Consider the following 115,343-nt stretch of genomic DNA (forward strand, 5'->3'; position numbering starts at 1 on the left):
GTTAAATTCCTTTCCGTAGGTCAGACTGCTTTTTCCATGCAATACAACAGTACTCCCGTCAGGAAGCGTAACAAAACGATTGGGCGATTTCCTTTCGGCACTGACGGCCTGTGCCACCGTTGTACTTTTCTTGTCTTTGTGATTTCGCGAAAGAAAAAAAGTACTTGCTACCCCGGCTAATACAATAAAAATGGCCGCCGCCCGGAAATACCAGGTGCTGAAAATATGCACCGCCGGCTTTTCGGGCGTGCGCAGACGGTTGGAGATATTGTCTTTCAGCCGAGCTTCCAGAGACGAAACCTCTTCATCATCCATCAGATCGGTCGCGTCAGCTTCATCCTGAAAAACCTGATAATACTGTTCAATAGCCAGCGTTTCATCCGCAGTGGCCACGCCGTCCAGATACTTTTGTACCAGCTTCCTGAATTCGTTTTTGTTCATTCCTGACATCTGTATACCGATCTTTAATTATACAGTATATTAATCGGTAAAAACCTCCCATACAGGAAGCAATTTTTTTTAATTAACAAAAATGCAAAGCAATATGCTGTGCGCGGAAAGTGTAAATGAAGGCTAAATGCAAGGGTGCGTTTACCCGTTACAGAAGTGTTTTTCAGGAAAAACAGGCGGCCAGTGCAGTCAGAAAAAGCAGCTTTGAAACCGATGACCGAAGGCTGTCCTGGGCTGTATTCAATTGGTTCTGAACAGTTTTCTGAGAGATATTCAGATGTTCGCTGATTTCTTTGGTGGTCATTTCTTCCAGGTAGCGCAGCCTGAATATTTCCCGCCGCTTTTCAGGCTGCTGGTTCAGCCAGGTTTGTACCGCGGCGATCAGGTCTTTTTCAAAGCATCCTGAATCTGCCTCCTCCGAAGAAAGCGCAATGTAGTCCAGCGGCTCCTCGAAATAGGGCAGCTTTTTGGTTTTATTATAAAGCATAAAAACCTGGTAACGCACCGAAGTGACCAGGTATGCAGCCAGATTATCTATTTCCTTTTGCGCACGTTTTGTCCAGAGATCTATGAAAATATCCTGTACAATTTCCTCGCTCTGCTCCGGATTATGCAGCCGTTTGTATGCTTCGTTATAGAGTTTTTTCCAGAACCTGCTGTAAATTTCGTCAAAAGCTGCCTCCGAACCCTGTGTCAGCAGAGACTTGAGTTCATCATCGTTGAGATTTCCGCAGGCAGCCATACCGTTTTTATATTCAAGCCGAATATAAAAAGAATTAATGATTAGCGGGAAAAAACCTTACGGTTCTGCTGCCCCCTGTGACCGTTATATGTCCTGCAGTCCGGGTTTAAAAACAGGCCGTCTGGTTTTCCTGGCAGACGTTCCGGCCAGCCTTTCATCAGCCACGATAATACCGCCGGACAGATCCCCGGTTCTTTGTTGTCCCTTTTTCTTTTTCTTCTTGCTGTTACCAAAACCTCTTCTGTTCCACCAGATAATGAAGCCCGTTACGGGCAGGGAGGCGCCGATCAATGATGCAAAAAACGCCAGCACCTTACCTGGAAAACCGAGTATGCTGCCGACGTGGATATCATAATTCATTTTCCTCAGCTTCGTGCCGAAGGACGCACCGGCGAATTCCACATCATACACACCGTCTCTGGGCAACTGTCTAAGCGTATGCCTGTCGAAAGCGTAGCTCTGGCTGTTGTAAAACTGCCCGACAGACGGGTAAACGTATATGGAAATCGCCGATTTGGCATCCGTTGTATCCGGAAAGCTGTAATAAAAACCTTTGGTGTCAGGATGAGCATCGAGCACCATATTCCAAGCTTTGTCCATCGCCTGATCCGCCGTAAAAAATTTGTTTATCTGAAGAGAATCAGAGCTTTTCGCACGGTATTCCGCCAAAGTTTCGCCGCCTGAGGTGGCCCAGTAAAGGCCCTTGCTATACCATTCGATCCCGTATACCATGCCCGTAAGCGCGATAGCCAGCAAAAACAAAAGTGAATAGAACCCGAGTACATTGTGCAGGTCAAGGTTAACCCGCTTGAAAGTACCGTTCCATTTGATCCTGAAACTTTTATCGACCGTGCTTTTCGACCATTTCTTGGGGTACCACCAGATCAGCCCGGTAATTAGCAGCACCACAAAAATCATTGTTCCATAGTTGACGATCGGCCGGCCGATTTCATAAGGTAACCATAGAAACCGATGCCCCATGAGCACCCACCGGAAAAAGCCTTCTTCGTCTTTTTCATGTATTTCGCGGCTCACGATCCGGCCGGAATACGGTTCCAGTTGCAACGTGTAATGCCGTTTTTCATAATCACCAACCGCAACATGGATAGTCCTTCCCTGATGGTATTCGGCATAGCTGACTTCCTCGCCGGGGTATGCAGCTGCGGCAATCTGCCTGATCGCAGAAGGTGTCAGAACGGGCTTATCCTGTTTTTCAACCCGCGTTTCAGGATTCAGCAAGGATGTGATTTCTTCATTGAAAACCCAGATACAGGCTGTAATACAAACAATGAACACGATAACCCCCGAAATAAGGCCCAGCCACAAATGAAGCCAGTCATTGATGCGCCGGAAGCGGGATTTCCCTTCTTTTTTTAAGGGTCTTTTTGCCGGAGTCGCAGAGGATATGTTGAAAAATTTCATGTTCGGTTCAGTTATATAGTATCGGAGACGCCGGAAGATTTTCAATTTTTTGTCAAAAAATTCTGATCAGCCTGCGTGCCGGATGCCGCAAAAATAAATAGTTATTTAAAACAAGTCCAAATAAATTTTAAATCTAACAAACCTGTCATAAGTTTGTAACCTTCAAAAAAGCCCTCGTAACAGAATGTACCCGGACAATGAAACTGACATACTGCCTTTGTATCAGCGGCTTGACCAGGAAGGCACATTTGAGTTTTTGTACAACCAGCATGCTCCCGTTTTATTAAGAATTTGCTGCACTTTCTGCGGAGACGAGCAGGTAGCGTCCGACATGGTCCAGGAAATTTTCTGTTCACTGTGGGAGCGTCGTCACAGCATTGAAATAGAGGGACCTTTTGAAAACTATCTGTACCGATGTGCCAAGTTCCAATATTATAACTACTGCCGGCGGAGAGCTACGGACGAGCGTGTGCTGGCACAGGTCGGGCTGAGGCAAAATTCAAATGATCTCAGCACGGAACGTGAAATTGAGTTTAACGACATTACAAAAAGCATCGACAATCTCGTGGAGCAGCTGCCCGCACAATGTCAGAAAGTATACAAACTTAGCCGGCAGGAAGGATTAAAAGTCCCCGAAATCGCTTCCGCCCTGCTCCTTTCGGAAAAAACTGTAAAAAATCATCTTACCAAAGCACTAGGCTTTCTGCGTCTCAGTATCAGGGACATGTTCCTGATATTCATTTGTCTTTCATAAGTTAATCTGACGTTTCCGCAATCGACGAAGTCAGCGTATTTCCCAAAAATGACATTTTTTTCTTTTTGAACTGGGACTAAGACTGGGTTTATGTTACTCATATCAAAACCAGCGAATCCATGCAGCCGATCGATCCAGATTTACTCGATAAATACTTTTCCGGAAAATGCAGCCCTGATGAGGAAAGCACAGTCAGAAAGTGGCTGGCAAGGCCGGTCAGGAATGAACAGGAATTACTCGCCGAAACCTGGAATGCAATCAACCGAAAGACCATCAACAAACAAAAACCTGTCCGGACAACCATCTGGCTGCGTTATGCGGCTGCCGCCTGCTTGCTACTGGCAGGATGGTTTGCCCCGGACTTTCTGGTCAAACCCAGGCAGCATTACTCGATCAGGAATACGAGCCCTAGCACTTACAGGAATTACAAATTGGCAGGGTTGGATTTTAAGCTGCCGCCGTCCGGTGAGGCCCGGTTTGAGCAGGGGCCGCACAAAACCAGGGTTGCTTTCGCAATCTGCGGGAATACCGAAATTAAAAATACCAGCGAAAACGATATTGACATAGTCCTGAACGCAAGCTGTAAAGCTCCGGAAGGTATTTCTTATCCGCTGGCTTGCAAAAAAGGCAAGAGCTACCTCGCACTTCAGTTTCATTATAAATCGGAGGAAATGGTGCTGGTCGACACAGACAGAATTTATGATCTGCCGCTTCGGCTGCAAGGTAAAGCGCATCAATTCATGGGGATTTAAATTTCCCGGTATCAAAAATCAGGCAAAATGTTGCGCTTAATCGTATTGATATTCATTATTTTGATCACAAATCCGCTGAATACATTTGCGCAGGTCACGGGTAAAAAAACCGTTTCAGGGCAAGTAAGGGAAAACAACGGCAAACCTGTTCCTTTCGCCACTGTACAGATCGATTCACTTGGGATTGCGGTCACAGCCGACGAAAACGGCAATTTCAAAATAACCGGAATCCCCGCCGGAAACCATTATTTCAAGTCCAATGCAGTCGGATTTCAGGAACAGTCCAGAAGAGCAAGCCTGGCAGGTACTTCAAAAGAAATAAAAATTCATTTTGAGCTCACGCCTGCCGTCAAACAGTTGGATGAGGCAACCGTTCAAGGCAAAAAGGAAGCGCAAAAAACAGCGGAACAACCTTTTTCAGTGAATGTCATCCAGACCCGCGAACTTGAGAACAAAACGCTCGATATCAACCAGATCCTCGACCAGTCAACCGGCGTCAGGATCAGGGAGTCCGGTGGATTAGGCTCTGATTTTAATTTCTCGCTTAACGGACTTTCAGGCAAACAGGTCAGGTTTTTTATTGACGGCATTCCGATGGAAAACCTGGGAAGGACTTTTAGCCTGAATAACTTCCCGGTTAATCTGGTGGATCGCATCGAAGTTTACAAGGGTGTAGTACCGATCGGCCTGGGCAGTGACGCCCTGGGCGGAGCGGTAAATATCATTTCCAAACAGGATATCGGTTCATTTCTGGACGCTGCATATAGTATCGGTTCTTTTGGCACACACAGGGCGTCGTTTAGCGGAAAACACCGGCTGAAACGTACCGGGTTTACGATCCGGACCAATGGTTTTTATAATTACAGCGCTAACAATTACCGGATGAACGACATGGAAATCTATGATTATGAGCAGAAAAAGTTCATCCGCACTGATATCAAAAGGTTTCACGATCACTACCGGTCAGGAATGGGACAGGTTGAAGGTGGTTTTACGGACGTAAAATGGGCGGACGAGTTCATGCTTGGTTTTTCAAAAGCAATGCTAAGACAGGATGTTCAGAACAGCCTAGATCTGACGCCGGTAGGCGAAGCAACAACTGATGAGGACAGCCGCAATTTTACCTTGAAGTTCCGTCGCAGCAATTGGGCGGCCAAAGGCTTATCGACGAGCTACTATGCACAATATAGCACCCTCGAACGAACGAGTATAGATACTTCGTCAAAAAGATATGACTGGAGTGGGCAGGTGATCCGAATTGAAAACAATTCGCTGGGCGAGCTCGTCCGTGAAAAAACCATTTTCCGTTATGACCAGTCGTTTTTCCTTCACCGTGCCCATGTTGCCTATGACCTCTCGCCCAATCATCAGATCAGTATCAACTATATCGGCTCCTACTTATCAAGAAAAGGCGAAAACCGTATCGGAAAAGAAGAAGACGCACCTTTCAAAAGCCCTAACAAATTACACAAGCAAATACTGGGGTTAGGTTACACAGCTACACTTTTTGATGAAAAACTGAGCGCTATGGCTGCTTTCAAAATGTATTACTTTGATATGCTCACCCGCCAGGCGATCGTCGATAAAGGAGGCAAAACGACCATAGATGATATTGGCACCAGTCAGTACAATCCGGGATTTTCCTTGGCTGGAAGATATTTTATCCTGCCCAAGCTTTTTGTCAGGCTTTCATTTGAACGAGCGTTCAGGATTCCGGAAGACAGGGAAATATTCGGTGATGGCTATACGATACTCGCAAGCCCCGGACTGAAACCCGAGAGCAGCAGTAATTTCAATACCGGCATCCATTATCGGCTTGATGCAAACAACTATACTTTTAAAATCGAAGGAAATTATTTCTGGCGCGATGTTAAGGACTATATCTTCCTGAATGCCGACGGCAAACTGAGCTTTTATGAAAATTTGCTCAATGTGAGAATCAAGGGTTTCGAACTCGACGCTATGCACACATGGAACAAACAAATTTCGCTGAGCGCCAATATGACCTGGCAAAATGTGCTTAATAATGAGAAATATATCCAGGGCACTACCACCGAAAGCAGGATCTACCGGAACCGCCTTCCCAACATTCCATTTGCGATGGGCAATGCAGGTGTTTCTTACAGGTTTCGCAAAAAATCAATTAAAAAACCGTCCGTTTCCGCTTACTACAATGTTCAGTACATCCACCGTTTTTTCCTGAAATACGAAGGAATTTCAATGACCGGAACCAAAAATTATGTCCCCTCCCAGTTTGTAAACCATGCAGGTGTGACCTATTCGTCACCCAATGACCATTACAGCCTTGGGTTTGATGTCCGTAATCTTTACAATGTGCGGGCCTATGATAATTTTCTCATGCAAAAACCCGGAAGAGCCTGCTATCTGAAAATCAGATACTTTATTCACTGATCCCCTTTATTTTATTATATCTGTTTAAAACAATGAAAAATTTCAAATCCGTTACCTTTTTATCTATCGCTTTGCTGGTTTCAGGCGGCATTTTCATAGCCTGCAAAGACGACGACAATTCCACGCCTGAGCCTCCGGCTGAAAAAGCTTACAAGTACATCGTTTCACTTAGTCTGCCCGCGCAGGAATCTTACCCTTTCCACATCCTGGATGACCTGGAAATCGGAACTGCGGATATTGAAAAGTCACAGGAAATTGCGGGACTCCCTGACAATGTACTGGTTACAACCCAGCCTGGTTTTGTTTATCTCAATTCGCCTCAGAAGCTGACCAAGTATTCCGTCGATAAAAACGGTATCCTCAAAGATGAAGGTTCTGTTCCAAACACAGGGATCAGCGGCGGTCCGGTATACACATTTCTTGACAATACCCGGCTGATGGTAAGTACCGGTCCAAGACAAACGACGGACAGTGTGTTTACATACCAGATCATCAATACGAATACGATGACCGAAGAAAAAAAGGGGACGATCAAGTTGCCGATCAATAAAGGCGCTACTGCAATTCCGAGCAATTATATCGTGAAGGAAGGGAAGATTTATGTCCCTTACATTCATTCCAATGATAAGTACGTTTCCTTCGACAAAGCACCCATCGCGATTTTCAATGCCACAACCCAGGCGTATGAAAAGACAATTTACACAGACAAAACAGCCAGCCTTGGTTACAGCATCATCAATTCACATGGTTTTACCGAAAACGGGGATCTTTACCTGGTATCCTGTAATTCAGACTATTGGGCTGCCAATGAAGCAATGCCTTCCGGTATTGTGCGCATCAAAGCGGGCACTTCGGAGTTCGACAACAGTTATTTCCTGAACATGACCCTGAAACTCGGCGGCAGCCACACGGGCGGTATGGTGTATGCCGGAAACAATAAGGCCATTGTACAGGTGTTTGACAGCAACCTGATCAAAGCCTACAAAGATTACCAAACCGGGTTTGTGATTCAGTATTATGAAGTTGATCTGGTTACGCAGGCGATACGCAAACTGGACATTCCTTTAAGCAAATATCCTAGACGCGCGCTTGAAAGAATGAAAAATGGCAAAGTAGCGATTATGGCCAATACCCAGAGCGCCGGCAATGCCATTTATGTTTACAATTCCGCAAACGGCGAAGTGAAAAAAGGGCTGGAGTACAAGGGAGCCGAATTTATGAGTGGGTTTATGTCCTTTGACTAGATTGCGGACAAAATAAAATGCCTGCCGGGAAAAACGGCAGGCATTTTATTTAAGGCTGTCTAGTCTCTTCTGAATTAGTACTTCCCTATAATTACGGCTTTCCGATTCAATTTCTTTGAGTCGCTGCCGGGAGACGCCCGGTTTCGACTTTTCTTTTTCCAGTTCTCTAATGAAACCTTTGATCCGGTAATCGGCATAAAGAAAAGAAGCCCTTTCTTTTATCTCTGTTGCTACAGTGTCTTTCAGAAAAATGCCTCCGTGGTAAATGATATAACCTATAAATCCGACAATAATCAGCAAAAATTCCTTGACCGAACCATCGAGAAATTTATAAATGAGGGCGCTTAATATAGTGGTAACCGTAGCGATTGCCTTACTTTCGTGATGAGTAAACGACAATCTCGACTTCGCTGGCGGCATTAATTAAAAAACTCCAGCAATTCCCGGGATTGGTTTCTTTCCGGATGCTTGCCCAGCGTGATCGACTTTCCGTTCTTCTTGTTGGTAAGAACGATATCCTGATTGAAGAATTGGATAGATGAGCGTACGATAGCGTAAAGTGCAATAGCTGCCCCGCCAACGATTATCGAACTTGAAAAGAAATCTAATGCTTCCATTGTGTAGTTTTTAGCGTGTATATTAATTGCGTAAACTTAAAAATTACATACCAGTTTTCAAAAAATGAAGCATGCTTTTTCAAAAAACCGGCACAGTTCGCGGAATTATGACCCTACTACATTTTCAGCATGTTACCGATCTGTCGCGCGGTGCGGACGAGGTTCTCTCTTGTTTGGGAAATAGCTGTTGCCATGTCTGCGGGCCCGTTCCCGATGGCGAGTAAGGTGTCAAAATACTGGTCGAGCTTTTCATTGCCGTTGAGTGGTATTTTGCCTGCAAGGCCAATAACCGGAAGGTTTTTCTTTTTAGCCTGAAATGCCACCCCGTAAGGTCCTTTCCCGTGCAATGTCTGTTCATCAATACTGCCTTCACCGGTGATCACGAGGTCAGCTTCCGCGACGGATTTTTCGAAGTTGGTAAATTCAAGAAAGAAATCGATCCCATTCACAAGCCTTGCGTCCAGGAAAGCATAAAGCCCGGCCGCAACGCCACCCGCAGCACCGCCGTGCTTGACTAACGTCATATCTTTTCCAGTCTGGGTCAAAGCAATTTCAGCAAATCTGGCCAGACTTGCATCCAGCTTTTTAACACCTTCGGGCGTAGCTCCCTTTTGGGGGCCAAAAACTGCGGCCGAACCTTCTTCACCCAGTAATACATTTTCCACGTCACAAAGGATTGTGACCTCACAATCCGAAAGCCTCGGATCCAGTCGCGAAACGTCAATGCTGGCTAAACTGGTAAATGTTTCCGGTTCAGTCAGTTCCGTACCGGCAGCATCCAGAAATCTGACGCCCAATGCACGCAGGATTCCGGTACCACCGTCCACGGTAGCAGAGCCCCCTATTGCAAGGACAAATTTTTTCGCCCCTTTGTCCAGGGCAAGTTTCATCAGCTCCCCGGTACCATAAGATGTCGCCAGCAGCGGATTGAGCTCCTCAGGTTTCACAAGATGAATCCCCGACGCATTTGCCATCTCAATAATAGCCGTCTCGCCTTCATTGACCAGCCCGAAAGTAGCTGTGATTTTCCTTCCGAAAGGATCATCCACCTCCGCGGAGATCAGCGTACCGTTATGTTTTTGGATCATCAGATCACCGGTACCGTCGCCGCCGTCACCTATCGGAAAACATTCACAAACAAAGGAAGGGTCACTGGCCAGTAACCCTTCCTGAATTGCGACGGCCACGTCCATCGCGTTAAGACTGTGTTTAAACGCATTGGGAGCAATAAGGACGCGCATTTTATTCATCAATTGAAAATATGAAAAATCGTTTCAAAGCATTAAACTGTGTCCATGGCCGACAGCTTTTCAAGCGCGAGGTACAGTGACTGGTTTCCCGACGAACCTTTGCCCATGGCCTGAATGGTCACATAAAGTTGCTTGACCAGCGCAAGTCCCGGCAAGGATAACTTCATAGCATCCGCCTCTTCCAGTGCTATATTAAGGTCTTTTACGAAATTATCTACCGAAAAACCGGGCGAATAATCCGATCTGACCAGCTTCGGTGCCAGCACATCCAGGCTCCAGCAACCGGCAGCGCCTTTGGAAATGGATTCCAGCATGGTATTCAGGTCAAGCCCGGCTTTTTTTCCATAGATCAGACCTTCGCAGACTCCGATGATCGTACCGGCGATGGTGATCTGGTTGCACATTTTTGTATGCTGGCCAGCGCCTGCGGCACCCTGGTATACAATGTTTTTACCAAAAGTTTCAAAAATAGGAAGTACCGAATCAACGGTTTCCTTTTCGCCGCCGACCATGATGGACAATGTTCCGTTGATCGCACCAACTTCCCCGCCCGATACCGGCGCGTCTACCGCCTGGGCGTAATGTTTCGCTGCTTCTTCCGCAATTCTGATGGCGAGACTTGGCTTCGTGGTTGTCATATCAACCAGGATAGCGCCGGACTTTACTCCCTTAAATACTCCTTCTTCGCCAAAATAGCAGGCCTCAACGTCTTTCGGCGAGCCTATGATCGTTACGATTATGTCCGAGTTCGCTGCAATTTCTGCGTGGGTATCATACCATGTGCATCCCAGATCGATCAGGTTCTGGGCTTTGCTTTTGGTTCGGTTCTGGACATTGACCTTGTATCCGGCATTGAGAAGATGCCTGACCATAGGATTTCCCATCAACCCTGTGCCAATCCATCCGATTACTTTCTCTTTATTCATTATTCAAATATTGGGTTAATAAAATGCTTTCTGATCAGCGGTTCACTTTTTTACGGCCGTTTTTGGTATGAATTCGATAAAATCAACCTTGGCTGTCTCGCTTCCGTCCGCAATGCCCGTGAGCCTGATTTCCTCGCCGTTTTTTATTTTAACATTTGAAATTGTTTTCCTCCGCCAGCAGCCAACATCTTCGCTCAGTTTCCAGGCTGCCTTTTGCTTTCCGCCAATGTGCAAAGAAATGTTTCCCTGGCCATTTTTTTCGTCTGCGTAAGATACAACAATATCGTAAATACCGGTGGGCTGACCGAAGGCAGTTTTTGCAATCCCGGTTCCCGTGGTTTGTACGCATTGCTCGATCAGGAACTTGTCAGGATTGTAGCCGGAAAGGTCCATTTTTTCCACTTCCATGCCTATCACGGGAGTGAACCCTGTGACTCCGGCCTCGGAAAGGCCATTCCGGACGGCGCGCAACATGGAATAGGGAGAACCGTCATAATGTTTTACGCCTATTCCTTTCGCACCTCCGTCGACCGAAATCTTGATGCTTGATTTGACGATCGCTTCCGTCGTAAGCAGCCTCGTAGGAACGCCCGGGATAATCGGCACATCCTTGCCCATAAAATATTGGGTGGTCGCGATTCTGGATTGTCTGTCGGTTTTCTGATATCCGTTTTGCTCGGTATGTGTCGATAAATGGACTGAGTTGATGTTGCCTTTCAGATCTTCGAGAACCAGCCCTGAGCTGCGGTCGTTGAGGTCATTGAGGCGAAAATCGATCTTTGGGTTTTCCTGATGAAGCCTGTCGGTCACCAGTTTGTATATCTCGGTCGTGCTGGCTTTCCTGAAATTGCGCCAGTTGTCGAGCTGGGGTTGTGCATACGGATTGTCTTTCAGAATCGGTATAGCCGCTTCCATATCAAACCCCGCCGCTTTTGCTTTTTTCTTGCAGGATTCACAGAAACAGGTCCCGCCTTTTACCGGATCATCGGACCGGCTGAAAAGCAGCATACAAGTCTGTACATAATCCACATCGTAATTCTTGGCAAGATCGCCGTAAAGCGCCACCAGATATTCGCGCACGTCGGGGTTGTTGGTACAAGGCCGGTCAACGGTCTTTCCTTCGATATCCCGCTGCTTGTATTCAGGATGTTTGGCCATAAAATCCACCGGGATATAAGTATGCGAAACCTCTACCCCAGCCCGCAGGCCGCGCGCGTGGGCTTTGTCGAGCACTATTTTCAGCCAGTCCGTTTCATTGAGCCAGGCGTGTTCCGACATAATTGGTTTGATCTTTCCATATGATTCCATTTTAGGCTGGAAGTAAGCGCGGGAGTCCTCGGCATCCCATTCGGTACGCACAGGATTATGGATAAAATTGAAAGTACCGGGCAGTTTGTCGTTGTTGAAAGGCCGGTGTTCTTCATGCATGACGGCAATCAGATACACCGAATTGATCCCCGCAATGCCGGTCATATTGTCCAGGATGAGATCAATTCCTTCGTCATGCACTTCCCAGGGATAAATACTGCCCGTAACTTCAAAAGCCGGTGCGGGCACGTTGGACCGTTGTATAGCCTGAGCGCTCAGCTCACCAAGGCACAACCAGGCCAGAGATGCCGTCAGGCATCCAAGATGGCGTAGATTCATGATGTTTGAATTAAGATTTCAGAGATAGTTTTTTTCAGAAAAAGCAATGCGCCAACATCCGTTTTCCCGACAGAAATTTATAAAAAAGTGAATGATCAGACAGCGTCAGGAACCTGCGTTTTTTTCTTTGAATTAATGAAGATCAGGGAGGCAAAGATCACCACCACAGCCACAAGCCCGAGCAGGTATATATAACCTTTTGACACGTCCGGGACAGCCGACATCTGCTTGCTGTCAAGCATTTCGTAGACCGGGATGATCGATTTTACAAGGTATGCCTGCGCCAGGGTAATCAGACAGATCACTGCGAGCATGATAAAACTGTGTTTCACCGTGAACCGGAACAGCTGCGATTCCTTACCCACCAGATCGCCCGCCGCAGCCGCAACTGCAATCGACTGGGGAGAAATCATTTTCCCGACAACACCTCCCGATACATTCGCCGCCACAGTCACCACCGGATCAACGCCAATGGATGCCGCAGTGGCATACTGAAGTTTACTGAACAAAGCGTTTGCCGACGTATCCGAGCCGGTGATGAAAACACCCAGCCAGCCGAGCATCGGAGCAAAAAACGGGAACAAAACGCCCGTATTAGCTAATACGGCCGCCAGTGTAAGCGTGATGCCCGAATCATTGACGATATAAGCGAAACCCAAAACGGCAGAGATGGTCAGTACCGGAAATTTCAGCTGGTTGAGTGTAGCCATAAAAACAGCAGCACCTTCGCTGAATTTCATACCCACCAAAGGAATCGCCACCAGCGCGGCAATCATAATGGCTGTCCCCGCCGCAGACAAATAATTCAATTTGAAAACCTTGGCAAGTACAACACCATCCTCTCCCTGGATCGCATTGTGAAGCCCGGGCACTTCAAACTGGGATAAACCCAATGTGTTCAGCACATCCTTGATCGGCTGCATTCCCCAGGCTATGACCATGATCGTCAGCATGATAAATGGCGACCAGGCCCGGAGTATCTGCCCGCCGGAATAGGTTACATCAGTATTGAAGGTCGGAGCGGGTTCGTTGGCAAACCGCCAGATCGTGGCGGGTTTCCAGAAACGCAGGAATGCCATCAGGCAGACGATCGACCCCAATCCTGCGATCACATCAGGAAGCGCGGGGCCGAGATAATTGGAAGAAAACCATTGCAGAAAAGCAAATGAAAGTCCTGATACCATCACGGCCGGCCAGATCTCCTTTGCCTTTTTCACTCCGGCAATGATCGTTACCAGATAAAAGGGCAATATCACCGATAAGATCGGCAGCGTACGCCCGACCATCTGAGAAATAGGCAGCTCAGGAATTCCCGAAACCTGCGATGCGACGGTAATAGGTATACCAATGGAGCCAAACGCCACAGGCGCCGTGTTTGCAATAAGACAAATTCCGGCAGCATACAATGGTTCAAATCCCAGTCCGACCAGCATGGCAGCGGTAATCGCCACCGGCGCGCCGAAACCAGCGGTACCTTCCAGAAAAGAACCGAATGAAAACGCGATCAGCAGCGCCTGCAACCGTCTGTCGGAGGTGATTGAAGCCATAAAATGTTTGATAATTTCAAACTGGCCGCTTTTGACAGTAATATTAAACAGAAAAACCGCCATAATCACCAGCCAGCAAATCGGGAAAAGTCCATATAATGCGCCGTGTCCGATCGACAATGCCGCCAGCTTCACCGGCATCCCGTAAACGGTAATGGCAATGAGCGCTGCGATGGCTGTTGCGATCAAACTCGCCTGGTAACCCTTCATTTTTTTGATGATCAATGCCCAGAAAATGAAGATTATGGGCACGGCCGCCACCAGGACCGACAAAATGATGTTGCCAAACGGATCAATAACCTGTGTCCATTTCATAAAATATCAATACGTTTTGTTCAATTAATTTATAGAAGTGATTTTTCCCTCAATCTTAATCCTGCATAGCCCACTTTTTACCGGTTTTTTCACCCATTTCCAATACCAGCGTCCCGCCATTGATCAGGTCGTCGTGCGAAAAGGATAATGATGCAAGGGGCTTGCCGTTTAAAGTTGCGGACTGGATGTACTTGTTGGTCCTGGACGAATTATGGGCAATCAGGGTGAAAGTTTTACCATTATGCAAGTCAATGGTAACCTTGCTGAAAACCGGGCTGGTGATGCTGTAACGAGGAATTCCGGGCGTAGTCGGGTAAAATCCCATGGCGGAGAACACGACAAAAGAAGACATAGAGCCGCCGTCCTCATCACCCGGCACACCAAAAATATTGTCCTGAAACCAGGTGTCCAGTATCAGCCTGGTGTACTTCTGGGTTTTCCAGGGTGAATTGGTATAATTGAAAAGATAAGGGATAAAGAATGTCACCTGGTTGCCCATCGCAAACTGCCCGATCATCCCAGTCTGGTTTGGCCATTTTTCCCAGAAAACAGGTTTGCTTTTGTCCATTCCTTCCCGAAAAAGCTGGTCCAGGTTCTGTTCCATTTTCTCAGGCCCGCCCATCAGCTCCCGCAGTCCGGCTATGTCCTGCTGGGCATTCCACATGTAGCTCCACCCATTATTTTCATTGTAATAGTCAAATCCGTTATGCCCGCCGTCAAACTTCGGATCAATATCGATCCAGTTTCCTTTGGCATCTTTGGGCATAAAAAGATTGTATTTGTCACTCCACAGGTTTTTGTAATTCTTAACTCTTGGCGCATATTTGGCACTAACCTCCTTATTTCCAAGCTCCTTTGCCATTTCGCTCAACGCCCAGCTGTCGTAGGCATCTCCCAGCGTGATCGCCACCGCAGACCGTTTTTGGCCGGGTTTAAGAGAAGCAAAGGCATCGGTTTCTTTTTCACCCGGATGCAATGCGGGATAGTAACCATTTTTGTAATAAAACTCTTCCAGATCACCTTTGGGACCATTTCTAAAAGGAAGCATCGTAGCCTGTTCGGCGTTTTTGAGGATACCGTCAAAAGCCGTTTTTACATCAAAATTCCTGATCCCTTTCCGGTAAGCATCCAAAAACATCACCGACGATTTGAAACCGAACATCCCCGGACGGTCGCCGAATGGTCTCGGGTACTCAGGCATCCAGCCGCTTTGCTGGTACATGGTCACATAAGACTGCAAAATATCAGCCTCGCGTTTCGGGTCCAGGATTGCCCGCAACGGATGCAGTGCCAGGTAATTACCCCAGGTATAGTCGTCCGTATAAAACGGCTTTTTGTCCTCGTGGATCTTTTTATCATAACCACTGAAATACGTCCCGTTTTCATTGATATTGATCATTCTGACGTAGCAACGGTACAATGCGGTGTAAAAGCTGCGTTTCTGCGCCTCGCTGCCGCCTTCCACTTTCACCTGGCCGATCACCTTTTCCCAGGCAGCTTTTCCTTTGTTTTTAAGCTGTTCAAAACTTACGCCGGTCAGTTCTTTTTCGAAATTGATCTTGGCCTGTTCCTGGCTTACAAATGAGATCGCATACCGGAATTCAACAACGGAAGCGTCTTTTTCACCATAACTGGCAAAGGCTCTTTCACCCTCCATTTTCTTTGGTTTTTCAGGAATCCCGCTGACGGTGTATTTGCCCCAGTCTTTCTCCCCGTCCTTTTTGCCGGTTTGAGGTTTGCCTGTAAAAACGCCGTACATATAAGCCGTCCCCTGCTGGTCGTGGATCATATCGACCACATGCTCGGTACCAACGATTTTATTCCCGTCACGGAACTCAAAATCCCCGTTTTTATAATAATGGGAAAGCAAAAGATTTTTTTCGACACCGGCCGGGAAAGTAAACCGGTAAATACCCGTTTTTTCGCCAGCAGTATATTCCGTCAGGATATCGTCGTCGGTGAGCTTCACAGAATAATACCAGGGCTCTGTCACTTCCAGATCGTGGTCGTAGGTAAGCCGGCGGTACCATGCCGTGTCGGTAACTGCGCCTTTCGAAGGTTTTATAGAAAAAACCATCTGGGGCGTGATGATATTGGATGCCAGCATGGGAAAGTCCGTGATCTGCATATCCAGGTGGTCCTGACGTTTCGGGAACATCCTGATCATTTGATTGGGCAAATGGACGATCGGCCGGTTGGTATTCAGCAAAGGCGCTACGTTACCAATCGTAGGATCAATATATTTTAAGCCTGTGGCAGTGGCCTTCCCTTTCGCCGCCTGGCCGAAACCCGGACTACATAAAGCATTGATCACGAGGGCTGTCAGTACTGTTTTGACTAAACTACTATGAAACATGACTCAATTGTTTTGCAATGAAAATTCTGAAAAGCTAGTATTTGATATCCCACTTCGTATCTGTTTTCTCGCCCATTTCCAATACCAGAGTTCCTCCGCTCATCAGTTCCTGGTGTGAAAATGAAAGCGACGTCAACGCCTTGCCGTTCAGCGTGGCGGACTGGATATATTTGTTGGCTTTGGATGCATTGCGGGCGATCAGCGTGAACGTTTTACCGCCGGGGAGATCGATCGTCACCTTGCTGAAAAGCGGGCTGGTGATGCTGTAACTGGGGATACCAGGCGTTACCGGAAAAAATCCGATGGCTGAAAAAACCGCGAAAGCCGACATGGAACCTCCGTCCTCATCCCCTGCCACCCCGAACACATTGTCCTGGAACCAGGTATCGAGCAAAAGCCGCGTGTACTTCTGCGTTTTCCAGGGCGAATTGGTGTAATTGAAAAGGTAAGGAATAAAGAATGTAACCTGATTACCCATCCCGAATTGTCCGATCAGGCCGGTTTGGTCAGGGAATTTTTCCCAGAAAACCGGTTTCGGCCGGTCGAGCCCCTCGCGAAAAAGCTGGTCGAGGTTCTGCTCCATTTTATCGGCCCCGCCCATCAGATCGCTCAGTCCCTTGATATCCTGCTGAACGTTCCAGCGGTAGCTCCATCCGTTATTTTCATTGTAATAATCATTGCCCGCGTGGCCTCCGTCGAACTTGGGATCGATTTCAATCCAGTTTCCTTTGGCATCTTTTGGCAGGAAAAAGCCCGTTTTTTCATGCCAGAGATTTTTATAATTCTGTGCATACGGGGCGTAACGTTTGTAGATCTCCTGATTGCCCAGCTCTTTCGCCAGCTCACTCAGCGCCCAGTTGTCGTAGGATGCGCCCAATGTGACTGCCACCGCCGAGCGTTTCCCGTTTTTCAGTTTCACCAAAGAGTCGGTTTCCACCTCACCGGGATGCAGGGCCGGATAATATCCTTTGGCAAAATAAAAATCTTCCAGCGCGCCTCTCGGACCATTCCTGTGCGGCAAAAAGGTCGATTTTTCAGCATTTTTTAAAATACCTTCAAAGGCCGATTGTACATCAAAATCACGTATTCCCTTGCGGTATGCGTCCAAAAACATCACCGCCGATTTGGCACCAAACATACCCGGACGGTCGCCGAAATGTTTGGGATACTCAGGCATCCAGCCCTCCTCTTTGTAAGTATTGACATAAGATTGCAGCATATCCGCCTCTTTCTCAGGGTGCAGAATGGCGCGTAAAGGGTGCAGTGCAAGGTAATTGCCCCAGGTGTAGTCGTCGGTGTAAACCGTTCTTTTATCCTCATGCACCGTTTTATCATATCCGCTGAAATACTTCCCGTCTTCGGAAATATCCACCATACGGGCATAGCAGCGGTAAAGTGCCGTGTAAAAACTCCGTTTCTGAGCCTCGGTACCTCCTTCGACTTTGATCTGCCCGATCACCTTTTCCCAGGCCGCCTGCCCTTTGTTTTTGAGCTGGTCAAAAGTTACGTTGGTCAGTTCCTTCTCGAAGTTTTTCCTGGCCTGTTCTTCACTTATGAATGAAATGGCATAGCGGAATTCGATGGTAGCCGGGCCGTTTTCGGGGTAGCTGAAATAGGCACGCTCCCCTTCCACGATCTTATGTTTTTCGGGAGGACCCAGCACCGTGTAGCGGCCCCAGTCTTTTTCATTTTGCTTTTTCCCGCTTTCCGGTCGGCCCGAAATCTTGCCATACATGTAAGCGACGCCTTTTTGCTGGTGATTGGCATCGTTGACAAACTCTTTACCAGTGATCGTATTTCCATCGGTGACCGTGTACTGGCCTTTGGCATAATAGTGCGAAAGCAGTACATTTTTCTTCACGCCAGCCGGAAACGTGAAACGGTAAATTCCCGTTTTTTCTCCCGGCGTATATTCTGTAAGTACATCATCATCGGTAAGTCGCACCGAATAATACCATGGCTTAACCGTCTCAAAATCATGATCGTAAGTCAGCCGCCGGTACCAGCCGGTATCAGCAAGTACGCCCGGATAAGGCTTGATCCCGAAAATGACCTGAGGCGTAATAATATTGAGGGAAAGCATCGGAAAGTCCGTGATCTGCATGTCCAGGTGGTCCTGCCGCTTCGGAAACATCCGAACCATCTGGTTGGGCAAATGAACGAGCGGCCGGTTGGAATTGAGCAGCGGGGCCACATTTCCGATGGTGGGATCGATGTATTTTACACCGTTAACCGCCGCCGGGCCGGTCTTTTTCTGTGCGTAACCCTTTTCCACTTCCCCCAGTGAAAGGAGAAGCGGCAGGATGAGCAGCATATTGATTTTTAGTTTCATAATTGCGGAGCGGGTCTGCTGAGAAAATTAATTGTAACCCGGATTTTGCGGCAAAACAGATGGATTGTTTATGATTTGTATTTCAACCAGCGGGATCGGGAAAAGTGCCTGATAAGGCTGCATGCCCAGAGGCCCCATTACAGTGACCAAACGGTCGGTACGGGCAAGGTCAAACCACCTCACTCCTTCCATCGACAGCTCATATATCCTTTCTTCATAAATTTTCGCACGCAGCTGGTCCTGGGGCATGCTTGCATATACAGGCATTGCAGCACGTGTGCGCACCTGGTTCAGATAAGTGAGTGCAAGCTCCGATTTACCGTTTTCATTCAATGCCTCAGCGTACATCAGCAGCACATCGGCATAGCGGATCACCTTCCAGTTTACCTTACTATCATGGAGGGTATTGGTTACGGCCAGGTATTTTTTTGTAAAAGTCGCGATCTGCAGAAAGCCCTGAAAAACCCCGTTGTTATCCGTGTAACCTTTGGCAACTGTGACGTCCCGTCTTGGGTCTTTCGGGTCAAAAGAATCGAACAGTGCCAGTGTAGGCGTATTTTGTTCACCCGCACCGCCTTTGATCCCGTAGAATGTTTCGGCCAGGGAATTGGCCGATTTTGGTAAAAACTTGTTGGAAAAACCACTGCCTGCACCCAGGTTACCATCCTGGTATTCTATGTCAAAAATATACTCGCTATGGTGCTCGTCTTTGGTGTAGTCGAACAAATCCTTGTAGACCGGCAAAAGTGAGTAGCCCATGGTGGTCACTTCCTGAAGTTTGGCTTCCGCCTTCACAAAATCCTTCCGGGTCATGTACACTCTTCCCAGGATAGCCCGGGCCGCTCCCTTGGTCACCCTGCCGACATCCACACCCGTATATTTTTCGGGCAGACCGGCCTCCGCTTCCAGCAAGTCCTTGATGATCACTTCATCATAGATCTTGTCTACACTTTCCCGTTTTTTGGTATACCCCTCGGCAATGCTGGTAGGCACGGTATTCAGCGGTACGTCCCCGAATATCCTTACCAGGTCAAAGTAGGCAAAAGCACGCAGGAATTTCGCCTCTGCTACATGCCTTGTTTTGTTCGTTACCACCGCCGGGTCAGCGGTTTCTATTCTGGACAAAACAAGATTGGCCCTGTTGATCGCACTGTAGTAATTCCGCCAGGTATTGATCATCAGTGCGGCATCACCGTTCATATTGAATTTATCGACTGAAATCAAAAACGCGTCATTGCCCAGCGCGTGCCAGGAATCGTCCGAACGCAGGTCGCCGAAAATCCAGAAATCCTGGTACTGGTTCTTCAGCATGCTGTAAACTCCTACCACGGCGTCCTGAAAATCCTTGTCAGTTTTATATACTGCATCGACGCTGACGGTGGATATTGGGTTTAAATTAATAAAATCGTTTTGGCATGACATTGTAAGAATGGATGCGAGCGAAGCAATACAAATTATTTTTTTCATCTCGGTAGTTTTTTACTTGATGCGTTATTTTAAAATCCCACATTCAGGCCTATGATCACACTTTTCGGCAGTGGATAGTCATTCGCTTCAACACCCGGGGTCAATGGGTTCTCGGTCGTGCTCACCTCGGGGTTAAATGCTGTGTTTTTGGTAAAAAGCACCGGGTTGTTGGTGTTCACATACACTCTGAGCGAATTAAGTCCCAGTTTCTGGACGATTTTCCCGGGCAGCACATAACTGAGGGAAATGTTGTTGATCCGCAGGTACGTTCCTGTGTCCAGAAACAACTGGCTTGGCAGCCGCACCCCGCCGGTAGGTGTATCGTTGGGTCTCGGTGTTTTGCCGTCACCGGGATCCTGTTCCGATTTCCAGTAGTCATTGCTGAAAGCATAGCCTCTCACACGGGCGCGTCCGCTGTTTCCGCCACCTCTGGACGTATTGTAAATCTGGCTTCCCTGCGACCCTTGTATGGTAAAGCTCAGGCTGACGTTCTTGTAGCTGACGCGGTTGGTCATGCCATAGTAAAAATCAGGATAGGGCGAACCCATGATGGTCTTGTCCACATTATCGATTCGTCCGTCGGGTACCCCGTCCGGACCGCTTACGTCCTTAAACCTGATATCGCCCACATGCGACCGGTCACTTCCTGTTGGGTTATAGATCGGTCCTTTATCCAGCTCGGCCTGCGTTTTAAAAATACCGTCGGTCAGAAACCCGAAGAACATCCCGATAGGCTGGCCGATCATCGTTACGTTGTTTCCTGAGTAGATCGGGTCACCCTGCGGACCCAATTTTACGACCTTGTTACGGTAAGTGGAAAGGTTAAAATCCGTCGACCATTTAAAGCCTGCATCTATGTTGACGGTACTCACTACAAACTCCCAGCCTGTATTTTTCACTTCCCCGATGTTCTGCAAAGCGGTGCTGAAACCGGTATTGTTAGGCACGTTTACATTGAGGAGCAGATCAGTATTTCTGGATTGAAAATGGTCTATCGACGCTGTCAGCCTATTGTTGAGAAAACTGGCATCGAGTCCGAAATTAATGGAAGTCTGTTTTTCCCAGGTCAGTCCGGGATTTCCGATACGGCCCGGTGCAATGGCAGTAGCTACCGTTCCACCCAGTCCGTAGTTTTCATAAGCGATCGTTCCGTACTGATCATAGTTACCGATGTTGTTATTTCCCGTTTCGCCATAGCTTGTGCGCAGTTTCAGCTCGCTGATCGCTCGGACATTCTTCAGGAAATTTTCATCCGAAATCCGCCAGGCCAATGCTACCGAAGGGAAAAGGCCATATTTGTTCTCGCTTCCGAAGCGGGACGAGCCGTCGGTACGGATGGAAGTAGTGATATAATATTTGCTGTCAAAATTGTAGTTGACCCGCGCGAGATAAGATAGCAGTGACCATTCATAAATGTTAGAAGTTCCGTTTGTGATCAGCCCGCCCGTCGCACTTAAAGTGGGTACGAGGTTGTTCGGAAATTTGTTGCTGCTCATCAGATTGGACTCTCCGTGTTCTTTCTGAACAGTATACCCTGCCAGCGCAGTCAAAGAATGTTTGTTGATATTTTTGGTATAATTCAATGTATATTCTGTGAGCCAGTTGGAGATCATTGAACCATTGTCGGTACCATTTGCGAGCTCATTGGCAAAGTAAGCGCGCTGCGGACGGAAGTACATGCCTTTTCCGTTAAAAACACTTCCTCCAATCATCACATTAAATTTCAGGTCCTTGTATATCTCGTATTCCGCATTGATATTACCCAGCAACCGCAGCGCTTTCTGGGAAGTCTGGGTTTCCTGAGCTATGGCAAGCGGGTTGTAAATGTCAGCCATATCGGCTAGTCCGGCGTAATTGAAATACGTTCCATCCGGCTTTAACAGGGGCCGGAAGTTATGTACCTGCAGGGTAGACGCCACCACGCCCAGGGTACTGGCAGTACCGCCGCTCACTCCCGTCGAAGGCAAGGAACGCTGATCGGTATACGAAGGATTCAGATTGAGCTTGACCGATAGTCTCTTTGTCAGTTGTGCATCGATGTTAGTCCTGAGAGAATACCGCTGAAAACCACTGTTGATAATGATACCGTCCTGGTTGAAATATTCTCCGCTGATCGCATAACGGACATTTTCATTGCCTCCGCTGGCCGAGAGCTGGATCTGCCGCTGAGGTGCAGTCACAAGCACTTTATCCAGAGAGTTTTCATCGGTAGTATTTCTTCCTTCCCGCACGTCCATGATGATGGCCGGAACCGGCGTGAACCAGGAAGTTGCAGGGCCGCTTACATCTTTGCCGGCATCGAGATTTTTGTTTCGCATCCCGTCATAGAAAAAATTAGCTTGTTCGAGCGAGTTTTTCATTTTAGGAACCTTGGAAACTTTTTGCCAGCCATAGTAAGTATCCAGTGATATCGTTGCTTTTCCCGATTTCCCCCTGCGGGTCGTGATGATCACCACACCATTGGAGCCACGTGATCCATAGATCGCCGTCGCCGAGGCATCTTTCAGAATGTCAAGGGTTTCTATATCATTTGGGTTGATTGTCTGGATGTTGTCTGTCGGGAAACCGTCCACCACATACAGCGGGCCAACGCCTGCGGAGATACTTCCTATCCCCCTTACCCTGATCTGAGGCGCAGCGCCCGGTTCTCCCGAGGCCGCCTTGACCTGTACACCGGCTACCCGTCCGGCCAGCCCCTGTTCTATACGGGTTACGCCGAGGTCTTTCACTTCCTTGCTGCTGATCACACCTACCGATCCGGTCAGGTCTTTTTTCTTCACCGTTCCATATCCTACTACCACTATCTCTTCCAATGTTTTGTCACCCGCTTTCAGGGACACATCCACTACGCTCCGGCTTCCTGCTGCCACTTCCTGCGGGGTGTACCCAACGAAGCTGAAAATCAAAATGGATGTTTCGTCAGGAATATCCAGTTTATACTGGCCTTCTGCGTCGGTAGTGGTACCTCTCTGCGTTCCTTTTACCAAAATACTTACACCCGGCAGGCTCTCCCCTTTTTCATCGGTTACTTTTCCCTGGATCGTTTTGTCAACCGGGGCCACAATGTGCCCTTCTGCGGAGCCCGCCTGCGACAATGTACTGCCCAGCGGTGAGACGGGCATAAACACCAGGTTTTCCAGTGCAGAAGTAACCGACTGGTCTGTGCTGGCTTTTGATTTTCTGTTCTTAACGATCACATATACCCCCTCCTTAACCTTCTTGAACCGGAGATCATATACCTGAAGAATCCGCGTCAGGTTTTCTTCGAGGGAGGCCGACGGCTGGATCATGGAAGCATTCACCGATTTGTTGACCAGGCGGTCTTCAAAAAGGATATCAACGTTGTAACGGGCTTTGAACTGGATCAGGACATCGCGAAGCAAAAGGGGCGTCGGGGCATGGTTGGTCTGGTGGTCAATGAGCGGGACTCTGATACTGGCCAGTAGCTGGGCGGGGGCCTGACAGCACCCCAGAGCGAAAATACCGGGCAAAACAGTTCTGCGAGTTACCTGTAAAAAGTATCTCATGATGTAAAATGGATTAAGGTAAAATTAATCTTTGAAAACGATGGTCTTATTCTGACGGGTAAAGTTGATATCGAACAATTCTGTCACCATGTCTAATACCTCGTCCGCATTGCGTGCGGGAAAGGATCCGGTAGCGGTCCGGTCGGCAAGGGCGGTGTCTTTGATCTCCACCTGAAAGCCGTAATTCTCCTGTAAAATAAAAGCGATCTCCCTCAGTGAGGTCCGTTCCAATGTGATCCTGTGATTTTTCCAGGACGAATGATTTTCCGGATTCGGATTGTGTTCCCTGGTAAGCTTGCCGGAACGGTCCACCATAACCAGGTCTCCGGGTTTCATTACAATCGAAGGGGTCTGGTCAGCCTTGTTCATTCGGAGGGAGACCTGGCCTGTCCGAAGCACAACCTGTGACTTTCTCCTGCGGGCAAACACGGTAAATTCAGTTCCCAATACGGTTACATTCAGCCCGTCCGGGGTAATGACCACAAACCGCTGATGCCCGGGCAAATGCCTGATCTGGAAGTCGGCTTCCCCTTTCAGTTCCACACTCCTTGTATCATCGCCGAAACCAAACCTCGGAAACCGCAGCGAAGAATTCGCGTTCAGTGTGACAATAGAGCCGTCGTTCAGTTCAACCTGGCGGGTTTGTCCGTAAGTGGCCCGCACCGTTCTGTACATAATGCTGTCGCGGATACCGAAGAGCAGCCCTCCCAGCATCAGCACAAGAAAAGCAGCTGCCACCATACGGTGATTGTTGCTGCTCCACCAGCTTCTTTCTGCGGGCAAGGAGATCATTTCCAGTGTTTCGGAAGGTGCCTCGCTCAACGATTCCCTGGTACGGTGGAATGCATCCTGCCACGATGCCGCCGCCTGCAGGTGAGCACTTTCCCACTCATGCAGCCACAGGTAATATTGCTCCCGGTTACCGGGATCCTGCAACCAGGCCTCTATCGCTTTCTTCTGAAGCGGCGAGGCGTGGCCGGAGAAATAATCAAACAATACATCTTTTACAATTATATCTTCCATTTCACTATTTCGGCATTTAATGATGTTGACAAAGAAAGTCCTGTTTACCCTTAGTCAGAAAAACAACAAAAGCAGGGTGAGCCAGACGGCCTTTCTGAGCTGACTTAAAGCTTTGGCCATATGTGCCTCCACTGTCTTCAGTGCCAGCCCTAATTCGGTTGCAATCTCATGGTTTTTTTTCCCCTCAAACCGGCTCAGCAAAAATACGCGCTGGCATTGCGAAGGCAGGCTGTCGATCGTTCTGGCAATGCGCTGGTGCAGCTCGTCATATTCTATTAAAAGCTGGGGATTTTCGGATCCGGACACATGCTCGGAAAATTCCGTCGAGGTGAGGGTCCGCTCCTCTTTCAGTTCGTAGCGTATGTATGTGTAGGCCCGGTTACGGACCGCCGCGTAGAGATATGATCGGTAGGTACCCTGGATCGCATTAAAACTGTTGCTTTTCCAGAAATCCAGGAACACTTCGCAGACAATATCCTCTGCTTTTTCTTTGGTATACACAAAGCGGACAGCATGACTGAACAGCGCCTGATAATACAGGCGGAACAATGCCTCGAAACCTTTATTGGCCGATTCTGCAAAAGCTGCCCGGACCAGGTGCTCATTATCTATCACGACCGGTTTTGCGTCACTAGGCCGGCGCATATTCCCTTCAAAAGATATTTCCGGAAAAGAAGGATGTTCTACTGACTGCATTATTTAAAATAGTAAGTATTTACTAGGGTGACATAGATTTTATGCTTTACCCTTAGTGAACAGCCTGAAATATTTAAATAAAAACTTTGGGTAGTGATATGTCCGTATCGGTTAAAACCGATGACGCTCTTGACGCCACAATCTCAAGAAGCCCATAGGGCTGACACACATTGTAAAAAAAGAGGCCGGCCCAAAGTATGGGCCGGCCTCCTGCACTACGATTAATCCTCGAATCTTAATCTACAATCAACACTCTGATAATCTCAGATACCGAAGCCGACTGAACTCTCAGCAAATGAACTCCGCTGCTCAGCGACAGGTTGGTGATATCCACTTCGGCTTTCGATCCGCCTTTTATAGTTTCTGTCAGTCTTATTGGATAGACCCTGCCTGCTTCACTGATCATCTGCAGATTAATATTTCCTGCATGTTGTTCAGACACCTCCACCGTAAATCTTTTCTGAACAGGGTTCGGATAGATCCTGGATTTCTCATACGTTACTTCGGCAGCAGGTTTGAAGATCTCCTGACTTACCCTGCCTCCCGAAGGAGCCACAGTACCCGTTGTTTCGATGACCAGCTGAGGCTGATTAGCTGCATTTTCCTTACTGTTGAAAGAAAGGTTCCTGTTCTGTGTAGTCGGGTTTCTGATCAGAAGGCTTACCACCTTGTCGCCGGCTACCTGAGCCTGAACATAGCTTGTTACGTCCAGCTCGTAGTATTGCGCTACATTGTTCACATTTACCGAGCTCAGCACAGTTGCGGATGCAGCCGGTGCATTGTTGAAGTTAATACCTGTTTCTGTCCAGGAATCATTATCAACTCCGTATGCAGACAAGTTAATTCCTGCTGTATTTTCCTGGTTGCTTCCGTAGATCCTCAGTTTGGCTGATGTTACCTGGCTCAGGCTGCTTAGCGAGAACTTAAGGTAAGCCGAACGTGTGATTCCGTCTCCCGAACCTGTTTTCACCAACATCGCAGCGTCGTTACCATAGTTGATTGCTGCAAAGCTTCCGTTTCTGATATGGGCATCAGCCTGTGGTGCCAGTGTTACAGTAGTAGCCGGACCACTTGTCTGCGGTACTATTTCAATCGCCGAGATCTTAGGCAAGTTCGCCGAACCGGTCAGGAAGTTGATGTTCAGAACACCGTCCGTTACGGTTATCGGGAATGTCTCCAGCACTGGGCGCAGCGCACCGCCTGCTGTCGCGAAGATATCATAGTTGGTCAGTTTGCGAGCGCCTTCAATATCGACATTGAACATCCGTCGGCCGGCACCCGCTGCTCCTCTGCCCGGCGCACCGAACCAGATCTCAGCAAAGTGAAGGATTACATTGAAGTTACCGTTCTGTACAGGTACCGCGTAGTTGAATGCAGCGGACGAACGTTCGGTCATGTAAAGCGCATCGTCTGTTGTATTAAGGATGTCAACACCTGTGATAGACGACGTAGTGTTTGTTCCGCCAAAGTACTGGTCAGCGATGAACTGGCGTGAACCTGAGGCCGTGAAGGCTGGTCCGCCTGCATTGATCCTGATTGCCGCCGAGGCAACTGGAACTTCGCTAACAGTTACTGTGATCTGCTCGTCATCAAACAGTGCAGGAGAACCATTGTCGGTTACTCTCACAGTGAAAGTGACACTACCCGCAGCAGTCGGTGTCCAGCTGAATGCACCTGTTGTGGCGTTGATGGCCGCAGTTGCAGGGGCACTGATCAGCGAGAACGTTTTGGTCTGTGCAGCATCGTCAGTCGCAGTTGCTGTGAAAGTCAATGCCTGACCGACAGTCGCAGTTTTGTTGCCGATTGCGGCAAGTACCGGAGCCTGGTTGGCAGCATTGGTCGCAGTAACCGTGATTTGTTCTTCATCAAACAGCGCAGGAGAACCATTGTCGGTTACTCTCACGGTGAAAGTGACACTACCCGCAGCAGTCGGTGTCCAGCTGAATGCACCTGTTGTGGCGTTGATAGCCGCAGTTGCCGGCGCACCGATCAGCGAGAACGTCTTGGTTTGTGCAGCATCGTCAGTTGCAGTTGCTGTGAAGGTCAGTGCCTGACCGACAGTCGCAGTTTTGTTGCCGATTGCGGCAAGTACCGGAGCTTCGTTGACAGTCGGCGTTTGCGGTATTACCTCAATCGCTGAGATTTTAGGCAAGTTTGCTGAACCGGTCAGGAAGTTGATGTTCAGCACGCCATCTGTTACTGTAACCGGGATGGTTTCCAGGATCGGACGAAGCGCACCACCTGCTCTTGCAAAGATGTCATAGTTAGTCAGTTTGCGGCTGCCTTCCACATCTACGTTGAACATCCTTCTACCAGCACCCGCTGCTCCTCTGCCCGGAGCACCGAACCAGATCTCTGCAAAGTGTAGCACCACATTAAAGTTTCCGTTTACAACCGGAATAGCGTAGTTGAAGGCAGCAGATGAGCGCTCTGTCATATAAAGAGCATCATCGGTTGTATTAAGGATGTCAACACCTGTGATAGACGAAGTGGTGTTTGTTCCACCAAAATACTGGTCAGCGATGAACTGGCGTGAACCTGAGGCAGCAAAAGCCGGCCCTCCTGAGTTGATCCTGATCGCAGTGCTAACCGGTGCGGTCACTGTGACTGTGATCTCTTCTTCGTCTGTCAGTACCGGTGAACCATTGTCTGTCACCCTGACTGTGAAGGTGAAAGTACCCACGTTAGTCGGTGTCCAGGTGAACACGCCCGTTGTTGCGTTGATAGCCGCTCCTGCTGGTGCACCCACCAGAGAGAAAGCTTTCGTCTGACCTGCGTTAGCGTCGGTAGCCGTTGCTGTGAAAGTCAGCGCCTGGTTTGTGGTCACTGCTTTGTTTCCGATCGCAGCCAGTACCGGTGCTTCGTTGATAATTGGTATAATCTCAATAGCCGAGATCTTTGGAAGGTTCGCTGTTCCGGTCAGGAAGTTGATGTTCATCACACCGTCTGTTACGGTTACGGGGAACGTCTCCTGTACCGCACGCAGCGCACCACCCGCTTTCGCGTAGATGTCGTAGTTGGTCAGCTTACGGCTGCCTTCGATATCGACGTTGAACATCCTTCTGCCGCTGCCCGCCGCGCCTCTGCCAGGTGCACCGAACCAGATCTCTGCAAAGTGGAGCACCACATTGAAGTTACCGTTCTGTACTGGTACTGCGTAGTTGAACGCAGCAGATGAACGCTCTGTCATGTAAAGGGCATCGTCAGTCGTGTTCAATATGTCAACACCGGTGATAGACGAAGTACCGTCCGTGCCAGCAAAGTATTGGTCAGCGATGAACTGGCGTGAGCCTGAGGCCGTGAAGGCAGGTCCCGCCGAGTTGATCCGTACCAGCGTACCGCAGTTCGCTGCGCGGTCAATCGCTACTTGAACTGTTTTGCTGCAACCACCAGCCAGATCCGTCACGGTCACTGCATATGTACCTGGTAACAGGTTCGTGGCAGTAGCGCCGGTCTGCGCAGGGATTGTCGCCCATGATATAGCGTAGTTGCCTGAGCCGCCGGTGATGTTACTGATCGTTGCTGTGCCGGTTGTCGCAGAGCAAGCCAGAAGCGGTGCAGCTATATCGAAAGCTATGTTGTTCTGTTCCGGGATCGTGAACACTTTTGAGGTTTCGCAACCTGTTGCCGTGTTTTCTTTCACAAAGAACGTATAGTCGCCTGCCGCCAGGTTCGTAAATGTAGGCGAGGACTGGTACGCACCGTTCGGCCCTATTTTGTAAAGGAACGAGCTGGCTGTCGAATTCACCACACTGAATGTGATCGAACCGTTGGTCACGCCGCATGTCGCAGCCGTTACGGCCTGCTGTGCAAGCGTCACTGCGTTCGGGTTGGCAGTAGCAGAGAATATCTCCATACCCGCCAGAGCCAAACGGTTCACGGTCGGATTGAACTTCACATCCAGTTTGCCATCGGCAATGGAGACAACGAAGTCTTTCACCAAAGCCGCCTTATAACCTGCTTCGCGGTGGATATCCAGGTTCGAAAGCCTGTTCTGGTCTTCGATATTGATGCTGAATATACGCGAACCGGTTGTGGTAAAGAAGTTCTCTACGAAGTGCATCCGTACCATATAGTTACCGTTTGCCAAAGGCACCACATAACGTGTTTCCGCAAGGTCGGTCGCAGCAGACAGGTAAGTCTGATACAATACGTCATCGTCTGTGCCTGCGATCGGCGTGGCGGCAGGTTTATCCAGCTGGATAGAGCCCTGACGGTAGTTTCTGTCAGATTCCCACACTTTGCCATTGACCGTTACAGCCACATCCGCACCACCTTTGATACGTTTCAAAACAGTGATCATGCTGCAATTGTCGTCTGCAATTCCATAAAGCGGAATTCGGAGTGGCGACAGGTTGCTGTTGTAAGTTACCAGCAGGAAGGCATTTTTGATTCCGGCCGAGTTCGGGCGGAAAGTCACCTCAATGTGACTGGTATCCTGCGGATTCAGAACAGACTTAGTTGGTATGCCGGCAGAGAACTCATTCTGGTTAGGACCACTGATTTCCAGGCTCTTAATAGTCAGTGAAGGATCGGAAGTACCGTTTGCATAGGTCTGTCCAAGGTTTTTCACATCTACTGTACGCGAGCTGGTCATACTGATCGCCTCCGAACCGAAGTCAACCGCAGACGTAAGTGCTGAGAGCTCCGAGAAGTTCGACGATCCTGTTTCCGGTTTGATATTGGTCACATAGAACATGTTGTCCTGGTAATCGTAGTTGGTCACAGCCGGGTTACCGATGTAATCGTGACCAATGATGTAAGCATTTGGAATAATGTTTCCATTGTTATCCAGTGCTTTCCAGAAACGCATACCGATCTTGCCTTCCGAGTTACGGGTACGGTCAGAGTAAGAGCTTGAAACTTTGAATCCGAATATACCTGTGTGGCTGAAAGTACCTTCCGCCAGCAAGCCTGAGGTGCCGTTTCTCAAAGGCAACAGAGACTGTCCGTCCAGCGGATGGTGGGTAAACAAGCTCGTGTTCGACGTCGACCCTTTGGTATAATACTGGAACGTTTCAGTAGAAGCGCAGCATCCGTGGTAGCCCGCCATCTGTACAACCGACACCGGTTTGGTGGCATCCGCCCTGGTAAAGAAGGCCGAGATGATCTCGTCCGTATTCAGGATCAGGCTGCTACCTGCGTTGGTACCATCGCTGCCGGCAAACCCTACATTGGATTTAAACCCGAACGCACTGATGATCTCTTGTGCCCTTGGCTCGTTGTTTCCTTCCCCGGCCGATTGCCACAATCCGCGAAGCACAATGCTTTTCTTAGGCGTCAAATCGTCGTTGGAAAGGATATGCAGTGTATCGTTCAATACTCTTACACGTCCGTTTGGATAGCTGGCAATAAACTGGATGCCGATTTCCACGGAGCCTGCCGGTGCCACTGTAATAGGTGCCGCGGTAGCCGGTACGTATTCCACATTGTTAACGGTCGCTATCTTCCAGCCAGCAGTGTTGGTTAAGTTCAGGTTGCTGATATTCAGCGCACCCGCACCTTTGTTGCTTACTTTCAGTTTCACAACGTCGTGGTTACGGTTGTAAGGTGTGAACGTGCCGTCCTCGTTAGTCCGTCTCCATGGCAGCTGGATCAGCGAGAAGGTCAGCTGGTCATTGGCCGGGAACTTTTCAAGGTTCTCTACCAGCATGCTGGCATTGCTTGTCGTCTGCTGCGCCACCGTGAAACTGATTGGCTCGGTCGTCGTCGTATTATTGTTGCCGTCGATTGCCCGTCCGCGCATCGAATATGTGCCCGGCGTGCTGATCAATATCGGCGAATAGTAATCCTGATATGCAGCGTTGTTGAGGCTGTACTGTACTTTGGCAAGGCTTGAACCGCCTGCATCGGATGCATTGACAGTAGCAATCACCTGATTTTTGTACACACCTGCCGACTGCAGGGTACCGCTCAGTGTAAGGGAAGCAACAGGCGGGGTAAAGTCACCTTCCGCTGTGGCAGCATCCACGATCACAAAGTTGATCTTCGTATTGCTACCGCCGGTCGCATCGACGGTCAGCTTACCGTCCGTTACATTGGCCGTAACAGTCGCGATCCGGTTAGGGGTCTGTGCTGTCGGTACAAAGTTGGTAATAGCTGTTACACCTTCCACATTGATCCGGTGGTTGCTGTCGAAGAAGTCGATATCACCTACCCCTACGGTCACATTGTATTGTCCGTTCGGAACTTTCAGTTCCCAGCTGCCCGGAGTTTGCGGGCTGCCACCCTGCATCAGCGCGAGCGTACGCAGACGTGTTTCCACCGTAGCCGAAGTCCTCTCACGCATACTGGTAGTATGGTCTTTCGGCGCTTTCGTAGTCGGGTTAACCCAGCCGTAGCCGCGGGTATCGTCGTAAGCCAAACCAACATCCGCCAGATAACCGGCAGGGGTCGCGGTCGTAGTCAACTGGAAGTTGATGCGTGTCGCATTGGCACTTACATCTGTTACGCGAAGGCTCACGGTCACAGAGTCAGTAGCATAGTCCGCCGCGGTGGCTCTTACAACTGTCGAGTACAAGCCCGCTGTAAGACCATTGGCGTTGATACCGAACGAAAGCTGTCCAAGAGCAGCATTTGGCATTGTCAGCCAGTTTGCCGTAGTGGATTTGGTAAAGGTCACAGGACCCGGCGTACCGTTTCTGGCTTCCAGTGTCACTGTTTTATTGGCCACAGTACCATTCAAAGGCACTGCGAAATCCAGGTTGGAAAGCGTGAAGTGCAGCGCTTTACGCGTACCTGCCTCGATCACGTTTTCAAGGACGAACATATAATCCTGGTAATCACCGTTGGAAGCGTCCTCAAAGCAGACCAGGTAGCTGTTTGGTACCAGTACCCCCTGACGGTCGCGCAATGGATACGTACGTACCGCGTGGACCGCAGGGCCGGTAGCGTTCAACGCATCTTCCGTATAAGTGACGCGGTTTTCCAACCCGATCACAAAGATCCCGAAAGGACCTGTCGGATTGAACTGGTTGGTACCGGCCACAATCTGAGGATAAAGTATGTTATGCTGTCCGAATACCCCGGAAAGTGTACCAACATTGGTGATCACAGGCGAAGTATTGATCTTGTTGTAATAACCGAAAGGCAGCTCCTGGTTAGGTGAGTAACGTGCCACAGGCTTGATCATCACGGGGCCGTTACCTGCTTTTTCAAAGAACTGTACCGGCACTTCCTCCCCTTTCATCGTTGGCTGGATACCACCGGCCAGCACTGTCCATCCTACATTAATATTATAGCCCAGGGTGTTAACCACTTTCTGCAGCGGAGGTTCGTTGTTGCCTTCGTAACCATTAACCGACATTGCATACAATCCGATCGTCAGGGCCGGTGCGTTCAAAGCGTTGCTGTTGATCACCAGGGCCGCGTCAAAAGTGCTTACCGAGTTGCCTGGCTCAAAAGTGACATCGTACGCTTTCATCTGCTCAGGGGCCAGCGTGTTGCTTGGTGTTTCCCCCTCCACAGTAACCGCTGCCACACTAAAGTTGGCCGCCGAATTACCACTGATCGCCAGTGTATTCAGGTTCAAAGCGGTAGTACCCGTATTCGTTATTGTGATGCGTCTGGTCAGTGAAGTATTTTTGGTTGCATCAAACACCAGTTCCGTGTTGCTCGCACTGATCATGGCTGACGATACTGGCGCAGTTACCGTCAGGGTCACCAGCATGGTAGCGCTTGTGAAACCGTTTGCCGATACTGTAACCGTAGATTCGTAAGTGCCAGGGGTCAGGCCTGTTTCATCAATACCGAACGACAATGTACCCAAAGCTGCATCTGGCAATATCAACCAGGGAGTTTCGGCCGATTTGCCTATGGACAATGCGGGGCTTCCTGATGTTGTGGTCACAGTAGCCGTCTGCGCGTTTGGTGCAGGGCTGCCGATCACATGCGAGAATGAGAGCGAAGGTGTCGAGAAAGCAAGATCTTTAACGATAACCACTCCAAAAGGCTTCACATTGTGTACAACCACTACGATATCCTGGTAATCGAAACCGGAAATATGCTCTTCAGTTGCAATCACATATGAATTTTCAACTACGTTACCGTCAGAATCTTTCAATTCGTAAACCCGTACGTGGTGAGGGATTGCGCCACTGAATGTGTTCAGCGCGTCTTCACTGTACAAGTGACGGTTGGCAAATGCCGGCCAGCGGGAATAGAACCCGAAGGAGCCTGTGGCAGGATCGAAATTAAGCGATCCGTTTACCTGTACGTTTACAGTCTGATAGTTGCTGTTTGCAACCGTGAACAGTTCATTTTTAGCATTAGGCTGTCCGGATGTATACCAGCCAAAGCCGGTAACAATACCACCTGCATCCTGAGGGCCAAACACTGAAAGCGGCTCAATAGTCACAGGACCGTCGACTGCGCGCTGGAATGCCTGAACAGGAATCTCGTCGCCCAGCAATGCGGCATTGAAATTGGTGCTGTGGATGATGTTCGTGTTCTTATTATCATCACCAACATTTACATTGATGCGATGTGCATCAAGTACGAGTTGCAGAGAAGGTTCGTTGGTTCCGGAAAGACCCGCAGTTCCGATTCCACTCAGGGAAACTTCTTTTACAGGATTGCTTGCGCTTGTTACAAACAGCGTTGCTTTTTTGACACCTGTTGAAGTAGGATTAAATACTACATTGAAACTGATGGCACTTCCACGGGCAATCGTTACAGGAGATGCAACGCTTGGGGAAGGGGCACCTACCAGCTGGAACTGGGTCTTATCCACGCCGTCGATCGTGATTCCGGTTACAGTAAGGGTTGTGTTACCCGTGTTTGCGATTGTAACCGTGCGACCTGCTCCGGCTGCACCACCCGCTACGTCATTTTCCACGATAGAACTTGGCGTAACCGTTGCGATACCCACCTGCTCCGAAGGAGTAGTTGCTCTCAGCAAGATGATCTGAGCAGTTTTTCCTCTCTCGTTATTCCAGTTGTATTCAATTACATAAAGGTTTCCTGTCTGTACGTCCTCCGTAAGATCAAGAGGGTTGGCAAAACCGGAAAGACCTGTGATACCGTCTGTACCTGCACCGGTTTGTGCACCGATGATATCATAGATATGGTCGTCGGCAAGCGGGGAGTTCACGGCAGGGTCTGGTACCATAGCACCTGGTTCCATCACAATGATGTCGCTACCTCCCGAGAACCGGCATACGAGTATCCTTCCTTTCAATGCACCGTTGAATGCGTTGCTTTTGTATTCTATTACACCGTTAGGCGATTTGTTTACGTCGAAGTTGTAAGCCGCAGGACGATAATTGGCATCAGCACCCTGTGTGGTCGGATATTTAGGGTTGTCAAGATATCCTCTGTTGGCCACATACTCTCCGCGAAGCGGGTTAGGGTGACCAAAGTAGCCTACCGGTTTCAGCGGATTGATACGGAACAACCAGTCGTTCTGCAGTTTTATAGAGTTTGTGGCAATTACAGATGGACCATTGTAGAAGCTGCCGTCAGGACGACGCGTTCCGGTTACCGATGCCGGTGAATTACCACCCGCTGCCGATCCGTTTGCAGGAACATACAGCTGACCGTTTGTATGCCAGATCATATCCACCGCGTTCCGGATACCCGAAGCATAGATTGTCAAAGGCGAGTTGGTAGCGTACGGGTTGTAAGTACCGTCGGACATCCTGATGTTATTAGTAGGAGCGTTGTTGATGAGCGCCAGATTAGCTGTCGTACGAACATCAAGCGGCAAAGTCAGACCAGCCATTTTGCTGAAATCCAGACGCATCACACTTGCAGAAAGCAAGGTTTCATCTCTCTGCCAGGTTCCGTCATAAGATCCCATAGAGCTGTTGCTGCCCTGGTTGAAATAAAGTGCACCGTCAGGGCCGAATGTGATACTGTTTACAAGGTGATCCGCTTTCGAGCGTGGCAGCTTGGTCAGGATCAATTGTTCCGATTCCAGGTTTGCTCCGGTCAGACGAGAGATGTTACCATCAAATTCAGGTGCGTTGGTAAGACCAGCGCTACAGTGAGAAATATAAGCGACCAGGTTGGTCGGTGTAGACTCGGGAGCAAACACAAGACCCACAGATGAACGCAGACCATACTTGGTGGTTATCGTTGAAATCTCGGTCTGGTTGGACAACATACCGGTGGTATGATCAACCGTGAAGCGTTCGATTACACCGTCCAGGCGGAGCGCATAGAACCTTCCGTCAGGACCGAAAGTCAGACAGGTATATTTTTTACCAATTGTTCCCGGAATAACCTCTTTCGGGGCAAATTCCGCAGCAACCGGATTAGGCACACCTGTGGTTGTGCTGCTGGTTGTAAACGTCGCTTCGTACGGAAGGAACGCCGCGCCGGTGTAAGATTTCACACCTGTGGTAACTACGAACTTATATTGTGTAGCCGGTTCAAGAGAGAACTTAGGCTTGAAGTTGATCGCATCGTGACCACCCGTTCCGTTGATACCAAGGGCCTCAACCTCAATCTGATTGCTGCCAGAAATTTTATACAGCTTCACAGTTGCACTGGTAAGCGTATTGTTGTCCACACCGCCAGGGAAGCCCGGTACTGCGGGAACAAAGATATTGTTGGCAGAAATCGGCGTGATGTTGACACTGACATTGGTTGCGCCGTCCAGCGGAGTAGATGAGATAACGTAGGGCTGGTTGGTACCAGGGGCCATTACTGTGATCTGGATCAACGTGCTTGCGCTCGTATGGTTAGGAGCAGATGCCGTAACAGTGGCAGTATATGTTCCTACTGCAAGAGATTTTGCAGCGATGTAGTTAAATGTAACATTAGGCTCGTCACCATTATGCGTTGGTGAGAAAGACAACCAGTTGGATGCTCCCGCGCCATAAGTCGCGCTCAGCGTGATAGGCAGACCTGTGGTGGTTGTAGAGTGATAAAGATCCAGGGAAGTTGTTTTGCTTGTTTCGCTGGTACCTGCATCAATCACGAGGCTGTGCTCACTGGTAGACCACAACAAGTATGGTCCCAGGTCTACCGGCGTAATTACTGCCGAGTTAATCTTGGTATTGGTACCGCCATTGGCGTTGATGGTAAGGAAGCCGTCAGAAACAGTTGCCCTGACCGTACCGGTTTTGAAACGTGTAGCAGTCCCTGCAGTTCCGCTTGGAACAAAGTTGCTGATGGCATTTAAACCTTCCACATTGATATTATGAATCTCAGGAACTGTTCCGGGATCAGAATCACCGGCGGATACCGTAACATCGTAGATACCATTCACTACTTTCATTTCCCAGTATCCTTCGGCTTTGGTACCGTTGAACGTACCGGAAATATCGTCGGCCTGCATGTGAATCAGCGTTGCCTGCGTAACATCAGCAGGTGTGGTACGCTTACGTCCGTTACCCGGGATCGTACCTCCTACCGACAGATCAAGCGGTGCGCCGTCAGAAGGACGTTTCCATCCGTATTCAAGGCCTGTTCCCTGGTTAGCACCGGTTCTCAGTCCGAAAGACTGACCGTAGTCTTTCAACCATCCTGTCGGAGGAACGGTAGCAGGATCCTGGAAATTAACTTTTATGGCCTGAGCTGTACCTGGTGAAGTAACGGTGAGGTTGATCAGCAGGTTGGCAGGCTGGTATCCTTCCGCAGTTGCAGTAACTGTGGTTTCGTAAATACCGGGAGCCATGGTAGTACTGAAATTGGAAGGACCAAAAGTGATCTCGCCAAGTGTCGAAGCAGGCAATGTGAACCAACTCGCAGAAGTATTGCTCAGCGTAACTGCAGGTGTACCTTCTGTTGCAAACAGTGTCGCCGTTTTGGCAGTAACCTGTTGTCCCTGGGTTGCAGAGAAATCGAGTGCATTCGGAGTAAATGTCAGCACTTTACCGGCAGCTACATCCGAAGTAACGGAGAAGTTATCGAAAGTGAAAGTAGCTGCTGTGGTTGCATTGCGGTGTGTTGCAAAAATACCCGCATAGGCAGTTTTACCTGCAAAACTCATATTTGCAATATTGATCGCAGCAGGATTTGCGGTAGTTGTATAACGGGCGCCGACGTTCAGGTAAGTAACACCATCGATAGAGTAGAAACCTTCCAGTTTGCCTGTGTTCACATCCACAATCATTCTCAAACGTACCATACGGGTGTCAAGATTGGCGATGAGATCGGTAATGCGCTGGTCAGGGTTGGCCAGGCCGTTGTTGACACTATTGTCGGTGGAAGATACATCGTTCAATTCCTTCCGCAGTTCCACTTTGTTACCAGACACAACAAGCTTAACGAAAGTCTTGTCGTTCAGACCAAACCACAGACCGCCTTGTTGCGAAGATGTTCCGTTAAAAGGATTGATCAAAGTTGTTTCCAGGGTGAGCTTGCCATTTGCAATTGTACCTACCCCAAGCGTGTTGAGCTGGTTATTGTTCGGTTGTGAGCTGGATGTATAAGCAATACCCTTGTTGGTAAGGATGCTGAGTCTTCCGTTTGCAACAGTCAGTCTCGAAGGCTCGTAACCTGTTACTGCGGAAGAAGGTGATCCGTCCACGGCCAGGCGGGTTCCTGTTGGGGCATCCACCATGGTGAAACCTGTTTCAACATTATTTTTGTCCTTCAAACCGCCTTCCGTACCATCGAAAGTCAGCAGGAACGGCAGGGAAACATTGATTCGGTCGCAAGGGAGCGTACTGATCGGAGTACAAGGTATCTCCACAGGCAATGCTTCAACGGTAACTGTAAAGTCGGCGCTTCTGGAAGCGAGTGCCTGGTCAGTGGCAGTAATCTTCAGAGACACAGTTACGGGAGTCGCAGGAGCAGTACCGCTGAAAGTCTGTGTAGCAGGATCAAAAAGGACCCATTCAGGCAGCGCACTGCCGTTTGCCTGAGTCGCTGTATAGGTCAGTACATCCCCTGCATTCGGATCTGAGAATGAACCCGTGATGAATGAGAAGAGCTGATTTGCGAAAATATTCTGGTTTTCCGGAGCGGTTACGATAACCGGCGCCTGGTTCACCGCATTTACAGTAATTGTAAACTCTGTGTTTGCATTTTCCTTTCCGTCGGTAACAGTCACTTTGATCGGATAGATCGCAGGCGTTTGAGGTGTTCCGCTGAAAGTTTGCGTCGCCGCGTTAAAAGTAAGCCACTCAGGTAATGGACTACCGTCTGACAATGTCGCTGTATAGGTCAGCACATCTCCGTCACCATCTGTGAATGTACCGGCAGGAATAGCGAACGTAAAGGCAGTCTGAACCGGTGTACTCTGATTGATAATAGCAATTGCAACAGGCCCCTGATTAACAGGAGTGTTCTGCGGTGTTATGGCAAAGTCGTCGAATGCGTAGGTAACAGGAGCAGTACCGTTTCTGCGTGTTCCGAAAACCCCTGCATAAACGTTGCTTCCTGTAATGCCCATACCTTCTATGCTCAATGTTTTGACAGGATATTCATCCCCAACATTGATATAGTTGACACCATCAACAGAGTAGAAACCTTCTACTGTGTTTGCGGCCGGGTCAACAACCAAACGAAGACGTACAGTCTGGTCAGACAATCCGCTGATGGCAGACGTGTTGCGGCGGTTCGGTTCGTCAGGATCGCTGGATACCGGAGAAACGTCATTGATCTCCCGGCGAAGCACTACCCTGTTATTGTTAATGGCAAGGCGAACAAATGTCTTGTCATTTAAGCCATACCATAAACCACCTTGCTCATCATCTGTGCCCCGGAAAGGATTTACAACCGTAGTTTCGATGTTAAACCGTCCGGCACTTGCATTGAAGCCAACACCCAGCGAGTTGATCTGGTTGTTGTTTCCAGTGATAGAAATACCATTGTTGCTGACGATATTCAGTTTGCTGTCTGCAACAGTCAGCTTGGAAGGCTCATATCCGATGATGTCAGATGAAGGAGTTCCGTCAGATTCATGGCGTGTACCAGAGTAGGCATCTGCCATCGTAAATCCGGTAGATGCGTTGTTTTTATCCAGCAAACCACCTTCTGATCCACTGAAAGTCAGACTGAAAGGAAGGTTTACAGCAATCTGGTTGCAAGGCAAAGTACTGTTTGGAGGGCAGCCCGATGGAGCCGTAGCTTCCACATTCAGCATAAATTCTGTGCTCACAGACGACTGCCCGTCTGCGGCGATCACTTTGATACTGTGGTTATCAGCAGTTGAAGGTGTTCCCGTGAAAGTATTGGATGTCGTATTAAATGTCAGCCATGAAGGAAGATTTCCGCCATCGGCCAAAGTTGCAGACAATGTTAAAACATCATTGTCAGCATCGGTGAACGTACCGGCAGGTACAGTGAAACTAAAAGCTGTATTCACATACGCCGTTTTGTTGGTCAAAGCGACAGCCAGCACAGGTGAGTGGTTCTCAGTGGCTGTGGTCACAGTGATCGCCACATTAACATGAGCAGATTCAACAGGTGACCCGTTGTCGGTAGCAGTCACTTCCAGATTATAGGAAGGAGTATTTATGAAATCAAGTCCGTCAATAGCTGTAATAACACCCGTCGCGGCATTGATCGCAAAATGGTTATCGGTATTTCCTCCGGTGATGCTGTAAGTCACAGTCTGTCCGGAAGCGTCGGTGGCGTGTACTGTTCCAACCTCAGCGTTGAGTGCAATATTCTCGGCAACTGTAAATGCGTAGGAAGGATTTGCGAACACCGGCGCTGCATTGGCAGCTGTAACAGGAAGTATCTCAATTGCATTGATGATCGCCTTGTCTTTGGAAGCCGCAAAATCAATGTTAAGGACTCCGTCGGCAACAGTAGTCTCAAAACTTTTGATGACAACAACCTTACCCACGTTTCCGCCTTCTACATAAAGGTCGATATCATCAATTACTGTTGCATTTTCAACTTTCACATCAAATATCCGCGAGTTTACAGATGTATGTGTGTTCTCAACCATATGCAGTTTAACCGTGTACATACCGTTGGCGATAGGCACAGCGTATGCCAGGTTGTAACCTGCACGGCGCTCATAGTAAAGTTCAGGAACAGGGTGAGAACCTCCAAGCGCGTAAGTTCCGGTGGGAAGATCTCCCTGGATCACCGCATACCGGTCATCCGCGCTGAAAACGTTTCCACTGACAGTCCTTTCGGTGCCACCTGCATTGATGCGGTAAGGAGCAGTTACTACCGGGAAGTCAGCCTTTTTGATAGAGAAATTATCAAACACATAATTGACATCAGCACCGGTCGTGTTCGTACGTTTCGAAGCGAAAATACCTGCATGAAGCGTTGCATTGGTCAGGCCCATGTCAGAAATGTCCATTGCAGAAGGCTGTGCAGCTGTACTGTAGCGTGATCCTACGTTTACATAGTTTACGCCGTCAAGTGAATAAAATCCTTCCACTTTGTTGTGAACCAGATCAAGTACCAGGCGCAGGCGTACCGTGGATGAGTTAAGCGTACTGACAGTTTCAGTGATACGCTGATGCGGATTGTTGATCGTGCTGCTGGAAGTAGAGACATCATTCAGTTCTCTACGCAATTCTACTTTGTTCACAGTAGCAGCGAGCTTGAGGTAAGTTTTATCGTTCAAACCAACCCACAAACCACCTTGCTCTGCATTAGAGCCGTTAACGGGGTTAATGATGGTCGTTTCAAAAGTCAGTTTACCATTCGCGGAAGGGACCGCAACACCCAAAGCGTTGATCTGGTTGTTGCTGGTTGTGAACGCCAGACCGTTGTTGGCAAGAATAGTCAGCCTGTCGCTACCGATGGTCAGCCTGGTAGCATCGTACCCTTTCAGGCCGTGGGCAGGAACTGTACCATCGGAAGCATGACGGCTACCTGAATAAGTGTCAGCCAGGGTAAATCCTGTTCCGACATTATTTTTATCAACCATTCCGCCTTCCGTTCCATTGAACGTGATGCTGAATGGCAGGGTAACAGCTAATTGGTTGCAAGGCAATGTACTATTGGGAGGGCAACCTGCAACTGGATTTGTAACGTTGAGCGTAAAATTGGTGCTGACAGACGCATTTGCATCCGCCGCGTTTACCTTTATGGTAAGGGTGTAGTCACTGGCAGCCGACGGAGTTCCGGTGAAAGTTCCGGCGTTGAATGACAACCAACCCGGCAGGGCGCTGTTGTCAGATAATGTTGCTGTAAGCGTGAGAGGATCGTTGTCGTTATCTTTGAAAGCATTGGCAGGAACTGCAAAAGTGAACAGTGACCCAATTGTTGCATTCTGATTCTGAATACCGGCATCTACCACAGGGGCGGCATTGACCGGTGTGGTTACTTCCGTTACGTTTACAGTCACCTCAACGGCCGATGCCTCTACCGGAGAGCCATTGTCGGTTGCGGTGATGGTCAATGAGTAGGAAGAGGCAACTGAGAAATCAAGCGCGGAAACCAGCGTGATCACGCCGGTTGTTGCATTGACGGCAAATTTACCTTCACCGCCGGTAAGGCTGTACGTAATAACCTGGCCGACAGCGTCAGTGGCAGATACCGTGCCCACTTCTGCATTGACCGCGAGGTCTTCTGCTTTCGTAAATGTATAAGAAGCGCTTGCAAAAACAGGCGCTGCATTCACGGCCGGAGTTACATCCGTCACATTCACAGTTACCGAAACCGTAGCAGATTCAACTGGTGAACCGTTGTCGGTAGCTGTTACTGTTAAATTGTAAACAGATGCGACACTGAAATCAAGGGCACTTTTCAGTGTAATCACACCAGTCGATGCGTTAATCTCGAATTTGTCAGCGTCGTTGCCCGCTGTGATGCTGTATGTGACAGTCTGGTCAACGGCGTCCGTTGCCGATACCGTGCCCACTTCTGCATTCACCGCGAGGTCTTCTGCTTTCGTAAATGTATAGGAAGCGCTTGCAAAAACAGGCGCTGCATTCACCGCCGGTGTTACATCCGTCACATTTACAGTTACCGAAACCGTTGCGGATTCAACTGGTGAACCATTGTCGGTAGCTGTTACTGTTAAATTGTACACAGATGCGACACTGAAATCAAGGGCACTTTTCAGTGTGATCACACCAGTCGATGCGTTGATCTCGAATTTGTCAGCGTCGTTGCCCGCTGTGATGCTGTATGTGACAGTCTGGTCAACGGCGTCCGTTGCCGATACCGTGCCCACTTCTGCATTCACCGCGAGGTCTTCTGCTTTCGTAAATGTATAGGAAGCGCTTGCAAAAACAGGCGCTGCATTCACGGCCGGTGTTACATCCGTCACATTTACAGTTACCGAAACAGTTGCAGATTCAACTGGTGAACCATTGTCGGTAGCTGTTACTGTTAAATTGTAAACAGATGCTACACTGAAATCAAGGGCACTTTTCAGTGTGATCACACCAGTCGATGCGTTGATCTCAAATTTGTCAGCGTCGTTGCCCGCTGTGATGCTGTATGTGACAGTCTGGTCAACAGCGTCCGTTGCCGATACCGTGCCCACTTCTGCATTCACCGCGAGGTCTTCTGCTTTCGTAAATGTATAAGAAGCGCTTGCAAAAACAGGCGCTGCATTCACGGCCGGAGTTACATCCGTCACATTCACAGTTACCGAAACCGTAGCAGATTCAACTGGTGAACCGTTGTCGGTAGCTGTTACTGTTAAATTGTAAACAGATGCGACACTGAAATCAAGGGCACTTTTCAGTGTAATCACACCAGTCGATGCGTTGATCTCGAATTTGTCAGCGTCGTTGCCCGCTGTGATGCTGTATGTGACAGTCTGGTCAACGGCGTCCGTTGCCGATACCGTGCCTACTTCTGCATTGACAGCGAGATCTTCTGCTTTCGTAAACGTATAAGAAGCGCTTGCAAAAACAGGCGCTGCATTCACGGCCGGTGATACCTCCGTCACATTTACAGTTACTTCCACCGACGATGCTTCCACTGGGGAGCCATTGTCTGTGGCTGTTATAGTCATGGTATAAGTCGGGGCGACCGAGAAATCGAGGGCAGAAACCAATGTAATAACACCGGTTGTGGCGTTGATCGCAAATTTGCCTTCACCGCCCGTCAGGCTGTATGTGATGGTCTGGTCGCCTGCGTCAGTAGCCGATACCGTTCCTACTTCCGCGTTTACCGCCAGGTCTTCTGCTTTTGTAAATGTATAAGATGCGCTCGCAAAAACAGGGGCCACATTAGCAGGAGGAGTTACATCCGTCACATTTACGGTTACCGCAGCTGTGGAAGAAGCCACCGGCGAACCATTGTCGGTAGCGGTTACCGTTAAATTGTAAACAGATGCAACACTGAAATCCAGTGTGTTTTTCAAAGTGATAACACCGGTTGAAGCATTGATCTGGAATTTATCCGCTTCGTTTCCGGCAGTGATGCTGTAAGTGACTGTCTGTCCGCCGGCGTCGGTAGCATTTACCGTTCCGACTTCCGCGTTCACTGCCAGGTCTTCTGCTTTTGTAAATGAATAAGTAGGGCTTCCGAATACCGGCGCTGTATTGGCAACTACAAAAGGAAGAATTTCAATCGCATTAACAACCGCCTTGTCTTTGGAAGCGGCAAAATCCAGATTCAGGACTCCGTCGGTAACGTTGGTGTCAAAACTTCTGATCAATACAACTTTACCCTGATTTCCTCCCTGAACATATAAATCTATATCGTCGATAACTGTTGTGCCTTCCAGCTTCACATCAAATATGCGGGAATTGACTGCAGCGTGAAAATTCTCCACCATGTGAAGCTTCACTGTGTAAGCACCGTTTGCAATGGGTACTGCATAGTTAAAATTGTATCCCAAACGACGTTCGTAGTAAAGCTCAGGTACCGGGTTGTCTCCACCCAGCGTGTAAGCAACATTACTTACATCTCCCTGCAAAGTCGCATAATACTCGTCAGCAGCGAATTCAACACCGTTTACAGTGCGCTGAACACCGCCCGCATTGATACGGTAAGGAGCTGTTACCTGTGGGTAGCCAAGTTGCTTAACCGAGAAATTATCAAAAATATACTTAACACTTGCCGCAGTGCTGTTACGCTTCGAAGCAAAAATACCTCCGTAAAGCTGCTGGCCTGAAAAGCCCATATCTGCAACATTGAGTGCAGATGAGTTCGTGGCAGAAGTGTAACGACTTCCTACATTGACGTAATTCGTACCGTCCAGTGAATAAAAACCTTCCAGTCTGTTGGTCGTCAGGTCAAGGACCAGACGAAGCCTTACGTTGGAAGTGTTGATAGCGTCTACACCTTGCTCGATTATTCTTTGGTGCGTGCTGTTAATATTGCCGTTGCTGCTCGTGTTGCTGTCATCATTCAGCTCCCTCCGCATCTCAACCTTGTTACCGGTTACAGCCAGTTTTACAAAACTCCTGTCATTCAATCCTACCCATAAGCCAGCCTGTTCAGAATTTGAACCGTTCAGCGGGTTGATAAGCGTTGTTTCAAAAACCAGTCTGCCATTCCCTGTAACACCAACACCCAGCGTGTTGATCTGGTTGTTGCTGCCCTGGAAGGCAAGGCCTTTGTGTGCGTCGATTGTCAGTCTGCCATTGGCAACAGCCAGTCTGGAAGGTTCGTAACCTCTCACTACTGAACTTGCTGTTCCGTCAGAGCCGTTTCGCGTACCGGAGTAAGCGTCGGTCATTCTGAATCCTGTGCCTATGCCGGTGGCATCCACAAGGCCGCCTTCTGTACCGTTGAAAGTAATAGCGTAAGGCAGCGTCGGGTTAATGTCGTCACAGGACAGGTTGGTGATAAGCGAGCAGGTCTGTGCGACACGGGCATTTGAACCCGCTGCGGACGACAACCGTAATTCCCGGCGTTCGGATTTGCTACCGGACATCGGGGCTTGGGAAACAACTGAAGCTGCTTTACCCGCGGCATCGTCTTTGACGGAACGCGTGAATAAATCAATTTCTGTTACCCGGCTAAGTGCATTGGACTGAACATTGAAAATCAGTCCGATGAGGAGGATGAGAGGCCAGATCTTTGGTAAAAAATGGACAAACTTTTGAAGAGAGGAGTAATCTTTTTTCATGATAAGATGAAGCAAAAATTGACTGGATTTTCGCCCTTCCGAAGTGTTTGGACACACTTCTTCAGACCGGATGGTTGATTAAGAGAGGATTGAATAAATATGTGGGGAACTGTTTCGGAAGGTGCCTGCATGGGAGACCAATGCGAACTGCGGCAGAACAGTTTTTCGGATCGACGGCATACCAGCGAGCGCAGGTAAAACGCCAAAACCCTGAGGATCATACTGCTCCGTCAGGGCGTCAAACAAGCCTGAAAGCTTGCTGAAAAGTATAGTAGAGCATCCAGTGGCAGTCAAAGCCAGAAGTCCACTAAGAAATAAGGTGATAGGATTGTGTTTAGTGTAGATTTTAATCATTGCTTTTCATTAAGATAATTGACGAACGTTGGTATGTATTGCGTTTGGGATTGTGTTCTGACTCGCTACGCTGTAAAATCACCACATCTGAAATGTGATAAAAAGCATTAAAATCCGTTTTACCGAAGTTTGTCAAAAACGTAAGGCATTAATTTGCAACAACTTAGACCATTAACTGATTTACAGAGAGTTTTGTTTTAAAAGAATCCAGGAGCATTCTTTAAGATAACATTTTTAACTTGATAACGAACAGATGGAGAGGTAGCAGTAGACTCACTCAGTACCGATTTCTTAATAAAAATTGATCGATCAAGGGTTACTTAACAACAAACATCTGCAAATACTGTCGCTCCTGAAAGGGTTTGGCAACAAAACGGACAAATTAAGCTTTAAAGCCTCCAAAAAATCACAAAACTGCAAAACTGCTTTTAACAATACGACGACCCCTCCATCTTGGGAGGTTTCAAAAAATTGCCAGGTAGCAGAATTGATTAGAATCATGGTCAAAATACAGGTAAGTAATTGTAAGAGAATAACTTCATCATGTAACTTTTGTTTGCATATTCCCCGCCCCTTTTCCTGTTACAACCGTAAAGTTATATAATGAAAACCAAGTAATTACCGCTTGTCATCAAACTATATATCGGATATGTCATAATTATACGAATAAATTTGAGGCACTAAATTTATTACATCTAGCATAAATTCGATTTTACCTTGTCGTAACTATCATCTATATACGTAAAAATGATAGATCAGTTTGTGGTGCAATTTCATCAGGTTTTTTTGACGGGATCGGCGGAAATTTATTAACCGGTCAAGGCTGTTTAAGTATTTTTATGAAGGTAACTCATGCATGTAGGTAGCGCGACAACTATTCTGACCATTAAGTTGTCGCAAAATCAATATTACGCTAACGAATTATTTGATCATTTTTTGCAGATCTATTTATAGAGTTGTAACAAAAATGCGGTTGAAAGTTAATCACCGGTCACAATCTGATCCTGCTTTCCAGTAGAATATGCCTTTGTCGAAAAAGAGCAGCGGTCGAAAAAAAATTTTCACTAAAACTATTTCTAAAACCAGAAAACCGGCAATCCCGGGAATAATCCGTGGTTGCCGGTTTCGTTATTTTCTGTCAGATTTAAAGCAGAGTAACTTTGACAGCCCCGCTTATACTACTTCTTATCCCACCAAACTTTGGATATGTAAGAATCACCATTCGACAGTCTGCCGACCGCCTCTCTGTAATTATCCTCGTTCAGCAAGGCCTCTCTTGAAGAATAAATAGTACGACGTGGAATGGTTCCATTCGTAGAACCCGCAAAAGGACCAGCTTTGAGCACGGGGTAGCCCATTCTTCTCCATTCGATAAAGGCTTCATAAGAACGCCCGAAAAGTTGTATCCACTTCTGGGTGCCTATCTTTTCCAGCTTTTGAGCTTTGGTAAGGCCGGTGAAAGAAAGTTCTTTTTCAAAACCAGCCGGAATTACGGTAATATTATAGGGAGCCTGGGCCAGCGCAGCTTTTACGCCGTCCTGATAAAATTTCTCAGCGTCTGCTTCCGTGGCCCCCCACCCTTCCAGGGCAGCTTCCGCTTTATAAAACGACACATCCGCGAACGACATGGCAATACACGGAATAGCCGGACTGTAATCCCGGTTGAAAAAAGTAAGGGTTGAAGCTGTGCTGTAATCATCCTTGATGATCGTTTTCAGGATTTCATCGGTGAGTGCGACGCCGATACCCTTGTAGGCCGGAGCGCCCGCTTTGACCGAATTGACGCTCGGCTGGGCAATTCTCGGCAGGCGCGGATCTGCGCTTCCTACGAGCTTGGTAACAAATGCATCAGCAAGGTATTTCAAATCCGGGCTGCCGGCAAGAAAGTGGTTCAAAACCGGGTGCACGTTGGCATTGGTGGCATTGTTGTAGGTAGGAACGGTCGCATCGTCACTGTTCGCCGCCAAAAGGGGCTGCCCCATGGCCTCGGTTACTGTCTTCTGTGCCAGGGCCGGATCCGCATACCTGATACGCATTCCCAGTCTCAATTTCAGGGAGTTGGCATATTTTTTCCACTTGGCCACATCACCTTTGTAATAGAAATCTGCATTTCCATAGCTCACATCACCAGCCGTAAGCTGGGCAGTGGCAGCATCCAGGTCGGTGATCAGCGATTTGTAAACAGACTCCTGGGTATCGAAAACCGGTTTCGTATTGACATCTGCGGAACCCAGGGCAGTCTGGGAATAAGGGACGTCCCCAAACAAATCCGTAAGCCTCTGCCAGACAGATATCTCTACGATCCGCGCAATAGCCAGCTTGGTGCGTCCGGCCGGGTCACTTTCCTGGCCTTTCAGGATTTCTGTCCGGATCTGGCTGATGTTCCTGATCAGGGTGTAATGAGATTCCCAGGCACTATTGTCACTTTGCTCGATGTAGCGGGAACTGGATATCAGTACCCCTCCGGCCCAGTGCTGTATCCAGGAGCCGTACTGGTTGTTGGGATATTCATAGCCTTCCGAAAAAGCTGCGTCCTTCTGAACTTTGGAAAGGATCAGGCCCGGATCGATGGTGGTCACGGAAGTAGGCGGCGTATTGATCTTCTCAAAATCATCGGTGCAGGCCTGAGAAAAGCATACAATGCCGGTCATAAGGATATATTTCAGTGTATTTTTCATCTTACGAAATGATTTTCAGGTTGATATAACTACAATTCTACATTCAGGCTCACCCCGAAATAACGCAGCAGCGGCAGCGCAGTGGATTCCAGCCCAAGCGAAGAATTGTTTACATTAAATGATGAAGCTTCCGGCGCAAATCCTTCCGTTTTACGCTGAAGATAAAACAGGTTACGGCCATAAATACCAGCCCGGATGCTTTTAAAAGGCGTCCGGCTGATCAATGCCGCAGGCAGCTGGTAGTTGAGCGTGAGCTCTCTGAAAATGACGTAGCTTGCATCATTGAGCATTTCTTCCGGAATCACATTATCCTTGTCAGGTGCTACCACATTCCAGTAATCCTGCGCCCGTACCTGCTTGGTGTTGGGCTGGCCTGTCCCTGTCCAGGTTCCGTTTTCGCCCTGAGCGGCAACGACCCCTTCTGCTACATAGGTGCCGTCACGTCCTGGCAATGTCTTCTTGATTGTGCCGTAAACCAGTTCTTCCCGCATACTTTGCGAATAGATTTTGCCTCCCTGACTGATGTCGAGCAAGCCCGAAAGCGCTATTCCCTTGTAACGGAAACTGTTGTTGAAGCCGCCGATCCAGTTGGGAAGCGCGTTGCCCAATTCATACAGGAACTTTGAATTCGATTTCAGGGGAAGTCCGCTCACCGGGTCGATCAGCCGGTTTCCGTTTGCGTCTCTCAGCCATTGAAAGCCGTTTCCAATGATCGTTCCGAAAGCTTTACCAGGCTCGGCCACCACATTCACACCGCGGTCAGCTCCCAGCACATAGGTATCGACACCGTCCGCGAGGGCGACAACCTGGTTCCGGTTACGCGAGAAATTGAAAGTTGCATCCCAGGTAAAGCCAGAGGCTGTTTTAACCGGTGTTCCGTTCAATGTAAGTTCGACCCCGCGGTTTCTGATCTCTCCTGCATTGATCCTTCGTGACGCAAAAGTGCTTGAAGGAGGTAGCGGAACGTCCAGGATCTGGTTTTTTGTAGATGCATTATAATAGGCAAAAGCAAGTCCCGCACGGTTCTTGAAAAACCGCGCTTCCACACCCACCTCTATGGAAGTGGTCAGCTCGTTTTTCAGGTTAGGGTCTGGAATTGTGGACGCAAAAGAAGCGAGCGGCACCCCTCCGTGGGCATTCTGGTCAAGGGAATAAGTTCCTGTAAGCTGATAGGGAGAACCTGAGCTACCCGCCTGGGCCACGGAACCTCTCAATTTCAGGAAACTCAATGCATCGCTCCGGATATTGAAAGCGTCGGTAATCACAAAACTCGCGCTGACGGCCGGATAGAAAAAGGAGTTGTTCTGTGGTGAAAGCGTGGAAGACCAGTCATTTCTTGCCGAAAAATCCAGGAACAAAAACTCCTTATACCCTACCTGGCCAGACAGATAAACCGAGTTGATCGAGGATTCCGTAAGTCCGAAAACATACGAATTGATCAGCGTATTGTTGATCGCATAAAGGTTAGGCACAATGAATTCGTTTCCGGTATTACCAGTTGTGCGGGAATAAAACTTCTGGTGATTCGCTCCCAAATTCAGTCCAAGCGACAGGTTTTTGGACAATTGCGGTGTCAGCGAGAGCAATACGTCACTGTTATCCTCCCGGACACGGGTTACCTGCTCCGAAATATCCCCGTTGCGGTTGGCACTTTGATAGGTTCCTTTTTCCCTGTAACGCAGGCGCTGATCGGTGTAAAAGTCCGTTCCGGTTTTAGCAGTCAGCCGGATCCAGTCATTAAACTGATAACTCAGCCTGATCAATCCAAGCAGCCGCTGGCGGTCATCAAAGTTTTTGGTATGGTCCACAGTCCAGTATGGGTTCGCTGTGGAAGAATTGGTAGCATAGGTTTTTTCCATCCCAACAAAAGGAACGGTTCCGTATCCAAGCTGCTTGCTGATGTCCTCGGCGGTCCAGGCCGAATTGGCAAGTACACTCATAGGGATACTCCTGGGCTGGCTGATAAAAAGGTAAGCCGGGTTATCGCTGGCATCGGAAACTGTCGGCCGGTTGGCCCCTTTCTGGCCTATATAATTGGCTTTTACGTCGAGTTCCAGCTTGGAAGTAAGTTTCGCAACCGTCCTGAGGTTTACATTATTACGTTTCAGGGTGTTGGTCGGTGTATATCCGTCAATGTTGGTGTTGCCGTAAGAGAGCCTGTAATTGATGTTGTCGTTCCCGCCTTCCAGGCTGAGATTGTTCACCAGTTGCGTTTCCCTTTTAAAGAACTTCTGAAAAGTATTCGGCTGCGGCGAGAAACTGAGCACATTCCCCCACTGATCCTCATATTGCTGTCCTTCCATTCTGGGACCCCAGCTTGATCGTGTAAAACGGTCGCGGCCGCCGCTGGTTTTGGGCATTCCCTGTATGTTTCCGGCCTGAGCAGCGGCCCAGGTATAGATTTTTCCGTCATTTCCGCGAAAATGTGTGAAGTTACCGTCCAGCCCCTGTCCGTATTCATCCTGAAAATCAGGCAGTACCAACGCATCGCCGGTTGAATAATCAACGCCGTATTTGATCCCGATACCTTTGCGGGATTTCCCGGACTTGGTTGTGATCAGCACAACGCCGTTACTTCCCCTTTGTCCGTATAATGCTGCTGCATTGGGTCCTTTCAGCACAGAAATGGATTCCACATCTTCGGGATTGATGTTCGAGATACCGTCGCCGTAGTCGATACCACCGGAGCTTCCCGGAGAATTCGGATTACTGTTGTCCATCGGGATACCATCTATCACGTACAGAGGCTGGCTGTTCCCCACCAATGAATTGGTCCCCCTGATCACCACCCTCGAAGAGCCCCCTGCTCCGTTGGCTGACCTTGTCACCTGCACACCGGCCATTTTCCCCGCCAGTGTCGTGGCCAGGTTTGCTTCTTTCGCAGTCGAAATAGCTTCACCTCCGATTTCCTGCACAGAATAGCCCAATGCCCTTTTATCTCGTTTAATACCCAGAGCCGTAACCACCACTTCTGACAAATTCTGAGTGTCCTCCGCCAAAGTAATGTTGATTTCAGACTGGTTACCCACTACCACTTCCTGCCGCACATAGCCTACAAAAGAGAACACCAGCGTGGCAGCCGCGTCGTCGGCCACGATCTCGTAATTACCGGAAACGTCCGTTGCTGTACCCCGCGTGGTTCCTTTTACCAATACACTCACCCCGATCAGCGCCTCCCCCTTTGCGTCTTTCACGGTTCCTTTTACGGTAGTTTCGACAGGCAAATTGTGACCGGCCGCATTTGCGTGCAGTACCTGTGCTGGCATAGCCGTTTCACCACGCATATCCTGATTGTCAGACATATCCCGCGTTACAGCCGGATTTTCCTTTTTCTTGCGACCCTTTGCCGCCAGTACCACATAAGTATTTTCCTTTATTTTCTTGTAGGTAAGCCCGGTAGAGGCGAGCAGCGCATTCAGGTTCTGTTCCAATGTCTTGTCTGAGCTGATCTGCTGCGGAGATACTTTAAGGTCTTCCAGTAACTCTTCGGCAAACAGAATATCGGCGCCGTAGTTTTCCTTAAGTTTTAAAAGAGCATCTCTTAATTTCAGCGGCTGCACAGACTTGTTTTCGGTCTGTTTTCTTGCAACAGATGCAAAGAGCTGAGCAAAAACCATCGAAGGGAACAAGCTGACCATTACATAAAGGCAAACCGTTTTTGCCGGAGGTAATTGTAGGTTCATGATTAAGATAATTTAAGATAAATCAGTAGTTATATATATGTACTTATGGATTGGGGGTCAGATATACTTTATCCTGCCGGATCTGCACGGTCATATCCAGCATTTCGGCAAACACTGTCAGGAGCTCGTCGGCTTCCCGGGCTTTGAAAGTGCCTGTTACTTCTTTCGCGGAAAGTACCGGGTCTTCTACCACGATTTCCACACCAAAAACTTCGTTGAGCTGCTCTGCCGCATCAATAAGGGCAGTCTGATCGAACCGGAACAGATGCTGTTTCCAAGCTGCCGGATCGGAGAGTTCGACTTTCGACAGCGGCTTGATCTCGATCATCCCCTCGGCATTGATAGATGCCTTTTCACCCGGTTTCATGTCGAGGGGCTTACGGATGTGCTGGGAAGAAATCTGCACCTTTCCTTTGTTAAGGACCACCCGGGTGTCCTTTTTCCGGGTATACACAAAAAACTCGGTGCCGAGCACGGTAACCTTTCCATTGTCGGTCGTATTGACGATAAACGACTGGTGATCAACCTTATGCCTCACTACAAATGCAGCTTCTCCATCCAGAAACACTTCCCGGCCGAAGATCCCGAAGGCCCAGCGCAGCAATTTCAGTTCGGAATTGGGGTTCAAAACAACCGTACTACTGTCTGTGAGCAGCAGTGTCCGGGTTTGACTGTAGCCCGTCCGGTAGCGCTGATACAGCAGCCCGTCCCGGAAGACATAACCACCTAAACCTGCGGATATCAGGAATACCGCAGCCCATCTCCAGCCGTTCATGAATCGCTTCCGATAGCCGGTTGATACACCGGTGCCGGGTTCATACAACGGTTCAGGCTGATCGCCGGAATCGATCCGGCGCTTCATATTTTCGAAAGCGCCGCCGACGTCCGGCAAAAACTGCGGACGGCTCATTTCCCATTCCTGGATCCATTCAAAATAGGTTTCGGCATTGTCCGGGTCTTCCAGCCATTCTTCGATCAGTTTTTTTTGCAAGACCGTAGCATTGCCCGCGAAATAGATAAAGACAATCTCTTTTGCCAATTGAGGTTTCATGCTTTCTGTAAAATGCTGCTTTAAAAGGAAGACCAGTTCCTTTGCGGCAACCCTACCCCGGCATACTATTATTTAAGAAGAAAGAGGATATTCTTGAGAGATTTCCGAAGGATACCGAGTGCTTTGCTGATGTGCGCCTCCACGGCTTTGCCGGATATTCCGAGTTTTTCGGCGATTTCCAGATAGGATTTCCCTTCATAGCGGCTCATAATGAACACGCGCTGGCACTGGGGCGGCAGCAGACTGATCGTTTTTTCGATCTGAAGATACAATTCGTCAAATTCCATGATATGATCGGGAAGCAGGAGGTTAGATTTCAGATCATCCTGCAATTCCTCATTATGGATTTTTTCAAATTCCCACTTGATGTAGGTAAAACATTTATTCCGGACAGAAGTAAAAAGGTAAGCCCTGAAAGAGGAAGTGATCTGTTCGTGAAGGCTCTTTTTCCAGAAATTGTAGAATATCTCTGCGACCAGGTCCTCGGCTACTTCTTTGTTGTACACAAAACGGACTGCATGGCTGCATAATGCCGTATAATAGGTCCGGAAAAGCAGTTCGTAGCCTTTGGCCGGATCTTCTTCAAATGTCTTGCGGATAAAAAATTCCCTGTCCTGCTCACGGGTGTTATGTTCAAGCGGGACAATTTTACCGGCAGATTCTTTCTGCTCAGCATATTCATTTTGAGAATCATCAAACAGTTCCAGGTTCACGAGCCAGAATTTAATTGTCCGTATATAAATTAGGACAAAATATCCATTCTGTACCCTACCTCACCTCAAGATTTTTCAAATAATCTCGCAAAATGGTTCTCAAGATGGCTGCGCATCGCGTTCCGTAACATCTCGGCATTGCCCGTTTCGATGATATCGACGATACCCTGATGGGAAACGAACATTCGGTCAGCATGCATTTTTCTTAACAAACCGCTTTTATGAACGTAATCAAAAACCGGCAATAGCAGCCGCTGGAATTTTTTCATGGTCTGGTTCCGGGTAATGTCGTAGAGCTTACCGTGAAAAGCGATTTCATGTTCTATCTGAAAAAGCATCTTATCAGAAGCAGCAGGCTCATTTTTAACCAAAACCTTCAACGCACGGATATCCTCATGGGTGACGCGCTCCATAATAAAATCAGCCATTCCGATTTCCAGCGACAAACGCATCTCGAAAATCTCCTTCAGGGTCCCGTCATTGAGGATTTTCGGGTTCATGCTTTTTTCGAGGATCGATACCAGGTCCGGGCTTGTAATCACCGCCCCCCTATGCTTTTTGGATTCGATCAGGCCCATCAGCCGCAGCCGGAGCATCGCTTCCCGCACGACCGTTCTGCTCACCCCGAGCGACTCGGCCAGTTCCAGTTCTTTCGGAATGGAGTCCCCTACTTTAAAGTTTTTTTCGATGAACAGTTCGATCAGGTTGCTCTCTACCTTGTCGACCAGCGAACTGGTATCTATTGTTTTTATACTCTGGAAAATATCGTCCATGCAGTTTTAAGCCGTATTATGTCTGACAAAATTGCTTTTTTTCCTCTTATTATCAAGCTCTTTTTCTCTAAAAAAACCCTCGGGCCAAAATAAATTTTGCAAGATGCTTGCAATCAACATTCTAATTTTTCTACCTTTATTATGTCATACATAATACAATTTAAACCATACCTTTTTATGAGACTCAGTTTTATTCTGTTAAAAGCCTGTCTCGGCATCGCGGGCCTCCTCGCCGCCACATTCCTCCATGCCCAGCCCGGCAGAGTGGTAACTGGCAAAGTGGTATCCGCGGACGACAACCAGCCCGTGCCCAACGTAACCGTACTACTGAAAGGCAAGAACGTTACGACCGAAACCTCCGTTGATGGAGACTATTCTATTCCGGCAAGCGCAAAGGATATCATCCAGTTCAGGATGATCGGCTATGTGGTCCACGAAGTGCCGGTGGGGAATTCAACCAGGCTCGATATCCAGCTGAAACCCGATGTGTCTGCATTAAACGAGGTCGTGGTAACCGGTTATGGCTCCACGAGCCGCACCAAAATCACCTCTTCCATCGCCAAACTCGATTCGAAAGTCCTTGAAACCGGTATGCGTTCCAACCCGGCCCAGGCGCTGGCCGGGACCATAGCCGGGGTAAGGGTATCGACAGCAACCGGCCGGCCGGGCTCCATTCCTACGATCATTTTACGCGGAGGTACCAATTTTGACGGCAGCGGAAGTCCGCTGATCGTGGTAGACGGACAGGTAAGGGGCTCGCTCAGCGAGATCAACCCTGAGGATATCGAAAGCATGGAAGTGCTTAAAGACGCTTCTGCAACAGCCATTTACGGAGCAAGAGCGAGCAATGGCGTGATCCTGATCACCTCAAAAAGAGGAAAGTCCGGCTCATCTTCCATCACTTTTAAAAGTAAAACCGGGATCAATTTTCTGAATATCCCTTACAACTTTGTAGGAGCAGAGGACTACATCAGATGGACGCGGCTCGGTGTACTGGAAGCCATCAAAAACGGCACGGCCACTTCGTCCCTGCTAAGCGGCGTAGGCCCGAGAGGAACCGGGAACCTTTACAAGGATGCAAATGGCAACATTTTGGACGGCAACTACGATTCCCGAGCGATATGGAGCACCATGCGGCTCACCGACGTAAACCGCGAACTGCTCTCTGCCAATGATGGCTGGAAAACAATGAAAGACCCGGTTGCTACCAATGAAACAGGTGCTTATGATCCCAACGGAACCCACGCCGACCTGATTTACAAGGAATTTAATTATGGCGATTATGCGTTTAAATCACCTGCTATTTCTCAGGATTACAATATCGGCATGAATGGCGGGAATGAAAAAGGCGGCTACTATGCCAATCTGGGCTATTATAATGAAGACGGGCTGTCGCTGGGCACCTTTTACCGTCGCCTCAACTTTACATTAAATGGCAATTATAAGATAAAAAGCTGGCTGAAATCGGAAAGCAGCCTGGCATTTGCGAAAGCCAACTGGCGCGACCAGTCCCTGCAAAACGGAGAAGCAAACTATTGGGGAAGGATGCTTTCGGCTCCCCCTACCATGCGCGGTACCAATGCAGCCGGGGAGCTGATTTTGGGCCGGGATGCCAGCGACGGCAATCCCGCTATTAATTTTGATAAATACAAAAGGAACAACCAGTCGGACAAATTCACGCTGGGACAGGCTTTCAGGATCAATTTTACCGATGCTATTTTTCTGAAAATCGGAGGTATACTTATGTATGACGAGTCGGTGGGTGAATCTTTCAACCGCGATTTCAGGATCGGGATCATGAGTACTACCAATCCTAACACAGGCTGGAACCGTGACAGATCAAGCTCATCTTCTTTTGACCGGACGATCAGGCAAACTTACAATGCAGTTGCCAATTACAATAAGGAATGGTCGGGCGGGCATAACCTGGATGCAATGGCCGGTTTGGAATATTACGAAGAGTATAACAAAGGTTTTGGAGCAGCCGGACGACTGGCGCCAACCGACGATTTCCAGGACCTTTCACTCACCATTAACGATGCCAATACCCGCACCATTGACTCCTATCACAATAAAGAACGGATTATTTCCGGCTTCGGAAGGCTGAACTATGACTGGAACGGGAAGTATCTCGCCTCTTTCACCGTGCGCCGCGACGGTTATTCACGGCTGATCGGAGATAACCAGTTTGGCACATTTCCCGCGTTTTCTGCGGGCTGGCTGATCCACAAGGAAGCATTTATGGCATCTTTGGAAAACTGGCTTTCATTCATGAAACTCCGGACGAGCTATGGTAAGAACGGCAACATCGGAATCGGTACGGCCAACGGCATCGGCATTTATGAATTACAAGGTTCCTATGGCTCGCAGACTGCATACAACGGTACTATCGGCTTTCTGCAGACCGGAGTCGCCAACCCAAATCTGAAATGGGAAAAGACAAACACCGTGGAAGCCGGTCTGGAAATGGGCTTTTTAAATAACCGCATTACGGCAAATGTGGCTTTCTACAACCGCGTTACAACGGACAAAATTGCAAATGTAGTTCTTCCGACATCCTCCGGGGTCGCCAGCCTGCGCACCAACAACGGAAGTATGCGTAACCGGGGCGTAGAATTGGAAACCACTCTGAAGTTAGTACAGAAGGAAGACTTTTCCGTTCAGGTTGGGGCCAATGCTGCCTGGAATAAAAACCTGGTTTTGAAACTTCCTTACAATGGAAACGACAACAACCGTCAGGGCGGACAACGTATTTTCGATCGCAAATCAGGTAGCGTCATCTGGGCAGGCGGATTACAGGAAGGGCAGGAATATGGAGAAATATTTGGTTACGTAAGTGACGGCATCATCCGGAATGACGGCGACCTGGGCAGCTATAACAAGATAGATATTGCCGCCGGTGAGGTGCAATATGGATCAGCTGCCGGCAAAAGAGTCGCCAGCGCAGCACTGATCTCGTCGCTCGGCCTGAACAGAAGTACATATATCTCCACCCAGCTCGGCGATATGAAATGGAAAGACCTGGATCAGAACGACACCATCGACACCCGGGATATGGTATCGCTTGGACGTACCCTGCCGCGCTGGACGGGTGGTTTTAATACTTCCGTCAGGTGGAAAAACCTGTCGTTGTTTGCCAGGATGGATTTTGCTTTGGGCCACAAACAAATGGATTTCCAGCAAATGTGGTCACTGGGGAGCTTTCAGGGAGAATTCAATGTCACCGATTCAGTGAAAGATACCTGGACGCCCGACAATCCAAATGCAAAATATCCGCGCTACACCTGGGCCGACCAGCTCAATGCCAAAAACTTTGATAGACCGAGCAGCATGTTCTGGGTCAATTCCAATTACCTGGCTTTCCGGGAAGTTTCGCTGAGCTACACGGTCCCCGCCACGATCATCCGGAAGGCCAAGATCGCAGGCCTGACTTTTACGGTAACCGGCCAGAACCTCGGCTATCTTCGGAATAAAATGATCAACCTGCCCGAACGCACCGGTTCACAGAACAGCGCATACACAATTCCTACCACCCTTATACTGGGCGCAAACTTCACTTTTTAACTGCCGTTTTGAAATGAAAAAAATCAGATATTATATATGCTGTGCGATGTTCGCACTGATGACCGCCTCTTGCAATAATGCGCTCGATCTTGTGCCAGAAGATTATTTCGGAGATTCCAATTTCTGGCAAAATGAATCCCAGGTTTCCAATTTCATGATAGGACTGCACAAGCAGTTCCGTGATAACCAGTTCCAGTTTGTCCGCCTTGGCGAGATGCGCGGAGGTGGCTACAGCAATGTCGACAGGCAGGCAACTTCCCTGAACGAGCTGCCGGTCATAGAGCAGCGCCTGGAAGAAACTTCGTCTGGCGTCACAAGCTGGGCTGGCTTTTACGGCCCGATTCTACAGATCAACTTGTTTATCCAGAAGGTAGAGGCGATCAGCTTTCTGCCAGAAACCAGAAAAAACTACCTTCTCGGACAGGCGTATGCCATGCGTGCATATTACTATTTTCATCTGTTGCGCACCTATGGAGGCGTTCCGCTGCGGCTGGAAGCGGAAGTTTTGAATGGTACCACGGACGCAGTTTTGTTAAGAAAAGAGCGGGCAACCGAAGAAGAAGTACTGGCAGCTGTAAAAAACGACGTGAACAAATCGGTCTCACTCTTCGGGTCGCAGGCTGCAGTGGGTGATAAAAGTCAGTGGTCGCCCCAGGCTGCGTATATGCTGAAAGGTGAGGTGTTTTTGTGGTCTGCAAAAGTGTTTGACATCACCGCCGATCTGGCAGAAGCCAAGACCGCCCTGAATGCTGTGACCGGCAGCAGCCTGCTACCCAACTTTGCGAACGTTTTCAGCTATTCTCAAAAGAACAACAGCGAGATTATATTCGCGATCCGTTTCCGGGTCGGTGAGGCCGAAATGAACAATGTGGCTTCCTATACCTATTCCACATTCAACATGAACGGACTGCATTACAAGGATTCGACGGCCAGCGCCGGAGTAGGAAATTTCCTGGTGGACCCGTTGCAACTGGCTGCTACCAATTCCCAGCAGGTCATTCAGCGATACGGTTACACTTTCGAGCTTTTTCAATCCTATGATATAAAAGACACGCGCCGGAACGCAACTTTTTATGATTACTATAAAGTAAATACCGATGTGAAACCTTTTGTCGCCACCATTAAAAATACCGCGCTGGTGAAGTTCCTCGGGACTATCGATGCCAACAAAAGATATTTCTCCGACGACTGGCCAGTATACCGCGAAGCAGACAGACTCCTGATGCTGGCAGAAATCGTCAATGCAGAAGGAGGTGATCCCTCACCCTACATCAAACCAGTGCGCGACCGTGCTTTTGCACCTGCCACGGATCCGAAACCGTTTGTAAGCACATCAAAGGATGCGAACGAACTCGCGATTTTCGCGGAACGCAGCAAGGAATTTGTGTACGAAGGAAAACGCTGGTACGACCTCCGCAGGATGAAATACGGTTCCGATCCAATGGTTTTCAAGGCTTCGGGTAACCCTTATGGTGTTTTGGACAAAACCACACAAGGCTACCGGATTTTATGGCCGGTTGAAGCTGCCATCTGGACCAACGATCCGCTGGTAAAACAAACGCCAGGTTACAACACCGCCCGGCCGCAATAACGCATCCGCTGGTGCAGTGCACCTCAATAAATAGGACATGGTTCACAAGACTCAATATCCCCAGAACCAAAATCACCCGGCGCAGCGCACCGACATATAGGTAGCAAAATGTCAACAAAGAAGAAATTGAGGTGCAGCGCACCGGAACATATAATTGTTGCACAAATATTCTCTGAAGCAAAGCCTGGATACGCAGCAACGAAAATATGATTAAAAAAATAAATTATATTCAATAAAACATTAAATCAATCCAATGAACGCTCATTTGAAAGGCCTGATCGCCGCACCATTTACCCCTATGCTGGAAGACGGGGGCATCAACACGGCCATTATTCCCGCTTATTATAAATTTTTGAAACAAAATGCCGTCACCGGCGCATTTATCTGCGGCTCCACAGGCGAAGGGGTTTCCATGACCGTCTCAGAAAAAAAACAGGTCGCAGAAAGCTGGGCGGCATGTACCCAAAACGATCCGGATTTCAAGGTCATGACGCTTTTGGGAGGTACCTGCATTGCCGACTGCATTGAACTGGCAATACATGCACGGGAAATTGGTTTGCATGCAGTTTCCTTCACCAGCCCGTTTTATTTCAAACCCGCCAATGTAACAATGCTGGCGCAGTCCTGCCTGGCCGTGGCCGCAGCGGTTCCCGACATGCCTTTTTATTATTACCATATTCCTGTACTGACGGGTGTGGGTTTTCCGATGTTCGATCTATTGCAGGCCATGGACGGCAAAGCGCCCAATTTCGCGGGGGTCAAATATACCCATGAGGATTTTATGGATTTCCAGACTTGCCTGAATTACAAAAACGGCAAATACGACATGCTCTGGGGAAGGGATGAAAACATGCTTTCTGCACTGGCTATCGGTGCAAAAGGCGCGGTCGGCAGCACTTTCAATTACGCGGCGCCCCTGTACAATGACCTTATCGCGGCATTTGAAAACAACGATCTGGCCAGGGCCGGTGCATTGCAGCAAAAATCCATTGATATGATCCGCCTTCTGGGTAAATACGGAGGTATCTCTGTCGGCAAAAACTACATGAAACTGGTAGGAGTTGATTGCGGGAAGTTCCGGCTGCCGGTCAAAAACATGTCAGACGAGCAATTTGAAATGTTCCAAAAAGATGTAACAGCATTGAATTTCGACACTTTCAAATCTCAGTCAGAGGCTGTAAACGATCTGATATGATCCAGAAATCTTCCATTTCTTGTCTCATACTTTGCATACATTTTATGTTCCCAACTGTTTTTGCCCAGCAGGCAAACGAAATCGCATGGTCCGATGTGGCCGAGCTTCCGGTTTTAAATAACAACTTGAGGCACCCGGGTGTTGCCGGCGCCTTTACCGGAATCCATAACGACGTTCTGATGATTGCAGGCGGTGCCAACTTCCCCAGCGCCAAACCCTGGGAAGAGGGAAAAAAGGTTTTTCACAACATCATATATGTACTGCAAAAAAAGGACGGAAAATACAGCCCGGTAACTGCTGCCGCGAATACCCTGAAACGGAAAATTGCCTACGGCGCCAGCGTCACCATTCCCGAAGGGATCGTATGCCTCGGCGGAGAAACGGAAAGCGGCAACAGCCGGGGAGTTTTTCTGATGCAATGGGATGCTTCCGCGAACAAAGCGATTTTTAAAACATTACCTGAGCTGCCTGTCGCCATCGCCAATGCATGCGCAACGAGCGTCGGAAGTACCATATATATAGGAGGCGGAGAAAACGGCAAAGTATCGGATGCCTTTTTCAAGATGGACCTGGCCGCTACGGACCCAAAATGGGAGACCTTACCTCCTCTTCCGGTAGCCATGTCGCATTCTGTTATGGTGTCCCAAAGCAATGGAACGCATCCTTGTATTTATGTCTTCGGCGGCCGCAGTAGCAATGCTTCGGGCATCAGCGATCTGCACAGTTCTGTTTTTTCCTATGATCCTGTTTTGGGTAAATGGCAAAAACATGCGGATATTAATGATGGAAAAACGGTTACGACCCTTTCCGCGGGAACCGGAGTCGCGAGCGGTGCTTCTTACGTTCTGTTATTTGGCGGCGATAAAGGGGATATTTTTAACAAAATAGAAACTTTCAATGCAAAAATCGCAAGAGCAGGCGGCGAGGCCGAAAAACAAAAACTGCAGAATGAAAAAGTAGCATTGCTCACCAGCCACCCCGGCTTCAGTAAGGATATATACCTCTACAATACCGTCACCAACGCCTGGATAAAAACGGGCGCACTTCCAGGACAAAGCCAGGTTACGACGACAGCAGTGAAGTGGGGCGATGCTATTTTTATTCCGAGCGGTGAAATCAAACCGGGAACACGCACGCCGGTCATTACCATAGGCACGATTCAGCATAAAGCTCTCTTTTCCTGGATCGATTCTGCAGTATTGTTCCTTTGCTTTCTCATGATGACAGCCGGGCGGTTTCTTTTTACCGGAAAAACCAGCAATACCGACGATTATTTCAAAGGGGGCGAACGTATTCCGCAGTGGGCGGCAGGGATCAGTATTTTTGGTGCAAAACTGAGCGCGATCACTTTTATGGGAATCCCCGCAAAAACCTACGCTACCGACTGGACGTACTTTTTCATGCTCATGACGATCATCATGGTCATGCCCGTCGTCGCCACCTATTTCATCCCGTTTTACCGCAGGCTGCATGTGACTTCCGCTTACGAATATCTGGGCAAACGTTTCAATTATGGTTCCCGGGTAATGGCGTCGGCACTCTATGTGCTTTTGCAGATCGGGCGGATGGGCATTGTGGTCCTGCTGCCGAGCATTGCGCTTACGTTGGTTACAGGTATTGATATTAATGTATGTATCATTATGATCGGCGCAATCAGCATCTTTTTTACAGTCAAAGGAGGAATAGAAGCGGTGATATGGGTAGAAGTAATCCAGGTCCTGATCCTGGCGACGGGCGCATTGTTTTGTCTGTTCTACCTTCCGTTCCATATTCAGGATTGGAAAAGCGGGCTGGATGTGATACAAAATGCCGAAAAATTAAAAGTTTTCGACTTCCGTTTTGATTTTTCCGAGCCTACATTCTGGGTGGTGGTGGTCGGCGGGCTGGCGATCAATCTGCTCACTTACGGCACCGACCAGACGACCGTACAGCGTTACCTCACGACCAGATCAGAACAAGAATCCATTAAAAGCCTGAAACTCGGTGCCTGGCTTACATTGCCGTCGACGCTGGTATTTTTTTCCATAGGAACATTGTTGTTCTTATTTTTCCGCGAGCAACCTGGGGAAGTTAACATGGCCCTCGAAAACCAGGACAACATTTTCCCCTGGTACATTGTGAGCCAGCTCCCGGCCGGACTTTCCGGTCTGCTGATCGCCGGGATCTTTGCCGCCGCGATGAGCAGCACCGAAGCCAGCATGAACTCCACCGCAACTTTGCTGACCACCGATTTTTATCAAAAGATATATCCGGAGGTAACGCCCAGACAAACGCTGTTTTTCGCCCGGACTGCCACTTTGCTCCTCGGGATTTTTGTCACGTGCATAGCATTGTATATGGCCCACAAAGGCGTGTCATCTTTGTGGGATAAGTTCAATACCATTTTGGGGCTGTTCACGGGTAGCATCGGCGGTGCGTTTATTTTAGGGATTTTTACAAAAAAAGCCAATGGAAATGGTGTGATGGCAGGCATGGCGGTGAGTTGTGTGACACAGATCCTGATCCAGCAATATACCTCCGTGCATTTGCTGATGTACGCTTTTACAGGTCTGGTCAGCTGCGTTTGTTTCGGGTATGTGTTCAGTTTGCTGATGCCTAAGGACCAGGCACTTGAGGGATTGACCATGCGGGGGTAGCTTTTGGCATTCGGCTATCAGTTTTCGGCCGTCGGCTACCGGCTTTCAGTGACAATTTGTTTTTTATCGATTAATATTTTTTAAAGAAAAAGCCGACAGCCTAAAGCTGACGGCCGAAAGTTTACACAAAAATGGGTTACACAAAAACAGATCTTGCTGATTTACAGCAGTTCTACACAAATCAACTGCTGCACGACACTGTGCCGTTCTGGTTTCCAAGATCGGTCGATAAACAGTATGGAGGTTATCTTCTCATGCGCGACCATGACGGAACATTGATCGACGACGATAAGGCTGTATGGATACAGGGACGTGCGGCGTGGCTTCTGGCTACCTTATATAATACGGTTGAACCGAATCCGCAATGGCTGGGTGGTGCTAAATCAGGCATTGACTTTTTGAACAAATATTGCTTCGATACCGATGGGCAGATGTTTTTCCACATGACCCGCGACGGCCAGCCGATCCGAAAACGAAGGTATTTTTTCTCCGAAACTTTTGCAGTTATTGCCAATGCAGCTTATGCCAAAGCCAGTGGCGATGAACAAGCGGCTGAAAAAGCACGATACCTTTTTGGCAAATGTCTGGAGTATGCCGGTACTCCTGGTTTACTCCTTCCCAAATTCACTCCCGTCCGCCCGGCGAAAGGGATCGGCGTTCCGATGATATTGATGAACACAGCACAGCAGCTCCGGGAAACAGTAGGAGATCCGCGCTGCGACACGTACATTGATCAATGTATCCTGGAAATTGAAACGGATTTTGTAAAACACGATATCCGGTGTGTGATGGAGCAGGTTGCTCCCGACGGCAGTATCATCGACCATATCGACGGCCGGACGCTGAACCCCGGCCATGCAATGGAGGGCGCATGGTTTATTTTGCATGAAGCCCGGTACCGCAGCAATGATCCGCGTCTTGTCGAGCTGGGCTGCAAAATGCTGGATTATATGTGGGAACGAGGCTGGGATACAGAATTCGGCGGCGTATTTTATTTCCGGGATGTTTTTGAGAAACCGGTGCAGGAGTACTGGCAGGATATGAAATTCTGGTGGCCGCATAACGAAGCGATCATCGCTACTTTGCTAGCTTACACGCTGACCGGCGATGAAAAATACGCGCGCTGGCACAAAATGGTGCACGACTATTCCTATGCACATTTTCATGACAAAGAACATGGGGAATGGTTTGGATACCTGCACCGCGACGGCTCGGTAGCCCAGACTGCAAAAGGAAATCTTTTCAAAGGTCCTTTTCACTTGCCCCGGCAGGAATGGTACTGCGCCCGATTATTACAACAAATACTGCATCAAGTCTCCGAAAACAGTTTTTCAGAAACATTAACCAACCGCATTGAATCATGAAATTTCCTGAACGCTTAACCACATTATTTGTCCTTTGTTTATTACCGTTTTCGCTGATCGCACAAATTCCCGTTTTCGTTTCGGGAACCGAAGGTTTCAAGTCATTCCGGATTCCGGCCATTGTCCGCGCTGGTAATGGCGACCTGTTGGCCTTCGCCGAAGGAAGGGTTGAAGGCGCGGGCGATTTCGGTGATATTGATATTGTAATGAAAAGAAGCAGCGATGGTGGCAAAACCTGGTCCGGGATCAGTACCGTGGCTGCCTATGACAAACTTCAGGCTGGCAACCCAGCCCCGGTTTTCGACATCAGTGATCCGGCTTTTCCGAAAGGAAGGCTTTTCTTGTTTTACAATACAGGCAACAACCATGAAAACGAAGTCCGGAAAGGAAAAGGGTTGCGCGAAGTCTGGTACAAAACTTCCGCCGATGCCGGAGTCACCTGGTCGGAGCCTGTCAATATCACGACCCAGGTCCACCGGCCCAAACAGCCGGACGTTGATCTTAAATACAATTTCAGAGAAGACTGGCGCAGCTATGCGAATACGCCCGGACATGCCATGCAGTTTGTTTCAGGGAAGTACAAAGGCAGGATGTACGTCGCCGCCAATCATTCAGCGGGAGACCCGAAGCCTCATTCCACCGATTACCAGGCGCACGGATTTTATACTGATGACCATGGCAAGACATTTAAACTCAGCGAAACCATTTCTTTCGAAGGCTCCAATGAATCCACTGCTGCGGAAATTTCGGGAGGTAGGCTCATGTTCAATGCAAGAAATCAGAAAGGCGATGTAAGGGCACGCATCGTGGCAGTCAGCCGGGACGGCGGGGAAAAATGGGATACCACTTATTTCGACCATAACCTGCCCGATCCGGTTTGTGAAGGCAGCATCATTACAATTGGCAAAAATAAATCAAAAAACATCCTGGCCTTTTCCAATGCCGCAGACACAAAATCCCGCGACAACCTGACGCTGCGCATCAGCTTCGACGATGGCCAGACATGGACGAAGCAATACGTGATTGATAAAAGCACAAAAGGAGAAAAAGACTTCACAGCCTACTCCGACATCGTCAAAACCGGCAAAAACACGATCGGCGTTTTATACGAGCGCGATGGGTATAAGGCTATTGTTTTTAAAAGCGTCGATTGGAGGAAGTGATAGGATAACCTAGAGTTTCCAGGCAGGGCCCTCTCTCCAGTTATCCGGGAATCCCATGAAATGTAAATTTATGCCTGGAAATTTTTCTATCAATTCAAGCATCTTTTTGATGAAGGCATTACCGGGATTAATAGCTTCCAGCAGCCGGTTCATAATAGATATAACTCCGTAAAGGGTAGAATTGAAATTATTGGGAACGTTATCAGGAAATTTAAAGGCTTTCCGGGAAGGTATCTGAGGCTGATCGGCGGTAAACCTCCTGTTCCAAAGTCTGGAATGATGGGCACATACATTTCTGACGTTTGTAAGATGTCTCAGCCAGGAAGACAAAATTTTGCTCACGAGTTTAAATTCTTCCGCAATGTTTTGTTTCTCCTCATCATTTTTGAGACCCTCGTAAAGTTTGGAGAGCTTACCAAAACTTAAAAGCTCCAAACCCATGTTGCATGGAGGAAGCTTTTCATTTATGTATTTCAATTTAAATGATCTGACAAACTGTTCCTGGGTCTGATTGAACCGTTTTTGTATTTCTTCGTTAACTACACGGAACACGTTCTTGTCCACGTACAAATCTTCCTTTTGATACCAATAAAACCCGTGGGCAATACTGAATTTGTCTATCAATCTGGCTCTTAGCGCCACTTCGATCCTGGCTAAATAGTCACTCAGCAGAATTCTGAGCTCTTTATCAAAATGGTAGTGAGCGACCACATCATCGAACTTTACGTTTTCTCTGAAAGAATGGGATCCGTCGTTGTACTGCAGATGATGCATATAGCCGGTTAACCTGTAATACCCAATATTGGATAAGTACTTTTTAGCTCTTTCGTGGTCTGGAACGTGCAATCCACGTTGTATGAGAAGCTGTAAATGCTGATCAACCCTAAATGGGTGCTTGCTGTAATTCATGAACATGAGGAGAGTGTGTGCAAAAAAAATCCTCGCAAATTGCGCTTAGATCCGAGTGAAACCAGAGGCGTGCGAGGAATTATCGTTGCTAAACTAATAGTTATAAGAATAACATCCAAGTTTTATGCAAAAAAAAATATTTTTTACTTCTCCAGCTGATTCTCGACCTTCACAACTGTGGCCTGATGCTTGGCCAGTGCTGCCTGAAGTTTGGCGACGATCTCGGGATTATCCTTTGAGATATCGTACTTCTCCGAAGGGTCTTCATTCAGGTTGTATAAAAGCGGGGGATTGTGTACTGTTTTTTCCGTAGAACCGTATTCGTCCTGGGTCACAAAATGCGCCTTATAAGCACCTACACGAATCGCAAAAACATCTGTATCCCGATAATAAAGTACTTCTTCCCGGGGATTTTTACCCGTTCCGAAAACGACAGGGGTGATATCAAATCCATCGTAAACCCGGTCGGTCGGTACCTTTGCACCAGCCAGTTTTGAAAGAGTAGGAAAAAGATCCAGCGTAGTCGCGATTTCAGGACGGACCGAAGGCTTTATCTTGCCCGGCCACCAGAAAATCGTCGGCTCACGCATACCTCCTTCAAAAGTACCGCCTTTCCCTCCGGTAAGCAGGCCACCGCTTCCGCCTTGTGTACGGAATGTAAGCCAGGGACCATTGTCGCTGGTGAAAACAACGAGTGTATTTTCTGCCAGTCCGCTTTCCCGCAGCGATTTAAGAACCTGTCCCACGCTCCAATCAATCTCTTCAATTACATCTCCATATAATCCCCTCAGACTTTTGTTTTCAAATTCTTTGGAACGGAACAAAGGAACGTGCGGCATGGAATGCGCCAGGTACAGGAAAAACGGCTTGTCCCTTTTTGTTTTGATAAACTTAACAGCCTCTTCGGTATATTTTTTAGTGATCGTATGCTGATCTGCCGGCTGTTCAAGTATCTTGTCGTTGCGCTTTAAAGGCACATTGAAATAATCGGTTTTAGGATGCAGAAATGCGTCTTTTCTGTCAGTTCCCACAAAATCCATATCATTGCTATAGGGAATGCCGAAATACTCATCGAAACCATGCGCGTTCGGTGTGTATTCCGGCAGGTGCCCGAGGTGCCACTTCCCGATGCAGGCAGTATTGTACCCAGCCGTTTTCAACTGACGCGCGATCGTGATTTCGGTCTGCGGAAGTCCGCCCTTTGAATCCGGAAACAACACCCTCCTTTTCTCGCTGGCCATACCGTTCCGCACGGGCAGCCTGCCGGTCATCAGTCCGGCACGGCTTGGTGTACATACCGGAGCGGCAACATAAAAATTCGTCCATCGCTGGCCTTCCACAGCCATGCGATCCAGGTTGGGTGTCATAATGGTCGGGTGCCCGAATGCGCCCAGGTCACCATAGCCCATGTCGTCACAAAAAATGACCACAATATTGGGTTTGGCACCAGTTTTTTGCGCTGCCGCAGGAGTTTGCGAAGTAAGGGAGCAACTCAGCAAAGCCAGCATTGAAATTCGGAACCGGGTTTTAATAGTGCTTTTAAATTCAGTCATATTCGTAAAAGTTACTTTATTGTTTCAAAATGCTTTCATTGCGGTTTTTGCCAGGGAACGCTTCCGCCCTCCTGTATGTGTTTCATGAGCAGTTTGTTCAGCTCTGCATATACCTGCGGGTTCTGGTCGATGACATTATTTTTTTCCAGTTGGTCACTTTCCATATCAAACAGCTCCATTGGCTTGTGCGGCGAGTTTTTCACCAGCTTCCACTTCCCTTTTCTGAGTCCGTAGCTAGCCATTCCCCCATACTCCTTCCCACCTTCTCTTCTTGTAAAATAAAGGTCCCGTTCTTCCACCACCATAATCTGGTTTTCATTCAGCAGCGTCGGGAGGAAACTTCTTCCATGTATATTTTTGGGCTCCACATTGGCCAGTTGCAGTAAAGTCGGGTACAGGTCCATGGAAAGGTTCGTCTGGTTGGAAACCCTTCCGCCTTTGATCCGCCCCGGCCACGACATACATGCCGGTACGCGCAACCCGCCCTCATACATACTCTGCTTTCCGTCCCGCACCGGCCCGTTATTGGCCATGCTCGGTAAGTGACCGCCGTTATCACTGGTGAAAATGATGAGTGTATTTTCGTATAAACCTTCATCTTTCAATGTATTCACCACCTTTCCGATGCCGTCGTCCATGTGTTCGATCAGGGCTACGAGATTTGCCCGCTTTTCTTCAATGCCTTTTTCACGCGCTTTCACTTTTGCCAGCCATTCTTTGGGCGGCTGCACCGGAAAATGCGGCGCATTGTAGGCCAGGTAAAGGAAAAACGGCTTTTTCGACTTTGCCTGCTTTTTGATATAATCCTGTGACCATGTCGTAAAAAGATCGGTGGCATGTCCTTCGGGATCGATCACCTTATTGTTCTCCCGCATGTAATTGATATTGTGGCGGCGGTGCGCCCAGTAATCGTCCATCATATCGCCAAGCCAGCCGTGGAAGTAATCAAACCCGCGTTCATTGGGTGTATTGGGCGACTCCAATCCCAGGTGCCACTTTCCGATAATCGCAGTCTGATATCCTTTTTTGCTCAGCATAGCAGGCAATGTCGGTTCTTTCGGATTGAAATAACCCCAGTTGTCTTCGGGAAAAGTACGGATCACGCCTGGTACACCGACCACGTCGGGATAACTGCCCGACAGAAGTGCCGCCCGGGTCGGCGAACAAACAGGACAATTGGCATAAAACTCATCGAACCGGATACCATTCTTTGCGATCTGGTCGATATTCGGTGTCCGGAGATCCGACGTCCCATAATAGGAAACATCATGGTAACCCTGGTCGTCGGTAAGGATCAGCAGGATGTTAGGCAATGGGTCGGCTTCAGGATTGGTTACAGAAACAGAGGCCATGCCCAAAGTTACCAATCCAATCATTGTAAGCCACTTATACTTGTTTTTCATATATCACCAGTTTTGGTTTTGGGTCAACCGCGCGTTCAGTTCCATTTCCCGCTGCGGGATCGGCCATAAATAATCCCTGTTTTTGTTAAATACCTTTTCAAACGCAGGCACTTCGATAAGCGTCGGAACACCGTTTTTCATATAAGTTATCCCGTATACTCTGCCCGGAATAATGGATTCCGATAATTTCCAGCGACGGATATCAAAATACCGCAGCCCTTCCATCGCCAGTTCGGTTTTTCTTTCATTCCGCACAATTTCCCTTAATTCGGTTTGCGAAAGTGTACTGCTGATCGGCGGCAGGTTCACATCCGCCCGCTGGCGTACCTGGTTGATCGCGTCGTAAACAGTCAGGTCAATACTGTTCGATTCGATTTTGGACTCGGCATACATTAAAAGTACATCGGCGTAGCGCATCAATATAATGTTGATGCCCGAATTCGCAGGCTGTTCCAGGTCCTCTGGATTGATATACTTTTTCATATTATAACCGGTACTCGTCGCAAACCAGCTAAAATCGATTGCATCTGAAGTACCGCTTCCGGGATCTGAATTGTATATCGTGCCGTCGGGCAGCTTGTCACCTTTTATAAATACGGTATATCCAAGTCTCGGGTCACGGTTTTTGTAAGGTTCGGCAATACTGTAACCGCTCGTCGGATCGCTTATTTTTTTACCATTGCTCATAGGGTAAGAATCCACCAGGCTACGGGTCGGTACTACGGCACTATTGCTGTTTCGCTGGCTCCATGGCCCGAACAACTGAAATACATTGGTGCTGTAGTTATTTTTCACAAACTGCTTGTCGAGGATCACCTCTTCGTTCCCTTCGGCTGCATACGAAAACAGTTTTGCATAGGAAGGGTACAATTTATAAATGTTCAGGTCGATCACTTTTTTACTTTCCTGCGCCGCCAGCTCGTAACGCCCGGCGTACAGCATTCCCCTTGCATTCAAAGCCAGAGCGGCCCCTTTGGTTACTCGTCCTTTGTCGGTTTGCGTAACGGGAAGTGTGGTGGCGGCCTCCCCCAGTTCTTTGTAAATAAAGTCCCACACCTGCGCAACCGGCGTCCTGACCAGATTTCTGCTTTCCTCCAGTGTAATGCTTTTTTCGAGCAGGGGCACATCTCCGTATAAAGCTGCCAGTTTAATGTACAGATACGCCCGGATCACCCGCACTTCGGATTTCAGCCTTGTTATTATTTCCTTATTGTTGGTTTGCACCTCATCTACTTTTTCAAGATAAACATTGGCCGCCCTGATACCCGCGTAAGACTTGGTCCACTCTGTGCGGATGCGTTCATAGGTCGGGTCAAACTGTCCCCGCTCGATCAGGGCCTCCGGCGAAGTGACGGAATTATTGTGCGCGATATCGCTCATTCCGTCAAAATAAAAAATATTGACACTATCGAGATAAGTATAAACAGCATTGGCCGCAAAAATCGCATCCTTCTCTGTTTTCCAGAAAATCTCGGACGAAAGGCGGTCATTGGGAACAGTGGTAAGCAGATCTTCCCGGCAGCCCATCATGCCGGTGATCAGCATCATAATGGCCCATGAAGTATATTTCAGATTTTTCATAGTGATTTTTTTAAAGCGGGTCGGTTAAAATTGCACGTTAAGCCCAAGGGTAAGCAATGAAGTCTGCGGATAATCCTGCACCCGGCCAGCGGTCGATTCGGGATCGATATTCCATTCGTTCAAAGCCGAAAATGTGAGCAGGTTGGTACCCGAGAAGTACACGGCCATTCTTTCTATCTTGATTTTCCGGGTCAGTAAGGAAGGGATCTGATAACGCAGCTGAATATTTTTGAGCCTCAGATAAGATGCATTCAGCATTTCCCGGGAATTCTGATAGGTATTGCGGACATCAAATTTGGTCGGCCTCGGAAACCTTGCTCCCGGATTTTCGGGCGTCCAGTAATTGTCCGTATAAATTTTGTGCGCAAATCCTTCCAGGTTCCCATAGTCTCCCAACGCCCCCGAAAGTGTGGTTTTAACCCCGGCAGCACCCTGAAACAGCAGATTGAGAGAAAATCCTTTGTAATCAAAGTTCAGCGACGAACCAAAAAGGTATTTCGGGAAAGAGCGGCCCAGGTATGTCATATCGCCGGCATCAATTTTCCCGTCGTTATTCAGGTCCAGGTATTTGACATCCCCCGGTTTGATACCTTCTCCTATCCTCACCGAATTATTCACTTCCTCCTGCGTCTGGAAAAGCGCGTCGGCCCGGTATCCCCAGAATGAATTGATCGGGTAACCTTCGCCTGTAATATACCGGGCTTCATTGATTGCGCCCGAAATATAAGGCCCGGTTCCTGCCAGATTTTTAACATTATTGTTATTAAGACTGAAGTTGAAATTCAGGTCTGTTCTGACCGGCCCGATCTTGCCGCGTGTACCGACAGAGAATTCCCAGCCCTTGTTTTCAACAACACCGGCATTCTGGGCGGTAGGTTCCAGGCCCAGTGTACCGGGCACCGGAAGGACGAGCAAAATCCCGTCTGTTACCTTGCTGTAATAATCGACCGTGGCCGAAATCCGGTTGTTGAAAAGCTGAATATCCGTTCCGATGTTGTATTGCGTGGTCGTTTCCCAGCTGATATCCTCGTTGGTCATCTGTTTTTGGGAATACCCCTGCACAGGCACGCCGCTGAACGAGTAAGTGCTGAGTTTCAAAGTCGGGTAATAGCTGTACAGTGCCACGGCCTGGTTTCCCGTTTTACCCCACGAACCCCTGACTTTCAGCTCATTGACCTTACCAGCCAGTCCCTGCCAGAACTTCTCTTCCGATATCCGCCAGCCCGACGAAAATGACGGGAAAAAGCTGTACTGCTTGGAGCCGGTGAAACGTGACGAACCATCGTACCTGGCATTGGCTTCGAAAAGATATTTGTCTTTGTAAGCATAATTTACCCGCGAAAAATAGGACCGCAGCCCCCACTGGTTTTCATAACCATCGTTACTTTTGGTCGCATCGTTCACGCCCTGCCCGATCGACTGGATATCATTGTTATAAAATCCCTGACGGTAAGCGCTCAGTTCCTGGTAATTCCGCTCGATCTGCGAATATCCGAGCAAGGCTGTAATGTTATGATTCCCAATGGATTTGGTATAGGTCAGCAGGTTATTGAGGGTAAATTCCTGACTGTTGATCCTGGATTCCGTCAGCGTGCTCAGCGGAACAGTTTTCCGCACGATCTTGGGATCGTAATAATCGTTGATGGTATAGCTTCTGAAAAACAGCTTCCCGGCAACCATATCCTTCCTGACCGCAAACTGCGAAGAAAAATTCAGTCCGTCGATGATCTCCCAGCTACCTTTTACACTGCCCGTAACATAGTCGTTCTTGGTCCTGTCCGTTCCGTGAATTTCTGCATACATCAGCGCATTTTCACCCTGGGCGCTGATTCCATAGGTTCCGTCGGGATACTTCGGGACAGTCCAGATTGACCCGTGTTTCAGTCGTTCAAACACCTTGAATTCATTGGACGGCGCCAGCGAGTTGATGTACTTGTAATTGATATCCGCCCCGAAATTGAGCCTGGACGAAACTTTGTAATCGGTATTGATACGGATATCCGTCAGGCTCGACTTTGAATTGGGGATAATGCCCTGCTGATCCTGATACCGGAGACTGACGCGTGTTTTGAAATTTTCATTCCCCCCGCTGACCGAGAGCGAATTGTTGATCTGCGGCGCCGTCCTTAGCACAGCTTCGGCCATCGTATATGGTAACGGATATTTATAACGGTCAGTAGCATTTACATATTCCTGAATGTAAGCCTCGGTGTATTTCGCGGGAGAACCTACATTGGTATAGGCAATGTTCTGCATCCGCATATAATCTTCCAGGCCCATGTGCTCGGGATTGTTATTGGATCTTTGCAGGGCATAAAACCCGTGGTAATTGACCATGATTTTTCCGGACTGCGCCCGCTTGGTCGTCACCATCATTACCCCGTTCGCGGCACGTGATCCATAAATTGCGGTTGAAGATGCATCTTTCAGAATACTGATCGACTCCACATCATCGGGATTGATATCGGACAGGCGCTGCTCTATCCCGTCCACGATCACCAGCGGATTATTATCGCCGCTCAAAGTGGTAATACCCCGCACCCGGATCGTCACATTGGATTTGCCCGGGCCACCGCCATTGTCCAGGATAGTCAGGCCGGGCGTGATACCCTGCAGATTTTGTGCCAGATTGGAAACCGGCCGGCGCTGCAAGTCCTCCCCTTTCACGGCACTGACCGCACTGGTCATGCTCACTTTTTTCTGTGTACCATAGCCCACCACCACAAGTTCGCCCAGTGACCTGTTTTCCGGCAGCAGCTGTATGTTCAGGCTCGCCTGGCTTTTGACTTCCACTTCCTGCTGAATATATCCCACAAAACTGAATACCAGCACCGAGGAAGCGTCGGGCACATTGAAGACAAACTCACCTTTGATATCTGTGGTAGTACCACGCTGGGTGCCTTTCAGGACAATACTCACACCAGGCAGGCCCTCGCCTTTGTCGTCGGTCACCTTTCCCGAAACCGTCAGATCCCTGATGCCGGTGCCCGGTAAGGCACCTGACGCTTTGTTTTCCGGCTGACTGCCTTTCCTGAGAATAATATAGTTGCCGGTGATATGGTACTGCACCTGGTGCGGGCCAAGCACTTTCTCCAGTATTTTTGCCAGTGTCTCATTCTGGCTGCGGAGCGTAATTTTGGTGTTTTTGGGAAAAATTTCAGGAACGTACGTAAATTTAACCTGAGCTGCTTTTTCGATTTTACCAAGTGCGGTAGCCAGGTCTTCGTTCTGTACCTGGATATTTACCTGTCTGTTGAGCACGTCCTGAGCAGTGCTTTTACCAGCAGTTGCCAATCCGGCAACGACCATCAAAACCATAATGGGCACGCCTAATATTTTCATGATCAGACTTGGTTTAGAAACATGATGCCATAAATTTTCCATAGATTTACTTGTTGTTTTTGTTTCGAGGTTTAGAAAAAAAGCAATGAGAATCCCGTTTCCTGCTGCAAACAGGAATGAATCATCATCATACGAAGAGGGAGCATTTCGGGCCGGCGGTGTTAGCGCACTGCCGGCTTTCAGCTTAAGGAAGTCAAACTTTATGCATGCGGATTGCGGTTTAAATTGAATAACTGATTAATTGTTACAGCCTTTTCCTGAAACGATAATTTCGGTCCCCCATACTTCATAAGTAGCGCCGATCGTCTGACAGATAATATCCATTTTGCGGAACAGCGGCTCATTGCCGAGCGGGGCTGTGAGATTACATTTGCCAATGTTTTTTTCGTCACAATTGATTTTTACACCGTAGGATTTTTCCAGCGTCCTGAAAACATCCGCAACTGATGTGTTTTTAAAATAAAAGTCGGGGTGAGCTTCCGGCTTTTCCTGAATAACAGGCTCTGATACAACACTTTTAGAAAAAACTTCACTATCAAAATTATAAGTCACCTGTTGGTTAGGCGTCAGCAGGATTTCATCGCCCGCTCCTGTTCTTTCACCGGCAAGATATTTTTCATAGGTAAAAACCTTCACCTTTCCGGTTTCCACCGAGACGCTGCCGGAGGAAGCATTTTTATCGGCATTCACGGTAAAACTGGTACCGACCACTTGCACCACCAGTTTGTTGGCATATACAATAAATGGCTTTGCCTGGTTTTTCGCGACCTTAAAATATGCCTGCCCGGACAGATATACTTCTCTTTTGGCACCTGTGAACTGTTGCTGATAGCTCAGCTTGCTGCCGGGTTGCAGTACCACATAGCTACCGTCGGTGAGCTGGATTTTCAGAGGTTTGCGGGTGTCATTATTCCTTTCGGTCAACACTATACGCACGTTGCTTACCTGCTGATCGTAGCTCGCAGCCTGGTCTGTAAAGCCTGCTGAAAAATACCAGCCCAGGCCCATCATCAACAGCACCGAGGCGGCGGCCAGCCAGCTCCATCGTGTATCCATGCCTGTAAAAATATTAGCTCTTCGTGCCTCATGCTCTCTGCTGCTGATCTCACTCCTGATGGATTGCCACATATCAGTTCCCTGCTGCTCCGAAGGCAGCTCCCGGGTTTCATGCAGCGCGTTAAACGTAGCCTTTGCCATGGTAAGCGTACTTGCCTTCGCCGGGAAACGGCGTAAAAACGCCTCCCACAGGCCGCTGTTTTCCTCCTGCCCCGACAACATCCAAGCCCGGAAAGCATCATCCCGAAGGAAATCTTCCGCACTGTAATGCTCATATTTTTTCAACAGATCCTTGTCCAACTTGTTTCAACTTTTGGTACTATATAAATACAAAGAGTGAATTTTTACAGTTGTCCCATCGGTTTTTACATTTTTTTCAAAATATTTTTCAAAACCGGATCTCTGATGTTTTTGGGTCCTTCGCCACCGCAAGCAACTTCCGGCGACAAATACTGCTGATGAATTATCGACAAATATATTTAATCTATTTTATATATAGACTATAAGGTTACAAAATCATCGATAACAATAGTAGTGGATGCATATAAGGATTAAGTAAACGGAGGCTTTCGCGAAGCTGTACGAGTGCATTATACAAGGTATTGCGAACCGTTTTTTCAGAGATGTTCATAATTTCAGCAATTTCCCGGTTGCTGAAATTTTCGTAATAGCGCAGCGTAATCGCTTCCAGTTGCCGTTCTGGCAGGCTTTGCAGCAATGTTTTTATTTTTTCGGTCAATATTCTTTCATCAAACACCGGCTCATCCCAATGCTGGCTATCCAGGTCGAGCAGCACTTCAAAACTGGCCTGCCCTACCTTTTCTTCTTTTTGCTGTTGTTTGTAAATATTCCGCCTCAGGCACCTGAAAAGGTAGAATTTGATATTGGTAACTTCGGAAAGGTTGGCTTTGGTCCGCCAGAGGTTGACAAACAATTCCTGGATCGAATCTTCCGCAGAGGTGGCGTCGGCCATGAATTTCTTTCCGTAAGCATATAAAGCGGGGTAATGATCCTCGTAAATCTCAGCAAACGCCTCCTCGTCGCCAAGTTTGAAAGCGTTCCATAACACAACATCATTTGTCTCTTTGTTACTCACGTCGCCAGGAAATAAATATGGATCAACCCGGCTCAAAGATAATTATTTCTTCAATTTCTGGTTGCCTCCCCATTTATTTTTTGAAACCCGGTTTGAAGGAGGCATTGTCCTAAAGGAGCGCAGTCGAAGAACGGCGATTTCGCTCGGGACTTCCACTGCGCTCCTGACATGTAGGTAGCCTTATGGGTTATTACTCACCCGCGACAGAAAAATACCTCCTGTGTTACCGGATACAATATCACTTTCTTTGAACCGGCAATACAGGATATCCTTAGCGCCAGACCGGTCGCGGTCGTACGTAACATGGATCACGCCGTCTCTGGTCTGGTCCACGTCCGGATAAGAAACCTTGTCGCGGCTGTCGAGCAGCAGTTTGTGCGGCCAGGTTTTACCTCCGTCTTTGGATATAAAAGCGGTCATGTTGTTTCGGGTGGTACTATTGTTCAGGATCAGGATCAGGTTCCCGGATTGCAGCTTTCCGATATAAAACCGGCTCGAAGTAGTAGGTCCCGTCGCGGTGAAGGGTTCCAGTACCGACCAGTTTTTACCATAATCCGAACTTTTGGAATAGTACACACCTTTTTTCGTCCTCACCAGGCAAAGCAGGTTTCCGTCGCCGGACGTCTGCACCACCTGGTGTTCGTCAAAAGTCCGCATGCTGTCGGGCAGCGCCGGTACCGAGCCCAGCGGGGACAAAGTGTTTATTTTTGCATTCTTCTTTTTGAAATCGAAACTGTGCACGAAAGTCCCGTCCGGAATGTAGCCGGTCTCGGAAGAATGGTCTTTGCCCAACTGCCACACAGAAACCGGAAAAAGTACGGCATCCTTTTGCGGAATATACACCGGCTTGTTCATCATGACACCATAGGAAATAAGCTTTGGCTGCTCGTACACGACCTTTGAGCCATTCCAGGAAACAGGTATCGCATTCACCCCTTCTTTCAGGTCCCAGTGTTTGTTATCCATTGAAACTGCATAAAACAGCCAGACCTGATCGTACTTATCTCGCCAGAGTACCGGGTCGAAAAAGCGGCTGGTCGGCTCTTTGGGATAAATAACGAGCTGGTCATTTTTCCAGGTTTTACCATTGTCTAGGCTCACGGCCATGGTTACATAGTTGCCCGGCCCCTCGCCTTTTCCTCCGGTATACCATACTAAAAACAGCTGTTTACCGTCCGCAGACGCAGCAATCGACGATACCAGTTCATGCTGCCGGTTTTGAATACGGGGATCATTCGCGGGTTGTTCCAGTATGATGGCCGCACCTGCGCGTCCCGGATCGGATTTTGTCAGATCTACCTGTGCCAGAAGGGGGTTAAACAATGCGAAGGAGATACTTACAAAATATATCAGGGAGAACTTTTTAAGTTTCATTATACAAAAGTTTTGTTTCAAAATTTATAAAAAAAGATACTGATCAATACCCAGGGTTTTGTTCCAATTTGGCGCTGAAATTGGCGTCGATGGCAGTTTGAGGTATCGGGTAAAACTCGTGGTAATCCTGAATGCTGGCTTTGGTATCTTCCCGCATATTGTATTTTCTGGTACGTTCCACCAGTTTTCCCGTGCGGATCAAAGTGCGGCGGCGCGGCTCTTCGGCAATCAGTTCGCGGGCACGTTCGTCCAGAATGTAGTCAAGGGTCCTGGCAGCGGGAGCCACGGGCTTGGCATTCGCCCTCGCCCGCACTACGTTAATATCTGCGGCAGCTTTTACCAGATCACCTTTACGGGTGTGTGCTTCCGCCCTCAAGAGGTAAGTATCGGCCAGCCGGTAAACCATAAAATCAGTGAAGGTTCTTCCGGTAGTATTATTGCCCGACTTCGGTGTTTTCCCCTCAATTTTCCGCAATGTCGGATAAGCATTCTGCATGGTGTCGATGCGGGATGTTTTGGGTTCGACGGGTTTGCCAAAGTATTTGGAAGCGGGATTGGTGTAGTACATCGTCCGGCGAATGTTGTAGCCCGAGTTACGGATATCGTTTTTCCAATTGTCCTGCCACAGATTGTAGAGGAAATAAGTGGTCGGCCTGGTCAGCCCCACCCCGCGACCAAGACTGTCCACGATGATCATCCCCGCTTTTCCGTCCGGGTCACGCAGATTGATATACCACGGTCCCCAGCCACGCAGAATACTGTTCCCTCCCGAAGTCCCGGAGCCACCCTGCGTAAGATCTTCAAACTGCCATACATAAATGGATTCCCTGTTTCCTGAACTCCGGTTCTGATTTCCCAATTTGAAAAGATCGGAAAATACATCACCGGGCAAATCTTTTTCACTTCCAAAACGGGTTTTCATCAGTTCGTAAAGACCCGAATCAATGACTTTACCTGCACTTTCGACGGCTTTGTCGTACTCACCCAGACTGATGTAAACCTCTGACAGCAAATGGTCTGCCGCAGCTTTCACAATTCTCCCTTCCTTACTTTTTTCCACCGTTGCAGGCAGCCACTGGGATGCAAATTCAAGATCGGCTTTTGCGGATTCGTACACTTCCTTGCGGGTATTTCTCACAAAATCGGTTTTGGGGCCTGCATATATGGTATCGATCACCGGCACACCTCCGTACAGATTGGCGAGGACATTATGCGTATAGGCACGGAAAAAACGGGCTTCGGCTATGATTGCGTTTTTCTCCGCCTCACTGGCCCAAATCCCTGAAAGCTCAGGTTTATTGGCATAAACAATGATGGTATTGGCCCGGATAAGCATCAGTTGGTACGCCCACCGCCAGTATTTCACCACCGTATTGGCGTTCGGGTTCAGGTAGGTGACATAGCTCCGGAACGGCCGCGCATCCTCCTGTCCGGTGGTGGCAATGTCGGTACCGCTTTGCATGGTGAAGTAATAATCGTGGTTGTCTTCCAAAGTCTGCTCCTCCCGAGCGGCATTGTGCAGTGCATTGATGTAATTTTCAAAACCGGCTTTGGATGTGAGTACCACGTCTGAGCTTAGCGAGGCCAGCGGCTTTTCGTTGAGGAACTTATCTTCACAGGCGGAGAGGCCAAGAGAGATGAGGCCCACCGCAAACAAAAGATACAAGTACCGGTAAATCATATTTCTGAATGACGTCTTCATATTGACTAAGAGGATATTTTTTGAGAAAATTGATTAAAAACCCAGGTTGATACCCAACGTAACGGACCGCGCCGTGGGAAAGAAACTGCCCCTGTCGGTATAGCCGCTTTCCGGATCAGGCCCTATCCATTTGGTGAAATTGTAAAGGTTCTTGGCACTCAGCATCAGCCGCAGATTGGTCAGCTTTGCCTTGTTAATGATGTTTTTAGGCATGTCGTAAGTCAGGGACACGTCCTGTATCCGGATAAAATTCCGGCTGTAATAATATCCGTGACCGTACGGGTTCGGGTAAACCATGGAGGGACGCGTATTGGATTTGTTCTCAACATTCCACCAGCCGGCATCGATCATATTCAGCGGCCTGTGCGGATAATTCCCCCCCGAAACACTGTAATCCACGGTGCTCAGGTTCGAGATCCAGCCTTGCATCGCATTGATAAAAACAGACATCGACAAATCTCCGTAACGGAAAGTATTGGTAACTCCCCAGCGGTATTTGGGTTGTGACGTCTGCCCGACAACCTGCCGGTCGTTGGCGTCAATTTTATTATCGCCGTTGAGGTCTTTCAGGCGCACATACCCGGGCCTGTAACCCACCGGAAGCTCATCCCCTTCCTGGTAGATCCCGTCAAAAACATAATCATAGGCCACATTCATCGATTGGCCGATAAACCATCTGTTCCCCAGGTCATCGTCTTCTTTGCCGTCGCCATTGGTGTCGGAATGGTAGAGATGAACGATCTTATTTTTGTTTCTTGAAAAAACGATGTTGGTGCTCCACTCAAACTTTCCTTTTCTGAGATTGACGGTATTCAATGTGATTTCCAGCCCTTTGTTATTGGTGGCACCGAGATTGGTGAGTACAAAATTATAACCCGTCATATCCGGCAACGATCTCTGCACGAGCAGATTACGCGTGTCCATATTGTAAAATTCCAGTGTACCGCCCAAACGCCCTTTGAAAAGATCAAAATCAACGGCGGCATTTCCAGTGTATGTCGTCTCCCATTTCAGGTTCGCATTGGCCATGTTCGACGGAAAAACACCCAGGGACGAAGTACCGCCATCCCCGTATACGTACCGGTTCGTGCCCGACAAGCTCAGCGACTGGTACGGATTGATCGCCTGGTTACCGACCGCCCCGTACGACAGCCTGAGTTTAAGATTGTCAAGAAATGAAGCGTTTTTCAGGAATTTCTCTTCCGAAGCGATCCAGGCCAGCGCTACCGACGGGAAAGTTGCGTACTTGTTGTTGGATGCAAAAACGGAGCTTCCGTCCCGGCGTACGGTCATCGTGACCAGATATTTATCCATCAGCCGGTAGTTCAGCCGGAGCATGGAAGAAACGCCGTCCAAGGCCTGTGCCGTTGAAGTATTGGTCAGGATTTCCCCCAGCCCCAGATTGTTCCAGCCCAGCGCATCGGATGAAAGTCTCGACGAATTGGCAGTCGTGGACTCGAATCCTGAGTGGTTCCTGCCGTAAAGCAAGGTCAGGTCGAATGCGTGATTGGCATTGATCTGCTTCGAATAGGTGACGATATTTTCCATCACCCAGTCAAAATCCTCGCGATTGGACTTGCTGGCAGTGGTGTTATTGATCAGCGGTTCATGTTTGTCCTGTCTCACAAAATTATAGTTATGCTGCCAGCGATAATTGGGCGAATAGTTGAACCGGTAGCTTAATCCTTTAAGCATGGGGACGTCAATCATGGCATAAACATTGGCAAACAGGTTGTTATAAACTTCTTCATTTTTTGTAAAAATAGCATCACGCATGGCATTGTACGGAATCTGGTCTTCCGCGATCACATACCAGGTCGGTTCGCCGTCGGGATAGTACCAGGTTCCATAAGGCGTGGCAGCATACGCAGCGCCAAGGTCGGCTTCTCTTCCCGAAAGGTTTCTGCGGATGTAGGTTGAATTGAGCCCTACTGACAGCCACTTCGTCACTTTGTTTTCCACGTTTGCCCGCACAGCCAGCCTTTTCATATTATCATTGAAAATCAGCCCCTTTTCATCGGCCATAGAAGCGGATAAAAAATAATTGGTTACGTTCGTTTTGCCCGAAAGGCTCAGATCATAGGAATTGATCCTGCCCTGCTGACTGATCGCATCATAAGGATCGGTGGTCTTGCCGGCGTCGTAATTGACCAGCTCGGAGGTAGTAAGGTAATCCCTGATTTTTGCAGGGTCCGAGTCCAGTCCGGTCTGCTGACGGATGTCCAGCGTTTTTTGCTGGTACCTTTCCGGGGACAACAGTTTGGGCTTATAGCTCCAGTCCGACAAACCCGAAAAAGCATTGATCCGGATCGTCGGTTTGTCCGTTGAGCCCCTTTTCGAAGTGATCAAAATAACCCCGTTGGCCGCTCGTGAACCATATATGGCCGCCGAACTTGCGTCTTTCAGCACTTCCATGGATTCGATATCATTGGGGTTGAGATCTGCCAGGCTGCCATTGAAAAATATGCCGTCGACAACGATCAGCGGGTTATTTCCGCCATTGAGCGATCTCGGCCCGCGGATCAGGATGGTACCGTTCTGTCCCGGACGACCGTTGTCGGTAAACTGAACCCCCGCCACCCGGCCGCGCAACGCCTGGGTTACGTTCGTATTGGGCAGGTTCTGGGTCTGCTTCATATCCACTTTCGATACCGAACCCGTCACATTCCGCCTCGACTGCGTTCCATAACCCACCACGACCACCTCTTCCAGGGCTTTTGTATCAGTCAGCATGGTCACATCCAGGCTGGTCAGGTTCCCAGCTGTAATTTCCTGAGGCAGATAACCCACAAATGAGAAGATCAGGATAACATTCTGATCAGAAAAACTGATGGTATACTTTCCCTGGGCATCGGAGATCGTACCTTGCTGGGTACCTTTCAAAACGATACTGACGCCCGGCAAACCTTCGCCTTTTTCGTCCGTCACCTTTCCCGAAACGGTTTGTTCGTCAGCTTCGTCTGCTTCATAAGCGGCACCTGTGGGCGAAGGTTTCTCAACACGCGCTGATTCCGGGCTTAATATGATCTGCTGCCCTACCACCTCGTATTTGAGTTTTAAAGGTTTGGTTACCTTTTCGAGAATTTCGGACAGGGAGGCATTGGTGACTGCCAGTGAAATCTTGTGATCGGCGGGCAGCACCCGCGGCCGGTAGGCGAATTTAATATCGGCCTGTTTCTCAATCTTGTTCAGTACTTTACGGATTTCCTGGTTTTCAACTTTCAGGCTTACTTTTCTGTTGAGGAGCTCCTGGGCCGAAACATTGTGCGCAAGCGATACACCTGTAAAAATCACGGCCAGAAAGGCTTGCAGAAGTGAGATTTTCATTAGGTGAAAAAGAAATGAGTTTAGAAATAGCTGTCTTTTCATTAGATTCAAATGTTTTTGTGAATTTTTGAGCAAAAACACCTCCCTTCACGTCAGGAAACTGACGCCGTGCATTGAACCGTACATGACTGGAGGAAACCGTGCATCGGTAGTGCTGAGAACACTACTGATGCTTTTTTTTAAGTAGAAATCAGCGTTTTACATAGGCAGTGGTTTTTGAGTTGCTATTAAAAAAATCAGAGATTTCAGCAGCCTTTGCTGTAAATGATAACCTGGGCATCAATCAATTTATAACTGACTTCCAGCACCTTACAAATCACTTCCAGTTTCTGAAAAAGATCTTCGTCGCTCAGGTCGATGGTCAGCGTACAGTTTTTCATTAGCTCTTCGTCAAAAACAACATCAATCCCGTACACTTTCTCGAGGGTAGCAAAAACCTTTTCGGCGGACGCATCTTCAAAAACGAAGGAAGGAAGATTGTCTTTTTCAACCAGAACAGTCGGCTTTTCAACCAGGGTTTTGGTCAGGCTTTTAATGTCTCTCTGAAAAACAGCCTTTTGGTTAGGCGTCAGTACCACACCCCTGGCTTCGGGGTCCTGGGTGCGGGTTTCGTTCGAAGAATATACCGACACCCTTCCTGTTCGTACGGCCACGGTCACATCCGGGTCGGCATCATGCGCCTGTACCCTGAAACTGGTACCCAAAACCTTTGTAACCAGACCATTGGTATATACAAAAAAAGGTTTGGAAGGATTTTTACGAATGTCAAAAAAAGCGGCCCCATTGAGATACACCTCCCGCTGGTTACCCTTGAATTCACGGGCATACCTGACCCGGCTGGACTTTTCGAGTGCAATTTTGCTACCATCGGGCAAGCTGATCTGCATCGTTTCCATAGCATCGTTGACTTGCTCCACCCATGCCGACTGGTTCAGGTGGTTACCCGTCGCCACATCATCCCGCTGCCCGGACCGGCTGTGCCATAGCCAGGCAATTCCAAGTAAAAGCAGCATTGAAGCCGCCGCCTGCCACACAAAATGTTTTTTTGAACTAACAAAAAACCTCCCTCTTCCATCCTTCCGCACCGATCCTTCAATCCTAGACCATACCCTGGCCACCTGCGCTTCGTCCGCTTTTACAACATTGATCTGATACAATGCTTCCACCAGCGTTTTTCCTTCCTCAACCTGGTAGTACTTCTCAGGATAGTCCCTCAGAAACTCTTGCCAGAAAGCATCCGATTCTTGATCGGGCGAGCAGACCCATTCCTTAAAATAGTCGTCTGCCGCAAAGTCTTCCGCCCTGAATTGATAATAGTTCATACCCTGTCAATATTTTATAAAAATCTGAAAATCAACAGCACGCCAAGTATACGCACGGCCTCCCGCAGGGTTTTCAGCCCTGAATAAATGAATTTGCAAGCCGACTGGTAGTTAACCCCCATGATCTGCGCGATTTCTTCATTGTTGAAATGCAGATAAAACCGGAGGTTCAGAGCCTGCTGCTGGCGCGGACTGAGCAGATCGTAACTGCTGCGCAGTTGCCTTAGCAGCTTTTCTTTTTCTTCTGTTTCAATAAGATGGCTTTCAATGAGGAACTCGTCCGCATTCCCCCAGGCATTATGGATGTCCGTTGAATTGTAAAAAAGGTCTTTACGCTGGCTGTGATTGATCTTATTTCGGAGCGAACGAAATAGGTAAAACTTGATCGAGTCGGTCTCGCTCAGATTTTTACGTTGCTGCCACAGCTCAATGAAAAGGTCGTGGATACTATCTTCAATGAGCTGGGTGTTGCCGCTCACCTTGCAGCCGTAACTCAGCAAATCCCTGACATACAGCTGATAAATCCGCTGAAAAGCTTTCTGGTCACCTCCGCGAAATTCATTCCAAAGTTCAGTATCCAACATAGTTGCGACTCCTATACTGCCATTATTTACCAGGATCTTCGATACAATCCTGTCTGTTACAAAGAAGCCAGCCCCGATTTTTACCGAAAAAACAGCCCCTTTATTACTAATGAGACAATCAGTCTATTTTAATCCTATTTTTTCTAAAAATTTTTTTAAAAGGGAACGAAGGAAGAAAAGAGGATGGGAAAAGGGAGGAATGGGATGAAAGGGAACAGGTAAAGTAAAACAAATCCCTCACCAGAGCCCGAAGGGATCAAATACCTAAACCCCGAGGCATCGCCCGGGGCCGAGGAGCGAGGTATATGCCAAGAAGGGAAAAAAGGAGGAAGCAAGAAAGAGAAGAAATTAAGGAAGGACGAAAAGGCAAACTGCAAGAGCAAAGCTCCAAAACAAGGCTGGCCCCGGGCTCCGCTCGTCACCCCTATCCCCCGAGGCGTACCCGGAACAAGAACAAAATCCTATATATTGTAGACAAAATTGAACCTCCGTGAAAAAAGCCCTCATAATTCTATGGTTATCAGCGGGCCTCTGGCTGGTATCGAGCTATGCTCAGTATACTTACGCACAGCTCCCATTCCCCGAATCCCCCGCAAATGCGAAATTCGTCACTACTGACGTTTCCAATTTCTGGAAGGCTTTTGATGCTTTCAAAAAAGGCTATAAAGGAAATCCCTTCGCCGACCTTTATATCAATATCGGCAGCCCGGGACTTCAGGATTTTATCCCCGACCGCATTTTGCATGCCGATTCGCTTTTAAATATTATCAAAAAAAGGACGGCCAGCTATGCCGGTATGCGGAGAAATACTGAGCACATACTCGACAAAGAAAAACAGACCCGAGCCACTTTTGACACGCTTGAAAAGTGGTACCCCAAAGCGGTTTTCCCGCCAGTTTATTTTGTAATAGGCCGTTTTAATTCGGCCGGAACATCCAGCAAAAACGGTCTGATCATCGGGGCAGAAAGAGTATTGAGTGAAAACGTCCCTTCTATTGTCGCGCACGAACTGGTTCATTTTCAACAGAATATCCCCTTCAAATATGAAATTTTACTCGAAGCGTGTATCATGGAAGGCAGTGCCGATTTTATAGGTGAGCTGATCTCGGGAAACCATACGAACAAGATCGCTTTTCAGTACGGAAATGCGCATGAGAAGGAACTCTGGAAGGAATTCAAGACCAAAATGAATACCATGGACTATACTGACTGGCTGTACGGTGCGCTGAGCGGCAAGGACAAACGTCCGAATGACCTGGGCTACTGGATCGGTTACCAGATCACGAAAGCATATTTTAACAAAGCAGCGGACAAGAAAAAGGCAGTCGCCGATATTCTGAACATCAGCGACTGCCGGGATTTCCTGGCCAAAAGCGGTTATGCGGAAAAATTCAAATAAGGGAAATCCTGATTAAAACTTATAAGCAAAACTTGCCGCCACATTTCTTGGTTTCTGTGGGTTCACTGACCAATATCCAATGTAATATTCTTCGTTACTCAGGTTGTTGACATTGAAGGTAATCCGGTAATGTTCCGAATTATAAAAATACTTCCGTTGAGCAAAGTATAGCTTGGCAGGAAAACCGGCTGCCGTCCGGATCAGTAACCTGCCGAGGTGCGCCGTTGATGAATGCATTCCTCTAATTGGCAAAAACCGATACCTTATCCGCAGCAGGCTGGTAGCATCTGTCCCTGCCAAACCTGCTCGTCGAAAAATTACGCTAAACCGCTCGTTTATTCCACAATTTAAAGAATGATCATAATATCCGGATTCGGCTTATCCCGCTCCTCGGTATATTCCCAATTTCCAACCTGGTCTTCGGGATACACATACTGATCTTCGAGAAGCGCCTCGTCGGCTACCTGCTCCACAAATCCGTTCAGATCCCGGACGTAAATGCCCGTACGTTCAACACCTTCGAAATCCGTAAAGCGAACCCTTGAATGGTCAGATGGACTGTTTTTCGTTTCCATGGTTTTAATGATAATGGTCCTTTCGGATTGTTTAAAAATTCGGTGCCAACGTCACCAGCTCGTCCAGCCACCGTCCACGAGGAGGTTTTGACCGGTAATAAAAGCAGAGGCATCGGAAGCCATAAAAACCACCGGCCCCTTGATATCGTCATCGTCAGCAAAACGGCCTAATGGAGTCAGACGCTTGTAATTTTCTACAAATTCCTCTTTTCCCACCAGCTGCGCTACCCCGGGGCCATATCCGCCAGGACTGATGCAATTTGCACGGATATTGTATTTCCCGTAATAATTGGCAAGCCATTTCGTAAATCCGACCATTCCCCACTTATCATAGGTATAGTTTACCGGACTCGTCATGCCAGTGCTGCCGTACACCGGAAAGTTGGGCCCCACCGCCCCTTGAATCGAACCGATATTGATGATATTTCCCGAACCCTGTTCACGCATGACACCGATCACAGACCGGGTGATCAGTATCAGACCCGTGGAATTGACGCTCTGCGCCCGCTCCCAGCTTTCCTTTTCAATATTCTCAAGGTCGCTGAAACCTTCACGCGAAACCGCATTGTTTACGAGGATGTCAATTCTGCCAAAACGTTCTTTTACCAGCTGCACAAAAGAAATGATCGAATTTTCATCTTCCAGATCGAGCCCCATACCTTCGGCCAGGAAACCTTTTTCACGGATCGTGCCGGCAAACTGTTCACATTTTCCTGCGTCGCGGGATGCTATCACTACCTGTGCGCCTGCTTCTGCAAGGGCAGTTGAAATGGGTGCGCCGAAAAAACCGGAGCCACCGGTAACGATCGCTATTTTATTTTTCAGGCTAAATAGATTTTTCATGTCAGATAAATTAAAGTTTCCACAAACCGGGTGTAATCACCTCTTCTTCCACTTGTAGAAAAGCCTCTGCAATCCCGGCCGATATTTCCCGGGGTATGGCTGGCCCGTTGATCAGGTCAACATTTTCACTGATCTGCTGCCGGTTTACCGCTCCCACAACGATACTATCCACCGCCGGAAGGTCCCGCACAAAAGAAAAAGCCAGCTGCGCCACGGACATTTCGGCCTGTCCGGCCAAGTCTATGAGCTTTTTGAGATGTTTTTTTGCGTTTTGCAAATTACCTGTCAGGTGTTCCGGTTGCATGAAAAACAGGCCTTGTAAAAACACACTGCGGACAAAAACGAGTTTTCCCTGCGCATGCAATTGGTCAAGATTTCCACTACGGATCAGCCTCTGATCGAAAATATTCAAAGGGACTTGTGTAGCTTCCACATCCGGTTCTTCCAGGAAGTAAGGGATATCCTCGGGAAAGTAGGCCGAAACGCCACCGATATCGATCAGGCCTTCCGATTTGAGCCGTCGTAATATTTCCGGTAAAATTTGCATCACCTCATGCATCGGCTCCGCGCCTTTGTGCAGCAGACAGACCGGCAGACGGGAAATTTTCAGCGTTTCAAGAGACGTTTTCACGCTGGCCAGGACTTCTCGCCAGGCACGTTCCTGATCCATCATGTTTTCGGCGCTTATCTTGAACTTCGATACAATGTGAGACAGGCCGGAGTCATGCTTCTCTGAATAACTGCCCAACACGTTTTCCGAATATCCATACGTCCGGGCGGTGTCAAAAGTATTGATCCCCACTTCCCCTGCATATGCCAGCATTTCCCTGGCTTCTTCGGGGGCCGGGATTCCGGTCTGGTTGGACACACCGTAGGGCAGGCCGAGCTGTGCAGTTCCCAGCGTCAATGCTGAAAACTGATATGCGTGATACGCAGTATATTTCATTGATTTTTAAAGAATCAGATTACGATTTCACTGCACGCCGACGACTGTAGGCGTGCGTATCCCCGGCTTGATCTCACCGCTTACATATACCCAGCGATTTTTCCAGAAAACAACCGGAAGCGTTACCCGGGAAGGGATATTTGTTTGTTTACCAATGTATTCCCAGCTGTCCGTTTTGGGGAAATAGTAAAGTAAATTATCAATGATACCGGGATGTGTTGCCGGATTTTTATGCAAAGCCGTTACGGCATCTACCCCGCCCCAGAAAAGGAACCGGTCGTTTCGAAGAACCGGTAGTACCGTCCCGCCGGCGGACATTCCTCTCGGCATGGGTGCCAGCTTTTCCCAGGCCACAGCCCAGCTGTTTTTTGTCCTGTGCAGGCTCAGCCGGTAGCCGTCGAGCAGGATAGCCCGGTATTTCTCTCCTTTAGAATTCAGTCCGGTGGTCTCTCCCCCGAACATATAAAAGTGGCCGTCAAAAACGGTACACGCAGGAAAAATCCGCTCGGGCCCCGGCCAGGCCTTCACTTCCGACCAGCCTGTCGCCGGATTTTTCAGATCCAGCACAAAGCATTTTTTCAGGGGCTGCCCGGTGGGTGCGCTGCTTCCTCCCGCAATCACGAACACATCCCCCACCAGTGTGCCCGACATATTCGCCAGCGGTACAGGCAAAGCCGGATAATCCGAAGTGAGCAATTTTTCGCCGTCCCACTCAAACCCTGAAACCCTGCTCAAATGTCCATCCGCATTACTACCACCCGCCACGATCATTTTGTTCTGATACGACACCGCCACACCATATCCGGCAGGAACCGGCAGCTTTTGCTCAGATTTTATCCATTCTTTTCCATCACGCAAAATGTAAATGTCACTATACCATTTCTTCAGTCCACCTTCCCAGGGAAATTTATCGGGGAAATTAGCTCCGCCCATGCATATCAGCGTATTGTTGCTCACGCCAGCATACATCCCAGCCCATCCCTTTCCGCCCGGTAGCACGGGCAGTTCGCTCCACTCAACGCCTGGCTGAGCCATCGTTTTCAATCCGTTCAACATACCAATCAGCAATAAACTAAACTTTAAAAAATTATTCATTATCAGCATTTTAACGACTGTAAATATACTGTAATCATCAAAACGGCACCCGGGCCCGGCTCTCCGTACCCACCGGTTACCAGTATTGTTCTGGTCAATTCATTTTCCTGAACAAAACACAGGTTACTGGTCAGCGGCAAAGTCGTATCGATAGAAAAAAGAAAATTTCCTTCTGGAGAGAGCACCTGTACTGCACTCATCCCGTAATGTGCTGCCCACAGATTCCCTTCCTGGTCCCGGGCCAGCCCGTCGGGTAAGTTGCCGGTTATTTCTCCCGAAAAATGTGCGGGTAACCGCGCAAAAACTTCCGGTTTGCCTAACACAATTCCCGGTGCTGCCAGCGGAACCATCATAATCCTGTTTTGATAGCTTTCGGCCACAAAAAGCTGTTTTCCATCGCCGGAAAGCACCAAACCATTGGGGTAGTCCATATTTTCGGCCACAACAATCTCTTTCCCATCCGAGCTTTGGAAAAAGACCTTCCCAGTTTCCCTGACGGAGTCGGTGAAATAGATGTTACCTGCGGTATCGGTGATCAAGTCGTTCGGACAATAGACTTTCGAACCGGCACAAATGCCTTGAACTTTATTTTCAATGAAATTCCCGGACTTATCAAAGCGCTTGATCGAAGCCTCCTTGCTATCGCATACCAGATGAGAGCCGTCTTTCAGCACGACCTGCCCATTGGGGCAGGCCGCTTCTGCCCAGACTGAATATGTACCCCGCTTGTCGATTTTTCCAATAAATCCACCCGTCAAAGTCGTAAAGAGAAAATTGCCATCCCCATCCGCAACAGGGCCTTCTGTGTAAAATGGCAGATCCAAAATCTTCTTAATGGAGAAGTGCATCGGAATCAATGGGTAGCTCCTACGGAGCGTTGTGTTGTCCTTGTCTGAAACATTTTGCTGGTAAGAGGGGGCTCCTAAGGAGCCCGGTGTTGGCCGACAGCCTAACCTACTTTCCCACATAAATAACCACATCCACCTCAAACTTCAGCAGCTCACCGAGACAACCGATCAGTGTGGTGCGGGCGGGGTATGGTTCGTTGAAATACGCACGGTAGATAGCATTGAATTCGGCCAGATATTCCTGTTTCCCTACATAATTCCTGACCTGAACGGCATCGTCCAGACTGGCCCCGGCTGCCTCCACAATCCTTTTGAGGTTATCAAAAGAACGCCTGCACTCTCCTTCGAAAGTGTCGTTGACAATACTCCCGTTATCGTCCACCGACGCCTGTCCGGAAACAAACAGATAGTCGCCTGAAATAATGCCCGGCGAAAAAGGCAAAGGACTTTTGGGGATATTACCGCCGCTGATTACTGTTTTTTTGCTCATAGCACTCCGTATTTTAAATAAGCTTCTGTGGCCTTCATGCCGTTTTTAATGGCATCTCTTGTAATATTTTCGGCTGATACTTTTTCGAGCGCGGCCTTGATCACCTGCTCTTCCACCTGCTTGGGTACCACCACAATCCCGTCTTCATCGGCCATGACCAGATCGCCCGGGGAAAATTTCACTCCGTCGATTTCCACTGCTACATCCAGATCGATCACCCGCTGGCGGTTGGCGCTGTCGTAGGGATTTTTACCCACTGCAAAAACAGGAAATTGCATTTCCCGCATTTTATCAATATCCCTCACCGACCCGTGAACGATCACGCCAATGCACCCCGAGTTACGTGCGGCCGTGGAAAGCAGTTCTCCCCAAATCCCGGAACGGTTGGAGCCGCCCGCGGCACAGATCAGAATATCGCCCGGCTGACAGGAATCTACGGCCTGTAATTCCAGTTCATAAGGGTTTTGGTCCACGTCATACATATCCGCCCAAAGCGTGGTTTTGCAGCGGCCGATGATTTTATTGATCCCGGTAAAAGCATGAAAAGCTGTACGGGTAGCCTGCTGTTTGTACCCGATCTGGTCGAGCACGTCCGACAGCACGGCTACGTACAATTTGTCTTTGAGTTCCTGTAAATCCATATATTATTTATTTAATTCAATTCAGAAGATGCCTTTTTGGGATCAGGACGAATGAAATACATCACTGCCACACATGCCAGCAAAATCGCGGCTGCTACCTCGAACATTTTGTTCAGATTCACATTTGCATCCCGTAATACGCCACCTGCGTAAATCCCCAGGCCGCCTACTATGCAGCTGAACAAATTGAGTATCCCGTAAGCCGTCGCCCGGTACCGGCCGTCGGTGATCAGGCAGAGGATCGGCATCATATTGGCATCGGTGAAAGTCCGGGTAAGGGCATACAACATAAAACAGACAATCGCTACCGACAATATGCTGGTGCCGCTGGCAAGATAAATAGCCGGTGCCGCCACGAGTAGCCCGTATAAAGGCACGAGCATCCGGCCTCTGGGATTTCTGCGGCTCCACCTGTCGGCCAGGAAACCGCCCAGCAATACCCCGGCCAGCGACGCAGTATGAAAATACCCGGTAGCATATACACCTGCCATACTTTGTGAAAGATCAAAATGCTCCTGGTAATAAGTTGGCAACCAACCCACTACCATCCAACCCACAATACTGATCAGCCCCCAGTAGATGATCGCCAGAATATAGTCCTTCCCGCCGAAGAGGTTTCTGACGGCATCGCCAAAGCCGATGCGCGACCGGGAGCTACCAGTTGCATGGTCAACTGTTTTATCAACATCCTTTAATGTAAAGGCAAGCAGCAAGGAATACCCTATCCCGATTACGCCGAAAATAGTGAAAGCGAAAGTCCAGGAGTGGTTTTCTGCCAGCCAGCCGCCTATAAATCCAAGGCTCTGGCCCACCATAATGCCGCCCATGTGAATACCTGTAGCCAGCGACCGCGTTTTGTCACGGTGGTAATCCATGATCAATGCCAGGGCCGCAGGAATGTAACATGCTTCGCTGACTCCCATCAGCGCCCGTGTCAGCAGCAGTTCTTCGAAAGAGGTCGCCCTGGAAGTGAGCCAGGTAACGAGCGACCATACAAACAAACTGCCGATGATCACTTTGCTACGGCTGAAACGGTCGGCCAGGAACCCGGCCAACGGGCTCAGCAGGCCGTATACCCAGAGGAAAACCGAGGTCAGTAACCCGAACTGGGTGTCCGACATAGGTATCGCTTCCAGAATGGAGCCACGCATCGTCGTGATCATCATCCTGTCCAGATAATTGAGGCAGCCCACCACACAAAGTAGCGCCACGACCAGCCAGGGATAAAAAAGCGGTTTATTGATGGATATTTCGCCCGTATTTTTCATTCAGTTCAAAAAATCAGCTTACCGGTGTATAAAAGCTCTCAATCTCCTCGGTCATACCCATTATTTCTTCATCTGACCATGGCAGCACCTTCGCAAGAAGCGGCGGCTTGGGCTCTCCGATGGTGATATCATAGCGCAGGTACATGGCGCGGTTGAAGAAAGACCATATCACGGGAATGATGGTTTCGATGAATTTCTGAAAAGTGAGCATGTAATCCATTGCATGCTGCGTTTCCCCTGCCAGAAATGTCTCCCGGATATACTTACACGTCGGCCCGAAAAGGTTATAGCTCGTCCCGATCGCCCCTACGGTACCGCAGAGCGCAGCCTGGCACATGAGCTCGTCAGCCCCGCTGAAAAGTTTCCACTTATCACCAGCCCGGTTTTTGATCGTACTTATTTCAAGCATTTTATCAGTGGTCAGCTTCATGCCGTGCACCTGCGGAAGGTCGAGCAGCCTGTCGATCACCTGGTGATTTGCCGCACTGCCGATCTGGTAGGGGAAAAACGGTACGTCAGTTGCCTGCGCGATGCGGCGGTAATGTTCAAAGGCCATGTCGGCAGAAGCGCCGTAATAGATCGGCCCCACAGAGGATATACCATCCGCGCCGTGGCTGGCTGCATCTTTGGCAAGCCTGATAGACTCTTCGGTATTGAGGGCACCTACCTGCACCATCACAGGAATGCGTTTGTTAGCAATTTCAAGCGTTGTCCGGGTAATTTCCTTTCTTTCCTTCTCGCTGAAAAGGAATCCCTGGCCTGTCGATCCCAAAAGATAAAGTCCGTCGACCTGTTGTTTGATCAGCAGCTCGATCAGTTTTTCGAGTTCTTTCGGGTTAAATGTTCCGTCGGGATTGACAGGAGTAAATAACGCAGGCCACAAGCCCTGAAAAATATTGCTCTGTTCACTCATCATGATTTGTGTTAGAAAAAAGTTTGAATTGTTTGGATGAAATTCTGATGACCGGCGATACCGACCTCAGGTAAATTGAAAAATGTATCTACCGATCCCATATCCTTGAATCCGCTGCCCGTTACCAGGCATACTACCGACTCTCCGGGATCTATTTCTTTTCGTTTGAGCGCATTTTCGAGACCTGCCAGCGCCACGGCTCCCGCAGGCTCACAAAAAATACCCTCCGTCTGTGCAAGTGTTTTTTGCCATTTGAAAATATCCGCGTCGCCTATCGTATAACCATTCCCGCCCGAATTCCTGCAACCTCCAATCACATGGTCTCCATCGATCACACTCGCTACCTGAAGACCGCTCACTTTTGTCGTGGAAGCATTCACGGCGTTGGCTTCCGTTTTGTTATGGCGTAAAGCCGAGGCGATCGTATCATTTCCTTCCGGCTGCACGCAGCTGATTTTTACTTGGGAACCGGCAACTTCAGCTCCCCTGCAGATCGCCAGCGTAAGCCCGCCCCCGCCCGCCGGGACGAAAATGTGTCCCGGATTTTCAAGCTCTTCCAGTATTTCGTACACGATGGTCTGCACACCCTGCATAGCCGACGGGCAATACCGGTACGCGCTGATCGGCAGTGGAATATGTTGCTGCGCACAAAGTTTTTCAAGCTGATCAAACACGTCGGCCGTCACCCGGGGATTTTTTCCAAAATCCTTGACCATATAGATATCCGCTCCGTACAATTGCATCTGTTTGACTTTCGGCAAAGGTGCGCCATCCACCACTACCAGAATACACCGGATACCGGAGGCCGCACAATAGGCACTTAACGCAGCACCCGTATTTCCGCTCGATGTGGCAATGCATATTTTTTGCCCCTGCGCAGCCATTTCAGAGGTCAGTACTGCCGCAAAACGGTCTTTATAGGAACCCGTCGGGTTCAGGTTTTCCAGCTTGAAATACAGCTCGGGAACCCCCAGCATCTTCCCCACCGACCTCGATTTTACGAGGGGCGTATCTCCTTCGCCCAGCTGTACCCTATGCGCCTCCCCTACCTCGGGGAGCCTCGATCCGTATTTCCATATTGTTTTCAAAACTCTTCGGGGAATTGTAATTTCTTGATTGAGTACTTACTGAAATTGGGTTTGAAACCGCCGTCAATAACGAGTGTAGTTCCTGTGATATAAGCAGCTGATTCCGAGCTGAGCCACAAAATTGCATCGGCTACTTCTTCCGGTTTGCCGCCTCTTCCCAGCGGAATGGCATCAGTGATTTCACTGATGAGTTGGTTACTGATATTCCTGCCTTCCGGATCGACATAATCATTACTGAGCTCCGTGTCGATGTAGCCCGGTGCAATGCCCACCACCCGGATCGCACTTCGCCCGTAGGTAACGGCACATTCTTTGATAAAGCTTTCCAAAGCGCCTTTGGCTGCTATGTAGGCAGAACCCGTACCAGAAGGACGCTCCGACATCATGCTTGTCACATTCACGATCACGCCCCCGGTCCGTTTTTCCTCCATCGCTGCGGCAGCCCATTTGGTTAGGAAAGCCGGGGCGGTCAGACAGATTTTCAAGGTTTTTTCCCAGATCTCCATTTCCATCGTGCGCATGCTTTCCAGAGTCCGCCACGCCGCATTATTGACCAGAACATCTATCCTGCCCCATTTCTCAATTGTTTTTGGGATAATACTTTGGAGATAAAGCTCATCGGAAAGATCGCCAGGGATGTTCAGGCATCGGGTTCCGTATTTTTTGTCAATGACATCGGTCAGAGCCTGCAGGGTATCCGCATCCAGATCGCAGAGCGTGACCGCATATCCGTCCTCAGCGAATTTCAGGGCAGTTGCTTTCCCGATCCCACCCGCTGCACCTGTAATGATTACTACTTTCTGATTACTCATAAATTATCTTTTTCGGCCCTTTTTCCCACCTTTATTACTCCGGACGCGTGCCACCACTTGTCCACCGCCCACCTGCGGGGACCAGCACTTTCAGGCGGGGCTCAGCAGCATTGATGTATCAGTGTTCCCCTTCATAGTATTCGCCTCCGCAGGTAGGTTCCTGCGGATTGAAAATGGATATCGTTTTGAACATGAGGCGCGCTATTTCCTGGTGGCCGGTTTCGCCAGGGTGGATCGGATCATTGAGCCAGTTTCGGTACACATTGGCAGAATTATTGAGGCGGCTGTCCTCCCAATACTGGTAATTATCGACCAGGATCACGTTTTTTTCTTCTGCAACCCGGCGCATAAAAGGCATATAGTCAGGCAGTTTACTACGGCTTGGATCTTTTTCAATGATGATGCTGTTGGGCGTGTGAAAGATGGGGACAGCGCCTATATCCCGAATTTTCGCAACGATCTGTTCCAGGTTTTTTTGGTACAAATCCGTCGTCATATCCTTTTTAGCACAATCATTGGTCCCGATCATGAGCGAAACCATTGCCGGCCTGAACTGGCTCACCCGCCATTCAAAATCCGACAGGATGTTGACAGTCGTATTTCCGCTGATACCTGTGTTGATCACAATGTCCCGCATTCTTTTGAGCTCCCAGCGAAGGCGTTCCCCGAAAATTTCGGGATACGAACGGTAGCCTTTCGTATGCTTTGCGCCGTGGGTAATGCTGTCGCCGGTAAAAAGCCAGATATGAGGCTCTTGTGACGCCAGCAGTTCCTTAACCCGTTCAAAATCGGGAGTTGAATCCTCGCCTCCGTTGTTTTTTACGGGATTAAATGCCACGGCACTTTGCCTTGTACCGAGCCCAAAGGCAGCCGCACCGATACCGGCCGTTTTCAAAAATTTCCTTCTTGAATTCATGCGATCCTGAACGGTTATTTGTATAGCCCTTTTTGGGTCAGACGTGTAATATTGGTAACCGATAAATGTGTTTTGGCGGCCTGGCTCCCGGCACAGTAGCCCAGCAAAACTTCATTCTTGGTAAAATGAATGGCGATGTAACAATACCAGCCGTCCGGATCGCTTTCGATATTTTTGATATGTTCCCATGTTTTGCCTTCATCTTTTGAAACGGCCACAGTAAGCGGCGTACGGGCGCCCCCGTGCCAGCCTTCTTCCTTGATCTTGTTGTTGTTCCATACCAACAGCAAATCACCGGTTGCAGGTATACGGGCGATGGATGCAGGCGAAACCGGTGAATAAATCGTGCTCGGTTCGATATGGCTCCAAGTCACGCCTTTGTCGGAAGAATACGATAATTGCTGTACGCCGCTGTCGGTACGGATAAACATCATGACCCGACCGTCTTTCAGTTCCACGACTCCCGGTTCCTGGGTGATAATTTTCGTGCTGTTCGGCACTTGCTTACCCGATTTCCAGCTCGCGCCGTTATCGTCCGAGAAGTAACTGTACAGGTCGGCCTTATTCTGCCATTTTCCGTCTATAGAGCTATGCAAAGCCACAGCCATGAGCAGACGGCCGCTTTTCAGCTGAATCACCCGGTTGTTGTTCAACACAAAATAACCTTTGCGGTCGGTAATGCAGGGCGTAGCGGCGCTCCATGTTTTAGCTTCGTCCGTCGAGATCCGCATCAGTGGGATGCAGTCGGTTTCTGAATTCTTTTTGAGATAAAACAAAGCTATTTTCCCATTTTCCAATCGTAGCAGCGATACCGACATGACGTTCATATCGCCTTCTCTTTCCACTACAAGCTGATCCTCCTTAGTCCAGGTTTTGCCTCCGTCGGAAGAATACCGGCTGGCCAGATACGCCGGAGCATGGTCGCTGGTGGATTTTCCGGTGTACCGGCTGTATATGAACATGATCCGCCCGTCTTTCAGGGTTATAAAGTCGCCTTCACTGTTGCGCGGGTTATCGTCGCCCGGGGCCAGTTTGAGCGCGAGGTTTTGGAATTTGTTGTTTTGGGAAAATGCATTTCCTCCCGAAAAAAACATCATCGCCGCACAGGCAAAGCATACCGATTTGAATATTGATCTCATTTGTAAAGTCCTTTTGTTTCCAGGTTTCTAATTGTGATCTGCGTCGTCGCCCAATCGAAATAGGCGAGTAAAACTTCATTTTTGGTAAAATGGATGGCTGTATAACAAAACGAGCCGGAAGGGTTTTCTTCAATATTTTTGAGATGCTCCCAGGTTTGGCCGTCGTCCTTGGAAACAGCCGTGGTCAGGGGCGTTCTTTTGCCTTTCGTGGCCGGGACGCCGCCATCATTGTTGTTCCAGACCAGCAGCAGATCGCCGGTAGCGGGTATACGGGCAATGGAAGCAGGTGATACCGGCGATGCAATTTTGCTGGGCTCAATGTGGCTCCACGTTTTACCCTTGTCTTTGGAATAAGAAACCTGCTGCACGCCGCTGTCGGTACGGACGAACATCATCACACGGCCGTCTTTCAGCTCGATCACGCCGGGCTCCTGGGTGATCATTTTGCTGTTGTTGGGAATCTGTGCCGAAGGTTTCCAGCTATTGCCCTCATCATCGGAATAGTAGCAGTACAGCATGCCCTGTAAATTGATCTCGTCCTTATCGCCCGCTGTTTTGTGCAAAGCTACCGGCATCAGCAGCCGGCCGCTTTTCAGCTGGATCACCCGGTTATTGTTCAGGACAAAATATTCAGTTTTGTCGATGCAGGAGAATGGTTTGCCCCAGGTTTTACCTTCGTCGGAAGATATCCGCATCATGGGCATACAGTCGTGGATTGAGTTTTTGCGCAGATAAAACAAAGCCAGCTTGCCACTTTTTAAGCGAAGCAGCGATACAGACATAATGTTCATGCCGCCTTCATTTTCAACCACCAGCTTGTCTTCCTTCGACCAGGTTTTTCCGCCGTCGGCAGATACCCGGCTTACCAGGTAGGCCGCCGCGTAGTCGCTGGCCGATTTGCCTGTGAAACGTGTATAAATGAAAAGGATGCTGCCGTCTTTCAATGTAGCGAAATCCCCTTCGCTGTTTCTGGGGTTATCCGGCCCGGGCGGTATTTTAAGGCTGACGGTATCATTTTGGGAAAAGGCATTCTGGGCCGAAAAAATGTGTGTTATCAGCCAGGCAAGAAACAGCGCTTTGTTAATGTTTTTCATCAATAAAAGGTTTAGTTATAAATCTCATCCAGCCCGATCCGTACAATCCGGGCCTGGTCTAATCCTGCGCCCATGCTGTATCCGATCAATACATGATCTTTGGTAAAATGAATGGCGGTGTAGCAGAATGTACCTTCCGGGTCGTTTTCCAGGTTTTTCAGGTGCTGCCAGCTTTTGCCTTCATCTTTCGAAATGGCCAGGGTCAGGGGCGTACGCTTACCTTTGAAGTAGCCCTCACCTTTCGCGCCGTTATCGTTCCAGACCAGGATAAGATCTCCGGTGGAAGGAATACGCGCAATGGAAGCCGGTGAGACAGGCGACGGTATGGGGCCGGGCGTTAAGGGCGACCAGCTTTCGCCTTGGTCTCTGGAAAAGGAATAGTACTGGAATCCGCCGTTGGCACGAATGTTCATCAATAAGCTGCCGTCTTTGAGCGCAACGATACCGGGCTCCTGCGTGATAACACTGTCCGGATTAGGCACAGCCTTTCCCGATTTCCAGCTCTTACCATTGTCGTCGGAGTAGTAGCTGCGCAAAATACCGCGGTTGTTCCATTTGGTATCAGGCGTTTTGTGGAGGGAAACCGGGATCAGAATCCTCCCTGATTTCAGCTGCCGGACGCGGCTGTTATTGAGTACAAAATATCCTTTCCGGTCGGCAATACATGGTTTGGAAACTCCCCAGGTTTTGCCCTCGTCTCCGGAAATCCGCATCATCGGTACACAATCGTCCACCGAATTTTTGCGGAGGTAAAACATACCGATCTGCCCGTTCGCGAGCCGCAGCAGCGAAACCGACATGATATTCATCTTAGCTTCGTTTTTGAGAATGATCTGGTCGGAAGCCGTCCATGTTTTCCCACCGTCTGACGAGTAACGCCCGGCCAGGTCGGCGGGGGCAAAGTCACTGTCGGAGGAGCCGGTATATTTGGAATACACATACAAAATACGGCCGTCCTTCAGTGTAATAAAATCGCCCTCGCTGTTTCTGGGGTTGTTGTTTCCTGACTTGATATCCAAAACGGTGTATTTCCCGGCAACATCTCTTTTGCCGGCTTCCGATGGCGGGTACCACATCACCATAGGATCGGGGCCGAGGCCTGACTTGATCACTGAAACTACCTCCAGCTTTTTAAGATCTACTACATGGATTCCATCAGAATCGGTCGTTTTTACCTTGATCCGCTCTGTACCATCGGGCATTTGCTGAGCCTCCTCGGAATCTTCGCAACCGACAAAAGCATATTTTTCATCCACCGAAAGCTCCACGCCGATTGCATAATCCCCTACCGGGATGCGTTTGATCTCTTTTTTTGTAGCGACATCGATCACCGTCAATGTGCCTTCCTTTACCCAGCCCGCTACCAGCGCGCGTTTGCCGTCGGCGGTGAAACGACACCTTACCGGCATGCCTTTGCATTCAAAAGTTTCGGTTGGTTTGTGCGTTGCAAGATCAATGACCGTGATTGTTCCGCCGGTCTGGTTCAATGCCCAGAGATACTTGCCGTCGGGCGTGAATGCCAGCCCCTCGCAGCCGGGGCCGCAAGGGATCTGGGTGATGAGTTCTCCCGTTTTTCTGTCGATCACGGATATGTTTTCGGAGGTGATATTGGCCGTATAAAGCCGTTTTCCATCCGTGGAAACATATACCATGTGGGAGATTTTACCATGGGTAGGAATAGTCCGGGTTACTTCGTTGGTTTTGGTATCGATTTCAACCACAAAACCTGTTTGTCCGGCAGTGAAATAGGCATTTTTGCCGTCAGGGGCCATTGCGGCACCATGAATGCGCGTAAAGTTGCCGGTGCTGATCTCCTTCACCTGCTGCCGTTTTACCAGATCGATCACCGAAATGGTATTGCCGGGTGCTTTGTAACTGCTCAGATATGCAGTACGCTGGTCCGGGGTGACCGTTATTTCGTGCGGGTTCGGTCCGGTGGGAATGGTCTGTTTTACCTCATAGGTTTTGGGATCAATAAAAGACAAGGTATTGGAATGCTTGTTCGCTACCAGTAAAACAGCTTCGGGATTTTGACCATGAACGTACAGGCACAAAAGGAGCAGGAAAGCGAGTAGGGCTGTCGGCTGTCGGCGGTCAGCGGTCGCCCGTCGGCTTTTGGCGGTCGGGTTCTTTGAGGTATTCGGGTGCTTTCCTGTCATGGGTTTGTGCTTTGATTCTTCGAATCCGTTGTCCTAGACTTTACCTATTGCGAACAATTTGTTTTTGGTTGTGAACGTGTGCAGTTCAGAAAAATGGTAGACGCTCGCAACCTGCTTTCCGTTCTCCATCACTGGCGTCGGGACTTCCACGACAAAATCTGCAAAATCGGGAACGTTGAACGCGATGTACGCCAGACGCAGCGAATCCATCGGCTCGTCGTATTTTTTGGTCAGGTCGGGCAGTACTACCGGGCCGGTATCAGTCTGGTAAAGTTTCTTGGCATTGTTGATATTGATCGTCTTGCAGGGACACTCGATGACCGCGCTCAACCCGGTTTCCTCATTGCGGATTTCAGTCTGCGTAACGATCGGTACACCTGAAATGGTAGCCTTCTGAATTTTCTCCCAGGTATCCAGTTCAGTGATCACAGGCGCGGCCGGCAGGCGTATGATCGGGTCGGCGCCCCACATTCCGGCCATGGTTTTGATACTTCTGTACCCTTTCCGCTCATTGACGTGCCTTCTGAAAACCAGCACTTTCCCGTCTCCGAAAATCGGTGTGAAGTCGTAATTGTCTTTATAAAAGAGGTTTTTGGTGGCAAAGGTATCTTCACTTTTACAGGCCCCGCCCTGGTAGTAAACAGTCGATTTGCCTGTTTTCAGATCCGTGATGATCGTACGGCTTTCAATCCACATCCTTACCGAGTTCATATCGCCGGTATTGCATATAAATGATTTCCCGTAATCGAGGCACACGGCAGCTTTGGCGGCCGGTCCCGCCGTTCCGGCCGATGAAACAAGTGGCGACAAGGCCAGTGAAGAGGTCGCCAGCAGACCTTTCCGGAGAAAATTCCTGCGGTTGTTTGTTGATGCTCCTTCCTTGCTTGTTGTTTGGTTTTTCATAAAAAATATAGAATCGGTTAAGGGTTATTACAAGTTCAGATCAGTTGTATCCTTCATTTTGAACTACTTTGGGTTCGAGGCTCAGGGTTGTTTCGGATATTGGGAAAAGCATGAGATAATTCTTGCCAACCTGGGGTTTCAATGAGGGCACCAGCTCAAAAGCTTTGTCGAAACGGGCCAGGTCCCACCAGCGTTTGCCTTCAAAAGCCAGTTCCAGCAACCTTTCTTTGAGGATGGCTTCATCATTTTTCACTTTGGTATCATTGATATAAGTGTGCTTGGCGAAACTACTACCATAGGCGCGCTGCCTTACTTTGTTGATCTCCGGTGAAGGGTCCTGTCCCAGGGCATTTTTCGCCTCAGCTTTCATCAGCAGCACGTCGGCATACCGGTACAAAACAATATCGTCAATAAACTTCCTGACACCGGAAATCACCACCCCATTGAATTTGTAAACCACCGAGCTGTAATAGGCTTTGGTACCGTTGGCCTCATTGGTATAAATCTCTATGAAAGAGGCATTTTTACGCTGATCATCGACCGTAAACTGGCTTCTGACCGTCGCCGACGGAGACCATACGGAGTAGGAACCCACCAGCACACCCAATGCATCTTTTGTCTCCTGATCAATGTTTGTGGGTGTCAGGTTTGGATAAGTGTACATGTTACGGTACTCGTTTTCAGGCGCTTCGATGTCCTGATACCTCACAGCCATCACCACCTCTTTGTTTCCCTTGTTGTCAAAATCGAAAATCCTGCCAAAATTATCAAGAAGCGCCACGTCGCTTTTTTCAACTTCGTTAAGCGCATTCAGGGCTACTTCAAAATCCGCCTGCCCGCCGTTCATTTTTTTGGCAGTCCACAAAAACACGTCGGCTTTCAGTGCGTACAATGCAGGCTGCGACCACAGATACCTGCCGGTATTGAAACTGTTATCGGGAAAAAGCTTTTCAGCCCCGGCTATATCGCTTTTGATCAGCGCAAATATGTCCTCTTTTTTCGCTCTCTCTTTCTGAATTGTCTCGGCGGTGTAGCCTTCCGTAGGCTCTGTCACTATGGGTACTTCTCCCCAGGTCCGCACCAGTACGAAATAGACAAAAGCACGCATTGCATGCGCCTGAGCCAATATTTTGTTCTTGTTGGCCTCGTTCGTGAAAGCAATGCCCGGCGCATATTTCAGGATCAGATTGGCGTCATGGACAATCGTGTACAGCCCCTGCCAGGTAGGACCGGAATTGATGGACGTGAGCCTGTTTTCGTAGTACACATCTTTTCCGTCGGCACCGCCCGGGCTGCGTGCCATGGTTTCGCTCCGGGCTTCACCCCAGATAAAATAATTGGAGACAGTCTGGTCGCGGAGCCGCACATACATCCCATACAATGCGCCGTTGGCATCGTCTTCTGTTTTCCAGAAAGTGGCATTGGATATCTGGCTGACGGGATTAAGCATCAGTTTTTCCGTACACGAAATGCCCGATAATATCAAAGCAAGCAGGATTATCTTCAGATTGATCTTTTTCATAGTTCCAAAGTTTACTTGTAATTAAAAGGAAGCATTAAGTCCAAAAATGATATTGCGGGGAATCGGGTAACGTCCGTTGTCGCGGTTACCGTCTTCGGGATTGAGACCCGTGAAATTGGTGAAATAGTGGAGGTTGTTGCCGGTCACATTGAACCTCAGGCTTGCGATTTTCAGTTTCTGCAGGATTTTGCCCGGTACGGTGTAGCTGAGCGTAGCTTCTCTCACAGCCAAGAAATCGCCTCTTTCAAACAGCGTTGAGTTTCCCCTGAAAAGGTTACTGCGCACCTGCTGGTCGGCCCAGTAAAACCTCGGTATGTCGGTAACGTCCCCCTGTTTCTGCCATGATCTAAGCAAATCGGTGGAAAGACCGTTGTCCCCGTGGTACTGCCCCAGGAATGTTCCCCTGGTATAATGGTCGATTGTATGCCCCGCTGTAAAATCAAGGCGAAAAAGGAAACTGAAACCCTTGTAGCTCAAAGAGTTGGTAAGACCGCCCGTCCAGGTCGGATAAATATTGCCCACATAAACCCTGTCTTTTTCATCAATAATATTGTTGCCGTCCGCATCGAGCCAGTTCACATCACCGCCATATTTTGTTTTATTGGCACCCGGCACAACCATGTCCACCGGACCAGCTGCGGCGGCTTCATCCGTAGCATAAATCCCCATCTGCTTGTATGCAAACATATCCCCTACCCGGCCGCCTTCCTGCAGACCGCCCATCCAGGCATAGTCTCCCCTGGCTGCATCCCACACATATACCCCGCCGATCCGGTTGTTTTCGGTACCATTGTAAGGCAGCGAAAGGATCTTGTTTTTCACTCTCGCCGCATTGAAGGAAACGTCCCAGCTCAAGTCGGATTCACTATTCGTTATCCTGGCCGACAGTTCGACTTCGATACCCTTGTTTTCCAGGCTCCCGAGGTTAGTGAGTATGCTTCCGAAACCGGTTGAATGCGGCAGTGAAAGGCTGGTGATCAGATTGTCGGTCACCCTTCGGTAGCGGTCAACGAGCAGGGATATACGGTTGTTGAACAAACCGATGTCCACACCGACGTCAAATGTTTTGGATTGTTCCCATTTCAGTTCCTGGTTTGCCAGCGACGTGTTCTGGATCGCTGCGACGCCTGCATAAGTGGCTCCCACGCTGTACTGCCCTTGTGCCTGGTAATCGCCCAGCTGGCTGATGTTACCGTTAACACCATAACTTGTGCGCAGTTTGAGCGATAAAAGACCTTCGGGAAGTCCTTGCCAGAATTTTTCCCTATGCACATTCCACCCTGCGGATACCCCTGGGAAAAAGCCCCATTTGTAATTGGCACCGAGATTGGACGCGCCATCATAGCGGCTTGTGACCGACAAAAGGTATTTCTGATCATAATTATAATTCACACGGCCAAAATAACCCGCGATGATCTGTCGTGCTTCCGTGCCGCCTACCGCCTGTGGTATGGCAGCCGAGTTCAGAGTCGGGATCAAATCCGAGGCTGCACCCCGGCCGCTGGCAGAAAGGCTTGAAAGTATCCTGTCGTAGTATGAAAATCCGAGCATGGCGTCCAGTGCATGGACATTATTGAAAGATTTTGCATATGAAAGAGTTGCATCCGTCTGATACTGAATTCTTTTGGAATAAGAACCCGAGGCATCCCGCGAATTCACCAGGTTACCGGGGCCGTTGAGATATGCTTTCAGAAAAGACCGGCTGTCGGCCGTTTCCCGGTACAGTGACCCCTGAACAGTCAATAACAGTTCCGGCAGGATGTTCCAGTTGGTACCCACCACCATGGTCGATTTGTCATTGCTGTTTTTCCCTTTTTCCACACTCACAATATACTCGGGGTTACCGATCGAGAGGTTGATACCCGGTGCCAGGGTACCGTCTTCAAACTGGTACTTGGCGGTTGGCGGCAAGCCGCTGGACCTGCCGAATAAGTTCGTTGTCTGATAGGGTACCTTGCTTGCGGAATTGGAATACATCAGCCTTCCAAACACCTTTACATTGTCCCGCACAGCGAGCTCCGAGTTCAGGTTCAGCGTAACTCTCCTGAAATCGGAAGCAATAGCGATCCCCTCGCTTTTGAGATAACCCAGGCCCGCACTGAAAGTGGCTTTTTCGGTGCCACCTGCAATAGATAAGGCATGATTATGCGAAATACCGGTCTTGAAAAGAAGCTCCTGAAAATCTGTATCCTTGAAGATGATCGTTTTGGACGGATCGAGCGGATCGGGCATACTTTCCCAGCCCTCCTGCAATTTGTGTCCGTTTTCTGGTGTCAGGTATTGGGTTGTAAAAGGTGTCTTGTTCGAAAGGTCATTACCCGTACCGCCACTTCCCGGCTGGGTAAGCAGGCTGTTCTGGGCAGGGTCTTTGGCCGCACTGGCTGCGATACCGAGCCTTTGAAAGTAGATAAAATCCCGTGCCGACAACAGGTCGTATTTTCTGGCCACGGTTGATTGCGTCAGGTCATAGGAATAAGAAATCCTTGTTTTACCCGATTTTCCTGATTTGGTAGTGACAATCACTACGCCGTTCGAGCCCCTGGCGCCATAAATAGCGGTGGAAGCCGCATCTTTCAGTACCTGCATTGATTCAATATCGGAAGGGTTCAGGTCATTGATGTTGTCCCGGATCACACCGTCTACAATATAAAGTGGTGACGCACCATTGGGATTGTTGATCGAAGTACCTCCGCGCACGATCACCCGCGGAGCAGCTCCCGGCTGGCCGCTTGTTGATTGCACCCGTACCCCGGAAATAGTCCCCTGCAAAGCCGATGCGGCATTCGCAAAAGGCACATTGTCAAGTACCCGGTTGTCCAGCTTGGAGATCGCAGTGGTTGTCAGTTCCCGTGATTGCGACCCATAGCCTATCGCTACTACTTCATTCAGCGTGGTAGCGTCCTCTTCCAGCGTAACATTCAGCTCAGTCTGGCTGCCTAACACAATTTCCTGGGTTTTATAACCGATAAAACTGAAAATCAGACTCTGGCCTGCGGTGGCCCGGATCTCATACTTCCCATTGGCATCCGTGTTGATACCATTCTGTGTACCCTTTGCAATAACCGTTACAAAAGGGATCGGGGCGCGGTCTGCGGCAGCAGTGACTGTTCCCCTGATGACCCGTTGCTGCGCATTTGCTTCATATAATGCAGCAATAGTAAAAAATAGGAGAAGAAATGGCCAAAAGCACTTTTTCCTTGTTTTCATGTAAATAGAAGTTTAAACCATGGGTGTTTTGTACTGGATATTTAAAAAAGCGGGAAATTTTCTGTTGATGTTTATTTGTAGGATAAATGTACTAATAAATTTTATATAAAATAATTTGTAGGGAAATTTATTCTCCTAATCCAGGCGGAATGTTTACCTTGCCTTTGTAAAAAAATATATAGGATGATTACCAAAGCCAACACACTGGAACGCATAGAAAGCCTGTCGATGACAGACCGTGTCGAGAATACCCTCCGGGAATATCTGACAGAAAACGGCTTTAAACCTGGTGATTCGCTACCCAATGAAACTGAAATTGCTCAGCAGCTGAATGTTAGCAGAAATGTGGTACGTGAGGCATTGAGCCGCCTGCGGATGCTGGGCATGGTAGAAACCAAAACACGGCGCGGCATGGTAATGTCACAGCCTGACCTGCTCGCGGGCATTGAAAAGGTCATGAACCCTTCGATCATGAGCCAGGGCAATATGAAGGATATCTTTGAATTAAGGCTGATCCTGGAAATGGGAATTGCGGAATTCCTTTTTGCCCGCAAGACGGATAAAGACCTGAAAGAGCTGGAAGCTATCGTTTTAAAACAGAAAGGATTGAAATCCCTGACCAAGGAAGACGAGATAGAATTTCATGGCAAGCTGTACGAAATGACCGGGAACGATACTTTCAAGCGGTTCCAGACTTTGCTGCTGCCTGTTTTCGATCACGTTTTTTTAAACTATTTTGAAAAAGGCATACATACCGAATTTCAAAATACGAGTTCGCATTATGACTTGTTCGCGATCCTCAAAGAAGGAACTGCTGACGAATTCCGCAAAGCCATGCATTCGCATCTTACACCTTATTATAGTACAAGTTTTCAGAAATAAGCGGCGCGACCGTACATGGCGCGAAGCTTTGCTTCGTGCAGGCTATTTGAAGGCCTCCGGCCGGTGATGTTGAATTGTCGGCCGGAGGCCTTTGAATAAAGGTGCGAAGCAGAGCTTCGCATCAACTCACGGGCAAAACTAAGTTAATATGAACAAAAAAATACTGATAATAACCGGCGTGCTGATCGCTGTCGCTTCAATAGGCGCATTCATATTCTGGCCGGATGAAACTGCAATTTCCAGGCCGCAGGAGCCCAAAATGCCTTATCCTTATGTAAGCGAAGACGTTACGTTCCAAAACAAGGAAGCAAACATCACTTTGTCAGCGACTCTTACTTTACCGGCAAAAGAAGGTAATTATCCGGCGGTCATTCTGATCACGGGCAGCGGGCCACAAAACAGGAATGAAGAAGTTGCTGGTCACAAACCTTTCCTCGTCATTTCAAACCACCTGACCAGGAACGGGATCGCGGTCTTAAGGTATGACGACAGGGGTTTTGGTCAATCTACGGGAGACTTTAAATCAGCGACTTCCCTGGATTTCGCCCGTGATGTAGAGAGTGCCATTTCTTACCTGAAAACAAGACCGGAAATAAACAAGGGCAAGATTGGTCTGGTGGGTCACAGCGAAGGCGGGATGATTGCCCCTATTGTCGCATCCCAATCACCCGATGTAAACTTTATTGTGCTCCTCGCCGCACCCGGAATCAAGGGTGATAAGTTGCTGCTGATGCAATCGGCGCTGATGGGGAGAGCCATGGGTTTATCTGAAACGGACATTCAGAAATCGCTAAAAGTGAACGCTGCCGTGTATGGCATGATCGAAAAATCCGATAACCCGGAGACATTAAAGGCAGACCTGACCCGATTCGCAAAGGATCATATAGAGGACATGCCGGACAAGCTGGTGCCCCCGAATATGACAAAAGAAGAATTTGTTGCAGCCAATGTCGACGCCTTATCCACTCCCTGGTGGCAATACCTGCTGAAATACGACCCTGTCCCTGTAATTGAGAAAGTCACGTGCGCGGTGTTGGTTTTAAATGGGGAAAAAGACCTGCAGGTGCCTCCGAAAGAAAATCTGGCTGCCATTGGGGAAGCATTGAAAAAAGGTGGCAACCAAAAGACAACCATTAAAGAGCTGCCAGATCTCAATCACTTTTTTCAGGAATGTGATACCGGCTCGCCTGCGGAATACGCAAAAATTGAACAAACCTTTTCCCCCGTCGCGCTGACGGAAATATCAGACTGGATATTGAAACAGTAAGTGGCGCAATGGCGCGAAGCACAGCTTCGTCCCAACTTCTCAGCACAGCTCGCACCGACTTGCCAGCTTAGCTTCGCACTAACTTGCCTGGTACCAGCAGCCTCGAAATCGTATAGGCCCGAATTCCCAGAACGATATTAAAAGGGATCAAAAAAACATTCAGCTCCTGAGGGAGAAAAAACCACAAAAGCAAAGTAAACCAGGACAATATGCCTGTGATCATAAAATATCCGGCTACAAAAGTATAAAACCTGGGCCTGAACAACAGTACGGCAGCAACCACATGGAAAGGTACCGCCCACAGCAGGTTAAGATTTTTTGCAGCGGCCTGATGATCCGTAGCTGTCCATAACAACACCAGCAAAACTCCCGCCAGTCCAACAACAAAAAACAAAACAGCGTCAAACCATTTTGTGAGCTTTTTCTTCTTCCAGTCGTAATAGCAAAGCAGAATGGCGCCGAACAAAAACAGGTTAAAGACAATCCAGGGATGAAGCAGACTGAAAGAAGCGGGTTCCGGACTGGATTTGTAAACTATATTTTTTCGTTTCACGATCCTGCGCCCGTTCAGTTTGGCATGGTCGAATCCCGACTCTATATAATCCGGCAGGAACATGTATTCAAACGGGGCTAGTTTTTTATCCATTGGAAGGCCCAGGCATATATCAATTCCCAGGTCGCCCCAGGGCTGTTCCGCCAGGTAACTGTCAGTCAGCTCACGGATAGTATAATCCGTTTTGATGTATGAACCGTCAAACCTGATGCTGTCTCCGAACAACACTACAAACACATCCCGCACTTTGGTAGCACAGTTGTTATAAAAATAATCGTAACGATAGGTAGCATTTTCAGGCAGGGCATTCCTATGGAGATAAGTACGAACTTTCTGCGTTTGTTCGTCCGTAAGGTCCAGCACCTGCTCGTGCACATAACGGTTTTGCGAAATGTAGGCATCCCGGAAGCGATCATAAGGATAAACCCCGAGCTTATAAAACAGGTCACCACGCGGAAAGTTGATATAAAAAGCCGGATCAAAAGTGAAAGTGCCATAATTGAAAGCCAAGTCCTCGCCTGTTGATGGATCCCGTACCCGGATGGCGCTGTGCCCGAAAGCCGAATACACCTCACCCTGATACGGGCCGCAAGTGATCACTGAGATTTCTGCCTGACCGGAAAACGGAGCTTGTGCGGATGAAGCCAGCGATAACAAAAGAAAAATGACAACAGCAATGCTTTTTTTCATGAACCTGATTATATGCTTAAAGGTAGTTAGCATGTCGCGAAGCTAATGCTTCGTGCCGACTATTTTAAGGCCTCCGGCCGATGCTTTCAACTACCACCGGCCGGAGGCCTTGGAATAAGGGGTACGAAGCGCAGCTTCGCATTCGCTTGCTTCCACATTTTTATATTTATTTATAAAAAGTCTAAATAAACTTTGCAAAGGTGAAATTCCGCGTATACTTTTGTCCGGTCATATTTGAAAGGATATGAATTGCATTTTTCAAGAAACACAATTAACAATTTTTACTACCTCAATATAAAAACCCAATGAAAAGTATCATTACGCTCGTTGCCCTGTTGCTTCTGTCTGTCAGCAATCTTTTTGCCCACGCACTGTGGATACAGACAGGCACCACCGGAAAAGCAGGCCAGAAACAAACCGTTAAAATCGTTTATTCCGAGCCGGATGACAAGCCTGAAAAAATTGCAGACTGGTATTCGGACGTAAAGGAATTTGAACTGTGGCTTACCACCCCGGACAAGCAAAAAGTGAAGCTGGCAACGGTTGCCGGCGAAGATCACTTTACTTCGGAGTTCACTCCTGAAAAGGACGGCGTATATACATTATCGATCAGTAAGGCTGCCAAAGAACTGGGTGGTTCCACTATTTACCAGTTCAATGCAAGCGCGATTGTAAAGGTTGGCAAATCCCTTGCCGGCAACGACGCTTCTTTCAATGGCAATGAGATCGCGGTTTTCGCCGATGCATCAAAGACTTACAAAGTCAATCAGCCCCTGAATCTGACAACCCTTTTGAAGGATAAACCTGCTGAAAAACTGCACGTTGGCATTTCCTCACCAAGCGGCTGGAATAAAAATGTAAGTTCCAACGCAAGCGGTGTGGCAGAATTTACGCCTATCTGGGCAGGAACCTATAAAATCGAAGCTTCTACCAGCGAAAAGGCCGAGGGAGACCATTTTGGAAAACCCTTTAAGTCTATCTGGAGATCTGCCACTTTGCTGGTTGACGTAGTGAAATAATCGTTCAAGCATTCCCGCGCCGGGCAGGACTGATCCGCCTGCCGGTCATTTTCACTCCTGTTATTTCCTTACTCACTCCATTCTAAGAAAATGAACAAATTTTACTTTGTTTCCCTGCTGCTGCTTGCGACAGCAGCCAGTGTCCTCGCGCAATCCGGGGCCATAAAAGGCCAGATCCTGACCTCCGACGGTCAGCCTGCCGAATTTGTCACAGTCGGTATCAAGGAACTTCAGACCGGCACCGTAACAGATAGCAAAGGCAATTTCCGCCTGAAAAAAATACCTGCAGGCAGGCATATTCTCTACGTCCAGCTTGTGGGTTACAGTGCAATTGAACAGCAAATCGTAGTATCGGGCGAAACCACTGTACCGCCGATCTCCCTGAAAGAAAATGCACAGGTTTTGCAGGAAGTGCTTATCAAAGGCAATACCAATCGTTTTGCGCAGAAAGAGTCAGAGCACATCGCCCGCCTTCCGCTCAAAAACATTGAAAACCCACAGGTATACAATGTGGTTTCCAAAGAGATCATGCAGGAACAGATCGTGACCGATTATAAAAGCGCCTTCAAGAATATCCCGGGTGCCAATTCCGGTGTCGCACATTCCAGTAACGGACGTTATATGAACGTCACACGCGGCTTTAACCTGGGCAATGCTGCCAGAAACGGCATAGGCACTTCTTCAGTCGCGGAAATTGACCCTGCCAATCTGGAAAGGATTGAAGCGATCAAAGGACCTTCTGGAACACTTTACGGGGCAAGCCTGTCTACTTTCGGGGGACTGTTCAACCGGGTTACCAAAAAACCTTTCGATGTTTTTAAAGGACAGGTTTCTTTCACTACCGGCACCTGGAACCTCAACCGCCTCGCTGCTGATATCAATACCCCCCTGAACGAAGACAAAACCGTTTTACTTCGCCTTAATACGGCTTTACACAGCGAAAAAAGCTTTCAGGACGCAGGTTTTTCAAAAACCTATCTGGTAGCGCCCAGCGTTTCCATCAAACTGAGTGACCGTCTTTCTGTACTGTTCGATGTGGAGCTTTATGGCAGAAAGGGAACGAATATTTACGGAAACAGCATTACGTCCACCAATGTAAAAGCGTTGGGCATGGATCAGCTACGGATCGGTTACAGGCAATCTTTTACAAATAATTCCATCATCGCCTCTACCCGTACCCAAAATCTTTATTCGCAGATCAATTACAAGATCAGCAGCCAGTGGACCTCGCAAACCAACGTCGGTACCAGCCTGGTGGAATTCGAATTTCCTGCGATGACACTCAATACCATCACTGATTCGACTGTGACACGCAATATCTGGGATCAGTACACCCGGCAAGTAGCAACCCAGATCCAGCAGAACTTCATTGGTGATTTCAAGATCGCCAATTTAAGAAACCGCGTGGTAGCCGGAGTAGATTACAGCTCCATGAATTTCGATTTCCCCAATACCCGCGGTGCTGTTTACGACACCGTCAATTTTATCAATCCCGGCAGACGTTATGCTGCGATCAGTATCAATGAGATCAAAAACAAGGTAGCAACCGTCACTACCAACAGCGGCAGCACAGGCAAATACAACTACGTAGGCGCTTATGTTTCGGACGTACTCAACCTGGCCGAAAACCTGATGGTAATGCTTAGCCTGCGGGTCGACCGGTTTGACAACAAAGGTTCTTACAGCTATTCGTCCAATGCAACGACAGGATTATATAAGCAAACTGCATTGTCCCCAAAATTTGGTGTGGTATATCAGCCCGTCAAAGAGAAGGTTGCCGTTTTTGCCAATTACATGAATGGTTACCAGTTTGTGGCGCCTGTGAACCAGCCCGACGGATCTGTTTCCAACTTCAAGCCTCAGTTTGCCAACCAGACGGAAGCGGGCGTGAAACTGGATGTGCTGGATAATAAGGTGAGTGCCACGATCAGTTATTATGGTATCAAAGTGATCAATCTGGTACGGACCGATATGGAACGTGATCCGGTGAACGGCAACCGTTTTCAGGTGCAGGATGGTAACCAGACGAGCAAAGGCGTCGATTTCGAGCTTATCATGAATCCTGTGAACGGACTGAATATCCTTGCCGGCTATGCGTACAATGCCAGCAAACTCGCCAAAGCGAACGAAAACGTAAACGGGCGCCGTCCGACTAATTCAGGAGCTGAAAACACTGCGAATTTATGGGCGAGCTATCGCCTGCCTGCCGGTTCTGCCAAAGGTTTGGGAATAGGTGCGGGTTTCAATTACAGCGGCGAACAATTCGTGATCAACAATACAACACGTGAATTCACGATCCCTGCCTACACAGTGCTGGATGCCACCATATTCTACGATCAGCCAGGCTACCGCATTGGTCTTAAAATGGACAATATCAACAATGAAAGGTATTGGAACACATCCCTTCAGCCGCAGACGCCCAGACGTTTCTCAGCAAGTTTTACAGTTAAATTTTGATATCTACCCAAATGAAATATCCTTTCTCATAACATTCTTACTGTATATCAGCGGACCGCATGTGCAGCAAACATCCAGAACACATATGAGAGGCAGTTTGGTCACAAGTGACGGCAAGCGAGGTGCTTTTTGTAACAATTCAGATCAAGCATTCCAGGTTCGGGACTGTAACAGATGAAAATGGTGATTATCAACTCAAAGATGTACCGGCCGGAAGCCACGTCGTGGTCGTGAGCATCGTCGGTTTTGAACCTGCCGAACTGGATATCGAAACCGGCGAAGACAAACGCTGAATGTTGAAACGATCCGCCTGAAGGAGGATGCAAAAACTCTACGGAAGGAAAAAATCAGCCCCGGACTTAAGTCCGGGGCAAACGAATGTCCGAGGTTAATTGGAGATCGCAAAACAGTTGTTGCAAAGTTTACCAGCCAATTCCGTAATCTTCACCATGGTTGCTCGAACCACCCCACATAGTGCCATGTACCCAATCAAAATAAATCGCATTGATCGGCCCGCTCGTACGGGGTTGGTAGGTAAGCTTATAACCCATCCGGGACAATTCTTTTCTTGACCAGGGCGGCATGGACTCGTTGAGGATCAACCCGCCGGGATCTTTTTCATGTAACCCGAACGTAGAGTACATCTGCAAAGTCTTGAAACTGGGCGCTTCGGTCGATTCCTGAACGGTCATTCCAAATTCCACGATATTCAAAAAGAACTGCAGTAACAATTGATCCTGTTCGTCTCCTGCCTGCTTGGCAAAAGACAGAAAAGGTTTCCCGTCTTTCAAAGCGAGGCTGGGTGTGAGCGTTACCCTCGGCCTTTTTCCCGGCTCGACCACATTAAAAGGATTTTCTTTCGGGTCCAGCACGAATGACTGCATACGCTGGCTCAAACCTACTCCTGTATTACCCGCAATACAGGCCGGCACCCAACCTCCGCTCGGCGTGATCGAAACCACCCATCCTTCCTCGTCGGCAGCTTCAACAGACGTTGTACCTGCTGTAAATTCTTCCATGAATTTTTCGTCCAATCCGTTCCGGTTCCGCTGGGAAACCTGTTTGGCACCCCAATTCCTGATCAGATCGGTATAAGGATTTGTTTTTCCCTCAAAAGGATATGGATCGCCAGGCAGGATTTTGGGATCGTTTTTCTCCCAGTTGATCAACTTCACCCGTTCCTTCGCATACTCCTTGGACAATAAGCCTTTCATCGGTTCC

At 48.6% G+C, this 115,343-nt stretch carries 71 protein-coding genes (2 of these 71 only partly in view); 16 read left to right on the top strand and 55 right to left on the bottom strand.

Annotated elements, in window-relative coordinates; all coding sequences use genetic code 11:
* From FBF61_RS01770 to FBF61_RS01780, 3 genes are all read right to left on the bottom strand, one after another.
* Nucleotides 1–441, bottom strand: the beginning of a protein-coding gene (locus FBF61_RS01770; protein WP_166444394.1) for a FecR family protein. 561 nt of this gene lie to the left of the window's left edge; 441 of the gene's 1,002 nt are visible here — the first part of the coding sequence; its start codon is at nt 439–441; its stop codon lies beyond the left edge, outside the window.
* A gap of 172 nt (nt 442–613) precedes the next feature.
* Nucleotides 614–1,192 carry an RNA polymerase sigma factor gene (locus FBF61_RS01775; RefSeq protein ID WP_138475448.1) on the bottom strand — a complete coding sequence of 193 codons (579 nt, stop codon included), beginning with the start codon at nt 1,190–1,192 and terminating at the stop codon, nt 614–616.
* A gap of 84 nt (nt 1,193–1,276) precedes the next feature.
* Nucleotides 1,277–2,614, bottom strand: coding sequence for a PepSY-associated TM helix domain-containing protein (locus tag FBF61_RS01780; RefSeq protein ID WP_138475449.1), 1,338 nt, complete (start codon nt 2,612–2,614; stop codon nt 1,277–1,279).
* 184 nt (nt 2,615–2,798) lie between these two features.
* Here FBF61_RS01780 and FBF61_RS01785 point away from each other — a divergent pair, with 184 nt between their 5' ends.
* From FBF61_RS01785 to FBF61_RS01800, 4 genes are all read left to right on the top strand, one after another.
* Nucleotides 2,799–3,368: an RNA polymerase sigma-70 factor gene (locus tag FBF61_RS01785; protein ID WP_138475450.1), complete on the top strand. Its 570-nt coding sequence runs from the start codon at nt 2,799–2,801 to the stop codon at nt 3,366–3,368.
* A 119-nt stretch (nt 3,369–3,487) separates the two neighbouring features.
* Nucleotides 3,488–4,120 carry a hypothetical protein gene (locus tag FBF61_RS01790; protein ID WP_138475451.1) on the top strand — a complete coding sequence of 211 codons (633 nt, stop codon included), beginning with the start codon at nt 3,488–3,490 and terminating at the stop codon, nt 4,118–4,120.
* Nucleotides 4,121–4,147: 27 nt separating this feature from the next.
* Nucleotides 4,148–6,532, top strand: coding sequence for a TonB-dependent receptor (locus FBF61_RS01795; RefSeq protein ID WP_138475452.1), 2,385 nt, complete (start codon nt 4,148–4,150; stop codon nt 6,530–6,532).
* Nucleotides 6,533–6,564: 32 nt separating this feature from the next.
* Nucleotides 6,565–7,776 (top strand): DUF4374 domain-containing protein, encoded by a 1,212-nt coding sequence (locus FBF61_RS01800; protein ID WP_138475453.1) that lies wholly within the window; start codon nt 6,565–6,567, stop codon nt 7,774–7,776.
* Between the two features lie 45 nt (nt 7,777–7,821).
* Here the strand turns inward: FBF61_RS01800 and FBF61_RS01805 are convergent, their stop codons facing one another.
* The 19 genes from FBF61_RS01805 to FBF61_RS01895 all read right to left on the bottom strand — a co-directional run bounded on the left by FBF61_RS01805 (nt 7,822) and on the right by FBF61_RS01895 (nt 54,634).
* A complete protein-coding gene (locus FBF61_RS01805; RefSeq protein ID WP_138475454.1) occupies nt 7,822–8,196 on the bottom strand; it encodes a hypothetical protein in 375 nt (124 codons plus the stop codon).
* Nucleotides 8,196–8,393: a hypothetical protein gene (locus tag FBF61_RS01810; RefSeq protein ID WP_138475455.1), complete on the bottom strand. Its 198-nt coding sequence runs from the start codon at nt 8,391–8,393 to the stop codon at nt 8,196–8,198. The genes FBF61_RS01805 and FBF61_RS01810 overlap by 1 nt, the downstream gene beginning before the upstream one ends.
* Before the next feature lie 116 nt (nt 8,394–8,509).
* Complete coding sequence (locus FBF61_RS01815; protein ID WP_166444395.1) at nt 8,510–9,634, bottom strand: glycerate kinase; 1,125 nt, start codon at nt 9,632–9,634, stop codon at nt 8,510–8,512.
* 41 nt (nt 9,635–9,675) lie between these two features.
* Nucleotides 9,676–10,569, bottom strand: coding sequence for an NAD(P)-dependent oxidoreductase (locus FBF61_RS01820; protein WP_138475457.1), 894 nt, complete (start codon nt 10,567–10,569; stop codon nt 9,676–9,678).
* A 42-nt stretch (nt 10,570–10,611) separates the two neighbouring features.
* Nucleotides 10,612–12,216, bottom strand: a complete 1,605-nt coding sequence (locus FBF61_RS01825; RefSeq protein ID WP_138475458.1) for a glycoside hydrolase family protein — start codon at nt 12,214–12,216, stop codon at nt 10,612–10,614.
* A gap of 95 nt (nt 12,217–12,311) precedes the next feature.
* Nucleotides 12,312–14,078 carry an L-lactate permease gene (locus FBF61_RS01830; RefSeq protein ID WP_138475459.1) on the bottom strand — a complete coding sequence of 589 codons (1,767 nt, stop codon included), beginning with the start codon at nt 14,076–14,078 and terminating at the stop codon, nt 12,312–12,314.
* 55 nt (nt 14,079–14,133) lie between these two features.
* Nucleotides 14,134–16,434: a GH92 family glycosyl hydrolase gene (locus FBF61_RS01835; RefSeq protein WP_138475460.1), complete on the bottom strand. Its 2,301-nt coding sequence runs from the start codon at nt 16,432–16,434 to the stop codon at nt 14,134–14,136.
* 34 nt (nt 16,435–16,468) lie between these two features.
* A complete protein-coding gene (locus FBF61_RS01840; RefSeq protein WP_138475461.1) occupies nt 16,469–18,766 on the bottom strand; it encodes a GH92 family glycosyl hydrolase in 2,298 nt (765 codons plus the stop codon).
* A gap of 27 nt (nt 18,767–18,793) precedes the next feature.
* Nucleotides 18,794–20,233 carry a RagB/SusD family nutrient uptake outer membrane protein gene (locus FBF61_RS01845; RefSeq protein WP_138475462.1) on the bottom strand — a complete coding sequence of 480 codons (1,440 nt, stop codon included), beginning with the start codon at nt 20,231–20,233 and terminating at the stop codon, nt 18,794–18,796.
* Between the two features lie 29 nt (nt 20,234–20,262).
* A complete protein-coding gene (locus tag FBF61_RS01850; protein ID WP_138475463.1) occupies nt 20,263–23,760 on the bottom strand; it encodes a SusC/RagA family TonB-linked outer membrane protein in 3,498 nt (1,165 codons plus the stop codon).
* 24 nt (nt 23,761–23,784) lie between these two features.
* On the bottom strand, nt 23,785–24,783 hold the full coding sequence (locus FBF61_RS01855) for a FecR family protein (RefSeq protein WP_138475464.1): 999 nt from the start codon (nt 24,781–24,783) through the stop codon (nt 23,785–23,787).
* A 54-nt stretch (nt 24,784–24,837) separates the two neighbouring features.
* Nucleotides 24,838–25,479 (bottom strand): RNA polymerase sigma-70 factor, encoded by a 642-nt coding sequence (locus FBF61_RS01860; RefSeq protein WP_138475465.1) that lies wholly within the window; start codon nt 25,477–25,479, stop codon nt 24,838–24,840.
* 235 nt (nt 25,480–25,714) lie between these two features.
* Nucleotides 25,715–45,382: a malectin domain-containing carbohydrate-binding protein gene (locus FBF61_RS01865; RefSeq protein WP_138475466.1), complete on the bottom strand. Its 19,668-nt coding sequence runs from the start codon at nt 45,380–45,382 to the stop codon at nt 25,715–25,717.
* 78 nt (nt 45,383–45,460) lie between these two features.
* Nucleotides 45,461–45,736: a hypothetical protein gene (locus FBF61_RS01870; protein ID WP_138475467.1), complete on the bottom strand. Its 276-nt coding sequence runs from the start codon at nt 45,734–45,736 to the stop codon at nt 45,461–45,463.
* A 1,178-nt stretch (nt 45,737–46,914) separates the two neighbouring features.
* Nucleotides 46,915–48,414 (bottom strand): SusD/RagB family nutrient-binding outer membrane lipoprotein, encoded by a 1,500-nt coding sequence (locus tag FBF61_RS01875; protein WP_138475468.1) that lies wholly within the window; start codon nt 48,412–48,414, stop codon nt 46,915–46,917.
* A 29-nt stretch (nt 48,415–48,443) separates the two neighbouring features.
* On the bottom strand, nt 48,444–52,097 hold the full coding sequence (locus tag FBF61_RS01880; RefSeq protein WP_229214879.1) for a SusC/RagA family TonB-linked outer membrane protein: 3,654 nt from the start codon (nt 52,095–52,097) through the stop codon (nt 48,444–48,446).
* 43 nt (nt 52,098–52,140) lie between these two features.
* On the bottom strand, nt 52,141–53,148 hold the full coding sequence (locus FBF61_RS01885; RefSeq protein ID WP_138475469.1) for a FecR family protein: 1,008 nt from the start codon (nt 53,146–53,148) through the stop codon (nt 52,141–52,143).
* A gap of 68 nt (nt 53,149–53,216) precedes the next feature.
* Nucleotides 53,217–53,861, bottom strand: a complete 645-nt coding sequence (locus FBF61_RS01890) for an RNA polymerase sigma-70 factor (protein WP_229214880.1) — start codon at nt 53,859–53,861, stop codon at nt 53,217–53,219.
* A 65-nt stretch (nt 53,862–53,926) separates the two neighbouring features.
* Nucleotides 53,927–54,634 (bottom strand): FadR/GntR family transcriptional regulator, encoded by a 708-nt coding sequence (locus FBF61_RS01895; RefSeq protein ID WP_138475470.1) that lies wholly within the window; start codon nt 54,632–54,634, stop codon nt 53,927–53,929.
* 177 nt (nt 54,635–54,811) lie between these two features.
* On the opposite strand from FBF61_RS01895, the gene FBF61_RS01900 reads away from it, so the two are divergent.
* The 6 genes from FBF61_RS01900 to FBF61_RS01925 all read left to right on the top strand — a co-directional run bounded on the left by FBF61_RS01900 (nt 54,812) and on the right by FBF61_RS01925 (nt 66,147).
* On the top strand, nt 54,812–58,198 hold the full coding sequence (locus FBF61_RS01900; RefSeq protein ID WP_138475471.1) for a SusC/RagA family TonB-linked outer membrane protein: 3,387 nt from the start codon (nt 54,812–54,814) through the stop codon (nt 58,196–58,198).
* Between the two features lie 13 nt (nt 58,199–58,211).
* Nucleotides 58,212–59,789, top strand: coding sequence for a RagB/SusD family nutrient uptake outer membrane protein (locus FBF61_RS01905; protein ID WP_138475472.1), 1,578 nt, complete (start codon nt 58,212–58,214; stop codon nt 59,787–59,789).
* Nucleotides 59,790–60,042: 253 nt separating this feature from the next.
* Entirely contained in the window at nt 60,043–60,984 is a 942-nt protein-coding gene (locus FBF61_RS01910) for a dihydrodipicolinate synthase family protein (protein WP_138475473.1), read from the top strand.
* 44 nt (nt 60,985–61,028) lie between these two features.
* On the top strand, nt 61,029–63,620 hold the full coding sequence (locus FBF61_RS01915; protein WP_138475474.1) for a sodium:solute symporter family protein: 2,592 nt from the start codon (nt 61,029–61,031) through the stop codon (nt 63,618–63,620).
* A 131-nt stretch (nt 63,621–63,751) separates the two neighbouring features.
* Nucleotides 63,752–64,984: an AGE family epimerase/isomerase gene (locus FBF61_RS01920; protein WP_138475475.1), complete on the top strand. Its 1,233-nt coding sequence runs from the start codon at nt 63,752–63,754 to the stop codon at nt 64,982–64,984.
* Complete coding sequence (locus tag FBF61_RS01925; RefSeq protein WP_138475476.1) at nt 64,981–66,147, top strand: sialidase family protein; 1,167 nt, start codon at nt 64,981–64,983, stop codon at nt 66,145–66,147. The genes FBF61_RS01920 and FBF61_RS01925 overlap by 4 nt, the downstream gene beginning before the upstream one ends.
* A gap of 9 nt (nt 66,148–66,156) precedes the next feature.
* Here the strand turns inward: FBF61_RS01925 and FBF61_RS01930 are convergent, their stop codons facing one another.
* From FBF61_RS01930 to FBF61_RS01985, 12 genes are all read right to left on the bottom strand, one after another.
* Nucleotides 66,157–67,062 (bottom strand): Abi family protein, encoded by a 906-nt coding sequence (locus FBF61_RS01930; protein WP_138475477.1) that lies wholly within the window; start codon nt 67,060–67,062, stop codon nt 66,157–66,159.
* Nucleotides 67,063–67,199: 137 nt separating this feature from the next.
* On the bottom strand, nt 67,200–68,609 hold the full coding sequence (locus tag FBF61_RS01935) for a sulfatase family protein (RefSeq protein ID WP_229214881.1): 1,410 nt from the start codon (nt 68,607–68,609) through the stop codon (nt 67,200–67,202).
* Nucleotides 68,610–68,644: 35 nt separating this feature from the next.
* A complete protein-coding gene (locus FBF61_RS01940) occupies nt 68,645–70,012 on the bottom strand; it encodes a sulfatase family protein (RefSeq protein WP_138475478.1) in 1,368 nt (455 codons plus the stop codon).
* Nucleotides 70,013–70,015: 3 nt separating this feature from the next.
* Nucleotides 70,016–71,593 carry a RagB/SusD family nutrient uptake outer membrane protein gene (locus tag FBF61_RS01945; protein WP_138475479.1) on the bottom strand — a complete coding sequence of 526 codons (1,578 nt, stop codon included), beginning with the start codon at nt 71,591–71,593 and terminating at the stop codon, nt 70,016–70,018.
* Nucleotides 71,594–71,617: 24 nt separating this feature from the next.
* A complete protein-coding gene (locus tag FBF61_RS01950) occupies nt 71,618–74,935 on the bottom strand; it encodes a TonB-dependent receptor (protein ID WP_166444397.1) in 3,318 nt (1,105 codons plus the stop codon).
* A 237-nt stretch (nt 74,936–75,172) separates the two neighbouring features.
* Nucleotides 75,173–76,291: a FecR family protein gene (locus FBF61_RS01955; protein ID WP_138475481.1), complete on the bottom strand. Its 1,119-nt coding sequence runs from the start codon at nt 76,289–76,291 to the stop codon at nt 75,173–75,175.
* A gap of 208 nt (nt 76,292–76,499) precedes the next feature.
* Nucleotides 76,500–77,087, bottom strand: coding sequence for an RNA polymerase sigma factor (locus FBF61_RS01960; protein WP_166444398.1), 588 nt, complete (start codon nt 77,085–77,087; stop codon nt 76,500–76,502).
* Nucleotides 77,088–77,267: 180 nt separating this feature from the next.
* Nucleotides 77,268–78,461 (bottom strand): sialidase family protein, encoded by a 1,194-nt coding sequence (locus FBF61_RS01965; RefSeq protein WP_138475483.1) that lies wholly within the window; start codon nt 78,459–78,461, stop codon nt 77,268–77,270.
* A gap of 43 nt (nt 78,462–78,504) precedes the next feature.
* Entirely contained in the window at nt 78,505–80,163 is a 1,659-nt protein-coding gene (locus tag FBF61_RS01970) for a RagB/SusD family nutrient uptake outer membrane protein (RefSeq protein WP_138475484.1), read from the bottom strand.
* Nucleotides 80,164–80,196: 33 nt separating this feature from the next.
* Nucleotides 80,197–83,490 carry a TonB-dependent receptor gene (locus FBF61_RS01975; protein ID WP_138475485.1) on the bottom strand — a complete coding sequence of 1,098 codons (3,294 nt, stop codon included), beginning with the start codon at nt 83,488–83,490 and terminating at the stop codon, nt 80,197–80,199.
* 245 nt (nt 83,491–83,735) lie between these two features.
* The gene (locus tag FBF61_RS01980; protein WP_138475486.1) at nt 83,736–84,812 is read right to left on the bottom strand and encodes a FecR family protein; all 1,077 of its coding nucleotides are present in this window, start codon (nt 84,810–84,812) and stop codon (nt 83,736–83,738) included.
* Between the two features lie 14 nt (nt 84,813–84,826).
* Nucleotides 84,827–85,396, bottom strand: coding sequence for an RNA polymerase sigma factor (locus tag FBF61_RS01985; RefSeq protein WP_138475487.1), 570 nt, complete (start codon nt 85,394–85,396; stop codon nt 84,827–84,829).
* Nucleotides 85,397–85,886: 490 nt separating this feature from the next.
* Here FBF61_RS01985 and FBF61_RS01990 point away from each other — a divergent pair, with 490 nt between their 5' ends.
* On the top strand, nt 85,887–86,795 hold the full coding sequence (locus FBF61_RS01990) for a gliding motility protein GldB-related protein (RefSeq protein ID WP_138475488.1): 909 nt from the start codon (nt 85,887–85,889) through the stop codon (nt 86,793–86,795).
* A gap of 12 nt (nt 86,796–86,807) precedes the next feature.
* On the opposite strand, the gene FBF61_RS01995 is transcribed toward FBF61_RS01990, so the two are convergent.
* The 19 genes from FBF61_RS01995 to FBF61_RS02085 form a co-directional block, all read right to left on the bottom strand.
* The gene (locus FBF61_RS01995) at nt 86,808–87,032 is read right to left on the bottom strand and encodes a hypothetical protein (RefSeq protein WP_205748211.1); all 225 of its coding nucleotides are present in this window, start codon (nt 87,030–87,032) and stop codon (nt 86,808–86,810) included.
* 110 nt (nt 87,033–87,142) lie between these two features.
* Nucleotides 87,143–87,370 (bottom strand): hypothetical protein, encoded by a 228-nt coding sequence (locus tag FBF61_RS02000; protein ID WP_138475489.1) that lies wholly within the window; start codon nt 87,368–87,370, stop codon nt 87,143–87,145.
* A 51-nt stretch (nt 87,371–87,421) separates the two neighbouring features.
* Nucleotides 87,422–88,213: an SDR family NAD(P)-dependent oxidoreductase gene (locus tag FBF61_RS02005; protein WP_138475490.1), complete on the bottom strand. Its 792-nt coding sequence runs from the start codon at nt 88,211–88,213 to the stop codon at nt 87,422–87,424.
* Between the two features lie 10 nt (nt 88,214–88,223).
* Nucleotides 88,224–89,159, bottom strand: a complete 936-nt coding sequence (locus tag FBF61_RS02010; RefSeq protein WP_138475491.1) for an aldo/keto reductase — start codon at nt 89,157–89,159, stop codon at nt 88,224–88,226.
* Nucleotides 89,160–89,186: 27 nt separating this feature from the next.
* Nucleotides 89,187–90,254, bottom strand: coding sequence for a hypothetical protein (locus FBF61_RS02015; protein WP_138475492.1), 1,068 nt, complete (start codon nt 90,252–90,254; stop codon nt 89,187–89,189).
* Between the two features lie 2 nt (nt 90,255–90,256).
* Entirely contained in the window at nt 90,257–91,102 is an 846-nt protein-coding gene (locus tag FBF61_RS02020) for an SMP-30/gluconolactonase/LRE family protein (RefSeq protein WP_138475493.1), read from the bottom strand.
* Nucleotides 91,103–91,208: 106 nt separating this feature from the next.
* Nucleotides 91,209–91,592 carry a RidA family protein gene (locus FBF61_RS02025; protein ID WP_138475494.1) on the bottom strand — a complete coding sequence of 128 codons (384 nt, stop codon included), beginning with the start codon at nt 91,590–91,592 and terminating at the stop codon, nt 91,209–91,211.
* Nucleotides 91,589–92,233: an RraA family protein gene (locus FBF61_RS02030; protein WP_138475495.1), complete on the bottom strand. Its 645-nt coding sequence runs from the start codon at nt 92,231–92,233 to the stop codon at nt 91,589–91,591. Before FBF61_RS02030 ends, FBF61_RS02025 begins: the two co-directional genes overlap by 4 nt.
* A gap of 11 nt (nt 92,234–92,244) precedes the next feature.
* Nucleotides 92,245–93,501 (bottom strand): MFS transporter, encoded by a 1,257-nt coding sequence (locus tag FBF61_RS02035; RefSeq protein ID WP_138475496.1) that lies wholly within the window; start codon nt 93,499–93,501, stop codon nt 92,245–92,247.
* 13 nt (nt 93,502–93,514) lie between these two features.
* Nucleotides 93,515–94,417, bottom strand: coding sequence for a dihydrodipicolinate synthase family protein (locus FBF61_RS02040; RefSeq protein ID WP_138475497.1), 903 nt, complete (start codon nt 94,415–94,417; stop codon nt 93,515–93,517).
* Nucleotides 94,418–94,425: 8 nt separating this feature from the next.
* Complete coding sequence (locus FBF61_RS02045; protein ID WP_138475498.1) at nt 94,426–95,502, bottom strand: pyridoxal-phosphate dependent enzyme; 1,077 nt, start codon at nt 95,500–95,502, stop codon at nt 94,426–94,428.
* On the bottom strand, nt 95,499–96,314 hold the full coding sequence (locus FBF61_RS02050) for an SDR family NAD(P)-dependent oxidoreductase (protein ID WP_138475499.1): 816 nt from the start codon (nt 96,312–96,314) through the stop codon (nt 95,499–95,501). Before FBF61_RS02050 ends, FBF61_RS02045 begins: the two co-directional genes overlap by 4 nt.
* 118 nt (nt 96,315–96,432) lie before the next feature.
* Entirely contained in the window at nt 96,433–97,230 is a 798-nt protein-coding gene (locus tag FBF61_RS02055; protein WP_138475500.1) for a GDSL-type esterase/lipase family protein, read from the bottom strand.
* Between the two features lie 14 nt (nt 97,231–97,244).
* A complete protein-coding gene (locus FBF61_RS02060) occupies nt 97,245–98,369 on the bottom strand; it encodes a sialidase family protein (RefSeq protein WP_138475501.1) in 1,125 nt (374 codons plus the stop codon).
* Complete coding sequence (locus FBF61_RS02065) at nt 98,366–99,463, bottom strand: sialidase family protein (protein WP_138475502.1); 1,098 nt, start codon at nt 99,461–99,463, stop codon at nt 98,366–98,368. The genes FBF61_RS02060 and FBF61_RS02065 overlap by 4 nt, the downstream gene beginning before the upstream one ends.
* 11 nt (nt 99,464–99,474) lie before the next feature.
* On the bottom strand, nt 99,475–101,622 hold the full coding sequence (locus FBF61_RS02070; RefSeq protein WP_138475503.1) for an exo-alpha-sialidase: 2,148 nt from the start codon (nt 101,620–101,622) through the stop codon (nt 99,475–99,477).
* Nucleotides 101,623–101,655: 33 nt separating this feature from the next.
* Nucleotides 101,656–102,525, bottom strand: a complete 870-nt coding sequence (locus tag FBF61_RS02075; RefSeq protein WP_138475504.1) for a hypothetical protein — start codon at nt 102,523–102,525, stop codon at nt 101,656–101,658.
* Between the two features lie 40 nt (nt 102,526–102,565).
* Complete coding sequence (locus FBF61_RS02080; RefSeq protein ID WP_138475505.1) at nt 102,566–104,047, bottom strand: RagB/SusD family nutrient uptake outer membrane protein; 1,482 nt, start codon at nt 104,045–104,047, stop codon at nt 102,566–102,568.
* Nucleotides 104,048–104,068: 21 nt separating this feature from the next.
* Nucleotides 104,069–107,254 (bottom strand): SusC/RagA family TonB-linked outer membrane protein, encoded by a 3,186-nt coding sequence (locus tag FBF61_RS02085; protein ID WP_138475506.1) that lies wholly within the window; start codon nt 107,252–107,254, stop codon nt 104,069–104,071.
* Nucleotides 107,255–107,437: 183 nt separating this feature from the next.
* Between FBF61_RS02085 and FBF61_RS02090 the strand changes: the two genes are divergently transcribed.
* Both FBF61_RS02090 and FBF61_RS02095 read left to right on the top strand, forming a co-directional pair.
* Nucleotides 107,438–108,136 (top strand): FadR/GntR family transcriptional regulator, encoded by a 699-nt coding sequence (locus FBF61_RS02090; RefSeq protein WP_138475507.1) that lies wholly within the window; start codon nt 107,438–107,440, stop codon nt 108,134–108,136.
* Between the two features lie 148 nt (nt 108,137–108,284).
* Entirely contained in the window at nt 108,285–109,403 is a 1,119-nt protein-coding gene (locus tag FBF61_RS02095; RefSeq protein ID WP_138475508.1) for an alpha/beta hydrolase family protein, read from the top strand.
* Nucleotides 109,404–109,470: 67 nt separating this feature from the next.
* Here the strand turns inward: FBF61_RS02095 and FBF61_RS02100 are convergent, their stop codons facing one another.
* Nucleotides 109,471–110,646 (bottom strand): lipoprotein N-acyltransferase Lnb domain-containing protein, encoded by a 1,176-nt coding sequence (locus FBF61_RS02100; RefSeq protein WP_138475509.1) that lies wholly within the window; start codon nt 110,644–110,646, stop codon nt 109,471–109,473.
* A gap of 305 nt (nt 110,647–110,951) precedes the next feature.
* Between FBF61_RS02100 and FBF61_RS02105 the strand changes: the two genes are divergently transcribed.
* The 3 genes from FBF61_RS02105 to FBF61_RS02115 all read left to right on the top strand — a co-directional run bounded on the left by FBF61_RS02105 (nt 110,952) and on the right by FBF61_RS02115 (nt 114,415).
* Nucleotides 110,952–111,665 (top strand): DUF4198 domain-containing protein, encoded by a 714-nt coding sequence (locus tag FBF61_RS02105; protein WP_138475510.1) that lies wholly within the window; start codon nt 110,952–110,954, stop codon nt 111,663–111,665.
* A gap of 90 nt (nt 111,666–111,755) precedes the next feature.
* Nucleotides 111,756–114,122 carry a TonB-dependent receptor gene (locus FBF61_RS02110; protein ID WP_138475511.1) on the top strand — a complete coding sequence of 789 codons (2,367 nt, stop codon included), beginning with the start codon at nt 111,756–111,758 and terminating at the stop codon, nt 114,120–114,122.
* 107 nt (nt 114,123–114,229) lie between these two features.
* Nucleotides 114,230–114,415 carry a carboxypeptidase-like regulatory domain-containing protein gene (locus FBF61_RS02115; protein ID WP_138475512.1) on the top strand — a complete coding sequence of 62 codons (186 nt, stop codon included), beginning with the start codon at nt 114,230–114,232 and terminating at the stop codon, nt 114,413–114,415.
* Nucleotides 114,416–114,544: 129 nt separating this feature from the next.
* On the opposite strand, the gene FBF61_RS02120 is transcribed toward FBF61_RS02115, so the two are convergent.
* Nucleotides 114,545–115,343, bottom strand: partial view of a gamma-glutamyltransferase family protein gene (locus FBF61_RS02120; RefSeq protein WP_138475513.1) — the 3' end only. 1,070 nt of this gene lie beyond the right edge of the window; only the last 799 of its 1,869 coding nucleotides appear in the window; the start codon falls outside the window, past its right edge — the gene reads right to left on this strand; it ends in the stop codon at nt 114,545–114,547.

The sequence above is a fragment of the Dyadobacter bucti genome (genome assembly GCF_005869225.1).
Taxonomy (GTDB): Bacteria; Bacteroidota; Bacteroidia; order Cytophagales; family Spirosomataceae; genus Dyadobacter; species Dyadobacter bucti.

Excerpts from the sequence above, each read along its gene's own strand:
- FBF61_RS01775 (WP_138475448.1), bottom strand. The coding sequence starts at position 1,192 with ATGGCTGCCTGCGGAAATCTCAACGATGATGAACTCAAGTCTCTGCTG.
- FBF61_RS01780 (WP_138475449.1), bottom strand. The coding sequence starts at position 2,614 with ATGAAATTTTTCAACATATCCTCTGCGACTCCGGCAAAAAGACCCTTA.
- FBF61_RS01785 (WP_138475450.1), top strand. The coding sequence starts at position 2,799 with ATGTACCCGGACAATGAAACTGACATACTGCCTTTGTATCAGCGGCTT.
- FBF61_RS01790 (WP_138475451.1), top strand. The coding sequence starts at position 3,488 with ATGCAGCCGATCGATCCAGATTTACTCGATAAATACTTTTCCGGAAAA.
- FBF61_RS01795 (WP_138475452.1), top strand. The coding sequence starts at position 4,148 with ATGTTGCGCTTAATCGTATTGATATTCATTATTTTGATCACAAATCCG.
- FBF61_RS01800 (WP_138475453.1), top strand. The coding sequence starts at position 6,565 with ATGAAAAATTTCAAATCCGTTACCTTTTTATCTATCGCTTTGCTGGTT.
- FBF61_RS01805 (WP_138475454.1), bottom strand. The coding sequence starts at position 8,196 with ATGCCGCCAGCGAAGTCGAGATTGTCGTTTACTCATCACGAAAGTAAG.
- FBF61_RS01810 (WP_138475455.1), bottom strand. The coding sequence starts at position 8,393 with ATGGAAGCATTAGATTTCTTTTCAAGTTCGATAATCGTTGGCGGGGCA.
- FBF61_RS01815 (WP_166444395.1), bottom strand. The coding sequence starts at position 9,634 with ATGCGCGTCCTTATTGCTCCCAATGCGTTTAAACACAGTCTTAACGCG.
- FBF61_RS01820 (WP_138475457.1), bottom strand. The coding sequence starts at position 10,569 with ATGAATAAAGAGAAAGTAATCGGATGGATTGGCACAGGGTTGATGGGA.
- FBF61_RS01825 (WP_138475458.1), bottom strand. The coding sequence starts at position 12,216 with ATGAATCTACGCCATCTTGGATGCCTGACGGCATCTCTGGCCTGGTTG.
- FBF61_RS01830 (WP_138475459.1), bottom strand. The coding sequence starts at position 14,078 with ATGAAATGGACACAGGTTATTGATCCGTTTGGCAACATCATTTTGTCG.
- FBF61_RS01835 (WP_138475460.1), bottom strand. The coding sequence starts at position 16,434 with ATGTTTCATAGTAGTTTAGTCAAAACAGTACTGACAGCCCTCGTGATC.
- FBF61_RS01840 (WP_138475461.1), bottom strand. The coding sequence starts at position 18,766 with ATGAAACTAAAAATCAATATGCTGCTCATCCTGCCGCTTCTCCTTTCA.
- FBF61_RS01845 (WP_138475462.1), bottom strand. The coding sequence starts at position 20,233 with ATGAAAAAAATAATTTGTATTGCTTCGCTCGCATCCATTCTTACAATG.
- FBF61_RS01850 (WP_138475463.1), bottom strand. The coding sequence starts at position 23,760 with ATGAGATACTTTTTACAGGTAACTCGCAGAACTGTTTTGCCCGGTATT.
- FBF61_RS01855 (WP_138475464.1), bottom strand. The coding sequence starts at position 24,783 with ATGGAAGATATAATTGTAAAAGATGTATTGTTTGATTATTTCTCCGGC.
- FBF61_RS01860 (WP_138475465.1), bottom strand. The coding sequence starts at position 25,479 with ATGCAGTCAGTAGAACATCCTTCTTTTCCGGAAATATCTTTTGAAGGG.
- FBF61_RS01865 (WP_138475466.1), bottom strand. The coding sequence starts at position 45,382 with ATGAAAAAAGATTACTCCTCTCTTCAAAAGTTTGTCCATTTTTTACCA.
- FBF61_RS01870 (WP_138475467.1), bottom strand. The coding sequence starts at position 45,736 with ATGATTAAAATCTACACTAAACACAATCCTATCACCTTATTTCTTAGT.
- FBF61_RS01875 (WP_138475468.1), bottom strand. The coding sequence starts at position 48,414 with ATGAAAAATACACTGAAATATATCCTTATGACCGGCATTGTATGCTTT.
- FBF61_RS01880 (WP_229214879.1), bottom strand. The coding sequence starts at position 52,097 with ATGAACCTACAATTACCTCCGGCAAAAACGGTTTGCCTTTATGTAATG.
- FBF61_RS01885 (WP_138475469.1), bottom strand. The coding sequence starts at position 53,148 with ATGAAACCTCAATTGGCAAAAGAGATTGTCTTTATCTATTTCGCGGGC.
- FBF61_RS01895 (WP_138475470.1), bottom strand. The coding sequence starts at position 54,634 with ATGGACGATATTTTCCAGAGTATAAAAACAATAGATACCAGTTCGCTG.
- FBF61_RS01900 (WP_138475471.1), top strand. The coding sequence starts at position 54,812 with ATGAGACTCAGTTTTATTCTGTTAAAAGCCTGTCTCGGCATCGCGGGC.
- FBF61_RS01905 (WP_138475472.1), top strand. The coding sequence starts at position 58,212 with ATGAAAAAAATCAGATATTATATATGCTGTGCGATGTTCGCACTGATG.
- FBF61_RS01910 (WP_138475473.1), top strand. The coding sequence starts at position 60,043 with ATGAACGCTCATTTGAAAGGCCTGATCGCCGCACCATTTACCCCTATG.
- FBF61_RS01915 (WP_138475474.1), top strand. The coding sequence starts at position 61,029 with ATGTTCCCAACTGTTTTTGCCCAGCAGGCAAACGAAATCGCATGGTCC.
- FBF61_RS01920 (WP_138475475.1), top strand. The coding sequence starts at position 63,752 with ATGGGTTACACAAAAACAGATCTTGCTGATTTACAGCAGTTCTACACA.
- FBF61_RS01925 (WP_138475476.1), top strand. The coding sequence starts at position 64,981 with ATGAAATTTCCTGAACGCTTAACCACATTATTTGTCCTTTGTTTATTA.
- FBF61_RS01930 (WP_138475477.1), bottom strand. The coding sequence starts at position 67,062 with ATGTTCATGAATTACAGCAAGCACCCATTTAGGGTTGATCAGCATTTA.
- FBF61_RS01935 (WP_229214881.1), bottom strand. The coding sequence starts at position 68,609 with ATGACTGAATTTAAAAGCACTATTAAAACCCGGTTCCGAATTTCAATG.
- FBF61_RS01940 (WP_138475478.1), bottom strand. The coding sequence starts at position 70,012 with ATGAAAAACAAGTATAAGTGGCTTACAATGATTGGATTGGTAACTTTG.
- FBF61_RS01945 (WP_138475479.1), bottom strand. The coding sequence starts at position 71,593 with ATGAAAAATCTGAAATATACTTCATGGGCCATTATGATGCTGATCACC.
- FBF61_RS01950 (WP_166444397.1), bottom strand. The coding sequence starts at position 74,935 with ATGAAAATATTAGGCGTGCCCATTATGGTTTTGATGGTCGTTGCCGGA.
- FBF61_RS01965 (WP_138475483.1), bottom strand. The coding sequence starts at position 78,461 with ATGAAACTTAAAAAGTTCTCCCTGATATATTTTGTAAGTATCTCCTTC.
- FBF61_RS01970 (WP_138475484.1), bottom strand. The coding sequence starts at position 80,163 with ATGAAGACGTCATTCAGAAATATGATTTACCGGTACTTGTATCTTTTG.
- FBF61_RS01975 (WP_138475485.1), bottom strand. The coding sequence starts at position 83,490 with ATGAAAATCTCACTTCTGCAAGCCTTTCTGGCCGTGATTTTTACAGGT.
- FBF61_RS01980 (WP_138475486.1), bottom strand. The coding sequence starts at position 84,812 with ATGAACTATTATCAATTCAGGGCGGAAGACTTTGCGGCAGACGACTAT.
- FBF61_RS01985 (WP_138475487.1), bottom strand. The coding sequence starts at position 85,396 with ATGTTGGATACTGAACTTTGGAATGAATTTCGCGGAGGTGACCAGAAA.
- FBF61_RS01995 (WP_205748211.1), bottom strand. The coding sequence starts at position 87,032 with ATGCATTCATCAACGGCGCACCTCGGCAGGTTACTGATCCGGACGGCA.
- FBF61_RS02000 (WP_138475489.1), bottom strand. The coding sequence starts at position 87,370 with ATGGAAACGAAAAACAGTCCATCTGACCATTCAAGGGTTCGCTTTACG.
- FBF61_RS02005 (WP_138475490.1), bottom strand. The coding sequence starts at position 88,213 with ATGAAAAATCTATTTAGCCTGAAAAATAAAATAGCGATCGTTACCGGT.
- FBF61_RS02010 (WP_138475491.1), bottom strand. The coding sequence starts at position 89,159 with ATGAAATATACTGCGTATCACGCATATCAGTTTTCAGCATTGACGCTG.
- FBF61_RS02015 (WP_138475492.1), bottom strand. The coding sequence starts at position 90,254 with ATGAATAATTTTTTAAAGTTTAGTTTATTGCTGATTGGTATGTTGAAC.
- FBF61_RS02020 (WP_138475493.1), bottom strand. The coding sequence starts at position 91,102 with ATGCACTTCTCCATTAAGAAGATTTTGGATCTGCCATTTTACACAGAA.
- FBF61_RS02025 (WP_138475494.1), bottom strand. The coding sequence starts at position 91,592 with ATGAGCAAAAAAACAGTAATCAGCGGCGGTAATATCCCCAAAAGTCCT.
- FBF61_RS02030 (WP_138475495.1), bottom strand. The coding sequence starts at position 92,233 with ATGGATTTACAGGAACTCAAAGACAAATTGTACGTAGCCGTGCTGTCG.
- FBF61_RS02035 (WP_138475496.1), bottom strand. The coding sequence starts at position 93,501 with ATGAAAAATACGGGCGAAATATCCATCAATAAACCGCTTTTTTATCCC.
- FBF61_RS02040 (WP_138475497.1), bottom strand. The coding sequence starts at position 94,417 with ATGATGAGTGAACAGAGCAATATTTTTCAGGGCTTGTGGCCTGCGTTA.
- FBF61_RS02050 (WP_138475499.1), bottom strand. The coding sequence starts at position 96,314 with ATGAGTAATCAGAAAGTAGTAATCATTACAGGTGCAGCGGGTGGGATC.
- FBF61_RS02055 (WP_138475500.1), bottom strand. The coding sequence starts at position 97,230 with ATGAATTCAAGAAGGAAATTTTTGAAAACGGCCGGTATCGGTGCGGCT.
- FBF61_RS02060 (WP_138475501.1), bottom strand. The coding sequence starts at position 98,369 with ATGAGATCAATATTCAAATCGGTATGCTTTGCCTGTGCGGCGATGATG.
- FBF61_RS02065 (WP_138475502.1), bottom strand. The coding sequence starts at position 99,463 with ATGAAAAACATTAACAAAGCGCTGTTTCTTGCCTGGCTGATAACACAC.
- FBF61_RS02070 (WP_138475503.1), bottom strand. The coding sequence starts at position 101,622 with ATGACAGGAAAGCACCCGAATACCTCAAAGAACCCGACCGCCAAAAGC.
- FBF61_RS02075 (WP_138475504.1), bottom strand. The coding sequence starts at position 102,525 with ATGAAAAACCAAACAACAAGCAAGGAAGGAGCATCAACAAACAACCGC.
- FBF61_RS02080 (WP_138475505.1), bottom strand. The coding sequence starts at position 104,047 with ATGAAAAAGATCAATCTGAAGATAATCCTGCTTGCTTTGATATTATCG.
- FBF61_RS02085 (WP_138475506.1), bottom strand. The coding sequence starts at position 107,254 with ATGAAAACAAGGAAAAAGTGCTTTTGGCCATTTCTTCTCCTATTTTTT.
- FBF61_RS02090 (WP_138475507.1), top strand. The coding sequence starts at position 107,438 with ATGATTACCAAAGCCAACACACTGGAACGCATAGAAAGCCTGTCGATG.
- FBF61_RS02095 (WP_138475508.1), top strand. The coding sequence starts at position 108,285 with ATGAACAAAAAAATACTGATAATAACCGGCGTGCTGATCGCTGTCGCT.
- FBF61_RS02100 (WP_138475509.1), bottom strand. The coding sequence starts at position 110,646 with ATGAAAAAAAGCATTGCTGTTGTCATTTTTCTTTTGTTATCGCTGGCT.
- FBF61_RS02105 (WP_138475510.1), top strand. The coding sequence starts at position 110,952 with ATGAAAAGTATCATTACGCTCGTTGCCCTGTTGCTTCTGTCTGTCAGC.
- FBF61_RS02110 (WP_138475511.1), top strand. The coding sequence starts at position 111,756 with ATGAACAAATTTTACTTTGTTTCCCTGCTGCTGCTTGCGACAGCAGCC.